The sequence below is a fragment of the Streptomyces sp. NPDC058576 genome (assembly GCF_042718715.1).
Lineage (GTDB): Bacteria > Actinomycetota > Actinomycetes > Streptomycetales > Streptomycetaceae > Streptomyces.
Genome location: NZ_JBHXPF010000019.1, coordinates 1 through 115,343, shown reverse-complemented (window position 1 = coordinate 115,343; position 115,343 = coordinate 1). Strand labels below are relative to the sequence as shown.

Genomic DNA, 115,343 nt, shown 5'->3' with positions numbered 1-115,343 from the left:
GGGCAGTACGAGATCCCCGAGCTGGTCCGGGCCGCCGAACGGACCCCCACGGCAGAGCTGATGGCCGCGGACCGCGAGACCCGGGCCACCGTCGACCGGGGGCTCGTGCGCTGCCGCGCCTTCCCGTTCATCGTGCTCACCAGCAACGGCGAGCGGGAATTCCCCGCCGCCTTCCTGCGCCGGTGCGTCCCCCTGCACCTCCGCCGGCCCGAACCGGACCACCTGGAAGCGATCGTCCGAGCCCACCTCGGAGAGCTGGACGGGGAGACGACGCGGCTGATCTCGATGTTCCTGGAGCGTGGCAGCCAGGGCGAACTGGCGACCGACCAGCTGCTCAACGCCATCTACCTGTCCCGCGTACCCGGCCTGTCGGCCGAGTCCCGCGAGGCGCTGGCCGCCGGCCTCATGACCCATCTCGGCCCGGTCGCGGAGTTCCATGATTTCTGACCCGGCACACCCGTCCACCCCCTCCGAGCTGAAGCGCCTCCTCGACATCCTCGACCGGGCGAGCGGACACGGCGCGAACGCGAGGGAGCTCGCCGAGCTGATCTGGCTGGCGAGCCGCAGCGGCGCGCCAGCGCAGCCCACGCGGCCACCCTCCGAGGAGCCGACGCCCGAAGCGCCCACCTCCTCGCCCGCCGGACCCACGGGCCCCGCCACCGGCCCACAGCCGTCCCGAGCGCCGGCCGGCCGGCGCCTCGCCCCGGCGCATCGCTCCGACGGCGCGTCGTCGGACGAGGGCCCGTCCCGGTCGCTGCTGGCGCCGCTGCCGCCCATGCTGGCCCACCCGCTCCCGCTCCAGCGCGCACTGCGGCCGTTGCGGCGCCAGGTGCCTTCGAGCCTGGCCACGGAGCTGGACGAGCCCAGCACGGCCCGGCGCATCGCCGGCCTGGGCGCGCTTCCCGGCACGTGGCTGCCCGTACTCCGGGCGAAGCCCGAGCGCTGGCTGACCCTCTACCTCGTGTACGACGCGGGCCCGACGATGCCTGTCTGGCGCCCGTTGTGGCGAGAGCTCCACCGGGTCCTGAGCCAGACGGGCGCCTTCCGCGGGATCACGCTGCTGGTGCTCACCCAGGACGGCCGGCTGCGCCAGAGCCCCGGCGGCCGCCCGGCCGCTCTGCCGCCGCGGGACGGCCGCGCCGCGGCGCTGGTCCTCAGCGACTGCAGCGGCCCGCACTGGTATCCCGGTCACGCGTCGACCGCGCACTGGTACCGCGTCCTGGACCGGTGGGCGCGCACGATGCCGGTGGCCGTCGTCCAGCCCCTCCCGGAGCGGCTCTGGCGGCGCACCGCACTGCCCGGCACGGCGGGTCTGCTGACGTCGGGCGGACCGGCCGCCGACAACTCCGCGCTGCGGTTCACCCCGTACGACCCGTCGGGGGAGGAGCACGCGGGGCTGCCGCTGCCGCTGCTGGAACCCTCCGGCCGCTGGTTCGGGCACTGGGCGGACCTCGTGGCGGGGGCCCCGGGAACCGAGGTGCCGGGGGTGGTCGCGATACCGGCCGCCGACCCGCCGGCCACGGTGCTCGAACCCGGAGACGGCGCCGTCGAGTTGCTGTCGCCCGAGGAACGCGTCCTCGACTTCCGCGCCCACGCCTCACCCCAGGCGCTCCGTCTGGCAGCCCACCTGGCCGCGGGCGAACTGAGCCTTCCCGTGATGCGGCTGGTCCAGGCCGCCACGGAACAGCGGCCCGAACCCCAGCATCTGGCGGAGGTCATCCTCAGCGGCCTGCTCACGACAGCCCCCGGGGAGCCGGCCTCTTCGGGCCACTACGTGTTCCGCCCCGGTGTGCGTGGGGTGCTGTCGCGCGCCCTGCCCCGCTCGACGGCCGCGCGCATCGGCGCCGTCATCCAGCAGCATGCCGGGTCCAGGCCGGGAGAGTTCCCCGTCGTGGTGTCGACCGGAGACCTGGACGAGGCCGAGGGGCGCCCGGGCGGGGAGCCTCTGGGGGTGGTGACCGAGGAGACGGTACGGAGACTCGGCGGGCGCCCGAACGCGGGCCCGGACCAGGACGACGCCGACGCGAGCACCTCCGCCGGTGACCCGAGCGCCCTCGTGGATGGACGCTACCGGCTGGTCATCCGACGCCACGCCGGACCGACGGCCGACCTCTGGCGGGCGAGGGACGAGCGACGGGAGCGGCAGGTGACCCTCAAGCTCTTTCACGCACCGATCACGGATCCCGCCAGGAGGTACGGCTTCCGCGTCGACGCGGAGCGGCTGGCGGCGCTCGGGATCCAAGGGCTGGCGCGCGTCGAGGATTTCGGGTTCCACGACGGTCGTCCCTACGTGGTGACGGGGCTCGTCGACGGGGAGGACTCCCAGCAGTTGCTGAGTCCGCCCGCCGGCCCGATGTCCTTGGAAGAGATCAAGGCGACCGGCGCACAGATCATCAGGACACTCGCCAAGCTCCACCTGAACGGCGTGGCCCACCTGGACCTGAGTCCGGCGACCCTGGTGACGCGTGCCGACGGGCGGGTGTTCGTCACCGACCCCGGCCTGGGCGCCCACGGCTTGCCGGCCCTCGACCGGGACGAGCACCGGCGGTGGGCCGACGATCCGTCCGGTCCCCTGCCCGCCTACCGATCGCCCGAGGAACTCTTCGGGCGCGTCGCCGACGAGCGCAGCGACCTGTACGCGCTCGGCTGTCTGCTCCATGCGATGGCCACCGGGTCCGCCCCGGCCCTGGACTCCCGTGCCGTGCGCAACGCGTGGGTACACCGCATACCGCACCGTCAGCCGGAGCATCCTCAGCCGAAGCCCCGTTCGGGCTTGTCCGCCGAGTTCGACCGGCTCGTCACTGATCTGCTGGCTGTCGAGCCCCGGGACCGGCCGAGTGGCATGGAGGCGATGGCGAGGCTCGACGGCGTGGGTGCGCAGGACGCGGAGCTGAGCGCGGTCGCCGACGCCGTACGGACTCTGGACCCGGACGGCGGCCGTCTGGGGCGTGTACTGCGGGACACCATCGACTCCCTGCTCGACGGGCCCCGGACCGGCCGCTACGACTGGGCGCAGCTCTTCAAGACGGAGAAGACCCACATCGGGACCCTCGTGGAGATCGCCCTTCAGCGTGAGTTCGCGTTCCCCGACGGGGACCTGATGGACTACCGGATCGCCGGGGTGGAGGTGGACTGCGTCTACTCACAGAGAATGGGCAGCTGGCTGATCCCGCCGGAGACCGAGAACCAGCTGTGCCTCCTGGTCTGCGCGGACGACTACGCCGGCCGCTGGAGTGCCGGCCTGATGCGCGTCCGCCGGGAATGGCTCAACTCCGGTACGAACCGGGACGCGAAGTTCACGATCATGCGGGCCCACCACGACAAGATCGTCTGGCTCTGGCACGACGCCGCGCTGCTGGAGAACACCCTGCTGCACCTGCCCGCCGAGGACCGCGAAGCGGTCTTCCGCCATGCGTCCGGCCAGCGCCGCGTCAACGAGCTGTTCCGACGGGCGCAGCACCGCCGGATCAGCCGGAACACGGTGGGCACCGTCGCCCGGCAGAGCGACTACGGGAAGCGGGTCCGCGGAGCTCGCACCCTGCTCCGGGACGAAGGGATCATCATCCTGAGCCACTACCGGGCCCACCAGAACATCGCCCGTCAGCTCGGGCTTCCTGTCCCGCAGGACGGGGAATTCGTCAGCGCCCGGCTGGTGAGGGCCGTTCCCGGCAGCGACAGGTCCGTCGCCGAGTTCGACGGGGCACAGTGGTCGCCGGCGCACCCGGAGGACCCCGAGGTCCGGGCGCCCGAACTCCCGCACCAGTTCTGACAGACCGCCCGCTCCACCGAGGCCGGTCCGCGGGATGATGGCCACGCCCGTGTCCGCCACCCTTCCGCGCGCAGGAGCCAGACGGCGCGTCGACCGGCTGACCCCGCGGGAGCGTGACCTCCTCGCCTTGCCCGACCGGTACGCGGATGGACTTCGCCGCCATCATGAGCCGCAGGCCGGCCGGCCGCGCGAGCCGCCGCTCAGCAGTCGCGGATCGACGTCACGTCATAGACGAGCGCGGAACTGTTCGCCGGTCCGCGGCAGGTCAGTTGGCGCGCCGGCGTGCGCCGGGCCCGTACCTCGATGTCGAACACCCTCGCGTGCGGCGCCCGACCGCTGACGCGGACGTGCCAGCCGTCGATGTCGCGGACCGTCGCGGTGACCGCGTGATCGTGTCTGCCCGCCGGGCCGAAGCGCCGGAGCACCGCGGCCACCGCTGCCTGCTGCGGCGGGCGGAGGGTGGTGTAGCCCCGCAGGTGGTCGGCGCGGATACGGTCGGCGAGGTGCTCCTCGACCACGGTGACCGCCGACCGGGCGTCCAGATTGCCGTAGTAGACGCCGTCGGGCACGACGACGACATTGGCCGCGAACCTGTCACCGCCCACGTGCGTGCATTCCCACACCAGGTCGGGCCAGCGCGCGCTGAGGGCCTGGCCCACGGGCCGCCCGCGCACCGCGCAGCAGGCGTCGTGCAGGCCGTGGGCGCAGACGAGGACGACGGGGGCGAGGCCCGGCATCCCCGGGGAGTCGAGGGCGGTCACGATCCGCGCCAGGTCCTGGTCGCGGCGCCAGCTGCCCCACTGCTGGCGCAGCGCGCCGGAGTTGTCGTGGTGCAGTACCGCCCACCGGCTGCTCCCCTCGGGGCGGCGGCGTCCGTGCCGCCGGATGAGGAGGATCCGGGCCCGGCTTGCCCGGGCCGCGGTGAACACGAGGGTCTTGGTCTCCGGATCGAGGTCGAGGCCGTCGAAACCGTTGGCGGGCCAAGCGCGCCGGTACTCGATGAGAACCCAGGCGGAGCCGAAGGGAGCGGTGCCGACGAACGCGTCGTCACGGGCCCGGGCCGCGTCGGCGCAGAAGAACCGATCCGGCGTGCTCACCGGTCCGCGGGCACCAGCACGCCCGCCCGCAACAGCCGCCCGGCGAGCGCGAGGCCGAGCTCGCCGGCGGTGCGGACCCGGCCGTCGAGCAGCCGGGCCACGGGTACGAGGTCGGGCGCCGTGAAGTCGAGGTGACCCACGCGGGTGAACAGCCGCGTTCCTTCCAGCCGTGGCTCCAGTGCTTTGCGCAGCCGCACCTGTGACGTCGTTCCGAGGCCGTTCAACGCGGTGAGCTGGGCCACCGGCCCCAGGGGAGCGGGGCGGCCCTGGGACCGCCGCGCGCGGTGGAACAGCGTTGCGGGGTCGGCCCCGGCGACGGCGGCGAGCAGGCGCTCACGGACCAGGTCCATGTCGCCGTCCGAACCGTTCGAGCCGGCCGCACCGTCCACATCGTCCGGGCCGTCCGCGCCGCCCGGGCCCCTGGTCCCCAGGGGAAGGGAGCGCCGCATGGACGGATCGTCGCACAGCGCCGCGAGGGCGGCCCGGGTCAGCTGCTCGGCCAGCGCATACCGGGTCCACACGTGGACCCCCAGCGTCAGATGGACCGAGACCTCTCCCTGGGCCCGCGCCGAGTGCAGCCAGCCGCGCGGCAGATAGAGCACATCGCCGGGACGGAGCAGGGTGTCCAGGTGGGGCGTCCCGTGCGCGGCCCGGTCGGCCACGGCCGCACGGTGATCGGTCCACGGCTGATCGCGCAACGGATCCGGCAGCACCGGCTCGTGGATCACCCACCGTTTCGCCCCCTCGATCTGGAGGACGAAGACGTCGTGCACGTCGTAGTGCGCGTCGAACCCCCGGTTCTGCGGCGGGGTGACGTAGGCGTTCGCCTGTACGGGATGCCCCAGCTCCGTACTCAGTCCGGAGACCAGGTCCGCCACGGGCTCCCAGGTGCGGTGCAGCGCCTGAAGAACGAGCGTGGCACCGTCCGCGAACGCACGCCACAGGGCGGTGTCGTCGAGCTGATCGGCGACGGTGGCCCCGACCCCCGCGGGCGCCGTGAAGGACGAGGAAGGAAGGGTCGCTCCGTCCTGGGCGACCCGGAGGAACGGCGTACGCAACCCGCGGCGGGAGATCAGCTCGTCCACGGCTGACGTGGAGAAGACATCGGAGAAATCGCTCGCGTCGCGCGTCAGCGCCGCTGTCCGTGCCCAGACGTCACGGGCGAACTCCTCCCGGCTGAGCCTGGTCAGGCGGGACTCCAGGATTCCGGCGCCCTCGCGGACGCCGGAATCCTGGAGCTCGGTGCGGGGCTTGCTCAAGAGCGGCTGCCGGCCTCATCGGCTCCGCCGTCCGCGCCGCCGTCGGCTCCGCCGTCGTGGACGCCGGGGCTACCGGCCGCACCACCATCGGCGGGCCCTTCGGCTCCGCCGTCCGCGCCGCCGTCGGCTCCGCCGTCGTGGACGCCAGGGGTACCGGCCGCACCACCGTCCGCGGGCCCTTCGGCTCCGCCGTCCGCGCCGCCGTCGGCTCCGCCGTCGTGGACGCCGGGCGTCCCGGCCGCTCCGCCGTCCGCCGGTCCCTCAGCTCCACTCGCGTCGTGCTCTGTCATCATTCCTCCTGGGATCGCACCATGGGGACGATGGCTTTCCGTTCTCCGGAAACCCGGTCGCCGGGACGTCGATCTGCACTGAAATAACCCGTAATCACCGTATCCCCGTGGCTGAGAAACATCGATTCGAGCAGCGAGAAGTCCTCCGATTGCCGGAACTCACGCCCCGCGTCCGACACCGGCGGAACGCGGCTTGTCCGCGAACACCCACCGGTTGCCCGCCAGCGCGTCGTTCGGCTCGGGCAGGGGGCCGCGGCCGTGCAGGCGGGTGAAGTCGAAGGGGGTGTGGACCGAGGTGGACCAGCCCCGGTCCGCCAAGCGGCCTGCGGAGTCGGGGCGGGGATTCAGATCGAACAGGTCCCGGAGGTCGATGCCGATCTGGTCCCTCGTGGAGGTGTACAGCGTGCTGTCGCGCTACTCCAGCAGGTCCTTCTCCAGCTTGACCTCGAAGGCCGGCGCGCAGATCCATCGGGGCCGGGACGCGTGCTGCCTTCGGGGCGGCCGAAAGACCGCCGAGCACCCGGTGCTTGAAGGCCAGCACCTCCTCCCGGTCGACCTCGAAGACCACGCAGCCGGGAGGCCAGTCGAGCCGGCCCGCGCGTGCGTCCAACCCCGCGCCGAGGAGGACCACTTGGCGGGCGCTCCGCGCGTGGGTGGTGCCGAGCACCGGGATCGGGCGGCGGGCCTGGGCGAAGGCCACGGCGTGCGGCGCGTGGGTGTGGGTGACCCCGCCGATCGACGGGAAGGCCCGGTAGAGACTGCGGTGCGTCTCGGTGTCCGTAGAGGGGCGCAGGTCCCCCTCGACGACCCGGCCGTCGTCCAGCGCGACGACGACGAGGTTTCCTCGCGCAGCCGGTCGTAGGGCACTCCCGAGGTCTTGACATCGGCGGCCTGGTCCTTGGGGGTCCTCAACAACGGCATGAACCTCGTCGGCGTCGGCACCGACTGGCAGCAGGTGATCAAGGGCCTGGCGCTGCTGGCCGCGGTCGGCTTCGACGTCGGGAACAAGCGCGGGGCGGGCTCCTGACCGGCCCCTGCCCCTGCCGCGAACAGCGCCGGTCCGTTCATGATCGTCTTTCGGGGGTCGGCGGGGTGGTCCACCATGGGAGGTACGTCGACATCCGTCTGGAGGCGTCACACCATGCGCCGTGAAGACCTCCCGGCCCCCGCGTCGGGCCTGCTCCTCACCCACTTCCTGACCGTCGCGGACGTTCCGCGTGCCCGTGCGTTCTACGCCGACGTCCTCGGCGGCGAAGTGGTCCTCGACGAGAATCCGTGCATCATCAAGCTCGCGAACAGCTGGCTGATCATGAACCCCGGCGGTGGCCCGACCCCCGACAAGCCCGACGTCACGCTTCACCCGCCGACCGATCCCGGCACCGCGACGAGCTTCCTGAACATCCGCGTGGCCGACATCGAACGCTGCTACCGCGAGTGGAGTGCGAAGGGAGCCGAGTTCCTCACCCCGCCGATCGACCGGAAGGCCGAGATCCGCTGCTATCTGCGCGACCCGGACGGCTATCTCATCGAGGTCGGCCAGGCCACGGGGCTGCTCGAAGGCATCCTGGCCGATCCGCCCGCCGGTCAGGACTGACGGGGCCGTGCCGGGCGTGGGGCCCACCGCTTGATCGTCTCCGGGCGGGGTAGCGAAACGGTATGACCACTGACAGAACATCGCCCGCGGCCGGCGGGTACGTACAGCCGGAGCTCGACGTCCGGGCGCTGACCGAGGTGCTCGACGGCGAGTACGCCGAGGTCCGCGACCTGGTCCGCGCCAACCTGGTGACGCACGCCTCCGTGCTGGACGAGGCCGACGAGCTCGACATCGACGCCTACCGCGAGCGGGTGCGCGAACTCGTGGTCGAGATGGCGGCGACGGGCCAGACCGGGATGGGCTTCCCGAAGCAGTACGGCGGAGGCGGCGACGTCGGGGCCTCGATCGCCGCGTTCGAGACGCTCGCCTTCGGTGATCTGTCGGTGCTGGTGAAGGTCGGGGTGCAGTTCGGGCTCTTCGGCGGCGCCATCCTGCACCTGGGCACCGAGCGCCACCACGACGCCTATCTGCCCGGCCTGGTCACCGGGGAACTGATGGGCTGCTTCGCGATGACCGAGACCGGGCACGGCTCCAACGTCCAGGCGCTCGGCACGATCGCACGCTACGACGTCGACAGCCGGCAGTTCGTCATCACCACCGAGGGCGACCAGGCGCGCAAGGACTACATCGGCAACGCGGCCCGCCACGGCGAACTCGCGGTCGTCTTCGCCCAGCTGGAGGTGGGCGGGGAGGCCAGGGGCGTGCACGCGTTCGTCGTGCCGATCCGGGTCGGCGGCGAGCCGGCCCCCGGGGTCCACATCGAGGACGACGGCCGCAAGATGGGCCTCAACGGCGTGGACAACGGGCGCATCCAGTTCGACGGGGTGCGGGTGGAGCGCGAGGCACTGCTCAACCAGTTCGCCGACGTCACCCCGGAAGGCGTCTACGAGAGCCCGATCGACAACCCCGACCGCCGCTTCTTCACCATGCTCGGCACCCTGGTGCAGGGCCGGGTCAGCGTCGGCGGCGCCGGGGTCAACGCGGCCAAGGTCGCCCTCGCGATCGCCGTGAAGTACGCCCTGCGGCGCCGGCAGTTCGCGGCCGGCGCCCAGGACGAGGAGCAGCTGCTCCTCGACTACGGACTGCACCAGCGCCGTCTGCTGCCGCTCGTCGCGCAGACCTACGCCCTGCACTTCGCGCAGGACGTCGTCCGCACGCAGCTCCACGACGTCTTCTCCGACCTGGAGAGCGACCCGCAGGCCCGGCGCCTGCTGGAGGCCCGCGCCGCCGGAACCAAGGCGCTCGGCACCTGGCACGCCACCCGGGTGATCCAGGAGTGCCGCGAGGCGTGCGGCGGCGCCGGCTACCTCGGCGTCAACCGGTTCGCCGCGCTCAAGGCCGACAGCGACATCTTCACCACCTTCGAGGGCGACAACCACGTCCTGCTCCAGCTCGTCGCCAAGGGCCTGCTCACCGACTACGCGAGCGAGTTCGAGGACCTCGACCAGCTGGGCATGGTCCGCTACGTCACCAACCTCGCCGTCGAGACCGTCATCGAGAAGACGTCGGCCCACAAGCTGCTCGAACGGGTACGGGACCTGCTGCCGGGCGGCGACGAATGGGACCAGGAAGCGGGCCTCCTCGACTCGGAGTACCAGCTCGCCATGGTCCGCTACCGCGAGGAGCACATGCTCGCCGGGGTGGCCCGCAGGCTCAAGCGCGGAATCGACCAGAAGGGCGATCCGGGCGCGGTCTTCTCGCAGGTCCAGGACCACGTCATCGCCGTCGCCCGGGCCCACATCGAGCGGCTGGTGCTGGAGGCGTTCGTCGAGAAGACGCGTACGCTGCCCGAGGGCGGCAACAAGGTCGCGCTGGGCCTGCTGTGCGACCTGTACGCCCTGTCGACGATCGAGGCGGACCGGGCGTGGTTCATGGAGCACGGCCGGCTGACCGTCCAGCGCTCCAAGGCGATCACCCGCGAGGTGAACGACCTCTGCCGCAAGGTCCGGCCCCTGGCGGGCGGCCTCGTCGACGCCTGGGGGATCCCGGACGCCATGCTGCGCGCCCCTGACCTGGTGGGCGGAGCCTGAACTCTTCACCGACGGACCCCGGGCCCGCTGCCCGGGGTCCGTCGGTGAACCGTCAGCCGGTGAACAACTGAGTGGCCTTGCGGACCAGTTCGTACAGCCCGTAGGCGAGCGGAGCGCCCACCCACAGCCAGGTGAAGGCGATCAGCGGCCGCCGGTCCCTCCCCGCGGAGGCATCAGGCGGACTCTGACTGCTGCTGTCGGACATCGGGCGCTCCCTTCTGCGCGGTGACGGCGGCGAGGTGGTGGGACGGGTGGACCGGGCGGACCAGTTCGTTGGCCACGAAGCCGACGACGAGCAGGGCCATCATGATGAGGAGGGACGTCCCGTACAGATCCGCGCCGTCCTTCCCGGCCTCCTCCTGCCGGTCGGCGATCCAGTTCACGATCAGCGGCCCCAGCACACCCGCGGTGGACCAGGCGGTGAGCAGACGGCCGTGGATCGCGCCGACCTGATAGGTGCCGAACAGGTCCTTGAGGTAGGCGGGGATCGTCGCGAAGCCGCCGCCGTAGAAGGAGAGGATGACCAGCGCGCAGAGGACGAACAGCGGCTTGGAGGAGTCTCCCACCAGGGCGATGAGCGCGTACATGAGCGTGCCCGCGCCGAGGTAGAGGCGGTAGATGTTCTTGCGCCCGACCAGGTCGGAGGTCGAGGACCAGCCGATCCGGCCGGCCATGTTGGCCGCGGACAGCAGGGCGACGAAACCGGCGGCCGCGGTCACCGACACGGGCGTTGAGGTGCCCGCGAAGAAGTCCGTGATCATCGGCGCGGCCTTCTCCAGGATGCCGATACCCGCGGTGACGTTCATGCAGAGCACGACCCACAGCAGCCAGAACTGCGGGGTGCGCAGCGCCTGGCGCGCCGACACCTGCGGTCCGGCGGGGGCGGCGGGGCTGCCGTCCGCCCGTCGTTCCTCGGTGCGCGGGCGCGGCACCCGTACCAGCAGGACGCCGAGCAGCATGAAGACGGCGTAGGTCAGTCCGTGCACCAGGAAGGCCAGGGCGATGCCGTGGCTGTCGCTGCCGAAGGACTCCAGCATCTGCGCCGACCAGGGCGAGGCGATCAGCGCGCCGCCACCGAACCCCATGATGGCGATGCCCGTGGCCATGCCGGGGCGGTCGGGGAACCACTTGATGAGCGTCGAGACGGGCGAGATGTAGCCGATGCCGAGGCCGATGCCGCCGACGAAGCCGTAGCCGAGGACGATCAGCCAGAACTGTTCGGTCGCGGCGCCGAGTGCGGAGAGCAGGAAGCCGGACGAGAAGCAGACGAGGGCGACGGTCATCGCCCATCGGGGCCCCCTGCGCTCCACGAGCGTGCCGCCGAAGGCGGCGGAGAGCCCGAGCATGACGATGCCGAGCTGGAAGGGGAGGGCGCTCTGCGTGCCGCTCAGACCGAGCGCGTCCTCCAGCGGTGGCTTGAACACGGACCAGGCGTAGGCCTGACCGATGGAGAGGTGGATCGAGAGGGCGGCCGGCGGCACCAGCCAGCGACTCCAGCCCACGGGGGCGATGGGGGGACTCATGAATCCCTCACCGTAGTGAGTGCGAATCTGGTTGAGAAGGCTGTTGATTAAACTTTCACCTTGTTCGTTTCGCGTGAGGGTGACGGATCCCCGCCGGCCGCCGCGCTACTCCCGGGGTGACGTCGCCGCGAGCACCAGCTCCACGCAGTGCGCCTCCAGTCGCTCGCGCGGGACGTCGAGCGTGCCGTGCAGCCACCCGGCGAAGAGGTTCGCGAGGCCGCCGACCAGGGCGTGCGCGGCCATCCGGCGGTCGATGTCGTCGCCCGTGGCGGAGAGCTGGCCGCCGACGAGGTCGGTGAACACCGGCATGAGCCGGTGGCTGCGGGCCCCGAGCACCGGGTCGGCGAAGGGCTCCAGGAGCAGCAGGCGGCCTTTGTGCGGTGCGTCCAGGACCAGGGCGACGAAGGCGGAGACGGCGGCCCGGGCCCGGACCTCGCGCTGCGGGTCGCTGAGCGCCACGGCTTCCTCCAGAGCGCTTCTGGCCTCGTCGGCGACCCGCTCGAAGGCGGCGAGGAGCAGGTCGTCGCGGCCGGGGAAGCTCTCGTAGAAGTAGCGGTCCGTCAAATGTGCCCGGCGGCAGACGGACCGGACCGTGACGGCCGCGCAGCCCTCCTCGCCGGCCAGGCGCTCGGCGACGTCCAGGAGGGTCTGCCGACGGGCGGCGCGACGATCGGCGAGCTTGGTCCCGCCCCAGCTCCGTTCCGTCAACTCCGGTTCCCCCGTGTTCTGTTCACGCAAGCGTGTGCTGTTCACGTCATTGACGACAGGTGTCCGCACATTTTAACCTGAGGACAGGTGTCATCAGATTGCTCTCCACGACCTCGCAACGGAAACCCCCAGCGGAGGTACACGTGACAGCGTCAGCGCACGGACCGGACCCGACCGGCCCGAGACCCCCCGAACCGCTCGGCCCCGACTCCCTCACCTGGCGCTGGTTCGGCGACTGGCGAGGTCTCCTCCTGGCTCCCTGGGCCGGATCGATGCAGAACATGCACCCCCAACTGGGCGCGGGCGTCGCCGAGCACTCGCGCTTCTTCGAGGAGCGCTGGGAGCGCCTCTTCCGCTCGCTGTACCCGATCGGGGGAGTGGTCTACGACGGGCCGCTCGCCGTCCGGACCGCCCGCGAGGTGCGCGGCTACCACGCGTCGATCAGCGGGGTCGACGAGCGCGGCCGTCCCTATCACGCACTCGACCCGGGCACGTTCTACTGGGCGCACGCCACGTTCTTCATGCTGACCGTGCACGTCGCCGAGCGTTTCGGCGGCGGCCTGACCGAAGCCCAGCGGCGCACGCTCTTCGACGAGCACGTCCGCTGGTACGCCTTGTACGGCCTCTCGATGCGGCCCGTTCCCGGCAGCTGGGAGGAGTTCCAGAGGTACTGGGACCACATGTGCGCCGACGTCCTGGAGGACAACCGGCCGACCCGGGAAGTCCTGGACATGCGCCGTATCGCCAAGCCGCCCCTGCTGAGGCTGCTGCCCACGCCGCTGTGGGCCCTCCTGCGTGTCCCGCTCGTCCGGCTGACGCTGTGGATCACGGTCGGCCTGTATCCGCAGGCCGTCCGGGACCGCCTCGGACTGCGCTGGACGCCCCACGACGAACGGCTGCTGTGCCTGCTGGGCCGGTCGGTGCACCACACCTGGCGGTACGTCCCCGAGCGCCTCCGCTACCACCCGCGCGCCCGGGCGGGCTGGGACCGCGAGCGGGGCCGGCCGGTGTCCGGCCCGCTGGAGACACCGGCCCGGAACCTGCCGCCCGAGGATCGACAGGGGCTCCCTCAGCACTACGCGCCGCCCTGCGACTAGTTTGTGCGGAGGACAGATGAGCAGGCCCGTGGTGGCAGAGACGCACGGGGGACGGGAGGTAGGGAAGAGTGTCGCTGCGCGGAGGCGATCCAGCCGAGATCGGCGGTTACCCGCTGGAGGAGCGGCTCGGTTCGGGTGGCATGGGCACGGTCTTCCTGGCCCGTACGAGTTCGGGCCGGCCTGTCGCGATCAAGCTGATCCACCAGCAGTTCGCGGCGGACGAGGAGTTCCGCATCCGGTTCCGGCAGGAGGTGGCGGCCGCACGGCGGGTGAGCGGCGCGTTCACCGCCGCCGTGGTCGACGCGGCTCCCGAGGCCGAGCAGCCGTGGATGGCGACGACCTACATCGAGGGGCTCACGCTCGCCCAGCGCATCACCGAGCAGGGCCCGCTGAACGGGGTGGAGCTGAGAAAGCTCGCCATCGGTCTCGCGGAGGCGCTGCGCGACATCCACCGGGTGGGCGTCGTCCATCGGGATCTCAAGCCCTCGAACGTCGTGCTCTCGCCCGAGGGGCCCCGCGTCATCGATTTCGGCATCTCGCGCGCCGCGGACCAGCAGACGCTGACGATGACGGGGCGGGTCATCGGGACGCCGCCCTTCATGTCGCCCGAACAGTTGCAGGCGCCGCGCGGCGTGGGGCCGCGGTCCGACGTCTTCTCGCTGGGGACGCTCCTGGTGTACGCGGCGACGGGCCACGGGCCGTTCGACGCGGACAGCCCGTACATCACGGCCTACCAGGTGGTGCACGAGGAGCCGTCGTTGGGGGCGGTGCCGATGGCCCTGCGGGCGGTCGTCGAGCCGTGCCTGGACAAGGAGCCCGAGGGGCGCCCGTCGGCGGACGAACTCCTCGTGCTGCTGCGGGATCTGCCGGCCGAGCTGGGCGGGACGGACACGGGCGGACCGGGAGTCGGCCGTACCCGCGACATGATCACTCAGCATCACCTCACGACCCCGGCCAGCCCGACCCCGGCCAGCCCGACCCCGGCCGCCCCAGCCGCATCCGGATCCGGGGACCGGGGCACCGGGGACACCGGCGTCGTGGGCACCGGTCGTCGGCGTCTGCGGTGGCGGCCCGTGCTGGCCGCGGCGGTCGCGGTTGCGGCGATCGGCGGGGGAGTCGCCGCGCTGACGTCAGGCGGTGCCTCCACGGACGGCCGCGGCGGCGGCGCGGGCCCGAGCACCGCGGCCCCGGCCGGCACCCTCCCCGAGGGCTTCGCACCGTGGCGCAGAACCGTGCTGGGCGGCCGCGAGGACATCCCCGACGAGCTGCGCTGCGTCGCGCGCGGCGAGGCGCTGTTCTGCGGGGGAGGCGGTGTGGTCGCCACCCGCCTCGACGCCAAGGACGGGTCGCGGGTGTGGACGGCGAAGAGCCCGGGCGTCCCCGTCCAGGGCATGCACCTGGTGGGCGCCACCGACGACACGGTGATCGGCTACCGCATCGCCGACCAGGATGCCCCGCAGGGCCCTCCCCAGGAGGTGGTGGCCCTCGACGCGGACAGCGGCCGGGAGCTGTGGTCCGTGCCGTCCGGCGCTCAGTCGACGGCCGTCACGGGCCGGAGCATGGACGCCGTCGTGGTCGGCTCCACGGTGGTGACGGTCGACGCCGCCGACTCCCGCTTCGAGGCCCGGGATGCCCAGAGCGGAGAGGTGGCCTGGACGACCCCGTTCCCGGCGGGGGCGCAGTGCGCGCCCGTCCCGGTGGGACAGCGGCTCCTCGCGATGTGCGCCACGGAAACGGAGATGAACGCCCTCCAGGTGCGCCACCCCACCGTGCGCACGCTCGCCCTCGACTCCGGCACGCTCGGCGAGTCCATCGCGGTCGACGGCCCCGTCGTGCCGATGGGCGTCGCCGACGGCCGGCTCGTCCTCCTCTCCCAGCACTACGAGGGCCCGGAACCCGCCGGGTACGACGGGGTGGCGCGGGTCGATCCGGCCTCGCGGAAGGTCACGTACTCCCGGCTCGACACGGCGTACGACGGCACGCCCGGCATGGCGGACGGCACCGTCTACGTGAGCGGGCAGACCGGCCTCGTGACGGCGTTCGACCCCGCGACCGGACGGAAGAAGTGGTCGCGGCAGACGGGCGTCGAGGGCGCGTCGGGGCCCGCGTCCGGGCCCGGCGCGGTGTACTTCAGCTCGGCCACCGGCCGGGTGGTCGCGCTGTCGCCGGACGACGGCGAGCGGCTGTGGACGACGGACCCGCAGGCCGACGGCCTGACGGGGGAGCAGAACGCGAGCCCGCGCGTGACCGTCGCGGGGCGCGCGGTGTTCGTGGCCGCGGACGACAACACGCTCTTCGCCTTCGACGCGCAGAGGCCGCCGAGGTCGAGCTGACCCCGGCGGCCTCCTGGGGCGTGTCGCATGGGCCGGCTGATCGTGACCCCCTCCGACTTGCAGGTCGGCGTCATAATGCCGCTCATCGGCGCGCCCGTACTGATCCTCCTGGTGCGATGCGCCGCTCGGTCGTGGTCTGCGGGCTGCTGTCGGCACGAAGCTGCTGCTGGTCGGCCTCGGCGTGGCCGCGACCGCCGCGGTGACCGCCGCGGCGGGCCCCATCGTCTTCGTCGCCCTTGCCGCGCCGCAGATCGCCCGCCGGCTCGGCGCTCGTCGGCGCGCTCCTGCTGCTCGGCGCCGACATCGCGGCGCAGCACGCGACGGAGGGGGTGATCCTGCCGCCTCGCGACCTGCTCAGTCGCCGAGGATCCGCTCCCACAACAGCCCGTCCCGCCAGCCCCCGTCGAGGAAGATCGCGGCGTGCGCGACGCCGTACGGGGTGAACCCGTTGCGGCGCAGCACCCGTTGGGAGGGCAGGTTCTCCAGGTTGGTGGACGCCTCGGCGCGGTGCAGGCCGAGTTCGTCCCGCATCACCCGGAGCGCCAGCTCGACGGCCCGCCCGGCGTGGCCCCGGTTCTGGGCGACCGAGGCGATCCAGTAGCCGACGGAGCCGCGGCGCAGATGGGGCTGCGGCAGGATGCCCCCGACGGTGATCTGCCCGACCACCTCGTCGCCCGCGAGCACCACTCCCGGCCAGACGGTGCCGGCCCGGTGTCCGGCCAGCAGGCCCGCGATCCGCTCCGCCTGGCCCTGAGGGGTGAAGAAGTCCTCCGGCTGGGCCGGTTCCCACGGCCGGAACGCCTCGGCGTCCCGCACCCGGTGGGCGGCGATCGGGGCGGCGTCGGCGGGCTCTATCAGGCGGATCCTGGTGCTGCTGGGCATGGGCCGGTCCTCGTCGGGATGGCGGATGGGACCGGCCCAACCTATGCGAGGGGTCCTAAGGGACCTTCACCCAGTCGAGGGTGCGCTCCACCGCCCTCTTCCAGCCCGCGTAGCCCTCCGCGCGCTGCTTCTCCGACCACTGGGGCGACCAGCGCTTCGACTCGTGCCACTGGGTGCGCAGTTCGTCGGTGTTCTGCCAGAAACCGGTGGCGAGCCCCGCGGCGTAGGCGGCGCCGAGAGCGGTCGTCTCGGCGACGACGGGACGGCTGACCTCGACGCCGAGGACGTCCGACTGGATCTGCATGCAGAGGTCGTTGGCGGTGACGCCGCCGTCGACCTTGAGCACGTCGAGATGGACCCCGGAGTCCTGCTCCATCGCCTCGACCACATCGCGGCTCTGGTAGCAGATGGCTTCCAGCGTGGCCCGCGCCAGGTGGGCGTTGTCGTTGTACCGGGCCAGGCCGACGATCGCGCCGCGGGCGTCGGAACGCCAGTACGGTGCGAACAGGCCGGAGAACGCGGGCACGAAGTACATCCCGCCGTTGTCCTGGACGCTGCGGGCCAGCTCCTCGCTCTCGGGCGCCGACTTGATGATCTTCATCTGGTCGCGCAGCCACTGCACCGCGGAACCGGTGACGGCGATGGAGCCCTCCAGGGCGTAGACCACCGGTTCGTCGCCGAACTGGTACGCCACCGTGGTGAGCAGTCCGTTCTGCGAACGGACCAGCTCGGCACCGGTGTTGAGCACCAGGAAGTTGCCGGTCCCGTAGGTGTTCTTGGCCTCGCCGGGGGAGAAGCAGACCTGGCCGACGGTGGCCGCCTGCTGGTCGCCGAGGACGCCCCCGATGGGGATGGCGGCGCTCAGCGGACGGGAGGTGCGGGTGGACCCGTAGGCCTCCGGGTGCGACGAGGGGTTGATCTTCGGAAGCATCGCCCGGGGGATGCCGAAGAAGCCGAGGAGTTCCTCGTCCCAGTCGAGGGTCTCCAGGTCCATCAGCATGGTGCGGCTCGCGTTGGTCACATCGGTGGCGTGGATGCCGCCGTTCGGGCCGCCGGTCAGGTTCCACAGGACCCAGGCGTCCGTGTTGCCGAAGAGCGCGTGCCCGGCCTCCGCCGCTTCCCGTACGCCGTCGACGTTCTCCAGGATCCACTGGATCTTGCCGCCGGAGAAGTACGTCGCCGGCGGCAGCCCGGCCTTGCGGCGGATGACCTCGCCCTTCCCCGAGCGCTCCAGGTTCGCCGCGATGACGTCGGTGCGGGTGTCCTGCCAGACGATGGCGTTGTAGTAGGGCCGCCCGTTGCGCGGGTCCCAGACCACCGTGGTCTCACGCTGGTTGGTGATCCCGATCGCCACAAGGTCGGTCGGCGACAGACCGCCGTGCCGCAGGGCGTTCTGGATCACCGAGTTGGTGCGCTCCCAGATCTCCACGGGATCGTGCTCCACCCAGCCGGAGCGGGGCAGGATCTGCTCGTGCTCCAGTTGGTGCCTGGCGACCTCGTTGCCGCCGTGATCGAAGATCATGAATCGGGTGCTGGTGGTCCCCTGGTCCACCGCGCCGATGAAGTCCGCCATGATGTGCTGCCTCTCCGGGCGCTGTGGTTCAGTCCGTGGGTGCCGGGACGCGACCCGGCGGTTCGGGCTCGGCGGACGGCAGGAAGCGTCCGACGAGGAACTTGTAGAGCCCGGCGCCCAACAGGCCGCCGAGCAGCGGGGCGATGATGGGCACCCAGAAGTAGAGATTCCCGTACTGGTCCCGCCACGCCCCGCCGTACCCGGTGAGGAAGCTCGCCAGCCGGGGGCCGAAGTCGCGGGCCGGGTTGATCGCGTATCCCGCGTTGGTGCCCCAGGCCATGCCGATCGCGACCACGACCAGGCCGATGATGAACGGGCCCATGTTCGAGCCGGGCGGGGTGTTCAGCAGGTCGGTGATGGCCATGATCAGCAGCAGCAGGATGGCGGTGCCGATGATCTGGTCGCGGAACGCGCCCCACTCGTGCACCGGCAGGGCCGGGTTGCCGTTGGCCGGCAGGGTGGAGAACACCCCCTGCGTCTTGATGGTGTGTCCGGGGTCGGCCTTCGCCAGCGCCTCGCTGTAGTTCCAGCGGACGATCAGCGCGGCCACGAACGCACCGGCCGTCTGCGCCACCGCGTACGGAGCCACCTTCTGCCACGGGAACCCCTTGAACGCGGCCAGCGCCAGGGTCACCGCCGGGTTGAGATGGGCCCCGCTCAGCCGCGCCGCCACGTAGACGCCGAGCGTGACGCCCAGCCCCCACGCCCAGGCGATGCTGTCGTGGTCCCCGAGCCCGCCGGCCGGATCCGTCAAGGCTCCGCCCGCCGACACCTGGGCGACGACTCCGCACCCGAAGAGGATGAGGATCATCGTGCCCGCGAATTCGGCCGACAACTCGCCGACCAATCCCGACTTCTTACCTAGCTCAGCCATGGAAGCTCGCCCTCCGCCGACGGCGCCGGCTGTCGACTATCCGAGCAGTGTCAGCAGGCTAAGGCGTTTCGACAAGAGAGGCATATCGGGAGGATTGGATGACGGGTGGGCGGCCCCGACGGTGGGCCGTTCGAGTGGCGGCGGGACGTCGGCCCGGCAGAGGCGCCATGGCGCGCGAGGTCCGTTTCGCGGGACCATCGCGGTCGCCGCACGGCACGAGCCCTGTCCGGAACGGAACCATCCGCACCTCACCCCACGGGAGCGCCGTATGACCACTCCGCACCGACCGTCCCGCCGCCGGATCCTCGGCACCTCGCTCGCCCTCGGCGCGTCCGCCGCGCTCGGACTCCCCGCCACCGCCCGTGCCGCGCGTCGCACGGCCGGCGCCCCGGGCGCGTCCGCAGCGAGCGAGGTCGTCCCCGTCGACTGGGCGGCGATCGGCCCCTACCCGGTCCAGGACGCCGCCGGACAGCGTGTCCGGACGATCCTGGCCGGCAGCTCCCGCCACCTCATAGGCCCGTGGTACGCCGACACCTACCGCACCTACCTCCCGGACGGATACATCGACCTCAAGGGCACCGACGAGCGGGCGATCCGGCTGCCCGCCATGGCGGCCGTCGCCACCGTGACCGCCCTGATCACCGGGGCGTACGACCCGAGAACCCTCTCGGCGGCCAACGCCACCATCCGCACCCGCAACCTGATCCGCACGCTCGCCGCCCGCCACCTGGCCAACAACGCCTCCACCGCGACCCGTTGGGGCAAAGGCTGGCAGACCGCGCTCTGGGCGTACTACACCGCCCTGGCCGGCTGGCTGTTCTGGAACGAGCTGGACGCGAAAGCGCGGGAGGACATCGCCGCGATGACGGCGTGGGAGGCGGACCGGCTCACCACCGGCGACGATCTGTACCTGGTCGGGAGGGGCGGCCACCAGCTGTACGAGAAGCGCCGCGACGGCAGCGCGGTCACCCCCGGCGACAGCAAGGCCGAGGAGGACAACTGGAGCGCCGCGGTCCTCTCGCTGGCCGAGGTCATGATGCCCGGCCACCCGCGCGCCGCCGCCTGGGGACGCCGCAACATCGAACTGCTGCTGGCGGCCGCCGCCTGCCCCGCCGACCTCACCGGGGACCGGACGGTCAACGGCATCGAGCTGTCCCGTTGGCTGCGCGGCACGAACATCGCCGACGACGGCACCCTGGACAACCACCACATCCTGCACCCGCTCTACATGGTCGCCTTCGACCAGAGCCTCTACGAGGGCTTCGTCTACGGCCTCGCCGACCGCAGGGCGCCCCGCGCCGCGCTGCACAACATCACCCGGGTCTACTCCGCCCTGGTCGACAAGCCCTTCCCGGCCCCCGACGGCTCGACGAGGACCATCTACCAGCCGGGCTCCGGAGCGATCCACTACCCCGAGGGCAACGACTGGGGCACCCACTTCCCCTTCTACTTCGGCAACTTCGATCTCCTGGTCTCCCTCACGGCCCAGGACACGGGCATCGACCCGTCCGCCGCCACCTGGGAACGCCTGCACAACGAGGAGCAGCTCCGGCTGATGGCCCGCTTCACCGACGGCCGGACCTACGGGCCGTCGGGGGAGAACACCTACTACGGCCGCGAGCACCGCATCGGCGCGATGGCCGGACAGGCGTTCCTCACCCTGTTCATGGCGCGCAACACGGTGCGGAACCGGCTGAGGTTCGCGTAGCCCGCTGCGGGCCGGCGTCCGGTGCACAGCGCCGGGCGTCCGCCCGCAGCGCGGGCAGGGTGCGCCAGGTGCGACCGGCCGCCGCCCCCGGCCCAGGGGCGAGACCACGGGTCTGAGACGCTGTCCCGGCACGTGCCTGACCAGGCGCTCCGCCCGTCAGGCGGCCACCGCAGCCGATCCACCCGCAAGGAAGACATGCAGGGAGTTCTCACCGGATTCACGGTGATCGCCACCGTGATCGCCGTCGGGTACGTCATAGGGCGCCGCGGGTACCTCGGGCAGGACGGCCGCACCGTGCTGACCCGGCTCGCCTTCAACGTCGCGACCCCGGCCCTGCTCTTCACGATGCTCGCGGGCGCCGACCTGTCCGTCGTCCTGTCGGAGCGTCTGCTGGTCACGGCCATCGCCACGGGAGCGGCGGCCGCCGTGTTCGTCGTGGTGGCCGGGCCGTTCCTGCGCTGGGACGCGGGGCGGGTCACGATCGGCGCCCTGTGCTCCAGCTACGTCAACGCCGGGAATCTGGGCATTCCCATCGCCGTCTACGTACTCGGCGACGCCTCGCTCGTCGCACCGGTTCTGCTGCTCCAGCAGATCGCGGTGACTCCGCTGGCCCTGACCGTCCTCGATCTCAGCCGGCCCGGGGAGCCGGTGTCGGTTCTGCGGCGGCTGTCCACCCCCCTGCGCAACCCCATGGCCATCGCGTCGCTGTCCGGTGTGGCGGTGGCCGCCGCCGGGTGGACCGTGCCCGGTCCGCTGCTCGAACCGCTCGTCCTCATCGGCAACATGTCGGTCCCCGCGGTCCTCCTCGCCTTCGGGATATCCCTGCGCGGCGGCGAACGGCCGGGCCGTGGCGAGGACCGGGGGGCGCTGTACCTGTCCGCCCTGCTGAAGACGGTGGCCCAGCCGCTCGTCGCCTGGGCCGTCGGCGCGGGCCTGTTCCACCTGCGGGGCGAGGCGCTGCTGGACGTCGTCGTGATCGCCGCTCTCCCGGCCGCCCAGAACCTCTTCACGTACGCCTCGCACTACAGGGTCGCCGAACGGTTCGCGCGGGATTCCATCCTGCTGTCCACGCTGCTGTCCGTTCCGGCGCTCATCACCGTCGCGGCGCTGCTGGGCTGACGGCGCGGCACCCGGGACATCCGCATCGGAATGCGGCAGCGCCCACCGTGTTCCGCTCGGCGGTGGAGGCGAACCGAACAGAGCACGAGCCCGCCGAGTTCCCCCGGAACCCATCGAAAAACTACCGATTTCGGGGACATACGGCGGAAAGGGAGGGGCACGAGGCTGTCAGCGGTTGATGAGGAAAAGGAAAGCCCGCCCGGACAACGACCAACCGGCGCCGGCGACCGCCCGCCAACCGCCCCGAATACCTCATGCATTTCCGTGCGAACGAAGGAGTTTCTTATGTCCGAGAACCTGTGGGGATACCAGCCGACTGCCGGTCACACCGCCGGCACCGACCTGATCGGCTACAAGGTCGAGGCGACGGACGGCAGCATCGGCAAGGTCGACAAGCACTCCGACGACGTCACGTCCTCGTACCTGGTGGTCGACACCGGCGTATGGATCTTCGGCAAGCACGTCCTGCTTCCGGCGGGCACGGTGAGCCGGATCGACAACGGCGACAAGAAGGTCTACGTCGACCTCACCAAGGACCAGATCAAGGACTCCCCGGAGTTCGACAAGGACAAGCACATCGGCGACGCGGACTTCCACCGCACGACGGGTGAATACTACGGCCGTCCCGTGCGCTTCTTTTTTTCGCCCCTACCCCACCGCGGGGGGGCCCCGACCAATCTGGCGTCGGGCCCCACCCGCTGTCCGTGTCTCCCTCGCGTCAGTGCTCGCGCGGCGAGGCTAGGACGTACACCGTCTCCTCCGGGATGTGCCGCGTGTCCCGGCGCGCCAGCAGCCAGTACAGCACCGCCGGGACCACGAGGCCCACGATCCAGGAGACGTCCGCGCCGCCCAGCGGGCCCGCCAGCGGACCGGTGTAGAAGTGCGTCACCAGGAACGGGAGCTGGGTGAGGACGCCGATCCCGTAGACGGTGAGGGCGTCCCAGCGCCAGGCGCCGTAGCGGCCCCGGGGGTCGGAGAGGGCGGGGATGTCGTACCGCTCCCGCGAGATCAGGTAGTAGTCGACCAGGTTGATCGCCGACCACGGGGTGAAGAACGTCAGCAGGAACAGCAGGAAGTCCTTGAACGAGGTCAGGAAGCTGTCCTTGCCCAGCAGCGCCAGCGCTGTCCCCGCCACCATGATGAGCCCGATGTACACGGCCCGGCCGCGCGGCGACAGCGTCCGCTGCCCCCGGAATCCGCTGATGCTCGTCACCATCGACATGAACCCGCCGTACGTGTTGAGCACATTGATGGTGAGCTTGCCGAGCGCGATCACGAAGTACAGGAACGAGGCGATCAGGCCCGCGCCGCCGAGGCCGACCACATAGCCGACCTGGTTCGCGAGGAAGGCCTCCCCGGCGGTCGCCGCGACGAGCACCCCGAAGGTCATCGACCACTGCGAGCCGATGGCCGACCCCGACAGCGTCCACCAGAACGTGGACCGCCCCGACGTCGTACGCGGCAGATAGCGCGAGTAGTCCGCGACGTACGGTCCGAAGGCGAGCTGCCAGGACGCCGAGAGCGACACCGCCAGCAGGAACATCGGCAGGTCGAAGTGCGCGTCGCCGAGCAGCGCCGAGAGGTCCACCCGGTCCAGGAGGCGGATGCCCAGATAGACGAAGGCCAGCGCGCAGACGACGCTCGCCACCCGCCCCAGGACGTGGATCACCCGGTAGCCGACCGCCGCCATGACGGCCGTGACCACCGCGAAGACGACGATGCCGGTGGTGTCGTTCGTGTGCATGAGCCGGGCCGTCGCCTGGCCGGCCAGCACGCTGCCGCTCGCGAAGAAGCCCACGTACATGAGGATGACCAGCAGCAGCGGAACGACCGCGCCCTTCACCCCGAACTGGGCCCGGGACTGGATCATCTGGGGCAGACCCAGCTTCGGGCCCTGCGCGGAGTGCAGGGCCATGACCGCGCCGCCGAGCAGATTGCCCAGCAGCAGGCCGACGACGGACCACACCACGTCGCCGCCGGAGACGACGGCGAGCGCGCCCGTGACCACCGCCGTGATCTGGAGGTTGGCGCCGAGCCAGAGGGTGAACTGACTGAACGCGGTGCCGTGCCGTTCGTCGTCCGGGACGACGTCGATGGAGCGGCGCTCCACCAGGTCTTCGGCTGCCATGAATGCGGCTCCCTGGTCTCTCGGTGGTGTGGTGCCGCCCGCCCGGCCCCGGCATCCCGGGACCGGGTGCGGCTACTTCTTGATGCCGTGCTCCGCCGCCCACTCGTACGCGACGTCCTCGGGGTCCTTCCGGTCCTTGTCCACCAGGCGGTTCAGCTCGGTGAGGTCCTTCGTGGTCAGCACCGCCCCGAGGCGGGCGAGCGCCTTGCGGACCGTCGAGTCGGCCTTGCGGTCGGCGATCAGCGGGACGACGTGCTGGCCGGGGATGAGGTTCTTGGGGTCGGTGAGGACGACCCAGCCCTCGGCGGCGATGTCGGTGTCGGTGGTGAAGAGGTTGGCCACGTCCACATCGCCCTTCTTGAGGGCCCCCTTGACCAACGGGCCCGAGGAGTCGAGGGACTTGAACTCCTTGAACTCCACGCCGTACACGTCCTTGAGGCCCACCGAGCCCACCGTGCGCTTCTTGACCTCGGGGGCCGCGCCGATGACGAGCTTGCCGTTGTGCTTCGCGAGGTCGGCCAGGGACTTCAGGCCGTACTCGTCGGCGGTCTCCTTGGTCACCGCGAAGGCGTCGGCGTTCTCCGCCTCGCCGTACGGGAGGATCTGCAGGCCGCGCGGCAGGAGCATCGCGAGGGCGTTCTGCATCGTGCCCTCCTCGGTGGCCGTGGCCTTGGTGTCGAGGTAGTGCAGCAGCGCGCCCTGGTACTCGGGCAGCAGATCGATGTCGCCGCCCTTGAGCGCGGGGATGAGGATCTCGCGGGTGCCGAGGTTCGGGCGGACCGTGGTCTTCACCCCGGCCGCTTCGAGGGCGGCGGCGTAGAGGTGTCCGAGGACCTGGTTCTCGGTGAAGTTGGCGGTGCCGATGGTCACGCCGCCCTTGCTGGAGCCGCCGCCCCCGCCACCGGACCCCTCCCCGTCGAGGGAGGTGATGCCGCTGCTGCACGAGGCGAGCGCGGGGACGGTGGCGGCGGCGAAGAGTCCGCCGAGGAGAGCTCTGCGGTTCATGTGGTTCAGGCGGTTCACGCGCTTCATGCGGGTCATGAGGGGCTGACTCCTAGGACTGCGGGGCGGGGCGGTGGCGGAAGAGGACACGCTGGAGGGCGGAGAGCGCGAGGTCGAGGACGACGGCGACGAGGGCCACGAGCACGGCGCCGCCGAGGACCTGGACGAGGTCGCGCTGGGCGAGCCCGTCGAAGACGTACCGGCCGAGTCCGCCGAAGGAGACGTACGCGGCGATCGTCGCCGTCGCGACGACCTGGATGAGCGCGAGCCGCAGCCCGGTCATGATCAGGGGCAGCGCGAGGGGCAGTTCGACCTGGAAGAGGACCTGGTGCCAGCGCATGCCCTGACCGCGCGCCGCGTCCCGCACCTCCGGGTCGACCGCCGTCATCCCGGCGTAGGTGTTGGTGACGATGGACGGGACCGCGAGTGCCACCAGCGCGATGTAGACCGGCCACATCGACAGACCGCTGGCGAGGAAGACGAGGACCACGAGACCGACCGTGGGCAGCGCCCGCCCGAAGCTGGACAGGTTGATCGCGACGAACGCGCCGCGCCCGGTGTGGCCGATGAGCAGGCCGACGGGCAGGGCGATGGCGGCGGCGACGAGGGTGGCGAGCAGCGAGTACTGGAGGTGCTCGGCGAGCCGGTGGCCGATGCCGTCGGAGCCGGTCCACTGCTCGCCGCTGACCAGCCAGGAGCCGAGGCCCTTGAGGAGTTCGTACATGAGGTCAGGCCCCCTGCTTCTGCCGGCGGGTCCACGGCGTCAGGACGTACTGGAGGGTGACGAGCAGCGCGTCCGCGACGAGCGCGAGGAGCAGGGTCAGGACGACGCCGACGATGACGGGGGTGGGGAAGTTGCGCTGGAACCCGTCGGTGAAGAGCTGGCCGAGCCCGCCGTCGCCGATGTACGTGGCCACGGAGACCAGGGAGATCGCCATCACGGTCGCGATCCGCACGCCCGCCATGATCACGGGCAGGGCGAGGGGCAGCTCGACGGTGAGCAGGGTGCGCAGCGGCCGGGTGCCCATCGCCTTCGCGGCCTCCTTCGTCCGGGCGGGGACGGAGTCCAGGCCCTCGACGGTGTTCCGCAGGAGCACGACGAGCGTGTAGATCGTCAGGCCGATGACGGTGGTGGTGCGGGTGAGTCCGCTGACCGGGAGGAGGAGCACGAACACCGCGATGGACGGGATCGTGAACAGGACGTTCGACAGGCCGAGGAGCAGTCCCCGCAGTCTGCGCACCCGGTGCGCCAGCACGGCCAGGGGGAGCGAGATCAGCAGGCCGAGGAGGACGGCGGTCAGCGCGGCCTGGAGGTGGGAGAGCGTCAGGGTGGTGAGGTCGTCGGTGTGGTCGGCTATCCACGACCAGTCGACACTCACACCGCCACCGTGCTCGCCGCGCTGTGCACCTGGCCGGCCCGGTCGTGGATGTCCTCGCGGGAGGTGACGCCGGTGAGGACGCCGTCCGCGTCGACCCGGGCCACCAGGCCGCTCGGCGCGGCGATCGACTCGTTGAGAGCGGAGAGCAGCGAGTCGGTGTCCCGCAGGGGCCGGACGGGTGTCTCCGCGCCGCCCTTGCCCTCGCTGTCGCGCCAGGCCAGCGGTTTACGGGCGGCGTCCAGGGTCAGCTGCCAGCGGGTGCCTTCGGGCGCGGGCCCCTGGGCGACCTCTTCGAGCGTCGTCAGGGACAGCAGCTTCAGACCGCGCTCCGCGCCGAGGAAGTCCTCGACGAACGCGTCCGCGGGGCGGGCCAGCAGCTCGGCGGGGGAGGCGCACTGCACGAGGTGGCCGCCGGTACGGAAGACGGCTATGCGGTCCCCGAGCCGGACGGCCTCGTCGATGTCGTGCGTGACGAAGACGATGGTCTTGTTCAGCTCTCTCTGGAGGCGCAGCAGTTCGTCCTGGAGCTGGGTGCGGACCACCGGGTCGACGGCCCCGAAGGGCTCGTCCATCAGGAGGACCGGCGGATCGGCGGCGAGCGCGCGGGCCACGCCGACGCGCTGCTGCTGGCCGCCCGAGAGCTGGTGCGGGTAGCGCCTGGCCGCGTCGGCGGCGAGGCCGACCGTCTCCAGGAGCTCCGCCGCCCGTGCCCGCGCCTTCCTGCGGCCGTGGCCGAGCAGCAGCGGTACGGTCGCGATGTTGTCCAGGACGGTGCGGTGCGGGAAGAGCCCCGACTGCTGGATCACGTAACCGATGGAGCGGCGCAGCTCGGCGGCGTCCTGCTCCAGGACGTCCTTGCCGCCCACCCTGATCGTCCCGGAGGTCGGCTCGACCATCCGGTTGATCATGCGGAGCGTGGTCGTCTTGCCGCAACCGGAAGATCCGACGAGGACGGTCACGCCCCCTTCCGGCAGATCGAGCGTGAGGTCGTGCACCGCGGTCGTGCCGTTGGGGAAGCGCTTGTGGGCCTTGTCGAATTGGATCATGAGGAGTCCCTTGCCCGGCTGCATATCATCATGCAGAGTTCTCGGTGACTGAATAGATTGTCAATAGGTCGTCGCCGCTCGGGTGCAAATCCCTGGTTACTCATGGCCGTAGGACAAGACGGAGTGCCCGACAGAGGAGGAATTGCAACTGATGTCGTCTCACGTATCGGACAGGGTGGCCGATGGCAACGATGCGGTCGTCGTCCTCGACGGTCGCCGACTGATGGTCGCAGATGTCGTACGCCTGGCCGAATCCGTCGCCAGGCCCGTACCGGCCACCGAGGGCATGAAGCGCGTGGAAGCCTCGTGGAACGCCGCGCGGGAAATCGCCTCGTGGGGGCGCGTCTACGGCCGCTCCACCGGCGTCGGCGCGAACCGGAATGAGTCCGTGCCCACCGAGGCGGCCGCCGACCACGGCCTGCGCCTGCTGCGCAGCCATGCCGGAGCGATCGGCGAGGAACTCCCCGCACGGCAGGTCCGCGCGATGCTCGCCGTCCGTGCCAACCAGCTCCTCGCCGGTGGCGCCGGGCTGCGCCCGACCGTCGTCACCGCGCTCTGCGAGGCCCTGGAGACCGGCGCCTACCCGAAGGTCAACGAGTTCGGCTCGGTCGGCACCGGCGACATCGCGGCGCTCGCGCAGATGGGCCTCGCGCTGGCGGGCGAGCACCCCTGGCAGGGCACGGGGGCCGCCCCCGGGCCACAGCCGCTCGACAACAACGACGCCCTCGCCCTGATCAGCAGCAACGCCCTCACCCTCGGCCAGTCCGCCCTCGCCCTGCACGAACTGCGCGCCCTGATCGGAGCCACCCAGGTCGTGGCGGCCCTGTCCCTGATGGCGATCGACGGCAGCTACGAGGCCTACGCGCTGCCCGTCCACGAGGCCCGGCGGCACACCGGTTCGTACGCGGTCGCCGAGCGGATGCGGCTGCTGCTCGGGGCCCCCGACCGCCCGACGCCCCCGCTCGGCCGGATCCAGGACCCGTACGGCCTGCGCTGCGTGCCGCAGATCCACGGGCCCGCGCACGATGCGGCGGACGCGCTGGAAGAGGTCCTCGGCGTCGAGATCAACGCGGCGGCCGAGAACCCGCTGATCTCCGCGGACGACATGGCCGCCTACCACCACGGCGGCTTCTACCTCGCCCAACTCGCCCTTTCCCTGGACCACTTCAGGCTCGCGGTGACCCAGGTCGCCCGGCTGTCCACCTCCCGCCTCTCGACGCTGAACGAACCGGGCTTCACCCGGCTGCGCCCGTTCCTCGCCGACGGCGAACCGGCGTCCTCGGGCGTGATGATCCTCGAATACGCGGCCGGGGCGGCCCTCGGCGACCTGCGGGCCTTCTCCGCACCCGCCTCCCTCGGGCACGCGGTGCTCTCGCGGGGCGTCGAGGAGCAGGCCAGCTTCGCGTCGCTGGCGGCGCGCCAGACCCTGCGGGCGTGCGAGGCGTTCCGGCTCGTCGTGGGATGCGAACTCGTTGCAGCCGTACGGGCGTTGAGCCAGCGCGAGCTGCGCCTCGACCCGGAGCTGCCCGTCGGCCGCGCCTTCGAACTCGCGGCCTCGGTGCTCGACGCGGACTCGGCCGACCGGCCGTTGACGGACGATGTGGCGGCGGCGGCAGGACTGCTGGACCGGTTCGCCGAGCTGTGGGCGGCCTCGGGGCCCGGGGGTCACCCGAAGGTGAAGACGTAGGCCTGGAGGCCTTCGTCCACGCGCAGATCGAGGCGTGCGGTCCGGGCGTCCTTGTCGTCGGTGAGGCGGTAGAGCGTCGGCGAGCCGGTCACGTTGATCGTCTTGGTCGCCTCGCCGTTCACGAGGACGGTGACCTTTCCGGTCCCCGCGAGGACGAGGTTGGCGTTCTTCGCGCGGTAGGTGAACGCCAGCCGGGCGTCCTTCCCCGCCGTGAACTGCTCGTACCCGGCCGTCCATGTGCCGTCCAACGACAGCTTGTTGACCGGGAGACTGCCCTTCGGGAAGCGGTAGGCGGTCGCCTTGTCGTCCACCAGAGGCACCCCGACGTAGCCGCGGATCCGCAGATTGCTCAGATACGTCTCGGGCGTCCGGCCGGCGGCCAGGTCGTCCATCGCACGGCCCGTGGGCTTCGGGAGGGCGACGGTGGGATCGGCCTGCCGGAGCAGCTCGCGGATCATCTTCTCGGTCTTGTCGTACTCGCCCTCACCGAACTTGAAGTAGCGGACGGTGCCTTGGGCGTCGATCAGATACTTGGCGGGCCAGAAGCGATTGCGGTAGTTGTCCCAGGTGGCGAGGTCGTTGTCGAGGGCGACGGGCCAGGTCACACCGAGCTTCTCGGCTCCGGCGACGACGTTCCCGCGCTTCTTCTCGAAGGCGAACTCGGGGGAGTGCACGCCGATGATGCGCAGTCCGGCGTCCTTGTAGGTGCGCTCCCAGTCCTGCAGATGCGGCACCGCACGCTGGCAGTTGATGCAGGAGTACGTCCAGAAGTCGACCAGGGTGACCTTGCCGCGCAGGCTCTTCAGGTCCACGGGCCGGTCGCCGGGGGTGTTGAACCAGGAGTCGATGCCCTCCAGCGCCGGGGCCTTCCCGCACGAGCGGAGTTCGTCGGCGCCGTCCTCGCAGCGGGAGAGCTCCTTGTTGGAGTTGTCGTACAGGCCGGACAACTGCTGCCGGGCGGCGTCGCTGTCCTCGATCTTCTTCTGCACGCCGGAGGTGTAGTCGGGCAGCGACCGCTGGATCGCCGCCGTGACGTCGAGGGCCAGACCCAGGGCGAGGACGATCATCAGGGAGCCGGCGGCGATCCGCAGCCCCCGGGCGCGGCGGCGGAACGCGGCGACCCGGTCGGCGACCCTGCGCCCGGCCAGGGCGAACACGAGCAGGGGTACGGCGGTGCCGACGGCGAACGACAGGGTCAGCACCACGATGTCGGAGCTGATCTCGCCCCGGGCGCCCGCGATGGTGATCGCCGCCAGCACGGGGCCGGCGCAGGGCACGTACAGCAGACCGAGGCCCAGGCCGAGGGCGAAGGCACTGCCCTCCTTGTTGACCTGGCGCTGCGGGATGCGCGCGAAGGGCTTCTCCAGCAGGCGTTCGACGGGCGGGAAGATCAGGCCCAGGCCGATGAGGACGAGCAGTCCCAGGCCGATGTAGCGCAGGATGTCCTGCGGCAGGCCGAGGGCGGAGATGATCGTCACGCCGAGCAGGGTGAAGAACGCGAAGCTGACGACGAGCCCGGCGACCACGGCGTACGGACGCCGATTGCGCGGGGAGCGTTCGGGTGCGGCCGGGGGAGCGTTCCGGGAAGCGGTCGCCACCGCGCCGCCCGCCCCGCCCGCCGTCCCGCCGCCGCCGTCGCCTCCGGCTTCGCCGGGGGACCGGGCCGGCTTCCCCGCGTCCTCGCCCCGGCCGGTGCCGCCGGCCAGGAACACGACCGGCAGGACGGGCAGAATGCACGGCGAGACCGCGGTGATCAGCCCTCCCAGCAGCCCGATGAGGATCAGCGTGATCATGACGTACCGCCTCTCGCGGGAGAGAGCGGCAGTGTCCGCGGCCCTCACCACCTATTCGGCGCCGGGCGATCACCGGATTGGTGGCCGGGAGGCCGCGCACCGGGCGTGCGGCCCCGGCGGACGACCCGGGGCACGTGGCGCGGCGGGGCAGCGCGTACCGTACACGGCGAGGAGACCGGCGCGTGCGCTTCGGGAAGCGCCGGCGGTTCCTGGCCGTTGCGGAGGGGGAGATGACGGTGGTTCCCGCCATCGCCGCGGACGGCGCGACCGTCGCACTGGGCGACACCACACTGCTCGCGCCGACGACGTTCTCGGTGATGCCGGGCGAATTCTGGTGTGTCACCGGCGGCAACGGCTCGGGCAAGACGACGCTGCTGCGTGCCTTCCTGGGCAGCCGGACCCTGACCGCCGGCACCTGCTCGGTGCTGGGAGACCCCGTCGACCTGGCGAAACCCCGGCACCGCCGCCTCGTCGCGTCGCTCGTCGACCCGATCCCGTACGCCCGGGACATGACGCTGCGTGAGCAGGTGACCCTGGTCGCCGCCTCCTGGTACGGCAACTCCCCGAGCACCGCCGAACGCGCCGGGCGGATCATCGACCGGCTGGGACTGGCCCCGCTGGGCGAGCGGTTTCCCCATCAGGTCTCGTCCGGGCAGCTGCAGCTCTTCGGTCTGGCACTGACGCTGGTCCGCCCCGCCGACGTCGTCCTGCTCGACGAGCCCGAACGGCACCTCGACAGCGACCGCGTCGGCCTGGTGGCCGCCCTGCTCACCGAGCGGGCCGAGCAGGGCACCGCCTTCCTGGTGGCCACGCACGAGGAGGCGCTGGTGGCGGTGCGGGACGGCCGCGTGCGCCTGTGACGACGACGCGCCCCGTTGCCCCGGCCGTGTCCGACGCGCGCGCCCGCGTGCAGGCCGTACGGCAGCGCTACGCGCGGCGCGGCGGCCGGGCCACGGTGCGGGGCCGCGCCTACCCCGCCTATCTCGTAGCGCTGTTCACCGTCTTCTACCTGGTGCCGGTCGTCCACGCCCGGAGCACATCGGCGGCCTCCCTCTCCGTGTCGTCCGTGAGCTTCCCGGCCGGAGCCGTGCCGCTGGTCTGCGCGCTCGCGGTGGCCGCGTGCTGGGGCGGCCAGCTCGCCGGCCGGTTCTGGGGGCCGCTGGTGGTCCAGCCGTTCCTGCTGCACGTGCTCATGTCCACGGACCTCTCGCCGGCCCACTACCTCGGCACGATCGCCCGGCGTCGCCTGGCGTACGCGGGCACGGTCGCGTTGCTGTCGGTCTGCTCGGCGGCCTACCTCGCGACCGACCTGTTCGACCGCCCCGGCACCGCGCTGCCGGGGCTCGCGGTCCTGGCCGGGATCAGTGCCGTCGCCGCGACGGCCTGGCTGTGGGGTCAGGTCCGGGCGGTACGCGACAACCTCCTGCTCGCCTGTGCCGGCGGCGCCTTCGCACTCGTCGTGGCCGGGGTGAGCGGCGCGGCCCCGGACGGCCTTTCCGGCCACTGGCTCGCCGTCCTCGTCCCCGCGGTCCTGGCAGCGGCCATCGGACCGGCGGCGTTCCGCGCGCTGCCCGCGATCGACCTCGCCCGCCTCGCGCGGGAGTCGGCGCGCGCCTCCCAGGCCCAGGCGTACGCCTTCACGGGCACGCTCCACCACGCGCTCGACCTGTACCGGCCGGAGCCGCGCGGGTTCACCTCCGCCCTGATCCGCGCCGACGGACTCCTGCGCGGGTATCTCGCCCAGGGGACGGTGCGGGCGCTGCGGACCCCCGGACGCGCGGTCGCGGCCGCGACGCTCCTGGCGGCCGGCGGCGCCTCGCTGACCCACGGGGTGGCCGGATCAGGAGGCGGCCCGGTGTGGGGGTGGTGGGCGGCGGGCTCGGTCGCGGTGTACCTGGGGTCCGGCTGGGTGGGCGAGACCTGGCGCGGGCTGCGCGACGAACTGACGCTGGCCCCGCTGTTCGGTGAGCGGTGGGGCGGGCTGCTCGCCCGGGCGCCGGCCTGGCCCGTCGTTGCCGTGACCGTGGGAACCTGCCTGGGTGGTGGCCTGGTTGTCCTGCTCCGCCGGCCGCTCGCCGATGGCCGGGCGGGGAGCACGGTCCTGCTCGTCGCGGGAACGGTGGTGCTGGTGCTCGGCGCCCGGTTCCTGCGGGAGATGAAGCTGCACCTGCCGCTCGAACTGCTTCTCCCGGTCATCACCCCGCTCGGCGATCTGTCCGGACTGCGCGTCGTGGCCTGGCAGTTCGACGGAATCCTCGTCGTGGTGACCGGGGTAGCCGTGATGAACGCCGTCCCGTCCGCGACCGGTTCGGCGGCGCTGGCGATCTGCCTGGCCGCCTGCTGCGTCTGGGCGGGGCTGCGCCGGACCGGATGGGCGCACCGGGGGGTCTTCGCCCGTCTCCACCGGGGGTAGCACCGCGAACAGGCCATGCTTCGCGGCGCGCTCCCGGTGAACGCTCCCGCGCGGGGCGCACGGACCGTCTCCTCAGGAGCGGGTGGCGATGTCGCAGCCCTCGTCGTCGCCTTCCCGGGTCCGCTCCTCGATCGGCGTACTCCGGTCGTACGGATCGATCGCCGGGCCGTCGCCCCCGTCGGCGGTCGTGCGGTCGGCGAGGAACGCGGGGATCAGATAACCGGTGGAGGCGCCGCAACCGCCGTTGGTGGTGTCCACCTGGTAGGAGACGAGGGAGAACGTCCCCGGCTCGATCACGATCTTCGCCGGGTCGTCCCAGCTCATCACCACCTCGCGGCGCACGATGGTCCGGGTGACCTCGTCGTCCCCCGAGGCCCGCATGACCGGGTAGACGTAGGTGGCATCGGTGGAGATCTCCACCGCGCCCTTCTCGCCCTCCCGGAAGGTGACCCGGCCGCGCGTCTTCACCACGTCGCCGACCGGCCGCACATCGGCGGACCGGAAGCGGCTGAACAGCAGGAGGGGGTCGTTCTCCCGGTCGGGCGCGCGGAACGCCTTCGCCAGGTAGTCCTGGACGTCCGTCTGGTGCGGGTTGATGAGCGCCATGGCCTTCGCGGGCCGCTCGCCGCGCAGCACGGCGGGGTCGAGGCTGGAGGCCGCCAGGAAGTCCCGGGTGCGGTCCAGCGCCTTGCCGACCTCCGCCTCGCTCATCCAGCCGGTCGCCCGTGGCGCGGGCAGCTGGATGCCCGCCGCGCCGTCGGCCCACCGTGCCGCCGGTGATCCGGCGAAGGGCTCGTCCGGGGTGGGCAGCGGCCCGTTCGCCTCCTGGGCGGGCGGCCCGCCCGGGCGCTCCGACTCGGCGGGGAGGGGCAGGGTGTTCACCGCGTCCCCGCCGTCGAACCAGCCGACGATCCGGCCGGGGGCGACGGCCACGGCCACCAGCAGGACGACGACGACCGCCAGCCCGAGCGCGTACCGGCCCTTGCCGCCCCGGCGCCGGGGCGGCTGGTGCGTCCGCCACCCCCTCGGCGGCCCGGGCTCCTCCTGAAGCCGCCGTGTCACCATCCGGGCCCGCGCCGACGGCTCCTCGGGCGCGCCCGGGCTTCCGGCCTCGGACTCCCTCAGGAACCGCTCCCACTCCTCGTCCGGTACGGACGCCCCACCCTTGCTCAACTCACCGCTCCTGTCCCCGTTTCCGCGCTTGGTCCCTCCCCAGGTCCGAGCGCTGTACGGGGCATCATCACACGGTCCGCCGACATCGACGGCGGGCGGCCCGGTCACCGCCCGGGCGCCCCCACACGCAGACCGTCCATGACGAAATCCAGAAGCCGGCCGGCCCTCGGCTCCCAGTCCTCGCGCGGATCGATCTGCCAGAGTCCGGCGATGGCGAGGAAGAAGTCGTCCGGCGTGACCCCGGGGCGGACGACGCCCGCGTCCTCGCAGGCGCGGAGCAGGGTTCCGGCCGCCTCCATGACCGGGGTGGGGCCGGGCTTCGCGGGCCCGCCCGGCGCACTGGTCACCAGCCGGATCGCGTCCGCCAGACCGGCCTTGGTCATCGCGAAGCGGGCGAGGCGGTCCATCCACTCGCGCAGGGCCCGTTCCGGCGGACGGGTCTCCAGCAACGCGCACGCCGCGTCGGCGACCTGCTGCATCTCGTAGCGGTAGACCTCCATGACGAGCGCCTCCCGGTGCGGGAAGTTGCGGTAGAACGTGCCCTGCCCCACCCCCGCCTTCTTGGCGATCGCGCTGAGCGGGGCGTCCGCGCGCAGGGTCAGCTCGGCCGTGGCCACCCGCAGGATGCGCTCGCGGTTGCGCTGCGCGTCCGAACGCAGGGCGGAGTCCTTCTTCGGCTGGGACACGGTTCCTCCTCGCGGGTTCGTGGCCGAAACCCGTCCTTGTTAACCGGACAGCTGTCCGTTACGTTTTCCAGGTAAGCGGACAGCAGTCCGGTTAGGGCTACCTTACTCCCGACCGGTGCCGGCGGTCGTCACCGAGGCCCCGGTTCCTCGCCACCTGACACCAGAGAAGGCTGAACATGGCCCCAGCGCCCTCGACGACGTCCAGTGCGATCACCCTGAACATCAACGGCGAGAAGCACCACCTGCCCATCGACCACCGCACCACCCTCCTCGACGCCCTGCGCGAGCGCCTCGACCTCACCGGCACCAAGAAGGGCTGCGACCAAGGACAGTGCGGCGCCTGCACCGTCCTCGTCGACCGACGGCGCGTCGTCTCCTGTCTCAGCCTCGCGGTCGCGGCCGAGGGGCGCGAGATCACCACCATCGAAGGCGTGGCCGAGGGGGACGAGCTGCACCCCGTCCAGCAGGCCTTCCTCGACCTCGACGGCTACCAGTGCGGCTACTGCACACCCGGCCAGATCTGCTCGGCCATCGCCGTCATCGAAGAACACGCGGCCGGCCGGCCGAGCGCCGTCACCGAGGACCTGAGCCCTGACGCGGGACCACAACCACTGACGCCCGACGAGATCCGCGAGCGGATGAGCGGCAACCTGTGCCGCTGCGGGGCCTACGTCTCGATCGTCCAGGCCGTCGCCCGCGCCGCCGAGGAGCACGCCGAGGCCCGCACCGAGGCCCCCGCCACCGCCGCGAAAGGGGCCGTCGCATGAAGGAGTTCGGCTACCAGCGCGCCCACGACGTCACCGGTGCGGTCGCCCTCCTCGCCGCCGACCCGGACGCGCGGTACCTCGGCGGCGGCACCAACCTCGTCGACCTGATGAAGACCGGCGTGGAACGCCCCGCCCTCCTCGTCGACGTCCGTGAACTCCCCCTGGACCGCGTCGAACCCACCGCGGACGGCGGCCTGCGCATCGGAGCGACCGTCACCAACAGCGACCTCGCCGCCCACCCCGAAGTCCGCCGCCACTACCCGGCGTTGGCCCAGGCGCTGCTGGCCGGAGCCTCCGGGCAGCTGCGCAACATGGCCACCGTCGGCGGCAACCTCCTCCAGCGCACCCGCTGCGGCTACTTCACCGACGTCTCCCAGCCCTGCAACAAGCGGGCCCCGGGCTCGGGTTGTCCCGCCGTCGAGGGCGAGCACCACAACCACGCCGTCCTCGGCGCCTCCGACCACTGTGTGGCCGTGCACCCCTCCGACATGGGCGTGGCCCTCACCGCGTTCGACGCCGTGGTCTCCTACGAGAGCGGCGACGGGCCCGGCGAAGCGCCGATCACCGACTTCTACCTCCCCGTCGGCGACACCCCGCACCGGGAGACCGCCCTGCCGCCCGGCGCGCTGATCACCCACGTGACCCTGCCCGCCGCGCCCGTCGCCGCCCGCTCCCACTACCGCAAGGTGCGCGAACGCGCCTCGTACGCCTTCGCCATCGGCTCCGTCGCCGCCGCGCTCGACATCGAGGGCGGCGTCGTACGGGACGCGCGCCTCGCCCTCGGAGCCGTCGCCTCCCGGCCCTGGCGCGCCCGTGCGGCCGAAGCCGTCCTGACCGGCGCACCGGCCGACGGCGCGACCTTCGCCGCCGCCGCGGACGCCGAACTGGCCGCCGCCAGGCCGCTGCCCGACAACGGATACAAGGTGACCCTCATGCGCAACCTCGTGGTCTCCGTCCTGACCGAACTCGCCGGGGAGGACGCCCGATGACGACCACCACCCCGGGCCCCTCCGCGCTCCGCGGAGCCGTCGGCGTCGCCCGCACCCGCGTCGAGGGCCGCGAGAAGGTCACCGGCGCGGCACGCTACGCGGGCGAGATCCCCTTCGCGGACCTGGCCCACGGCTGGCTCGTGCTGTCCACCGTCACCCGTGGCCGGATCCTTGACGTGGAGACCGCCCCGGTGCTCGACATGCCGGGCGTGCTCACCGTGCTGCACCACGGCAACGCCCCCCGCCTGAACATCGATTACGTCGGCATGCTCGGCACCCCGCCCGACCCGACCTGCGCCGTCTTCCAGGACGACCGGGTACCGTTCGCCGGCTGGCCGGTCGCGCTGGTCGTCGCCGAGACCCCCGAGGAGGCCAGGGAGGCGGCCGAGGCGCTCGTGGTGACGTACGACAGCGAACCGCACGACACCGTGCTCCACGCGGAGCACCCCGGCGCCTACCCCGCCGCGGGCCACATGCCCGCCGAGACGGAGAAGGGCGACCTGGAGGCACAACTGGCCGCCTCCGCCTTCGTGGTGGACGCCGAGTACAGCACCCCCGAGGAACAGCACAGCATGATGGAGCCGCACGCGGCGACCGCCCGGTGGGAGGGCGGCCGGCTGGAGGTCGTCGACTCCAACCAGGGCGCCGGGTGGGTCCAGAGCGAGCTGGCCACGATGTTCTCGCTCGACGCGTCCTCGGTGCGGGTGCGCTCCGAGCACATCGGCGGCGGCTTCGGCAGCAAGGGGCTCCGTGCCCACCAGGTGTCCGCCGTGATGGCCGCCACCGCACTCCAGCGTCCGGTCCGCGTGGTGCTGACCCGGCGTCAGACGTTCTCGCTGGGCGGCTACCGCAGTCCCACCGCCCAGCGGGTCCGGCTCGGCGCGGCCCCCGACGGCCGCCTGCTGGCCCTGGAGCACCGCTCGCTGAACCAGACCTCGACGGTGTACGAGTTCGTCGAGCCCAGCGCGGGCGTCGCCCGGGTGCTGTACGACGCCGACGCCCACCGCACCGCCAACCACGTCGTCCGCCTCGACGTGCCGTCCCCGACCTGGATGCGCGCACCGGGGGAGGCCCCGGGGTCCTTCGCGATCGAGGCGGCCCTCGACGAACTCGCCGAACGCGGCGGCATCGACCCGATCGAGCTGCGCCTGCGCAACGAGCCGGACGTCGGCCCCGTCTCGGGACTCCCGTTCGCCGGCAACAACCTCGCGGCCTGCTTCCGCGAGGGGGCCCGCCGGTTCGACTGGGCGGACCGCGACCCGCGCCCCGGCATCCGCCGCGAGGGGCGCTGGCTGCTGGGCACCGGCACGGCGGCGGCCTCCTTCGGCGCCGGGGCCGCCCCGTCCACCGCCCTGGTCACGGCGGAGGCGGACGGATCCTTCACCGTACGGATCACCGCGGCCGACATCGGCACCGGAGCCCGCACCGCGCTCACCCTGATCGCCGCCGACGCGCTGGAGACCGCACCCGAACAGGTCCGGGTCCGCATCGGCGACAGCGACTTCGGCCCCGCGATGATCGCCGGCGGATCCATGGGCACCCGCTCCTGGGCCTGGGCGGTCACGGCGGCCGCCGCCGAACTGCGGGAGCGGCTCGCGGTGGGCACATCCGTCCCCCCGGAGGGCATCACCGTACGGTCCGACACCACCGAGGCCCTCGGAGCCCTCGCGCAGAGGGAACGCCACTCCTTCGGCGCGCAGTTCGCCGAGGTCGCGGTGGACACCGCCACCGGCGAGATCCGGGTGCGCCGCATGCTGGGCGTCTTCGCGGCGGGCCGGATCGTCAACCCGCTCACCGCCCGCAACCAGCTCGTCGGCGGGATGACCTGGGGTATCTCCATGGCCCTCCACGAAGAGGCGGTCCGCGACCGCAACACCGGCGGCCACTACGCCCCCGACCTCGCCGGCTACCACGTGGCCACCCACGCCGACGTCCCCGACATCGAGGCGGACTGGGTGGACGACCACGACCCGGACGACCCGGTCGGCATCAAGGGCGTCGGGGAGATCGGCATCGTGGGCGCGGCGGCGGCCGTCGCCAACGCGGTCTGGCACGCCACCGGCGTACGCCACCGGGACCTGCCCATCCGCCCCGACCGGGTCCTCGCGGCCCCGGCGCCGGACGCCGCCGGGGGAGCGGTGGATGCTTGACATCGCCGGTGAGCTGCACCGATGGATGGCGGAGGGCCGGGAGTTCGCCGTCGGCACCGTCGTCTCCGTCGGCGGCAGCGCGCCGCGCGGGCCGGGGGCCGCCCTCGCCGTCGACAGCGAGGGCACGGCGATCGGCTCGGTCTCCGGCGGCTGCGTGGAGGGCGCGGTCTACGAACTGTGCGCGCAGGCACTCGGCGACGGCGAGACCGTCCGCGAACGGTTCGGCTACAGCGACGAGGACGCCTTCGCCGTCGGGCTGACCTGCGGCGGGGTCATCGACATCATGGTCACGCCGGTCCGTGCGGACTCGCCGGAGCGGGAGGTGCTGCGGGCCGCGCTGTCCGCCGCCCTCGCAGGAGAGGCGGCGGCCCTCGCCCGGGTGGTGAGCGGCCCGGCCGGGTTCCTGGGGCGGTCGCTGCTGGTCCGCGCCGACGGCTCCCACGAGGGCGGGCTCGGGGGCCACCTGGAGCTGGACCGTACGGCTGCGGCCGAGGCGTCGGCCCTGCTGGACACCGGCCGGACCGGCACCGTCACCCTCTCCGAGGACGGCTCGCACTGCCCCGGCGGACTCACCCTGCTCGTCGAGTCCAGCGTGCCACCGCCCCGCATGATCGTCTTCGGCGCGGTCGACTTCGCCGCCGCGCTGGTGCGGGCCGGGAAGTTCCTCGGCCATCACGTGACGGTCTGCGACGCCCGGCCCGTCTTCGCCACCCGGGCCCGGTTCCCCGAGGCCGACGAGGTCGTCGTCGACTGGCCCCACCGCTATCTGCGCAGCACCCGCACCGACGGCCGGACCGTGCTGTGCGTGCTCACGCACGAGGCCCGGTTCGACGTGCCGCTGCTCGCGGAGGCGCTGCGGATGCCCGCCGCGTTCGTCGGCGCGATGGGCTCGCGCCGGACCCACGAGGACCGGACACAACGTCTGCGCGAGGCGGGCCTGAGCGACCGTGAGCTGGACCGGCTGCGGTCGCCCATCGGCCTGGACCTCGGAGCCCGTACGCCGGAGGAGACGGCGCTGTCCATCGCCGCGGAGATCGTCGCGGCGCGGCGCGGCGGCACGGGCCTGCCGCTGACCGGGGGAGCGGACCCCATCCACCGCGAGACCCACCCGGACCTGCGGGTCGTCAGCCGGCGCTGAGGTCGCCCCGGACGTGAGGAGCACCGGACCACGCGTTTAGCGGGGCCGTTCGGGGTCACTCCAGTACAGCGGCGCGCGAGCCACCGGGAGCCGGACCGCCCCGGTGACGGACCCTGGGATGCGCGCCGAGGACGAGGAGACAGGAACCGTTCGACGGTGGGACTCATGCCGAGCGCACAGGAGGACACGATGCGTGACGTACGCAGGCTCGTGCGGGCCAAGGTCCTGAAGGCCCGCGGACGGGTCGAGGAACAGCAGTACCGGCCCGACGGGCGTCCCCGCCGTTGAGCGGGCGAGGGGTCCGGGTACCCGAGGGCGAGGACGACCCGGTGACGCGGCAGGCCCTGCCGGAGGCTTCCGGCACGGCCCCCCGGGCGGACGGGCCAGCGCCGAGGCCGGGCCGGGTCGTACGGCTCCCCGGCGTGTACCGCCCGCAGACCGACACGCTCCTGCTGGCCCTCGCCATACGCCGCGAGGGGATCGGCCCCGGTACGGACCTGCTGGACCTGTGCACCGGGAGCGGCGCGCTGGCCCTGCACGCCGCCCGGCTCGGCGCCCGCGTCACCGCCGTGGACATCAGTCGCCGGGCCGTGGCGTCCGCACGGCTGAACACCGCGCTCGCCCGCCTGCCCGTCACCGTACGCAGGGGCGACCTGCTCCGGGCCCTGCCCGGCCGCACGTTCGACGCCGTCGTCAGCAACCCCCCGTACGTTCCGGCCCCCGGCCTGTCGGCGCCACGGCACGGGCCCGGCCGCTCCTGGGACGCGGGCCCCGACGGACGGGTGATCCTCGACCGCATCTGCGACGACGCCTTCGCCGTCCTGCGCCCCGGCGGTCTGCTCCTGCTGGTCCAGTCGGGGCTGAGCCGCCCCGAGGAGACGGTCGGCCGGCTGTCCGCGGCCGGGCTGGACGTCTGTGTGACCGACCGCGTGACGATCCCGTTCGGACCGGTCACCCGCCGCCGGGCCGCCTGGCTGCGGGACCGGGGTCTGCTGCGGGACCGGCCGGACAGGGAGGAACTGGTGGTCATCCGTGGCCGGAAGGAATGAGACACCCCGCCGAGTGGTGGTGAACCGGGAAGGCCCGATCCTGGTGGAAGGGCCGGTAGAGGTCGTCGGCGACGACGGTACGACGACCCGGTCCGACCGTTTCGTCGTCGCGATCTGCACCTGCCGCCGCAGCCGCACCTACCCCTGGTGCGACACCAGCCATCGCCGCCGCAAGCCCGCCGGGCCCTCCGGGACCGGCCGGGGCGGCCGACCGCCCCAGGAGGGCGAGGAGGAGCGCCGACCGTGACGACCCCCGCCACCACCCCCCGTAAGGTCGCGTCCCGCGAAAGCGCCGCGGCGTCTCCCGGGCTTCCCCCGGCGCGCGGCCCTCTGAGCGAGAGCGTCCTCGCCGTGCTGGCGGGCGGCGGAACCCGTCTGCCCGAAGCCGGCGCGGTCCGCCGCTCCGACCCGTACGGGGACGACCTGCAACTGCTCCTGTACGTCCTGTACGAGCTCCACTACCGCGGGTTCGCCGGTGTGGACGAGCGCCTGGAATGGGACCCCGCCCTGCTCGGCGTGCGCGCGGTGGCCGAGGACGTCTTCCTGGACGCGCTGCGCCGTGACGGCGGCTCGGGCGGGAAGGACGTGGCGGAGGCGGTGGACGCGCTCCAGCTGGAACCCGTGGGGGACGACGGCCACAGCGTCAGCCACCACCTCCGGCGGGAGGGGGAACTGTGGCAGCTGCGCGAGTACGCCGCCGTGCGCTCCCTCTACCACCTCAAGGAAGCCGATCCGCACCTGTGGGTGGTGCCCAGGCTCCAGGGTCGGGCGAAGGCGGGCATGGTCGCCGTCGAGTTCGACGAGTTCGGGGCGGGGCGGGCGGAGAACGTCCACGCACGGCTCTTCGCCGACCTGATGACCGACCTCGGCCTCGACGCCCGCTACGGCCGCTACCTCCACGCGGCACCGGCCCAGGCCCTGGCCACGGTCAACATGATGTCGCTTTTCGGCCTGCACCGGCGGCTTCGCGGCGCGCTCGTCGGGCACTTCGCCACCGTGGAGATCACCTCGTCCCCCGGCTCGCGGAGGCTGGCCGAGGCCCTGCGCCGCGTGGGCGCCGGACCCGCCGCCCAGCGGTTCTACGACGAGCACGTGGAAGCCGACGCGGTCCACGAACAGGTGGTGCGCCACGAGGTGATCGGCGGTCTGCTGGAGGACGAGCCCGCGTTGGCGGCCGACGTCGTTTTCGGCATCGAGGCGACCGGACACCTGGAGGACCTCCTCGGGGACCACCTGCTGGCGGCGTGGCGTGAGGGCCGCTCGGCCCTGCGGACCCCACCGACGCCCTGAGGGCCCGGCCCGTCAGGCTGCTTCCTGGAGCACCCCGTCGCGCACGCGCTCGCAGGACTGGCTGAGCAGGCGCGACACGTGCATCTGCGAGATGCCGAGCTGTTCGGCGATCCGTACCTGCGTCATGTCCCGGAAGTAGCGGAGGTAGAGGATGGTCCGCTCCCGCTCCGGGAGCCCCCGCAGCCCCGGTTTGACGGCCTCGCGGTCGACGGCGACGTCCAGCGCCGTGTCACAGGACCCCAGCCGCTCGACCAGAGGCATGCCTCCCCCGGCGCCCGCGGGCTCGGCGTCCAGGGAGAGAGCGCTGTAGCTCTCCAGGGCCTCCATGCCCAGCAGCACGTCCTCCTCGCTGAGCCCGGTGGCGGACGCGACCTCGGCGCAGGTCGGGGCCCTGCCGCCGATCTCCTGCGCCAGGTCACGACGGGCCACCCGCACCCGGTTACGGAGATCCTGGACGCGCCGCGGCACATGCACGTCCCACGTGTGATCGCGGAAGTGCCGCTTGAGTTCGCCGGTGACCGTGGGTACGGCGTACGTTTCGAAGGCCTTGCCCCGCAGCGGGTCGAAGCGGTCCACCGCCTTGACGAGCCCCATCGCGGCCACCTGCCGCAGATCGTCCATGGATTCGCCGCGGTTGCGGAAGCGGGAGGCGATCCGGTGGGCCATCGGGAGCCACGCGCAGATCGTCTCGTCGCGCAGCGCGTCCCGCTCCGGCCCCGGAGGAAGCGCCCGCAGCCGCTGGAACGCCCGGTCGGGCGACCGGGGGTCCGCGGCGTGGTCGGTTTCGGGGGCGGCTCCTGCCTGCATGGTGGTCACTCCTGGTCGACGATGCGATCGGTCGCCGCGGGAGGATCACCGGGCCGGACAGAAGCCGCCCGGAATCCCACGGGCGCACCTCTTGTCCGAAGCACGGAAGGCCCCATACCCGCAGAAAAGGTGCCTAAACGTCGCCGGGCTGTCGCGCACAGCCGATGTCCGCGGTCCGCGCGTCAGCCGGGGCCCGGGCCGAAGACCGCCGCGCCTGGCGTGGTCAGCCGCTCCTCTCACCGCTCAGCCGGCCTCTCCTCGCCGTCAGGTGTCGCGGCCCCGGAAGGTGTCCGTCTCGTCCGTGACATGGACGGCCGCTTCCTCCGCCGACGCGGCGCCGCCGTCGATGCCCACGTCCTCGGCGAAGACGTCGTTGTTCCGTCCGGTCGCGTCGTCCGCCGCACTGAGCCGGCCTGCCCGGGGCTCGACGGTGGACCCTTCCTGGGGTTCCCCGTCGCCCTCGGCGAGGTCGCCGATGCCGTCGCCGTCGGGCGGCTCCACATCATCGACCTCCTGGGCGAGCCGCTGGTCCAGCGATTCGCCGCGGCGCACCTCCGCCCCCGTCGTGCCGAACTTGGTCACACCCAGAGGGCGTTCGGGAGGGGAGTAGCCCTCGTCCATCTGGTCGTCCAGATCCCGCTCGTCGAGCGTGTTCTCCAGGTCGAGCTCATCGTTCGGCGGGATCGAGCCGTCGTCGTCCTGCGGCTGGTACACATCGTCGCCGCGTGCGTCTGCGGGCATGTCCTGCTCCTTGGTCGTGCGGGCGGCCGTCCGGGCCCGGACGGTGACGGGCGTCAGCGTCCGAGGGCCTCGCGGAGCTGTTCCTTGTTCATGGAGGAACGCCCGTCGATGTTCTTCTTCCTGGCCTCCGCGTAGAGCTGGTCCTTCGTGGGACCCTGCGCCCCCTGGTGGGAGCGTTCGCCGCCGCGCTCGTAGGCGGACTTCCTGTCCCGCGTCGACGTTCTGCTCGCCGTCCTCGACTCGCCGGCCCGGGCGCGCTGCTTGTTGACGGTCCGGGCCGCGATCTCCTTCGCGCGACCCTGCGACGCGCCCTGTTCCTCCTGGCTCTCCTTGATGTGCTCGTACTGCCGCTCTCGCTTCTTGTTCGATCCAGCCGGCATGACGTGCTCCTCATCCGTCTCGGGGGACGCCCCTCGCATTTCCCGTACGGATCCCACTAAACAGCGCATGCCGGAACAACGCCCCTGGAGACGTGAGCAGGGAGTGACAGCCTGAATCCGGCGGACGGCGCCGACGGCTGCTTTCCCAACCGGTCGGCGCCTGAGCTCCGCGTACGCCGGATACCTGATGGCGGAGTAACCCTCGCGGCGGACGCCAAACATGCCGGGGGCGGCGTTCTGCCGCACCCCGCCGCCGTCAGGTCACGGACGCGGGCGCAGGCCGGGGCTCTCGGGCGCGGGGCCGCCCGAGACACTGCCGACCAACTGTGCGCAGAGGTCGCGGAGCTTCACGTTGCGGTGCTGAGAGGCGGTGCGCAGGGTCCGGAGCGCTTCCTCGGAGCTGCAGCGCCGCTGGTTCATGACGATGCCGGCCGCCTGGTCGATCACGGCGCGGGACTGGAGGGCGGCCTCCAGGTCGGCGGTGAAGGTCCGGGTGTCCGCGAGCCGCTGGGCGAGTTCGACGGCCCCCGTCGCCTGGGCGGCGAGGGCGCGCAGCCCGCTCAGATCGGCGTCCGCGAAACCGTTCTCCTTGGGCGAGTAGAGATTGAGTGCGCCCGCCGTGTCGGAGTGCGCCGCGACCGGCAGCGACAGCGACGACCGGGTCCCGGAGGAGACCGCGAAGGCGGGGTAGCCGTTCCACCGGTCCTCTTCACGCATGTCGCTCACGCTGACCTCGTGCCCCTCGCGCAGGGCTTCCAGGCAGGGGCCGTCGTCCTGCCCGTACTGGGCCTCGTCCAGCGGCGGTGCGCTGATGCCCGCGCTGGCCACGGTCAAGGGCCGGTTCCGACGCTCCAGCGTGACCCCGCAGCCATCGGCCGTGGGTGACATGAGCAGGGCGGTCTGGGCCAGCGCACGGAGAAAGTCGTCCAAGGTGTCGGTGTCCAGCAGGAGAGAGACGAGGTCGGGCGGCCCCGGCGTGAGCACTCCGTCGTCGGTCATGATCGCTCCCTTCCGGACCTGAACCCTGGGACCAGGATGGCACTGTACGGGGCGTCCCGCTCCCATCCTCCGGGCGTGGGCACCCCTCCGTGCCCTGCGCCGAGGACAGGTGTCGAGCGCCGCGAAGCGGGCATACGCGCCCTACGCAGGTCAGGAAGCGGCCGCGCTCTCAGTCCTGCTTCCTTGGAGTGCCCATGTTCCTGCTCAGCTATCACCTCGACGCCGCACATCTGGTGGTCGAACTGGGCGAGACGGTCGACCTCGACAACGAGTCGGCGATCGAGCGCGAGATCGTGCGCCTGCTGCCGTGCTGCGGCCCCCGGGCGGTCATCGTGGACATCCGCACCCCGCTGCTCACCCCCAGAGCCCTGGGACTCCTCCTGAGGGTGCGGGGCCAGGCCGAGGAGCGCGGAATCTCGATGGCGGTGGTGGCCGGGTACGACACGGCCCGCGAAACGCTGAGCGCCGCCGGCCTCCACCGCGTCCTGCGGATCGCCTCCACCCTGCGGGGCGCGGAGATGCGCAGCCGGGGATGCCGGCCGGAGCCGGAGGCGTCCCGGAACGCGAAGCAGGGCGACCGACGGAGCGCCCTGCCATCCACCGGAGCCTCGCATCGGCCGCTCGGCCCGTACGCCGACACCTCCCGACCCCGCTTTCCGGGGGAGCGCTGACGGGCGTCCGGGGGCGACGGGCTGACGAGGGCTCGGCTGCGCGACGCGGAGCCGAGCCCCCGGACGAGAGGGCATAATGAAGGGCTGGAGGTCAGGAAGCGGCCCTTGAGAATTCTTCCTGCCTCCGTGGAGTTTCCGTGAACCTCTGTCCTCGTCGCCGCGCCGTCCCCATGGCTCCGGCCGCCGCCCCCTTCGGCGCCCCGCACGCTCCCACGCGGGCGTCCCGCGGGCGGCCCCCCGCGACGAGGCCCGGCCCCGCCGGCAGCCCGGTGCCGACGGCCGGTGGCCCGCCCACCCCTGACTGGCCGTCCCGCAGCTACGCCTGACCCCCTCACCGCCCCACGCCCGGAGCCCGCTCGGCGCCGGTGCGCGGATGGCGGCTGTCCTTGTCCCTGCGGCCCGGACGCGCCGCTCAGCTCTGACCCGCCCCTCTCGACGGCTGGTCACCGCCCAGAACGAGATGATCATGACTGACAGGCCCGTGGCCGAGGCGCCGGACACGACCGCGCTGCTCCTGGAGACGGAGTCGCTGGACGAATTCCTGCACGCCCTCGCCCGCAGCGCCCTCGCCCTGGTGGAAGAGGCCGACGGCTGCGGCATCACGCTGGAGAGACTGGGGCGTCCCGTCACCGTGTCCAGCGTGGGGGCCAGCGCCACAAAGCTGGACGAAGCCCAGTACGGGCAGGACGACGGGCCGTGCCTCCAGGCGATGCGCACCGGCCGGGAGGTCAGCGTGCCCGACACCCTGCGGGAGAGCCGCTGGGCCGACTACCCGGCCTACGCCGCGGTCTGCGGCGCCCGCTCCTCGCTGTCCCTGCCGATCGCCCCGCACAGCCACACGTCCGGAGCCCTCAACCTCTACGCGCCCGTTCCGAACGCCTTCGACACGGCGGACCTGACGGCGCTGAGGCTGCTCACCGCGCAGGCCACCGGGGCCATAGCGCTGGCCCAGCGCATCGCGGACACCGAGGAGTTCGCCGCGGACCTGGAGGCCGCCCTGCGCTCGCGCACCGTCATCGACCAGGCGATCGGTGTGGTGGTCGGCCAGCAACGCTGCACCCCGGAGAAGGCTTTCGACGTCCTGCGCACGGCATCGCAGCACCGCAACATCAAACTGCGCGAACTGTGCGCCGAGTTGATCGCCAGCATCACGGGCGAGGTCCCGCCCGAGGGCCGCATCAGACCCCGGAGCTGACCCCCCGGCTCCGGGTGACTTCGTTTGAAAACACGCACACGGGTAGTCGGCCCACGTCCTGCCGGCCGAAACGAAAGAAGGACCCGTGTCCCGAGACCAGCGCAAGAACATCTTCATCATCGGACTGGACGAGGCGAACCTCCGAACGCTGGAGGCCGTCCCGGACGCCCGCCACCACCGCCTCCACCCCCTGCTCTCCATCAAGGAGCTGCAGGAGGACGCGACCACCGTCGACGAACTGCTGACCCGCGCACGCGCCGTGCTCGACGCGCACGAGGGCGGGATCGACGCGATCGTCGGCTACTGGGACTTCCCGGTGAGCACCCTCGTCCCCCTCCTGAGCAAGGAATACGGGACGACCAGCACCAGCCTCGAATCCGTCGTCAAGTGCGAGCACAAGTACTGGAGCCGGCTGGAACAGCGAAAGGTCATCGACGAACACCCCCGCTTCGGCATGGTGGACCTGGACAGCGACGATCCGCGGCCGCCGGAGGGGATGAGCTTCCCCATGTGGCTGAAGCCCGCGCTCGCCTACTCCTCCGAGCTGGCCTTCGGCGTCTCGGACATGGACGAGTTCCGTACGGCGGTCGCGGAGATACGCGAAGGCATAGCCCGGGTCGGAAAGCCCTTCGAGGCGATACTCGATCTTCTGGAACTCCCGCCGGAGATGGCGGGGGTCGGAGGCCAGGTCTGTCTGGCCGAAGAGGCGATGACGGGTATCCAGGTGGCTGTCGAGGGATACGTCCACCAGGGCGAGGTCACCGTCTACGGCGTGCTCGACTCGATCAACTACCCCGACTCCTCGTCCTTCCTGCGCCACCAGTATCCGAGCACCCTCCCGGCACCGGTGATCCAGCGGCTCCACGAGGTCAGCGAACGCACCATGCGGCAGATCGGCATGGACTCGGCGACCTTCAGCATCGAGTTCTTCTACGATCCGAAGACCGCCGACATCAGCCTGCTGGAGATCAACCCCCGGCACTCCCAGTCGCACGCGGAGATGTTCGACTTCGTCGACGGCGTGCCCAACCACCACCGGATGTTCCGGCTCGCCCTGGGCGGCGACCCGGCCCTGCCGCCGGGCGGCGGCCGCTACCGGGTGGCCGCCAAGTGGTACTACCGCTGGTTCGGCGAGGGACGCGTGCACCAGGTGCCGACCGCCGAGGACATCGCCGCCATCGAACGGGACATCCCGGGCGTCCGCATCGACATGGTCCCCTCCGAGGGCCAGCGGCTCTCCTCGGTCAAGGGCCAGGACAGCTACAGCTACGAACTCGCCCACATCTTCACCGGCGGGGACGACGAGGACGACCTGCGCCGCAAGTTCGACGCCTGCGTCGCCGCCCTCGGCCTGAGCTTCGACGAGACGGCACCGGGCGGGCGCAGCCGGAATTCTTCGTGACGCACCGGGTACCCGCCCCCATCGGACCCGACGTCAGGAAGGACCGAGCCACCCGTATGCGATTCGTCGAACACCTCCCGTACGAGACCCGGCAAGAGGACCACGTCACCATCACCATGGCGGACGGAGTGCGCCTGTCGGCCAGGATCTGGCGGCCCACCTCGTCCGACGGAGAACCGGTCCCCGCGGTCGTGGAGTGCATCCCCTACCGCAAGAACGACCTCACCTCGACCCGCGACGCCATCCACCACCCGTACATCGCCGGCCACGGCTACGCCTGCGTACGGGTGGACCTGCGGGGGACCGGGGAGTCCGAGGGCGTCCTCCTGGACGAGTACCTGGACCAGGAGCAGCGCGACGCCGAAGACGTGCTGGCCTGGGTCGCCGCGCAGCCCTGGTGCGACGGGAACACCGGCATGATGGGCATCTCCTGGGGCGGCTTCGCCGCGCTCCAGACGGCGGCCCGGCAGCCCGAGAGCCTCAAGGCCATCGTCATCGCCTCGTTCACCGACAACCGGTACGCGGACGACATGCACTACCTCGGAGGCGCCATGCTCTCCGACAACCTCGCCGAGGCCGGCACGATGTTCGCGTACGCCACCTGCCCGCCCGACCCCGAAGTGGTGGGGGAGCGGTGGCGCGACATGTGGCGGGAACGGCTGGAGGCCGCCCGGCCCTGGGTCCTGGAATGGCTCCGCCACCCGCACCGCGACGCCTACTGGCAGCACGCTTCGCTCAACGAGGACTACGCGCGGCTGCGTTGCCCCGTCCTCGCCTCCAGCGGCTGGGCGGACGGCTACTCCAACGCCGTCACCCGGCTCCTGGCCAACGTGAACGTACCCCGCAGGGGACTGATCGGCCCCTGGTCCCACAAGCTGCCGCACCTCGGCGAGCCCGGCCCGGCCATCGGCTACCTCCAGGAGGTCGTCAAGTGGTGGGACCACTGGCTCAAGGGCGTCGACAACGGGGTGATGGACGGGCCCATGCTCCGCACCTGGATGCAGGAGAGCGTTCCGCCGTCCACGTCCTACGAGGAGCGCCCCGGCCGCTGGGTCGCCGAACCCTCCTGGCCCTCGCCGCAGATCAAGGAAGTGGTGCACCCGCTGCGGGGCTCCGTCATCGTGACGTCGGACGACGAGGAGCCCGCTCCGCGCGCCCGTACCCGTACGGTCCGCTCACCGCTCTCCGTGGGCCAGTTCGCCGGCAAGTGGGCCTCGTACAACGCTCCGCCCGACCTGCCCTACGACCAGCGCGAGGAGGACGGCGGCTCCCTGGTCTTCGAGACCGAACCGCTCGCCGAGCGGCTGGAGATCCTCGGGTCGCCCTCCGTCGACCTGGAGGTGTCGGCCTCCGCCCCGGTCGCCCAGGTCACCGCCAGGATCTCCGACGTCGCACCGGACGGCCGCGCCACCCGGGTGACGTACGGCGTGCTGAACCTGACCCACCGGGAGAGCGACGAGCACCCGCGTCCGCTGGAGCCCGGTCGGCGCTGTCACGTGCGCGTCCCGCTGAACGGGGTCGCGCAGGCGTTCCCGCCCGGCCACCGCGTCCGGCTCTCCCTCTCGACCTCGTACTGGCCCCTGGTGTGGCCGGCTCCGGAACCCGTCCTGCTCACCGTCCACGAGGACGGCGGCGCGCTGACTCTGCCGGTACGCCCCACCGAGGAGCCGGACGGCATGCCCCAGGCGGACTTCGGGGAACCGGAGGGCTGCCGACCGCCGCCCGTCACCCGCCTGACCGAGCCCGAGCAGGCCTGGAACGTCTCCAGGAGCCTGGTGGACTACCACTCGGCCCTCGACATCGTGAAGGACCGGGGGACGCAGCGCTACGAGGAGAACGGCATCGAGGTGGGGCTGCGGGCCTGCGAGAAGTACACCTCCGTGGCCGACGACTTCTCGTCCCTGACCGGCCGGTCCGCGTGGACCATGCGGTTCTCCAGGCCCGGCTGGGACGTCCGGGTCGAGACGAGCACCGTACTGACGTCGAACGCGGACGCGTTCACCGTCGACGCCACGTTGGACGGTTACGAAGACGGCCGCCGGGTCTTCTCCCGGACCTGGAACGAGACCGTTCCCCGGGACCTGGCCTGATGACCCGGCAGGGAGGATGAGCCCGGACGTGCAGATCACCACCGAGGGTGCGGTGTACGGATGCCTCGGCATCGGAGCCTTCCTCGCCGCGGGTCTGCCCCGGCTGCTCTCCCGGCTGCCGGTGTCCGTGCCGATCGTCTTCCTCGCCGCCGGAGTGGTCCTCTACCTGACACCACTGCCGCTGCCGTCGTTCGACCCGGTCGCCGACCGCGTCTGGGTCCACCACCTCACCGAGCTCTGCGTGATCGTCTCGCTGATGGGAGCGGGCCTGGCCATCAACCGCCCCTTCGGGTGGCGCTCCTGGGCCGCGACCTGGCGGCTTCTCGGGCTGGCGATGCCGCTGACCATCGGGGCGACGGCGCTCGCCGCCTGGGCGCTGCTCGGCTGGCCGGTGTCCGTGGCGCTCCTGGTGGCCGCGGTGCTCGCGCCGACGGACCCCGTGCTCGCCTCCGAGGTGCGCGTGGGGGAGCCGTCCGCGGACAAGGAGGACGAGGACGAGGTCCGCTTCGCGCTGACGAGCGAGGCCGGACTCAACGACGGCCTCGCCTTCCCGTTCGTCCTCGCGGCCCTCGCCCTGGCCGCCGCCGGGGAGAGCTGGACCGGGGGCTGGCTGGCGCACTGGGCCTGGAGCGACGTGCTGGTCCGGATCACCGTGGGCGTGGCGGTGGGCCTCGCCGTCGGCCTCCTGCTGGGCCGGGTGCTCTTCCGGTCCCGCGCCAGGTCGCTGCGGCTCGCCGAACAGGGCGAGGGGTTCGTGGCTCTGGCGGCGACCTTCCTGTCCTACGGCGTCACCGAGGCCCTGCACGGCTACGGATTCCTCGCGGTCTTCGCCACCGCGTGCGCCCTGCGCAGGTCGGAGCACAGCCACGGCTACCACCGGGTGATGCACGCCTTCGTGGAGCAGATCGAACGCCTGCTGATGGCCCTGCTCCTCTTCGGCGTGGGCGCCTACCTGGCTTCCGGCGGCCTGGCCGCCCTCACCTGGAGGGGCGCGGCGGTCGGCGTGCTGCTGCACCTCCTGATACGCCCGGCCACCGGCTGGCTCGCCCTGCTGCGGGGCCCGGGCCGGCCGAACGAGCGCGCGGCCACCGCCTTCTTCGGGATCCGGGGCATCGGCTCGCTCTTCTATCTCGCCTACGCCTGCGGGGAGGGCGAATTCGGTGCGTACGAGCGGGAGATGTGGGCGGTCGTCGTCTTCGCCGTCCTGATCTCCGTGGTGGTCCACGGGGTCGCGGCGGCCCCGGTGACCTCCTACCTCGACCGACGCTCTGCGCGCAGGCGTCCTGACGCGGGCTCCCGTACGGAAACGGCCCCCGAGCCCGGGTGAGCCGTGTCTCACCGGGCCGCCACGACTTGTCTATGCAACGAGATGCATAGAAGGATCGCGGTATGGCCCTCGACCACGCGATCCTCGTCTCCCTGCTGGAGCGGCCCGGCTCCGGCTACGAGCTGGCCCGGCGGTTCGAGCGGTCCATCGGATACTTCTGGACCGCCACCCACCAGCAGATCTACCGCGTGCTGGGCCGCATGGTCACCGACGGCCTGCTCCTCGTCCGCGAGGTGGAGCAGCAGGGGCGGCCGGACAAGAAGGAGTACTCCGTCACCGGGCCCGGCCGCCTGGCCCTCGCCGAGTGGCTGCACAAGCCGATCGAGCCGGAGAGCCTGAGGCACGACCTCGCCGTGAAGATCCGGGGCGCGGCCTTCGACGACCCGGCCGCCCTGATCCGCGAGGTCGAGCGGCACCACCAGGTGCACCGGGACCGGCTCGCGCACTACCTCGCCGGGGAACTGCGCGACTTCACCGGGCCCGACGCCCCCGCGCCGCCGGACGCGGGCCAGGAGCTGCAGCACGTCGTCCTGCGCGGCGGCATCGCGTTCGAGCGCATGACGATCGCCTGGCTCGACGACGTACTCGCCACCCTCCACCGGCTCGAAGCGCCGGGCCCGGACGCCTGAACGGCACCCGGCGCCACCTCCGTACCACCGAAAACCCTCACCCTCCCGGAAGGCGATCACCATGGCTGAGTCCGCGTCCCTGCTCTTCAACCCGCGCACCTACGACCCCGCGCACTTCGACCCGGAGACCCGCAGGCTGCTGCGCGCCACCGTCGACTGGTTCGAGGAGCGCGGCAAGCGCCGGCTGATCGAGGACTACCGCTCCCGCGCCTGGCTGGCCGACTTCCTCGCCTTCTCCGCCAAGGAGGGCCTGTTCGCCACCTTCCTCACCCCCGCCTCCGCCGCCGAGAACGAGAACCAGCGGTGGGACACCGCCCGGATCGCCGCCCTCAACGAGATCTTCGGGTTCTACGGCCTCGACTACTGGTACGCCTGGCAGGTGACCATCCTCGGCCTCGGCCCCCTCTGGCAGAGCGACAACGCCGCCGCCCGCGACCGGGCGGCCGAACTCCTCTCCCAGGGCGAGGTGTTCGCTTTTGGCCTCTCCGAGAAGACGCACGGCGCGGACATCTACTCCACCGACATGCTGCTGACGCCGGAGGGCGACGGAGCGGGCAGCTTCCGGGCCTCCGGCTCCAAGTACTACATCGGCAACGGCAACGCCGCCGGTCTCGTCTCCGTCTTCGGGCGGCGCACCGACGTCGAGGGCCCCGACGGTTACGTCTTCTTCGCGGCCGACAGCCGCCACGAGGCGTACCACCTGGTGAAGAACGTTGTCGACTCCTCCAAGTACGTCAGCGAATTCCGCCTGGACGACTACCCCGTGGCCCCCGCCGACATCCTGCACACCGGCCGGGCCGCCTTCGACGCCGCGCTCAACACCGTCAACGTCGGCAAGTTCAACCTCTGCACCGCCTCGATCGGCATCTGCGAGCACGCGATGTACGAGGCCGTCACCCACGCGAGCAACCGCATCCTCTACGGGCGCCCCGTCACCGCCTTCCCGCACGTGCGGCGCGAGCTGACCGACGCCTACGTCCGGCTCGTCGGGATGAAGCTGTTCAGCGACCGCGCCGTCGACTACTTCCGCTCCGCCGGGCCCGACGACCGCCGCTACCTCCTCTTCAACCCGATGACGAAGATGAAGGTCACCACGGAGGGCGAGAAGGTCATCGACCTCATGTGGGACGTCATCGCCGCCAAGGGCTTCGAGAAGGACAACTACTTCGCCCAGGCCGCCGTCGAGATCCGGGGCCTGCCGAAGCTGGAGGGCACGGTCCACGTGAACCTCGCGCTGATCCTCAAGTTCCTGCGGAACCACCTGCTGAACCCGGTCGACCACCCGGCCGTCCCCACCCGCCTCGACGCGGCCGACGACACCTTCCTCTTCCAGCAGGGACCGGCCCGCGGCCTCGGCTCCGTACGCTTCCACGACTGGCGCCCCGCGTTCGACGCGTACGCCGAGGTGCCGAACGTCGCCCGCTTCCGCGAGCAGGCCGACGCCCTGTGCACCTTCGTCGAGACGGCCGCCCCGGACGAGGAGCAGAGCCGCGACCTCGACCTCCTCCTCGCCGTCGGCCAGCTCTTCGCCCTCGTCGTCCACGGCCAGCTCATCCTGGAGCAGGCCCGGCTGACCGGCCTGGACCAGGAGCTGCTGGACGAGCTCTTCGCCGTGCTCGTACGCGACTTCTCCGCGCACGCCGTCGAGCTGCACGGCAAGGACTCCGCCACCGCGGACCAGCAGAGCTGGGCGCTCGGCGCGGTACGCCGTCCCGTCGTCGACGCGGCCCGTTCGGCGCGGATCTGGGAGCGCGTCGAGGCGCTGTCGGGGGCGTACGAGATGGCGGAGTAGGCAGCCTCCGGACCGGGGCGGAGCCGGGGGCCGCTCCGTTTGCGGGGCGGTGGACATCGCGTTTGAGTGGGAGAGCCCCCTCGCCGCCCCTGGAGCTGACATGTCGATGGCGTTCGGTTCACCTTCCGGTCCGTCCGATCCGTTCAGTGACCTGTTGAACCGGTTCTTCGGCATGTCGCCCGCGTCGTCGCCCCCCGCGATGCAGCGCGTACCGATCGGGCGGCTGCTGACGGAGTCCTCCCACGAGCTGCTGGGCCGGGCCACCGGCAAAGCGGCCGAGGACGGCACGGCGGACCTCGACACCGAGCACCTGCTGTGGGCGGCGACCCAGGTCGAGCCCGCGCGCGGTCTCCTCTCCCGGGCCGGGGTCGACCCCGACGACCTCGCCGCACAGCTCGACGGAGTGCTGCCCCGGGAGTCCGGCGAACCGTCCGCCGAGCCCGGTCTCACCCCGGCGGCCAAGCGGACCCTCACCGCCGCCTACGCCCGCTCGCAGGCGGCGGGGGTGTCCTACATCGGTCCCGAGCACATCCTCGGCGCGCTCGTCGACGATGCCGACTCCGGCGCCGGCCGGTTCCTGGGGTCGGACGGCCTCGACCGGGGCCGACTGCGCGGCGCCACGGACCGGGCGGCGGGCGCGGAGGGGGCTCCCGGCGGGGCCAAGCAGCCTGCCACGACCCTGGACGAGTTCGGCCGGGACCTGACGGAGGAGGCGAAGGCCGGGAAGCTCGACCCCGTGGTCGGGCGGGCCGACGAGATCGAGCAGACCATCGAGATCCTGTCGCGGCGCTCCAAGAACAATCCCGTCCTCATCGGCGAGCCCGGCGTCGGCAAGACCGCCATCGTGGAGGGTCTGGCCCAGAGCATCGTCGCGGGCGAGGTGCCCGACACCCTCAAGGACAAGCGGGTCGTCTCCCTGGACCTGTCCGGCATGGTCGCCGGAGCCCAGTACCGCGGGCAGTTCGAGGAGCGGCTGAAGAAGGTCATCGAGGACGTGCAGAAGGCCGAAGGGGAGATCATCCTCTTCATCGACGAACTCCACACGGTCGTCGGCGCGGGCGCCACGGGCGAAGGCTCGATGGACGCGGGCAACATGCTCAAGCCGGCCCTCGCCCGCGGCGAACTCCACGTGGTGGGCGCCACGACGATCGACGAGTACCGCAAGCACATCGAGAAGGACGCCGCCCTGGAACGCCGCTTCCAGCCCGTCCTGATCCCGGAGCCCACCGTCGAGGAGACCGTACAGATCCTCGAAGGACTGCGGGACGCCTACGAGGCCCACCACCAGGTCCGCTTCGCCGACGGGGCCATCACGGCGGCGGCCGAGCTGTCCGACCGCTACATCAGCGACCGCTTCCTGCCCGACAAGGCCATCGACCTGATGGACCAGGCCGGGGCCCGCGTACGGCTGCGCAGCGCCAACCGCTCCACCGAGGTCGTCAGCCGCGAGGACCGCCTCGCGAAGCTGCGGCGCGAGAAGGACGAGGCCGTCTCCGGTGAGGAGTTCGAGAAGGCGTCCGGGCTGAAGCGGCAGATCGCCGAGGTGGAGGGCGAACTCGCCGGGATCGAGGAGCGGCGCGAGGGCGTCGTCTCGGTCACGGCCTCCGACATCGCCGACATCGTCTCCCGCCGCACCGGCATCCCGGTCTCCCGGCTCACGGCCGGCGAGAAGGAGAAGCTCCTCAAGCTGGAGGAGGAGATGCACGCCAGGATCGTCGGCCAGGACGAGGCGGTCACCGCGGTCTCCGAAGCCGTACGCCGCAACCGCGCGGGCATGGGCGACCCGAACCGGCCCGTCGGCTCCTTCCTCTTCCTCGGCCCCACCGGCGTCGGCAAGACGGAGCTGGCCAAGACGCTGGCCGAGCTGCTGTTCGGCGAGGACGACCGCATGATCCGCTTCGACATGAGCGAGTTCCAGGAGAAGCACACGGTCGCCCGGCTCGTCGGAGCACCTCCCGGATACGTCGGCTACGACGAGGCCGGCCAGCTCACCGAGAAGGTGCGGCGCAACCCCTACAGCGTCGTCCTCTTCGACGAGGTCGAGAAGGCGCACCCCGACGTCTTCAACACGCTGCTCCAGATCCTCGACGACGGCCGCCTCACGGACGGACAGGGCCGCACCGTCGACTTCCGCCACTGCGTCGTCATCATGACGTCCAACATCGGCGCCCACCGCATCCTCGCCCACCAGGGCGATGCCGCCGAGCTCAAGGACGAGCTGATGGAGGACCTGCGGGGGCGGTTCCTGCCCGAGTTCCTCAACCGCATCGACGACATCATCGTCTTCCACAGCCTCACCGAGGACGACCTCTCCGAGATCGTCGAGCACCTGCTGGACCGCAGCAAGCACCGGGTCCACGCCCAGGGCATGACCCTGGAGGTCACCGAGGCGGCGAAGAAGCTCCTGGTCGCCCACGGCTACCAGCCGGAGTTCGGGGCGCGTCCGCTGCGCCGCACGATCCAGACCGAACTGGACAACCGGGTCGCCTCGCTGCTGCTCGGCGGAGAAGCCGATCCCGGGGACACGATCGTCGCCGATGTGATCGACGATTCCCTGCACTGCACCATCCGCAAGGGCGACGACGCCGGCCGCACCCCCGCGGCGGCCGCCACCCCCGACGGCAAGGAGTGAGTGACTGATGTCCCATCACCACCACAAGTCGAACGAAGAGGTCGAGGGCGACCCCGACACCGGCCACAGCCGCGGAATGCCCCGCCGCCCGGACGAGAAGCGACTCGACGAACGCCTGGAGGAGGACCGCGAGGAGATGGGCCTTCCCCCGGACCAGGACAGGAAGTCCGACTAGGGAACGACGCGCGTGCAGGTCCACGGCCGCTCAGGCGGCCGGGACCACCGTGACCTTGACGTGCTTCATGATCGGCTGGTCGCTCTGCGTGCTGTAGTCGCCCAGCGCGCACAGCACGTTCATCTCCGGCATGTACCCGGCCGCACAGCCGCGCGGAATGTCGTACGGGATCGCCGTGTAGCCGTTCAGGAACCGCCGGCTGCCGTCCTTCGCGGTGCTCGTGATGTCGACGGGCCCCATGTCGGCGATCCCGCGCTCGCGCATGTCCGCCCGGTTCATGAAGACCAGCGTGCGCAGGTTCTTGACGCCGCGGTAGCGGTCGTTGTCGGAGTAGATGGTGGTGTTCCACTGGTCGTGCGACCGCATCGTGCCGAGCGCCAGGGTGCCGGGCTCGGGCACCACGTCGGGCAGCGGGGCGGAGGAGAACTCCGCGCGCCCGGACGGGGTCAGGAAGACCAGTTCGCGGGCGGGCTGCTTGATACGGAAGCCGAGCGGCAGCCGGACCCGGCGGTTGAAGTCCTCGAAGCCGTCCAGCGCCTCGGCCATCGTGTCCCGGATCCGGTCGTAGTCCTCGATGTACCAGTCCCAGGGCGTCTCGCTGTCCGGCAGGGCGGCGCGCGCCATCCCGGCGACGATGGCCGGCTCGGACAGCAGGTGCGGGGAGGCGGGGCGCTTCATCCCGACGGACATGTGGACCATGCTCATCGAGTCCTCGACCGAGGAGCTCTGGACGCCGCCCCGCTGGTGGTCCTTCTCGGTCCGCCCGAGGCACGGCAGGATGAGGGCCGCGCGGCCGTGGACGACATGGCTGCGGTTCAGCTTGGTGCTCACCTGGACCGTGAGATCGCACGAGCGCAGCGCCGCGTACGTGGCCGGGGTGTCGGGCGCGGCGAGGGCGAAGTTGCCGCCCATCCCGACGAACACCTTCACCTCGCCGTCGCGCATCGCCTGGATCGTACGGACGGTGTCCAGGCCGGGTTCGCGCGGCGGGTCGATCCCGCAGGCCTCGGCGAGCCGGTCCAGGAACGCGTCGGTGGGACGGTGGTCGATGCCACAGGTGCGGTTGCCCTGGACGTTGCTGTGCCCGCGCACGGGGGAGGGGCCCGCGCCCTCGCGGCCGAGATTGCCGCGCAGCAGCAGGAGGTTGACGATCTCGCGGACGGTGTCGACGCCGTGCTCGTGCTGGGTGAGGCCCAGGCACCAGCTCACGATGGAGCGGTCGGCCTCCCCGTACACCCGCGCCGCCCGGAGGATGTCGGCGCGGCTCAGCCCCGACTGGTGCTCCAACTCCTCCCAGGGCGTGGCCTCGCACAGCGAGCGGTACTCCTCGAAGCCGGTGGTGTGGCGGTCGATGAAGAGACGGTCCAGGGCCTTGGGGTCGCTCGCCGACTGCTCCAGGACCGCCTTGGCCATGCCGCGCAGCAGAGCCATGTCCCCGCCGATGCGCGGCTGGAGGTTGAGCGTGCTGGTGGCGGTGGTCTTGAACAGGGCCATGTCCGTGAAGTCGTGCGGAACGATGGTGCGGGTGGCCGCCGCCTCGACCAGCGGGTTGACGTGCACGATCTGCGCGCCGCGGCGGTCGGCCTCGGCGAGGGCGGTGAGCATCCGGGGCGCGTTCGACGCGGCGTTGACGCCCAGGATGAACAGGGCGTCCGCGGACTCCCAGTCCTTGAGGTCGACCGTCCCCTTCCCGGTGCCCAGGGAGGCCTGGAGGGCCCGCCCGCTGGCCTCGTGGCACATGTTGGAGCAGTCCGGGAGATTGTTCGTGCCCAGTTCGCGGGCCATCAGCTGGTAGAGGAAGGTGGCCTCGTTGCCGAGCCGGCCCGAGGTGTAGTAAGCCGCCCGGTGCGGGCTGTCGAGCCCGCGCAGCGCGGCCCCGACGACCTCGAACGCGTCCTTCCAGCTGACCGGGACGTAGTGGTCGGATTCGTGGTCGTACGCCATCGGTTCGGTGAGCCGGCCCTGGTTCTCCAGGTCGTAGTCGCTCCACCCGTACAGCTCGGTCACCGAGTGCGCGGCGAAGAACTCGCGCCCCACGCGCTTGGGCGTCATCTCCCAGGTGACGTGCTTGATGCCGTTCTCGCAGATGTCCAGGTGCAGGCCCTTGGTGTCGTCCGGCCACGCGCACCCGGGGCAGTCGAACCCGCCGTTCTCGTGGTTCATCCGCATGATGGCCCGCGGACCGTCCACCAGCGCGCGTTCCTCCACCAGGAAGCGGGTCACGCTCTTCGCCGCTCCCCAGCCCGCGGCGGGATGGCGGTAGGGCCGGAACTGCGGACCGCCCTCGGGGACGGGACCGACCCGGGGCTCCCGGGGTTCCTGCGCTTCGTCGGTGCTCACGGCACTTCCACCCTTTCACCTGCGGATACGGCGGGCACGGCGGGCTCGATGGACATAGTGGGGCGTAGCGGGTCCTTCCGGCAGGCTATGCCGGGCGTTTCCGGGCTGCCAGTCGGTTCGGGGGCCCGTTCCGGACTGCGGTCCGGAACACCCGCGCATACGCTGACATGGTCCGGCCCCGGCTGCGGGGGACACCCCGCGGAACAGGGGCTCAAGGCCCCTCGGGCAGCCTCGTGAGGCCCCTCATGAACACGTACCGCCGGTTCCTGCTCCCCGCCGTTCCCCGGCTCGCGGGCTCCGCGCTGGTCGGAGCCGCCGTCGGCGTGCTGGTCGGCTTCCTCCTCACCAACGCGCCGCTGGGCATCCTCGTCGGCATCGCCGTCGCCGAGACCGTCTTCGTCGTCACGGGGTGGCTCGTCCTGTGGCCGATGGACGCCGCCGCCACGCACGACAACGCCCGGCGCGAGGAGTTCCGGCCGCTCGCCGAGGAACTCGTCGTCGTCACGGCGGCCCTGTCCGGACTCGTCGGGATCGTGGTGCTGCTCCTGATCGGCGACACGGACCTGAGCCACGCGGCGGCCGCCCTGGCGCTCTGCGGCGTGTTCATGTCCTGGGCGGCGCTCCACCTGATGTACGCGGCCCGCTACGCGTACATCTACCACCAGCCACCCGGCGGCGGGATCGACTTCAACACGAAGGAACCGCCGCGCTACATCGACTTCCTGTACTTCAGTTACAACCTGGGCATGACCTACCAGGTCTCCGACACCAACGTCTCCACCTCCAGGATCCGCGCGGTCGCCCTCCGGCACTGCCTGCTGTCGTACGTCTTCGGCGCGAGCATCCTGGCCACCACGATCAACCTGGTCGCCGGCATCGTCACCGGCTGAGAGGCCGCCGGGGACGGGTCAGCACTCCGGGAGAGTCAGCCGCCGTGTGACGCGCCGCGCCGACTCCAGCAACCGCGCCTCGACCTCGGTGGTCCGGTACATCCGGTCCGACCGGAACGAGATGCCGATCGAACCGACCTGGTCACCGCTGTACACCGGCACCGCCGCGCAGGTCGTCCCCCGCGAGTACTCTCCCCGATCCAGCGAGAGCGGGCCCGCGGGGGCCGTGTCGAGGTGCCGCGTCAGCTCCTCCCGGCGCGTGATGGTGCGAGGGGTGAGGCCGGCCATGGAGTGCCGGGAGAGGTAGTTGGCGCGCGCCTCCCCGTCCAGCTCGCGCAGCACGCTCTTGCCGAGCGCCGTGGCGTGCCCGGCATCCTGGAAGCTCACCCAGATGTCCACCCGCGGGGCCCGCGGGCTGTCGACGATCTCCAGGACCCGGATCTCGCCCTCGTCGTACAGCGTCAGGTAGGCCGCGGCGGACAAGGTGTCGCGCAGTGCGGACAGCAGGGGACGGATGCTTTCCTGCAGCGCCTGGCCGTCGGCGGCGGGCAGCAGACCGGGGTCCCGCTCGCGCAGGCTGAACGCCCCGTCGTCGAGCTCGTCCAGATAGCCGTCACGGGCGAGTTCGTGCAGATGTTGCCGGGCGGTGAGCTCCGGCAGCCCGGCCGCCCGGGCCAGCTGCTGTACGGAGGCGCCGTCCGGGTGTGCCCCCGCGGCCTCCAGCAACCGGAGGTCCTGCCGGACGGACACCGTCGGCTCGGGGCCGGCCTGGTCACCCATGGCACCAGCATGGACCCGGTGCCGAAGTGCGGCAAGGCGCGTCCTCCGGGCCTGCCGGAAACGCCCGGCCCTCTGTGGGGGCCTCACGAGCATTCATGGATTGCGCAATAGTTAAACTGTTGTCATGGACAGGATGGGCAGGACGGACAGCGACGAGGCGTCACGCTGGGAGTCCGCGGTGCTCGACGGAGGCCCGGCCGACGGGCTGCGCACGAGGATCGCCGACCGGCCGCTCCTACTGTTCGGGTGTCGGCGCTGTACGTCTACCGCCGCGACCCCCGTACGGACCGCGCGCCCCTGCGGTACACCTTCGATGCGGCCAGCCCCTGACCCCGCCCCGTCATTCGGTACGCTCTCGTCTGATCTTCGGGGCGCGTGCGGGCTCCGGACTGCCGTGACCAGGGGGATGCTTCCTAATGAGCAGTGCACCTTCGAGCGATCCGTTCCAGCCACTCAAGGCTGACGACCCGGCCGTGGTGGGGGGTTACCGGCTGGCCGCCGTGCTGGGCGCGGGCGGGATGGGCAAGGTGTACCTGTCGTACACGCCTGGGGGCCGGCCTCTCGCGATCAAGGTGATCCGGGCGGAGTTCAGTGAGGATCCGGAGTTCCGGCGGCGTTTCCAGCAGGAGGTGCGGGCCGCGCAGCGGGTGCAGGGTCTGTACACGGCTCCGGTGATCGACTCGGACACCGAGGGTGCGCAGCCCTGGCTGGCGACGGCGTATGTGCCGGGTCCCTCGCTCGCGCACGCGGTGGCCCGGCACGGCGGACTGCCGTTGCGCAGTGTGCTGCTGCTGACGGTCGGGGTGGCCGAGGCGCTCGGGGTCATCCACGGTGCGGGCATCGTGCACCGCGATCTGAAGCCCGCCAATGTGCTGCTCGCCGCCGACGGGCCGCGCGTCATCGACTTCGGCATCGCCCGGGCCGCCGACACGACCGCCCTCACCGGTACGGGGGTCAGCGTGGGAACTCCGGCGTTCATGGCGCCGGAGCAGGCGGCGGCCGGCACCGTCACCCCGGCCACCGATGTCTTCGCCCTCGGCCAGATCGCCGCCTACGCCGCGATCGGCGCACCCGCGTTCGGCGACGGGCCCTCGCACGCGGTCCTCTACCGGATCGTCCACGAGGACCCCGACCTCAGCCGGCTGCCCGACGCACTCCGTCCCCTGGTGGCCCGCTGCCTCAGCCGCGACCCGGCCGACCGCCCGTCCCTGGCCGACATCATCCGCATGTGCCACGACATCTCGCCCGAACCCCTCCGCCAGGGCGAGGACTGGCTCCCGCAGGCGGTCGCCGGGTCGATCACCGAGCGGCTGCGGATGCCCGCCCCCGCACCCACCCCGCCCCCGCAGCCGAGCGTCGCGCCGACCCCCACCGAGGTCGCCCCGCCGACCCCGCCGCCGGGAGTGCACCACTACACCCCGACCGGTTACGCGGTGGCCGCCGCACCCACGCAGACCGGACCGGCCGCACCCGGAGCCCCGGGAACCGTGCCGCCCGGTCACTGGCCGCAGAACGCCCACCCCCAGGGCTACCCCACCCCGCCGCCCCAGCAGCGGTCAGGATTCGCCCAACCCGGCTTCCAGCAGTCCGGATTCCAGCAGCCGGGCTGGGGCTCGTCCGGATTCCAGCCCGCCGCGCCGCGCCGTAAGCGGCCCGGGCTGATCGTCGCCGCTTCGGTCTTCGGCGCGCTGATCGTCCTCGGGGTCATCGGCAGCCTGCTGCCGGACGACCCCGACAGGTCGGGCAAGGGCGACCGGGCCACGTCGTCCTCCAACGGCGGTTCGAGCGGCAGCGGCTCCGGGGACAGCGCCCGGGAGAAGCCGGTCGACCCCAGGCCGGTCTCGTACAAGGGCATCGATGTGACGGCCAACTACGCCCTGAAGCTCGCCGACCACCCGCCCCGGCCGGTGGAGGACGACGGCACCGGTCTCAGTTACGGCACCGGGGACTTCTACTACGACTGGGACACCCTCTTCGGCGACGAGAAGGTGGGCAGCGCCAACGGGAAGCTGGTGGTGCTGAAGAACTCGCAGAAGGGGTCGCTGGAGACCTGCCGCCAGGAGACCCGCTTCACCGAGAGTATCGAGCTGGAACAGCTCACGTCCGGGTCGCAGATCTGTGTGCTCAGCAAGGCCGGACACATCGCCGTGGTGACCTACCGCGGCAAGTCGGGCGCGGACGACCCCAGCCGCTACATCACCATCGACCTGACGATCTGGCGCAACGCCGAGGAAGCACAACAGAGCTGACGAGCAGTCAGTTTGCTCCCGGTCGGCAGGTGGTGTCGGGGCGGACGGGCTCCAGGTCGACGAGATAGGCGTCGACCCGCTCCGTGACACAGGCGTCGCCGCGCCCGTACGCGGTGTGCCCCATCCCCTCGTACGTGAGCAGCATCCCGCCAGGGAACTGCTCCGCGAGGCTCACCGCCTCCTCGTACGGGGTGGACGGGTCGCCGGTGGTGCCCACGACCAGCACCGGCGCCACCCCGTCGGCGTCGACCCGATGCGGCTTCCGGTCGCCGGACGGCAGGCCGCGACAGGTGAGTTCGGCGGTCACCCCCGCGGTGCCATAGACCCCGGCGGCCTTCTCCGCGCGCGGCAGGGCGTCCCAGTAGGCCTCGGTGTCGCGCGGGTGCGGGACGTCCAGGCAGTTGACGGCGGTCAGCGCGGCGTCCTCGTTGTCGGCGGGGGTGGTGTCCTCCTCGGCGGGGCTCTCCACCCCGCTGTCCTCCTCGGCGAAATCGTCGGTGTCCTCCTCGGCCGGGGCCGGCTCCTCCTCGTCCAGCGCGCCCAGCTCGGTCGCGTCGCCCGCGTCCGCCGCGGCCAACGCCCAGGACAGCGGCTCCCATTGGTCCTCCGGCGTGTACATCGCCATCGACACCGCGTCGAGAACGGCCGTCGCGTCCATCCCGCCGTACTCCGCGTACGCGCTGTCCTGAGAGACCGGCAGCGGCTCGCGTCCGGCGCGGGTGTAGAGCCGTTCGATCAGCGCGCGTATGCCGTCCGGGCTGCCGGCCGGGCAGCTGTCACCCGCCACCTCCGCGCAGTGGTCGGCGTAGTCGTCCACGCTCCGCCGGAAGCCGGCCGACTGGCTCAGCACCCGCTGCGACCAGTCCAACGACGGGTCCATCGCCCCGTCCAGCACCATCGCGCGGACCCGGCGGGGGAACTGCTCGGCGTACGCGGTGCCCAGGCTCGTCCCGTACGACCAGCCCAGGTAGGTCAGTTCGCGCTCACCCAGGGCGGCGCGGAGCACGTCCAGGTCGCGGGCCGCGTCGTCGGTGCCGACGTGCCGCAGGAGGTCGCCGCTGTGCCGCTCGCAGTCCTCCGCGACGGCCCGCGCCCCCTCGGCGGCGGCAGCGCGGTCCCTCTCCGTACGGGGGTGGAGCGGCGCGACGCCCTCCGCCGCGGGCGGCTCCGGCGCGTCCTTTCCGGCCTCGTCGTCGCTCGCCGTGCAGGTCAGGGCGGGGACGCTCGCCCCGACCCCGCGCGGGTCGAGGGCGACGATGTCGAAGCGGTCGCGGGCCGCCGGGCCGAACGCCTCGTCCATGCCCTCTTCGAGGGACTGGACCCCGGCCGCCCCCGGGCCGCCCGGGTTGTAGACGAGCGAGCCGATGCGCCGTTCCGGCTTCCCGGCCGTCGCCCGCGCCACCGGCAGGACGAAGGTCTCGCCGTTCCCCGGCTCGTCGTAGTCCCGGGGGACGGTCAGCCGCGCACACGCGTACCCCTCCGTGTCGCAGTCCGTCCACCGCAGCCGCTGGCCGTAGAACGGCTTGAGGTCCGGCCGGGACGCGGGGTCGGCCGACGCCGGGGCGGCTCCGGCCCGCCCCGGTCCGGCGGCCGGGCCGGCCGTGCAGGAGGCGAGCGCGACCGAGCAGGCGAAGGCCAGTGCGGTGACGAGGGCGGGGCGGCGGCGGGCAGGGTGGTTCAACGGACTGCTCCCAGGGATCGGGCCGGGCGGTTCACCGGCAGCATCCCTGGTCGATGCTGAGGATTTGCTGAGGCGGTCCGGCGGCAGTCCCCCTCGCCCGGACGGCCCGCAGTCCCACGGCCCCGGCAGTCCCACGGCCCGCAGTCCCACGGCCTGGCGGTCCCACGGCCTGGCGGCCCTGCGGCCCTGCGGCCCGGAGTCCCACGGCCCCAGAAGTCCCCATGGCCTGGCATCCCGTCGGCCCGACAGCCCGACAGCCCGACAGCCCGACAGCCCGGCACCCCGACGGCCCTGCGGCCCGACGTCAGCCGTCCGCCGGCGGCCGGTCGCCGCTCGGCAGGCGCAGCACGAACCTGGCCCCGCCGTGCCGCCCGGGCCCGGCCGTGAGGCTGCCGCCGTGGGCGTGCGCGACCCACGAGGCGATGGACAGCCCGAGCCCCGTCGACCGCGACCCGCTCCGGAACCGGTCGAACAGCGCCCCCGCCACCTCGGGCGGCAGCCCCGGCCCGGCGTCCTCCACCGTCACGGTCGTCGACGCCCCTTCGTCGGCGACGACGACCACCACCTCGGCCGGGGCCCCGGGCGCGTGGCCGTGGACGAGCGCGTTGCCGACGAGATTGGCCACGGCACGCCGTACGAGGTCGGGGTCGGCGACCACGACCGCCTCCCGTGCCTCCACCGACACCCGGTGGCCCTCCGCCGGCGCGTCCTGGACCAGCGCCTCCACCAACTGGTCCAGCCGCAGCGGCTCCACCGCGAGCACGGCCGTCCCCGACATCAGCCGGGCCCGGGTGAGCAGCCCGTCGGCCAGCGCGCCCATCCCCTCGGCGAGCCGCAGCGTGCGCCGGTGCACGTCGGTGCTGTCGGTGTCCCCGCGCAGCGCGGTCTCGGCGAGGGTCCGCAGCGAGGCCGCGGGCGTCCGCAGGTCGTGCGCGGCGTCCGCGAGGAAGGACTCCTGCCGGTCCAGGGCCTCCAGGGCGGGCCGGACGGCCCGGCCCGACAGCAGATGCCCGACCAGGGCCGACAGGCCGACCAGGAGGGCGCAGCCGCCGGTCACCCGCCAGGCGAGCCGCCGGTGGTCCGCCTGCTGCGCGGCGGTGCCCGCCACGGTGACCAGGGCCCCCTGCGGCCGGGCGTCCTCCTCGGCCTCTGGCGCATAGAACGGCAGGGCGAACAGGCGTACCGCTTCACCCGTGGTCGTACGGCCGTCGAGGGACCGTTCCTCGTCGGCGTTCACGGCCGCGGCTGCCGCCCGGCGTACGGCAGGGCCGTCGACCGTGAGGCAAGGGGTGCGGGGCGCGTGCTCCACGGCCAGGTCCGCCGGGGCGATGCGGCGCGCGTCCCGCGCGGCGTCCGGCGGGACGGACAGCAGGTGGAGGGGCGGGCAGGCGGTCCCGGCCGTGTCGAGCAGCACCCCGGCGTCCAGCCGTCCGTCCTCGTCGGTCTCCAGCAGTCCGAGCGCCCAGTTGGTGTCCGCGCTCATCGTCCGGTCCAGCTGATCGCGCCAGCGCACATCGTCGCCGCGCACCGCCCAGGCGGCCATCGCCACCAGCCCCACCGCACTGGTCAGGGCGAACAACAGGGTGATCCGGCGGCGGAGCCGGCGGACCCGGGCGGTCGGGGTGAGGGGGCGGGAGCGCCGGAACCGGCCGCGTACGGCTCCGGTCACGAGGCCGGGCCCTCCTCCACGGCCAGGCGGTAGCCGGTGCCGCGTACGGTGTGGAGCAGCGGGGGAGCGCCGAGCTTGCGGCGCAGCTGCGAGACCAGCACCTCCAGCACATTGGACCGGTGCTCGGCCATCTCGTCCCAGCAGCGCTCGGCCAGCTCCGCCCGGCCGACCGCCTGATCGGCCCGGCCGGCCAGCACCTCCAGCACCGCGAACTCCCGGCTGGTCAGCGTCAGCAGCACCCCGCCCCGCCGCACCCGCCGCCGCGCGGTGTCGATCTCCAGGTCTCCGACCCGCAGCACCGGCGGGGTGAGCGCCGGGGCCCGGCGGCACAGGCTGCGCACCCGGGCGACCAGCTCCGGGACGGCGAACGGCTTGACCAGATAGTCGTCGCCGCCCCGGGCGAAGCCCTCCACCCGGTCGGCGACGGTGTCCCGGGCCGTCAGGAACAGCACCGGCACCGCCCGCCCGGAGCGCCGCAGCTCCTCCACGTACTCCGCGGCGTCCCCGGCGGGCAGCATCCGGTCGAGGACGACGCAGTCGTACGCGGTGACGAACAGCGCCTCGTCGGCCTGCGGCAGGTCGACCGCCTCGTCCACGGCGAGCCCGGCGGCGCGCAGGGCAGCGGCCACGCCGAAGCGGAGGTTGGCGTCGTCCTCGACCAGCAGCACTCTCACGCCGTCACCCTAACCGCGCCGGGCGGCGGCGGTTACGCAGGTCAGTGGCCGACCAGCTCCCCGTCCCGGGCGACGATCCGGCCGCCGCGCACCACCATGTCGCGCCGCGGCAGGTCCACCACCACCTGCGGCAGGCACTCGCCGCGCACCAGCAGGAAGTCGGCCGGCGACCCGGGCTTCAGGTCCGCCTCGGGCAGCCCCAGGAGCCGCGCCCCGCCGTCGGCCCCCGAGCGGAAGGCCGCCTCCAGCTCCTCGTCCAGCCGGGCGTCCTGCACCCAGGCCAGCAGGTGCGAGCGGTGCAGCATGTCCGCGTTGCCGAAAGGGCTCCACGCGTCCCGTACGCCGTCGGAGCCGAGGCCCACCTCGACCCCGTGCTCCCGCAGCCGGTCGATCGGCAGCACCAGGTCCGAGGAGGGCGCGACCGTCGTCAGCGAGATCCCGGCTTCCGCCAAATCGGCCGCCAGCCGGTCGAGTTCACGCTCGGGAAGCCCCGGCACGCAGAACACATGGCTGACCGTCACCTTGCCCTGGAGCGACAGCGCCTCGGTGCGGGCGATGATCGCGCGCAGCGACTCCATCCCCGTCGCGGCCCGCTCGTGCAGATGGATGTCGACGCCCACCCCGTGCCGGTCCGCGATGCCGAAGACCACGTCGAGGTGCTCCTCCAGCGCCTCGTCGAACCCGATCGGGTCGATGCCGCCGACCCGGTCGATCGCCCCGGTGCGCGCGGCCTCCTCCAGCAGCTCCTTGGTTCCCGGGGTACGGATCACCCCGTGCTGCGGGAACCCGACGATCTCCACGTCGAGCGCGTGCCGCAGGGCCCTGCGGGCGGACCCGACGCCCTCGACGCCCACCAGGTCGTAGGCGGGCGCGACGTCGACATGGGCCCGCATCGCCCGGGTGCCCTGGGCGACTGCATGGCCCATCAGGCGTTCCGCCCGCTTCTTCAGCGGCGTACGCAGAGCGTGGTACAGCTTCACGTCCTCGGCGGTGTACTCCGCGATGGAGCTCGCCGGGTTCCGCGTCACCCAGGGCTCGCCCCAGGCCGTCTTGTCGGGGTGGATGTGCGCGTCGACCAGGGTCGGCAGCGCGATCCGACCCTTGCCGTCGACGATCTTCGCACCGCGCGGGGCGGGGTCGCCGCTGATGATCCCGTCGACGACGGTGAGGTCGACGGGGTGCTCCGCCCCGTACGGCCGCACGTTCTTGAAGACCGTGGCGCGCGCGTGATCGCCCGTGCGGTCCGGCTGCTCGGTGATCCGGTCGGCGGTGGAGGGCGCGGGGGCCGTCCCGGCGGGTCGTGGCTCGGCGGCCGCGGCCCCCGAAGCGCTGAGCGTCGCCGCGGTGCCCGCGACGGCGGCGGCCCCGGCCAGCATCGAGCGCCGGGAGAGACCGACGGTGGCGGCGGTGGACTCGTCGTGCATCAGGAACTCCTTCGAGGAGAGGGAACAGCAGGAGGAGAGGGGGAGGAGGTGAGGCGGCGTCAGGCGCTCGGCACCACGAACCCTGCCCGCACCACGCGCGCGGGCCGGCTCAGCACGCCGACGTCCGCCAGCGGGTCGCCGTCCACCACCAGGACGTCACCCGCGAAGCCCCGCGCCAGGCGGCCGACCGTGGCGTCGAACCCGAGGAGCTTCGCGGCCCCCGTGGTCGCCGTGCGGATCGCGTCCAGGGCGGAGAGCCCGGCCGCGCGCATCAGCTCCACCTCGCGGCCGATCGGGTCGACCGTTCCGCCCGAGGAGTCCGTGCCCGCCGCGAGGGGGACGCCCAGCTCGTGGGCGGCCAGCACCGCCTGCTTCAGGACCGGGAGGTAGGTGCGGCCGCGCTCGGCCAGGACCGGGTCCGAGGACTCCGCGAGCCCGGCGATCGCGGTGAGCGTCGGCGTGAAGTACGTACCCCTGCGACGCATTTCGTGCAGCGTGCGCTCACCGACGAACGCCCCGTGCTCCAGCGAGCGGACGCCGGCCGTGACCGCGTCGTGGCAGCCCTTCTCGCTGTAGCTGTGGCAGAGCACCCCCTTTCCGCCGCGCCGGGCCGCCGCCACGATCGCGGACAACTGCTCGTGGTCGTAGACCTGGACGAGCGGGTCCTGCTCGGGCAGCCCGGCCCGCTCGTTCACCCGGGTCTTGATGGTGTCGGCCCCGCGCGCGAGGTTCACCTCGACCACCCGGCGCAGCGCCTCGGGCGAGCGCACCCCGTCGCGCAGCCGGGCCAGCGGGGCCAGCTCCGGATCGGCGAGGATCGTGTCGCCGAGGTCCGGGGTGACGAAGATGCCCGCCGCCCGCAGCCGGGGCGCCCGCTCCGGCGCCTGCCGGGCCAACTCCCGTACGGCGATGTCCTGGTAGAAGTTGGTCGAGCCGCTGCGCGCGCTGGTCGCGCCCTTGAGGACCGCGTCGCGTGCCTCGGCCGCCGTGTTGAGGTGGATGTGGGCGTCCACCAGGCCGGGCAGGATCCACTGGCCATGGGCCCGCAGCACCGGTACCCCGCCGGGGACCCGGCCCACCCGCCCCCGGGACCCGGCCGCCCGGACGACACCCCCGGCGATCACCACGACCGCGTCCTCGGTGACCTCGCCCGTCGCCGGGTCGAGCAGCCTGCCGCCCTCGACGACGAGATCGCCGCCCCGGCCCGGCGAACCGTGCCGGGCGCCGGACGAAGCGGACGCGGCGGTGGCCGCCTGGGCCGGCACGGCCGCGGTGCCGGCCAGGGCCGCGGCACCGGCGAGCACACCCCGCCTGGTCAGTCGGTTGGAGGGAGGCGGGGTGTTCTCGACGCACATGGGAGGGCTCCTTGGGTCGCGGAAGCGAGCGGGAGCACTTTGTATACCAGGATGGCCGCGATTCTGGGAAGGAGTGATTCCGCTCCTCGCGCGTGCAGGAAAAGTGCAGGAAATGCGCTCTGCCCCTCGGAGGCCCCCGAGGGGCAGAGCGCATTGGTATACAAAAGATCAGGCGTCGTGGAACAACGATCGAAGGGCCACGGCCCGGCTGTCCCGCACGTGCAGCAGCGTGCTCGCCGCGGCCGAATCCTCGTCGCCCGACGCGATGTACCGGAACATGACCGCGTGCTGGGCCCGCATGTGCTCCGGCTCCTCCCGCATCCCGAACAGCAGCCGGAGCTGACCGCTCAGCTGCTCCATGGTGCGGGCCAGCATCGGGTTGCCGCTCAGCGCCACGATGTCCTCGTGGAAGGCGGTGTGGGCCGCGACCTCACGCGTCCCCTCGTCGTCGGACGCCGCCTGCTCCGCCCGGTCGAGGGAGGTCCGCAGCGCGGTCACGCCCGCCGGCTCCACCGGGGCGGACCGCGCCACCCGCCGCGCCGCCAGCCGGGAGGCCTGGACCGCGAGTGGCTCCCACACCTCGTACAGGTGCTCCACGTCGGCCCGCTCCAGCCGCCGCACCCGGACCCCGCTGTGCGGCAGCAGCTCCAGGAGCCCCTCGCCCACCAGGGCACGCAACGCCTCGCGGACCGGGACGCGGGACATCCGCAGCTCCTCGGCGACCTCGCGCTCCACGAGCCGGGCGCCCTGCGCATAGCGGCGGTCGACGATCCGCTGCCGGACCGCGTCCTGGGCGCGGGCGCTCAGCGACGTACGCTCCGGGGCGCCCGCCTGCTCGCTCCCGGGACCGTCCGCCCGCGTTCGGTCCCGCCCCGCGCTGCTGCCCGCCACGTGACCCATCCTCCGCTCGGCCGGACTTCCCGGCCTCCGGCCGAGGATACGCGGGGCGCTCAGGCCCCACCCGGCGCCCGGCCCTCCGGCAGGAACAGCACCGAGTTGACGTACCGCTCCCGGCGCGGCGCGAACGCCCGGTGCAGCAGCCCCCGGTGCACCAGGTGCTCGGTCCGCTTCTGGTGGGCCACCAGGTCGAACCCGGCGAGCGGGACCCAGTCGCGGTCCGGGAGGACCCAGCCCGCGTACCCCTGACCGGTCAGCGTGGCGATGACCGGGGTGATCGGGCCGAGCCGGCTCTCCAGCTCGATCAGCAGCGCCGGGCGGTCCCGGCGCAGCAGTTCCGCCGCGCCGAACAGCGCGGCCGCCTCCCCGCCGTCCACGTCCATCTTCACGAAGCCGACCCCGCTCAGCCCGAGGCCGTCGACGGTGATCGAGGGGACCTCCACGCTGTGGGCGTGGATATCGCGGCGGGCCAGTGAGGACACCCCCCGGTCGCCTTGGTCGCCCTCTGGGAACCAGAGCCGGGCCGTGCCCTCCCGGTCGGTCGCCGCGCCCTGGACCACCCGGACGTTCGACGGCAGCGTCCGCCGCAGATGCGCGGCCAGATGCGGCACGGGCTCCACGGTCACCACCCGCTCGCAGCGCGCGGCGAGCCGCCGCGACCAGGGGCCGTACCAGCCCCCGATGTCGAGGGCGACTCCGCCCCGCGGGCAGAAGTCGGCGAGCCGCCGCAGCTCCGGCTCGAAGCGCGGATACAGGGCGACGGCGGCGGAGCCGACCACCCGTCCGGGCAGCCTGGCCGCGACCGCCGCGGCGAGCGTGGTCACGTGGCCGATGCCTTCAGCGAGGTGAGGAACCGCTCGTGGTCGACGGAGTCGACCTTTCTGCCCGAGGAGGGCAGAAGCTGCGGTATCCCGTCCACGATCGGGTAACTCAGGTGCAGCCGCGGGTTGTAGAGCGCGTCCTCTTCCGGAAGCAGGGACAGCGGCCCCTTGTCGAGCGGGCAGGCCAGGATGGCCAGCAGCGGGTCGTCAGGACGCATCAGGGGCTCCTCGTGTGTCATCGGCGAAACAGCGGAAGGGACGTCGGTGGGTCAGGACGCCGCGGCGGGCTGCGGATCATGGCGCGGCATGGCCAGCAGGACGGACAGGGCGAGCGCCGTGCCGCCCACCCGCAGGGCCAGCAGCAGCGGATCGTCGGGCAGGCTCTCGCCGAAGGCGAGCGTCCCGAGGACCGCGGTGAACAGACAGGTCACCGTGGTGCACACCGGCACGATGAGGGACGCCCGGCAGCGCTGGAGCGCCGCCTGCGACATGACGAGACCGGCCCCCGCGGTGAACAGCAGCAGATACGGATACGGGGACCCCAGCAGCGACAGCGCCGCCTCACCCAGATCAGTGCTGGTCAGGCGGCTGGACGTGCCCTTGATCGCCAGTGAGCTGACCCCGTAGAGCAGGCCAACCGCCACCCCGTAGCCGATCCCGCTGGTCGGCACCCGGTGCCGTTTGGCCGCCCGGCTCTCGACGCGTGCGTAGAGCCAGACGCCCGCCGCCAGCGCCGGCAGACAGACCAGGAGCACCAGCGCCCACGGGGCCCCGCCGCTCACCACGTCCTCGCCCTCGCGCACCGAGGCCACCACCATCAGCAGGGCGACCAGGACCCCGCCCAGGGCATAGCGCTCGCGGCCCGTCGACTCCTCGCCCAGCACCGCCGACGACAGGAGCAGGAGCAGCACGAGGCCGGAGACGAAGATGCCCTGCGCCGCCGCGATCGGCAGCGCGCGGTAGACGATCAGCTGGGCCCCGAACCCGGCCGCCAGCGCCAGCGCGCCGACGATCCACAGCGGGCTGGTGGCCAGCACCCGGACCACGTGCAGCGGCCGGCCCGCCGAGAGCGCGGGCAGCGAGCCCAGAGCGCGCTTCTCCACCACGAACCCCACGCTGTAAAGCGCGTTGGCGACCAGAGCCGCGCCGACACCCCACCACATCGCGCTACCCCCGCCGCGCGTGGGCCAGCAGGATGGAGGCCGCCCCCGGCGCCGCGCACGCCGCCCGGTCCAGCAGGCGCAACGGACGCGGCACCCCGTGGAAGGGGGCGCCCTTGATCGTCACGTCGGTGAAGCCGGACGCCGTCAGGAACGAGCGCAGCGCACGGGCCGTGTACAGCCGCAGATGCCCCACCACCTCCGAGCCGGGGCGGCCGTGGATCCCGCGCAGACTGACCTCCGAGAACACCGGCTGCACCCCGGCGAGCAGCAGCGCCCGGTTGTACCAGGCCGCCAGGTTCGGGGTCGACAGCATCAGATGGCCGCCGGGCCGCAGGACCCGCCGCAGCTCGTCCAACGCCTGGTCCGGATCGACCAGATGCTCCAGGATCTCGCTGAACAGCACCGCGTCCGCGCACCCGTCGGCCAGCGGCAGCCCGCCGTGCTCCAGCTCGCCGCGCACCACATGGCCCATCCGGGGCCTGGCCCTGCGCAGCGCGTCCTGCGACCAGTCGACCCCGATCAGCCGGTGCCCGGCGAGGATCGGGGCCGCGGTGGCCGCCGCCGTACCGTCACCGCACCCGATGTCCAGGATCACCTGACCCGGCGCGTCGAGCGCGTCGGCCAGCAGCCGGGCCTGCCGGAGGGTGCGCCCGTCGCCCGAGGCGACGGGAACGGCCGGGTTCTCGTAGAAGTCCCGCAGCCCGGGCGGGGGAGTGGTGGTGCCGGTCATACGGTCTCCGAGGACGTCGAGGCCAGGTGTCGGGTGAACATCTCGCGCAGCCGTACGCCGTCCTCGTCGCCCAGCAGGGTGCGCGACCAGCGGAGCGCCAGATGCAGCCGGCCGCCCGTGGACGCCGTGGTGAAGGTCAGCCCCCGGGGCATCCGGGCGGGCGCGGAGAACCACACGGCCGTCGCCCGGCCCGCATCCCCGAAGTCCAGCGGGTAGGGCACCCGGCCGATGTTGCTCAGCAGGGTCGTCGAGGTCCACGGCCCCGCCAGCACCCGCAGCCCCCGGGTGACCGCCGCACGGGCCGCCACCGGCAGCAGCGGCGCGGTCAGCAGCCCCACCCCGTGCCCCAGCTGCGGGCGCGGGGCGGCCTTGAGCGCCCGGGTCCGCTCCGCGGTCGTCCGCAGCAGCGCCGCCACGTCCGTCCCCGGCGCCAGCTCGGCCGCGGTGAACCCGACCTCCACCAGCCGGGTGCCGTTGCCGATCGGCATCTCGGGGCCCCGGGTACGGTCGTCGACCGGCATGGTGATCCGCAGCGGCCGCCGGTCCGCCCCCGGCCCGCCCTGCGCCCGGTTCCAGTCGGCCACCGTCAGTGCGGTGGCGACCATCAGCTGATCGTTCACCGTGTACGGCGCCCCGGACTCCCTTCGCGGGACCGCAAGTTCGGCCAGCAGCATCGCGTTGCCCGGCACCGGGGCGTCCCCCGGCGAGCCCGGGGCCACCTGGGCGGGCCGGGCCAGCACGGGGGTCCGGGCCTGTCGGGGCAGCGGGGCCGCGGCCGGGCGGGCCGGGGCGGGCGACGGCGGTGTGGGACACACGCCGTAGATCTCGGCGGTCGTCGCCGCCAGCCGCATGCACGCCGGGCCGTCGAGGGCGGTGTGATGAAGGGTGAACACCAGCACACAGCCCTCCCGGTCCGGTTCCCGGACCACTTCGAGCCGCAGCGGCGGCGAGGCGGTGAGCGCCGGGGCGCGGTCCAGCGCCCCGGCCCGCGCCCGGGCCAGCGCCCCGGGCGCGGACGGCGGGAAGGAGACCGGGTCCGTGTCCGGGCCCTCGGTCAGCTCCCACTCGTACCGCCGGGCGAACGGCCCCCGGGGACGCTCCCGCATCAGCGCCCGGGGGTGCCGGGCCAGCGCGGCGGCGAACGCGGCGCGCAGCCGGTCCTCGTCGACCCGGCCCGGCAGGTGGATCTCGATGTGCACCGTGCTCGGCTCGGCGTCCTGCGCGCAGTGCCGGGCCACCTCGTCGACGACTGGGAACGGCACCCGGACGGGCCGCCCGGGCGACTGGCCGCCGCCCGGGGCCCGCTGGTGCTGCGTGGTCGCCATCAGGCGTCCTGTCCCTTCGTCGGGTGCCTGCCGTCGGCGGACAGCGTCCGGCCCGAGGGCGGCGCGGGCTGCGCCGGGAGCTGGACCGTCGGACGGTCGCCGCCCGCCGGGACCGGCTCGGCCGTGCCCTGGCCGCCGCGGACCGCCCGACTTCCGAGCGGTTCCCGGCCCACCGTGACCAGTGCGGCGAACAACCCGATCAGAGCGAGGAGTTGAGCCGTGGCGCCGAAGGCTCCCTCGCCCGTCGTCGTACTCTCCCCGGTGCCCACCGCGGCGACAACCCCCGCGGCGGCCATCGCCGTGAACGCGACCGGAACGAGCAGGCGCGGCCAGAAGTGGGCCACGACGGCGAGCAGCGGAACGGCCACCGCGACCGGGCCCGCGATCACCACGCCCACCAGGGTGAGGGCGACCGTGCCCAGGATCAGACCCGGACCCGGCGGCGCCGGCTGCTCCTCGGCCACTGCCTCGGCCTCGTCCCGGCCGGAGCCCCTGCGGCCCACGAGGGCGAGCACCACGAGCGCCAGGAACAGCACGCCCGCACCGATCAGACCCCACTGGTAGATCTTGGCCGGCTCGTACTCCAGGGTGACCGTGCCGCCCTCGCCCTCGGGCACCAGCCAGGCCTGCTGCCACCCGTCGATCCGCAGCGGCGTCAGTTCCTTGCCGTCCAGGGTGGCCTTCCAGCCCTTGTTGTGGTTCTCGTGGATCTGGAGGTACGAGGCCTCGCCGGCCCCGACCTCGACGGTCCGCCGGTCGCCCTCGCCCTGCTCGACGTCCACCGTGCGCGGCGTCGCAGCGGCGGCCTCGGTGGCGCCGTTGCTCAGCGTGACGTCGGTGACGGCCAGCGGACCCTCGTCCCCCGCCTGCACGGTGGTGGACGACGCGGCCAGCTCGACCTTGCTGTCGTCGGTGCACAGCGAGACCTCGATGGGCCTGCGCTGGGTCAGATCCCGCACCCGCCCCTCGGCCTTGGTCTCCATGAAGGTTCCGCCGACGGAGAGGACCGGGCCCTTGCCGCACGGCAGGCTGAACTTCTGGTCCGGCTTCGGCTGCGGAGAACGGAACTCCTCCAGCGCCGGGATGTAGACCTCGCTCAGCCCGACCGGCAGCTGCAACTGGCCGTCGGCCACCGGGTTGTGCACGGTCAGCGGCGCCGTCTTGGAGATGGTGATGTCCAGCCGGTCGGTGTTGATGGGCGAGAAGCGGGCCATGCCGTTCTCGTCCACCGATGCCACCGCCGTACCGTCCGGCGAACTGATCTGGACCTGCTCGGCCCGGGCCGACAGACCCCCGGCCGCCGCGAACACGATCTCGCCGACCGGACGCTTCTCGGGCCAGGTCAGCCGCAGTACGGGACGCTCGCCCGCGATCCACGCCGTGGTCAGGTCACCGTCGGTCAGGTTGCGGGGGCTGAGGTTGGTGCCCAGGCGCGCCGTGGAGTCGGCGGTCACCTCGATCTTGTCCCGCTCGCCCGTCAGCTCGAACAGCAGCTTGTCGAGCGGCTCGCCGGGCACCGGCAGCGCGGTCGCCGAGACGGTGTAGTCGCCCGCCTCCGGCGCGGTGAACTGCCGGCCGAGACCGACCTCGGCGGCCACGGACGACAGACCGCCCGGGTCGCTGCCCCGCCGCAGCGAGAACATCGTCGCGTCGGCGCCCTCACGCGGCGCGTCGTTCGGCAGCTCCAGCATCCGGGTCACCTGCACCCCGGGGACGGCGATGTCGGTGAACCCGGCCCCGGTGAGTCCCGGGCGCCCCTGCTGGGACTCCAGGATCGTCACCTTCAGCCAGGCGGCCTGCCCGGCGGGCGCGGCCACCTGCTGGGCCGAACCGTCGGTCCGCAGCGGGCTGTCCTTGGAGCCCTGGTCGGTCTCCACCCGGATCACGGTGGCGGCGGCCCGCACATTGCCGCTGGGCAGCGGCGTCACCTGGATCGAGCTGGGGATGTCGGTGGGGGCGGAGAAGTCGACCCGCACCCACTCGTCCTCGGGCGCGCCGGGAGAGCCTTCCGCCCAGCCGGTCGCCGGGTTGCCGTCGAACGCGTTGACCGGGTCGTACTGCGGCAGATGGAACAGCCAGTTGCCCACCGAGGACGCGCTGACCGACTTCGCCCCGCGGATCACCGCCGTCGTCTGGTGCTTCGCCCCCGACGTCGGCAGGATCTGGCGCGGCTCGCGCCCCGGGTCCTGCGCCGCGTCCTCGGCGTTGCGCTCGTCCGCGGTGTACGTGTACGAGGTGTTGGAGTTGACCAGGCCGAACCGGGTGTCGGCGCGGCGCAGTCCGTCGCCCGCCGCGTACAGCGACGGCCGTCCCAGACCCGGGTGCGCGTCACCGGCCAGCACGGTCGGCCGCCCCTCGATGGCGCCGCTCGCCGAAAGCGGCAGCAGCGACTCCGGGCCACCGCTCACCACGGCCGTCGAGGCGACCGGGGTGGCCTCCGCCCGCCCGGGGCGCTCGGTCCCCTTGGGCGGTTCGTAGATCTCCACCGCCCGCTGGCGCGGATACAGGCCCTCGACCTGCACGGGGGTGTCCGCCGCGATCCGGCCGGCGGTCATCACCGGCCCGTAGTCCTTGACGCGGGTGTAGCCGGACGCCTCCAGGGTGCGCTTCACCGTGGTGGAGGGGACATAGCCCAGCTGGTCCGGGTCCAGGTCGTTGCGGACCACCACATAGTGCAGCCCGGCCCGGTTCAGGTACTCGCTGAGCCCGGGGACCTCGCCGCCGGACGTCAGCGCCTGCTCGACGGCGTCCATCGCCCGCCGGTTGCCGGGCGTGCCGAAGGGAACGTAATCACGTTGCGCGTAGGGCGAGTCGGCCAGCACGTCCAGCGGCTGGTCGATGGGGGAGCCCCAGGTGTAGATGCCGTGCGCGGTCGCCGGGACGACCAGGGCGCGGTCGTCCGGCGAGTTGTTCTTGAGCCAACTCCCGGTGCTCTCCCAGTAGTCGGGGACCTTCTGGAACGAACCCGACTGAAGGATCGAGCCGTTGAGGTACGGCCAGGCCAGACCGGGCAGCACGATCGCGGCGGCGACGACCGGCGCGAGCCGGCGCATCCGGGCCGGGTTCGGACCCCGCCGGGAGGCGGCCACCGCGGCGACGCCGACGATGTGCGCCAGCCCCAGGGCCAGCGCCAGCGCCAGACCCGTCTGGAACTTGTAGATGTTCCGGAACGGCACCAGCCAGGTGTCCAGCCAGTCCTGCATGGTGCCGTGGAACAGACCGCCCAGCGCACCGCCGTACCCGGCGAGCGTGACGAGCGCGACGGACAGGACGGTCAGCACCAGCCAGCGGCGCTCGGGCAGATCACGCCGCGCCAGACCCGCCAGACCCAGTGCGGCGGCGAGCGCCGAGCCCAGGATGGTGACGGTCGCGGTCGCGACGGTCCACCCGGCCGGCAGCCAGGCCTCGCCGAAGTTCAGGTAGCCCACCCAGTTGCCGGCGCCGCGCAGCACCTCGGTCGCCGACATGGTGGTCGTGGTGGTGTACGAGGACTCCACGTACGGCATGAAGTTCTCGCCGAACGTCCCCAGCAGCAGCAGCGGAACGATCCACCAGGCGGTGGCCATGACCACGCCGGGTATCCACCACAGGAGCAGCCCGCGCTTGCGCGGACCGCCCGGACGGGACAGCAGATACAGCCCGACCGGCAGCAGCGAGGCCAGCGTGGAGGCGGCGTTGACCCCGCCCATCAGCGGGATCAGCAGCGCGGACCGGACCGCCGCGATCCTCGGGGTGAGGCGCGGGTTCGTCAGCGGCAGCAGCACCCACGGCAGCAGGGCGCCCGGCAGCGCGGCGGCCGACGTCGAACCCACCACGATGGTGTAGGTCGGCCACAGCGCGTAGACGACCGCGCCGAGCAGCCGGGTGGCCGGTGAGCCCACCCGCAGCCGTTCCGCCAGCCGCAGCGCGCCCCAGAAGGCGGTCGCCACGATGATGGACAGCCACAGCCGCTCCGCGAGCCAGGTGGGCACCCGCAGCAGTTCGGCGGCGCCGTAGTACGGCAGCATCGGCACGAGATAGCCGATGTACTGGTCGGCGATCCCGCCGAACCCGGACCGGCTGTGCCACAGCTCGCCCAGGTCACCGAGGAACCGGCCGGGGGCCGTGACGACACCCAGCTTGGTGTCGAAGGTCATCCGACCCGGCGACACCGCCAGGAACGCCACGAAGGCGGCGGCCCAGAACCCCAGGAGCCAGCGCCGGGAGCGCGCCTGCGGCGGGCCGTCGGCGGGGACGGTGGGCTCGGGACCCGGGCCGTCCGGGGCCGCGGGCCTAGGTGGGTGGACAGCGCTGGTCATGAACACCGCCGGAGAATGAGGAGGAGGTTCCAGGTGGCGCATTCCCGCAGTACGGGAATGCGCGGCACGAGCTGGGGAAGGACGGGCCAGTAACGGGAGCGTGCGGACACGACGGTCACGTCACTACGGCTCCGGACGTGGCGCAGCGTCTCGCCGACGCCGATCCGGAAGAGGTTGTCGCCGAGGCGGTGCTTGGCCGGGCGGCCGGTGCGGCGCTCGTAGCGGCTCCGGGCGCGCTCGGCGCCCAGATAGTGCCACGGAGCCCACTCGTGGCCGCCCCAGGGCGAGTACCAGTTGGTGAAGGAGACGTAGATCAGGCCGCCCGGGCGGGTCACCCGGGCCATCTCGCTGAGAAAGGTGTGCGGATCGGCGACGTGCTCCAGCACATTGGAGGAGAAGCAGACGTCCGCGGCACCGTCGGCCAGCGGCAGCAGATAGCCGTCGGCGACGACGGTGTCCGCGCGCTCGCCGGGAGTGAGCTCGGCCGTGTCCGGTTCGAAGAGGTAGCCGTGCGCACCGCGCCGGCGGAACTCACGGGTGAAGTACCCGTCGCCGCCGCCGATGTCCACGACGACCTTGCCCCGGACCGGACCGTACCGCTCCACCTGGTCCGCGGCGTCGCGGGCCAGCAGGGTGTACGCCGTCGCCGGGTCGCCCTGCTCCCGCATGAACGCGCGGAACAGGGCGGCCGAGCGCCGGAAGGAAGGGTCTTTCACGCGCTCGCACCGATCGCCGGGGCGCTCACGCCGCTGGTCGCCTCGGCCGCGACCGCCATGAACTGCCGGACACTGCTGGTCCACCGGAACGCGGCGGCGCGCTCGCGGGCGGCCTTGCCCATCGCCTCGCGCCGCTCGTCGTCCAGGGCGAGCGAGCACCAGGCCGCGGCGAAGGAGGACGCGCCCTGGGCGAGGATGCCCGTGACACCGTCCTCGACGGAGTCGCGCAGCCCCGGTACGTCGAAACCCAGGGTCGGGGTGGAGCGTGCGCCGGCCTCCGTGACGACCAGCCCCCACCCCTCCACGGCCGCCGGATGCAGCAGCATCCACGACGCGCAGAGCAGCCGGTGCTTCTCCGCCTCGGTCACATGACCGGCGAACTCCACGCCGGGACCGGCGAGCCGCTCCAGGCGGGCCCGCTCGGGGCCGTCTCCGACGATGACGAGGCGGCCGCCGGTGACCGGCCGGACCCGCTCCCACAGCTGGAGCAGCAGATCGATGCGCTTGTAGTCGACGAGCCGGCCCAGCGCCAGGAACAGCGGGGTCTCGGACCGGTCGCCCTGCGGGCTCGGCTCCTCGACGCCGTTGTGCACCACCCTGATCCGGTGGTCGGGCACGCCCAGGTCCCGCAGCGCGCCCGCCGTGGACGGGGACACCGCGATCATCAGGTGGTCGCGGTAGGCCCGGGACAGGGCCCAGTGCTCCAGCCGCCGTCCGGCCCGCGCCACCGGCATGGGGAAGCGCATGTCCCACAGGTCGGTGTGCACATGGTTGACGAGGCACACGGTGGGCCCGCGATGCCACAGGGGGGCGAGATACGGCATGCCGTTGCAGACCTCGACCAGCAGGTCGCAGTCGCCGACCTGCCGGGCGAAGGCGGACCGGGCACCGAGGTAGTGACCCAGGTTGCCGCCCGCCGAGACGACTCGGTAGGGCCTGCGGGCGGCCCGGCCGCCGCACAGGAGGGTGACGTCGTGGCCCTGCTCGGTGAGGCCCGAGGCGAGCCGGTCGATCAGCAGCTCGGAGCCGCCTGCGGCCGGGTTGCCCAGGTCGCGGTGGGCGAGGAAGACGATGCGTCGCGGGGCCGCGGGGACCCTGGAGGACGCCGGGCCCTGACCCTGGCGCGTGACTGCATCGAGCAGTGGGGGAGGTACGTGCTGGGGCATGGGCGCTCCAACTCGGCTCGGGGTGCGGGGACTCGGGATGAGCGGAAAGAGGGGGGAGGGTATCCGCGGACGGTGGAGAAAGGAGTAAGCAGAAAGGACGGAGGGGCGGAACGGGGCGGGGCGGGGATCGCGCGTGATGGGACGGAAAAGGGAGACCGGGGGGCCGTGCTCTGGTGGGGATAGACAGTTTTCGGCACGGGTTACCGCCCGGCTACTCACCGGCGCAACAACTTGCGGGTAACTCAGGTGTGCGTACTCGTCATCATGTGAGTGTTTTGGGTCTCCGGCGTCTCTCGGCGCCCCCGGACCACGAGGACGACCCCCACGACGGTGAGTACGAGCCCCAGCCCGGCCGCTCCGATCGGCGCGGTCTCGCCGAGCATCGCCAGCCGGTCGCTGTCCGCCGACGCCAGCTCGACCTGCTTCTTCTGGGTCGCCTCGGTGAACTCCACCCGCTTGCTCTCCAGCAGCACCACGGCGTCCTTCTTCGAGCCGGGCGCGCGCAGCGTCTTCTTCGGGCCGATCGCCGCGTTGATGATGCGGCCGGTGCGCTTGTCCACGACCAGCTCGATGCCGCTGTTGGAATACCACTCCTCGGCCAGCACCTGGGGCGTCTTCTTCCGGTCCACGAGGACACCGGGCACCTGACGCACCCCGGTCCTGGTGGGCTCGACCTCGCCCTTGAAGAGGTAGCCGGCGTAGCCCTGGATCTCCTTCTCACCCTCGAACGAGAGCCGCACCACACCGCCCAGCGTGCTGTCCCACCAGCGGTAGGCGCGCTTCTCGACGTCGAAGGGGAACTTGAGGTAGGCCTCCCCGTCGAAGGTCGGGGACTCCTCGCAGCAGTGCACCGGCTCGTTGGTGGTGCGGTCGGTCACCCAGCGCTCCAGCGTCCACTGGAGGGCGTCGCGGGGATCGGAGGCGGGCAGCGTCTTGTCGTGGTCGACGGACGTGGACACGTCCCAGACGGCGTTGCCGCTCTTCTCGCTGTCGGCCACGTCCCCGCGCACCTGCCGGGTGATCGTGATCGTCTCGTCGTCGACCGTCTCCACCTCACCGGTGTCGAAATAGCTGCCGGTCCCGGTGAACACGGTGGTGGTGTCGGTGTCGATGGGGGTGCGCTTGGCATGCGGCTGGACATACCAGACGAGCAGTGGCGCGAGGACGAGCAGAAAGACCCCCGCCCCCAGCAGAACGAGCGAGAGGGGTGAAGCATTGCGGCGCATCCGGGCACTCCTGGGTCGAAATCTCTTCGCGGAGGTGCACGGGCCCCGGGCCGGTCAGCCCTTGATTGGCGTGAACAGTAGGCAAGGCCTTGACGAGATGTCAATGACCTGTCGACACTGTGTGCCAGCCGGAGGGGCCCGGCTCACGGGGTGGGGATCGCCTCCAGCAAGGAGCTGACCCGACTATGCGCAGATTCATCGCCGCTCTCGCCACCGCACTGGTGGCCGCGGCGCTCGCCACAGGTGCGGCGGTCGGTGTCGTGGCACTGCTCGACGCCACTCCCGACCAGCCCAATACGCCACTGATCAGCTACGACACCGCACCGGCGGCTCCATGACGCGCACGGCCTGGCAGGAGGTGCCCCGGTCCCAACTGGACCGGTTCGCCACCATCGCCCTGTCCGAGGCCCCGGAGCTCGCCCAGACGATCCTGAAGGCGATCCGTCGGGACTACCCCTACCTCCACCTGGTCGAGGACGAGTCCGGTGAGCCGCTGGCCCTGGTCGGCATCCGCCGCGCCATCGAGGGGTTCGTCGACAACCTCACCTCCGGCGCGCACCCCCGGGTGCCGCCGGAGATGTTCCAGGAGTTCGGACGGGGTGAAGGCCTGGAGGGCCGCAGCCTCGACTCGCTCCAGGCCATCTACCGCTTCGGCGTCCGGCTCACCTGGCGCAGGCTCGCCGAGATCGGCCAGCAGATCGACATCCCGGCGCCCGCCATGTACGAGCTGGCCGAATCGGGATTCGAGTATCTGGACGGACTCGTGGAACAGTCGGTACGGGGCTACGCCGAGGCGGCCGCCCGGCGCGCCAGCGAACGCCTCCGCCTTCAGCGCCAGCTGATCGAGATGCTGCTCATGGAGCACCGCGTCGAATCGACCCGGACCCTGGCCGAGCGGGCCGCCCGCATCGGCTGGGAGCTCCCCGAGACGATCGCGGTGGGCGTCCTCATCCGCCCCGCCCGGGAGGCGGTGGCCCCGGCGGTCGGCCAGGGCATCCTGCTGGAGATGGAGAGCGAGCAGCCGCGCATCGTCATCCCGGATCCCGACACGGCCGGGCGCGCGGAGACCCTGCGCCGGGCCACGGCGGGCTGGTCCGGAGCGATCGGTCCGGCCGTGCCGCTGGCGGCCGCGGCGACCTCGCTGCGCTGGGCGGAGACCGCGGTCCAGCTGATCAAGAAGGATCTGCTGCCGCAGGGCGAGGTGCTGCACTGCACCGAGCGGACGGAGGAGCTGGTGCTGCTGCCGGCCCAGGAGCTGATCGACGCCTCCGCCCGCCGCTGCCTTGCCCCGCTGGACGGCCTCAGCCCGACCCAGTCGCGGCGGCTGGCCGAGACCCTGCTCGCCTGGATCGAGACCCCCGGCGGAGCCCCCGAGGTGGCGGCCCGCCTCGGCGTCCACCCCCAGACGGCCCGCTACCGGCTGCGGCAGATCCGCGAGCTGTGGGGCGACGCCATCGACGAACCGGACCAGCGTTTCGAGATGCTCCTCGTGCTCCGCGCCCAGCGGCTGAGGGGCGAGCTGGCCCCGGCCCGGGACTGAGACCGGACCCGCGACGGCCCGCACATCCCCCGGATGCGCGGGCCGCGACGGGTCTGCCGGGATCAGACCGGGGTGACGTACGCCCCGGCGATCCCGCCGTCGACCAGGAAGTCCGTGGCGTTCACGAACGAGGAGTCGTCGCTCGCCAGGAACGCCACGGCGGCGGCGATCTCCGTCGGCTCGGCGAACCGTCCGACCGGGATGTGGATCAGCCGCCGCGCGGCCCGCTCCGGGTCCTTGGCGAACAGTTCCTGGAGCAGCGGGGTGTTGACCGGCCCGGGGCACAGGGCGTTGACCCGGATCCCGTCGCGCGCGAACTGCACCCCCAGCTCGCGCGACATCGCCAGCACCCCGCCCTTGGACGCGGTGTACGAGATCTGCGAGGTGGCCGCGCCCATCCGGGCCACGAAGGACGCTGTGTTGATGATGGAGCCCCTGCCCTGCGCGCGCATGTAGGGGATGGCCGCCTTGCAGCAGAGGAAGACCGAGGTGAGGTTGACCTCCTGCACCCGCTTCCAGGCCTCCAGGCCGGTGTCCAGGATGGAGTCGTCGTCCGGCGGCGAGATCCCCGCGTTGTTGAACGCGATGTCGACCGAGCCGTAGGCGTCGAACGCGGCCTTGAAGAGGGCGTCGACCTGCTCGGCGTCGGTGACGTCGGTACGGACGAAGAGCCCGGCGGCCTCCTCGGCGGCGGCCTTCCCGCGCTCCTCGTCCACATCGGCGCAGACGACATGGGCGCCCTCGGCGGCCAGCCGCCGCACGGTGGCCAGGCCGATGCCGCTGCCGGCTCCGGTGACGACGGCGGTGCGGCCGACCAGGCGGCGGCAGACGGAAGAAGTGTCGGTCATGGTGCTCAGGCCTCCGTGCTGATGAAGACGTTCTTGGTTTCGGTGAAGGCGGCCAGCGCGTCCGGGCCGAGCTCGCGGCCCAGACCCGACTGCTTGTAGCCGCCGAAGGGGGTCGAATAGCGCACGCTGGAATGCGAGTTGACGGAGAGGTTGCCCGCCCGCAGTCCCTGGCTCACGCGCAGCGCGCGGCCGACGTCCCGGGTCCAGACCGAGCCGGCGAGCCCGTAGTCGGTGGCGTTGGCCAGCCGCAGCGCGTCCGCCTCGTCCTCGAACGGCAGCACCACGGCCACCGGGCCGAAGACCTCCTCGACGGCCACCGGCGCATCGGGCGAGACCCCGGCGAGAACGGTCGGCGGATACCAGAAACCGGGCCCCTCGGGGGCTTTGCCGAGCATTGCCCGTACGCCGCCGGCCTCCCGGCCGACGTCGACGAGCCCGCGCACCCGGTCCCGCTGGACGGCCGAGATGAGTGGCCCCATCTGCGTCCTCTCGTCGGCCGGGTCGCCCACCACCACGGCGGACACGGCCGGGACGAGAGAAGCGAGGAAGCGGTCGTACACCGACCGCTCGACCAGGATCCGGGTACGGGCGCAGCAGTCCTGACCGGCGTTGTCCAGGAAGGACATCGGGGCGGCGGCCGCCGCGGCCTCCACATCGGCGTCGGCGAAGACGACGTTGGGGCTCTTGCCGCCCAGCTCCAGGGTGAGCCGCTTCACGCGCTCGGCGCAGCGGGTCATGATGTGCTTGCCCGTCCGGGTGGAGCCGGTGAACACGATCTTCGCGACGCCCGGGTGCTCGACCAGAGCGCTCCCGGCCACCGGGCCCTCGCCGGGCAGCACCTGGAACAGCCCCTCGGGAAGGCCTGCCTCCAGGGCGAGTTCGGCCAGCCGGAGCGCGGTCAGGGGGGTCGTCTCGGCGGGCTTGAGGAGGACGGCGTTGCCCGCCGCGAGGGCCGGGGCGAGGCCCCAGGCGGCGATCGGCATCGGGAAGTTCCACGGGGCGATGACCCCGACGACCCCCAGCGGCTCCAGCACGGTGAAGTCGAGGCCGCCCGCCACCGGGATCTGCCGGCCCAGCAGCCGTTCGGCCCCGCCCGCGCTGTAGTCGAGCAGATCGCGGACGTTGCCCGCCTCCCAGCGGGCGTTGCCGATGGTGTGGCCGGCCTCGCGGACCTCCAACTGCGCCAGTTCCTCGCTGTGTTCGTCGACGACGACGGCGAAGCGGCGCAGCAGGCGGGCCCGGTCGGCGGGCGCGGCGGCGGCCCAGGAGCGCTGAGCGGCGGCCGCGCGGACGACGGCGGCGTCCACATCGGCGGTGGTGGCGGCCGGGACGGTGGCGATGACCTCGGCGGTCGCCGGGTTCAGGACGTCGAGGGTGGGTTGTGACACGTACGGACCCCGATCAGGGAAGCGGGTGGTGGTCAGAGGTGTGCTGCCGTCAGAGGCGTTCGAAGGAGCGGCGCAGCTCCCAGTCGGTCACCGCGGAGTCGTACGCGGTCAGTTCGACCCGGGCCATGTTCAGGTAGTGCGCGACGACCTCCTCGCCGAACGCCTCCTTGGCGATGGGGCTGGCCTCCCACAGCTCGGCAGCCTCGCGCAGGGTCGTCGGCACCTGGTCGTAGTCCGCGGTGTACGCGTTGCCCGTACAGGCCTCGGGCAGCGGCAGCCGGTGCTCGACCCCGTACAGTCCGGCGGCGACCAGTCCCGCGACGGCCAGGTGCGGGTTGACGTCGCCGCCGGGCAGCCGGTTCTCGAAGCGCATCGAGCGCCCGTGGCCGACGACCCGCAGGGCGCAGGTGCGGTTGTCGACGCCCCAGGCGACGGCGGTCGGGGCGAAGGACCCGGGCTGGAAGCGCTTGTAGGAGTTGATGTTGGGCGCGTAGAGGAGGGAGAAGTCCCGCAGGGCGGCGAGCTGGCCGGCCAGGAAGTGGCGCATCAGCTCGGACATGCCGCCCTCGCCGTCGCCCGCCATCATGTTCTCGCCGTCCGCGTCGGTGAGCGAGAGGTGGATGTGGCAGGAGTTGCCCTCGCGCTCGTCGTACTTGGCCATGAAGGTCAGCGAGACGCCCTCCTGGGCCGCGATCTCCTTGGCGCCCGTCTTATACACGGCGTGCTGGTCGCAGGTGGTGAGCGCCTCGTCGTAACGGAAGACGATCTCGTGCTGGCCGGGATTGCACTCGCCCTTGGCGGACTCGACGGTCAGCCCCGCCTGCTGCATCTCGTTGCGGATCCGGCGCAGCAGCGGCTCGATGCGGCCGGTCCCGAGGATCGAGTAGTCGATGTTGTACTGGTTGGCCGGGGTCAGCCCGCGGTAGTCGCGGTCCCAGGCCTCCTCGTAACTGTCCCGGAAGACGATGAACTCCAGCTCCGTGCCCACCTGCGCCGTACAGCCCAGCTCCGCCAGCCGGTCGAGCTGGCGGCGCAGGATCTGCCGCGGGGCGGCCACCACCGGACTGCCGTCGTGCCAGGCGAGATCCGCGATCAGCAGGGCGGTCCCCTCGTGCCAGGGGACGGGGCGCAGGGTGGCGCGGTCGGGGACCATGCCGAAGTCGCCGTAGCCGTTCTCCCACGAGGACATCGCGTAACCGTCGACGGTCCGCATCTCGGTGTCCACGGCCAGGAGATAGTTGCAGCCCTCGGTCCCGTGCTCCAGCACCTCGTCCAGGAAGAACCCGGCCGCGAACCGCTTCCCCTGGAGCCGGCCCTGCATGTCGGGGAAGGCCAGCACCACGGTGTCTATCGACCCGTCCGCGACCCGTGAGCGGAGCTCGTCGACGCCGAGCGGGGGTGTGCGGTCTGCCACGGGATGCCTCCTTGGGTGAACCGGGAGGCACGAGACCGACCGGCAATTGGGGGGTGGGAGAAGGAGCGGGGCTGGGTGCGTGCAGCTGCAAGGCGGAGGATTGAGGCATGGCGGAGCCATGGTGATTGACGACAACGCCGCAGATGTGCGTGCCCAGCACCGCGACGCCGCCCCCCAATTGCCGGTCGGTCTAAGGTATGACAGAGAACCATTGCTTGGGAAGGGGATCCGCCAGTGGTCACGAGCTCGGGAGTGGACGACACCCGTCCGGCGGCAGCGGCGGCACCGCCGGCCGGCGCGGACGGGGCGGCCGGGGGCGGACACGACGCCGCGACCGGCCGGCCGGCCTCCGTGCTGCGCCCGGTCCGCGCGGGCAACGGCTTCGAGGAGGCGCTGGAGCAGGTCCTCCAGCTGCTGCGCCTCGGCCTGGTCCCGCCCGGCGAACGGCTCCCCTCCGAACGTGAGTTGTCCCAGCACCTGCGGATCAGCCGGGTGACGCTGCGCGAGGTCCTCAAGGTCCTCCAGGACCAGAACCTGGTCGAGAGCCGCCGCGGACGCTACGGAGGAACGTTCGTCCTGCCGCGTACCGCCACCCCCGACGGCAGTGACGAACTGCGCCGCCGCATCGCCGCCGTCGACGTGGAGGACACCCTGCGCTTCCGTGAGGTGCTGGAGGCCGGAGCGGCGGGCCTGTGCGCCGAGGGGCTCGCGGCCGACGGCGAGCTGCGGCTGCGGGGAGCGCTCGACGCCACACAGGGCGCCCGGCTGGAGGACTACCGACGCCAGGACACCCTGCTCCACCTCACGCTCACCGAGCTCTCCGGCTCCCGCACGCTCGCCGCGCAGTACGCCGGCGTCCGGGCCACCCTCAACGAGCTGCTCGACTGCATCCCGCTGCTGGTGCGCAACCTGGAGCACTCCCAGCAGCAGCACACGGCCGTCGTCGAGGCGGTGCTCGACCGGGACGCGGACGCGGCGCGCGAGATGATGCGCGAGCACTGCGGCGGCACGGCCGCCCTGCTGCGCGGCTTCCTCGCCTGAGCCGCCGCGAAGGCGCCCCGGAGAGGCGATCCGTAACCACTCTTTAACGCACGCCCCTTGCCATTCCCCCAGCCGTTCCACAAAGGTGTGCCGACGAACCTTTGATCGAAGCAGTTCCATCGATGAAGTCGACACACACATCTGGAGCGCCTCATGGCTCAGGGAACCGAAACACCCGCCGGACCACCCGGTGACGCGAGCCCGGGGGAGTCCGGCACGGACGCGTACCTCCACCGCCGGACCCTGCGCCGGGGCAGCGCCGGCTGGCTCCTGCTGACCGGCCTCGGCGTCGCCTACGTCGTCTCCGGCGACTTCTCCGGCTGGAACATCGGCCTGTCCAAGGGCGGCTTCGGCGGACTCGCCGTGGCCATGGTCCTGATGGGCGTCATGTACGCGTGTCTGGTCTTCGCGCTGGCCGAACTCTCCGCCATCCTCCCCACCGCGGGCGGCGGTTACGGCTTCGCCCGGCGGGCGCTCGGCACCTGGGGCGGCTTCCTGACCGGCACGGCCATCCTCATCGAGTACATCCTCGCCCCAGCCGCCATCTCCCTGTTCATCGGCGACTACGTCGAATCGCTCGGCCTGTTCGGCCTCACCTCCGGCTGGCCCGTCTACCTCGCCTGCTTCGCGATCTTCATCGGCATCCACCTCTGGGGCGTCGGCGAGGCGCTCCGCTTCAGCCTGGTGGTGACCGCGATCGCGGTGGCCGCGCTGCTGATCTTCGCCGTCGGCGCGTTCACCGAGTTCGACGCGGGCCGCCTGAACGACATTCCGGCCGACGCCTCAGCCTTCGGCTCCTCGTCCTGGCTGCCGTACGGGCTCCTCGGGATCTGGGCCGCCTTCCCCTTCGGCATGTGGTTCTTCCTCGGCGTGGAGGGCGTGCCGCTCGCCGCCGAGGAGGCCAAGGACCCGGTCCGCTCGATGCCCAAGGCCCTGGCCATCTCGCTGGCCGTACTGGTCTTCCTGGCCCTCATCACCTTCGTCTCCGCCACCGGCGCCCAGGGCGCCGACGCCATCAAGGAAGCCGGGAACCCGCTCGTGGTGGCCCTCCAGGGCGACGGCGAGCCGACCGCCCTGAGCCGCTTCGTGAACTACGCGGGGCTCGCGGGGCTCGTCGCCTCCTTCTTCTCCCTGATCTTCGCCGGATCCCGCCAGTTGTTCGCCCTCTCCCGGGCCGGCTACCTGCCCCGCTTCCTCTCCCTCACCAACCGCCGCAAGTCCCCCTACCTGGGCCTGCTGATCCCCGGCGTCATCGGGTTCGCGCTCGCCGCCTGGAGCGGCAACGGCGGCCGGATGCTGAACGTCGCCGTCTTCGGCGCCACCATCAGCTACGCGCTCATGGCGCTCTCCCACCTGGTGCTGCGCCGCCGGGAACCGGAGCTGCCGCGTCCTTACCGCACCCCCGGCGGCGCGCTCACCTCGTCCGTCGCCCTGGTTCTGGCATGCTCGGCCCTGGTGGCGACCTTCCTGGTGGACCGCGACGCGGCGTTCATCGCGCTCGGTGTGTACGCGGTGGCGCTGGCCTACTTCGCCTTCTACAGCCGCCACCACCTGGTCGCGGGGGCCCCGGAGGAGGAGTTCGCCGCGCTGGCGGCGGCCGAGGCCGAACTGGCCCGCGACTGAGCCCGCCGGCGCCCCCGCCGTCGACGCGATCATCCCGACCCGAAGGAGTACGTTCCATGTCCCGGCCCGTCATCGGCATCAGCACCTACCAGGACCCGGCCCGCTGGGGTGTGTGGGAGATGCCCGCGGTGCTGCTGCCCGCCGGCTATCCGCGCCTCGTCCGGGCGGCGGGCGGACTCGCGGTGCTGCTGCCGCCCGACGACGCCGAGGGCGCGGCCCGGGACACCGTCGCCGCCCTGGACGGCCTGGTGATCGCCGGGGGAGCGGACGTCGAGCCGGCCCGGTACGGGGCGGTCGCCGACCCCCGTACCGGGCCCCCGGCCCGCGAACGCGACGCCTGGGAGCTGGCGTTGATCCGGGCGGCGATCGACCAGCAGGTCCCCCTGCTGGGCATCTGCCGGGGCATGCAGCTGCTGAACGTCGCCCTCGGCGGCACACTGATCCAGCACCTGGAGGACCACACCGGCGGCCTCGGCGTCTTCGGCAGCCACCCGGTGACCCCCGTGCCCGGCACCGGGTACGCGGACGCCGTACCGGAGACCGTCATGGTGCCCGCCTACCACCACCAGGCGGTCGACCGACTCGGCGGCGGTCTGGTGGCCTCGGCCCACGCCCCGGACGGGACGGTGGAGGCCGTGGAACTCCCCGGGCACGGGAGCCTGGTGCTCGGCGTGCAGTGGCACCCGGAGATGGGCGAGGACACCCGGGTCATGGCCGCCCTGGTCCGGGCGGCCGGGGAGCGGGCGGCGCCGACCCCTCGAACCCCGGACCGGAGAAGTCGGGCCCCGCGAACGCCGGTGAGCTGAAGCGGGAGCCGCGGCCCTCGCCCGTACCCGGCGCGGACCCCGCCGCCTCGGCCAGCTCCTGGAGGAGGAACGGCCGGATCCCCCGGTCGCGCAGCGCCACGAGCCACGCCTCACGGGCGTCCGCGAGGGCGGGGGAGAGGGACGCGGAGGAGGCCGGGCCGGGCGCGGCCACCGGGTCCGCCGCCGACTGCCTCGCCGCCGTGAGGTAGACGGCGACCACGCTGATCAGGGCCGTGACCGCCGCGACCAGCAGACTGAGCCGGCCGACGCCGACGAGGGTGCCCGCCAGGGCGGGCAGGGCATCGGCGAGCCGCAGGCCGTACCCGAGGAGCAGGAACGTCGCCGCGGCCACGGCGGCGAGCACCGGCGTCAGCACCCCCAGGACGGCCAGCACCCCGGCCCCCGGCCGCTCCTGATCGCCCGGCCCGGAGAGCGGCGACGCCCCGGCGCCCCCTCGCCCGCCCCGCGCCCGGAGCCGCAGGGCCGCGTACCGCCGGTACTCCGCCTCGGCGGCGGGAGCCGTGCGCCCCACGGCCGCCAGGCCCCGGACCCGCAGCCGGTCGCCGGGGACTCCCGAGCGCTCCAGCAGGCGTCGGATCTCCGGGGAGGCGATCACCTCGTCGAGCGCGCTCGCGTAGTCGGATCTGTCCTCGTCCCCGAGCCGGGAAGGTCTGCCCATGCTGTCCCTCGGTCGATACGTGTGCGGTGGGTGGTCGTGCAGGTGGCGCGGGGGTGCGCACGTGCGGCGTGCGCACCCCCGCGGTGCTGCCGGGTGGGGCGGGGCCTAGAGGTGCTGCACGACCGCGGGCATGAGGTCCTGGAAGGTCCGCCCGTCCGCCGGTGCGCCGATCGCGGTCATCTGCCAGCCCGAGCCGGACCGCTGGACCTTGGCCATGATCTGGGCCGTGTGCCGCCCGCCGCCGGTCAGCGTGTACCGGGCCAGCTCCTGGCCGTTGCTCTCGTCGACCAGCCGGCAGAAGGCCGCCTCGACCTCCTCGAAGGTCTGGCCGGTGAACGAGTTCACCGTGAAGACGATCTGGTCCACATGGGCCGGTACACGCCGCAGGTCGACGACGATGGACTCGTCGTCGCCGCCCTGGCCCGCCCCGCCGACCCGGTTGTCCCCGGTGTGCTGGACCGAGCCGTCGTCGCTGGTCAGGTGCTGGAAGAAGACCACGTCCTGCGGGGCCTGGCCCGCGAAGAGCACCGCCGAGGCGTCCAGGTCGATCTCGCGGGCGGTCAGCCGCGCCAGGAAACCCTTACGGGGAGCGGACTTCCAGCCCAGCCCCATCCGTACGACGCCGAGCTCGCCGCCGCCGGACTTGGTGAGGCTGACCTGCTGGCCCTTGGTGAGGTTGATCGTCATCGTTCCGCCTTCTGTGATCGGATCCGTGCGGCTCAGAGACTGACGCCGAAGTCGGCGACGATGCCGCTCAAGCCGGATGCGTAACCCTGCCCGACCGCACGGAACTTCCACTCCGCGCCGTGCCGGTACAGCTCGCCGAAGACCATCGCCGTCTCGGTGGAGGCGTCCTCGCTGAGGTCGTAGCGGGCGATCTCCGCGCCGCCCGCCTGGTTCACCACCCGGATGTAGGCGTTGCGGACCTGGCCGAAGCTCTGGCCCCGGCCCTCCGCCTCGTGGATCGAGACCGGGAACACGATCTTCGCGACGGTCGCGGGCACCGAGGCGAGGTCGACCTTGACGATCTCGTCGTCGCCCTCGCCCTCACCGGTGAGGTTGTCGCCGGTGTGCTCGACCGAACCGTCGGGGCTCTTCAGGTTGTTGTAGAAGATGAAGTGCTCGTTGGACAGCACCTTGCCCGCCTCGTCGCAGAGCAGCGCGCTCGCGTCCAGGTCGTAGTCGGTGCCGGTGGTGGTGCGGACGTCCCAGCCGAGACCGACGAGGATCGCGGTCAGCCCCGGAGCCTCCTTGCTCAGCGAGACGTTTCCGCCCTTGGCGAGGCTCACGCCCATGATGTTCTCCCTTGTGCGGTGACGGATGTTCACGTGGTGGCGGCCACGCCAGGGGTGACGGCGCGGGCACGCTGCGGTCCTGGGAAAAATCTACAGCACTGTAGATTTCCGGGGCCAGGAGGCGGGCGGCGGGGCACGCGTGGTCCCGCGCCGGCCGGTGGCCGCTCCCTCCGCCACTGGATACGATTCCCCGATGCCCGGCGGGTGCGACGCCACGGCCGGGCGGCCGAACGGAGAGAGCCGGGCGGCGAGAGCGAGAAAGGGGCCGTGCCGTGGACGCCGAAGGAGCCGGGGGCGAGCGCGAGACGCCCGCCCGCAGGCGCGGCCAGGGCGAGCTGGAGGCCCAGGTGCTGTCGGTGCTGGGCGAGGCGAGCGAACCGGTGACCGCCGGCTGGGTGCTGGAGCGGCTCGGCGCCGGTCTCTCGTACAGCACCGTGATCACGATCCTGACGCGGCTGCACGCCAAACAGGCGGTGTCCCGCACCGGGCGGGGGCGTCCCGTCCTGTGGGAGCCCGTGGCGAACGAGGCGGGGCTCGCCGCCCTGCGGATGCGCCGGCTCCTCGACAAGCAGAGCGACCGCGACGCGGTGCTCTCCAGCTTCGTCTCCGTCCTCTCCTCCCACGACGAGGACCTGCTGAGGGCCCTGCTCGCCGAGAGCGGCCCCGACGTCACCGGAGCGCCCTCGGACCGGCCGGAGCGCTGACGATGGGCGTCTTCGTCTACCTGCCCCTCGTGCTGCCTCTGACGGCGTTGCCGATCGCGCGCCTGGCCGAACAGCACCTGCACCCCCGCAGGGCCGCCCGGCTGCTGACCACCGTCGCCGTGATCCTCGCCTCCTGCAGCCTGGTGTGCCTCGGGCTGCTGGTGGTCGTGGGCACCGCCCAGCTGCCCGGCAACCCGCTGCCCGACGGCTGGTCCGACGACGAGGTCCGCGAGGCCGTGCCGCACGACGCGTTCGCGGGCAAGGCGTCCATCCTGGCGCTCGTCGTCGTGACGGCGGCCTGCGGACTCACCGTCCACCGCCACTACCGCTTCCGGGTGCGGGCCCACCGAGCGCTCGCCGGTCTGCGAGGGGACGACGACGTGGCCGTGCTGCCCGACGACGCCCCGTACGCCTACGCGCTCCCCGGTTCCCCGGGGCGGGTGATGGTCTCCACGGCCATGCTCGCCTGCCTCGAACCGGCCGAGCGCCGGGCGCTGTTCGCCCATGAGCGGGCCCATCTGGCGGGACGCCACCACCGCCTCCTGCTCGCGACCCGGCTGGCCGGCTGCGTCAACCCCCTGCTGTGGCCGCTGCTCGGGGCGCTGGTCTACAGCACGGAGCGCTGGGCGGACGAGGAGGCGGCCCGGGTCACCGGCGACCGCCGGCTGACCGCACGCGCGGTCGGCAAGGCGGCGCTCGTCTCCCGTCCGGTCCCCGGCGGCGCGGCCTTCGCCGCCTTCGCCGCCGCGGGGCCGGTGCCGCGCCGGGTGGCAGCGCTCCTGGGCCCGGTGCCGCCGGACCGTGGCTGGCCCCCCGCCCTCACCCCGGCCGGCGTCGCCGCGCTCGTCGCCGCCGCCGGGACGACCGTCTCCGCGCTCTCCGCGCTGAACGCGGCCGTCGCCCTGTTCCTCGTCCTGGAGGCGGCGACCCCGCTGTAGGGCGTGCCCCGCTCCGGGCGGGACGCCCGATCCCGGGCCCACCGGAACCACACCCGCACCCTCCCATCTACACCCCTGTAGAGTTCATCAACCGCACAGTGCGGGGCCCGTCGGACACCGAGGGGCCGGGGCGGGAACGCGGAGGGCAGTGTGGACACGGATGGCCAAGGGCGGCGGGGCGCCGCGGCGCGGCGAGGAAGCCGCCACGGCCGGCGGGCCGGAGGCGGGACCCGGCTGACCCGGCGCGGGCGGATCCTCCTGTGGTCGGCCGGTGTGCTGGCGCTGGTGATCGTGGGCGCGGCCGGAACGGGCGCCTGGGTCTACCGGCAGCTGGACGGCAACATCCACGCCGCCGACGTCGACGGGAAGATCGGCGGCGACCGCCCCGAGAACCTGAGCCCGGGCTCCAAGAACATCCTGGTCGTCGGGTCGGACAGCAGGGACGGCGACAACGCCGCGTACGGCAAGGGGCTGACGACCATGCAGTCGGACACCCTGATGGTCATGCACCTGGCCGCCGACCGGAAATGGGCCACCGTGGTCTCCCTGCCACGCGACTCCTGGGTCCGCATACCCGCCTGCGACCGGGGGGACGGGAACACCTCGGATCCGCACCGCTTCAAGATCAACGAATCGTTCGCCATCGGAGGGTCCTCCGGCGATGTCGCGGACGCCGCGGCCTGCACGATCAAGACGGTCGAGCAGGGCACCGGACTGCGCATCGACCACTTCGTCTCCGTCGACTTCCAGGGATTCAAGGGCATGGTGAACGCCCTGGACGGCATCGAGGTCTGCCCCGAGACGCCGATCGACGACCCCAAGGCCCACCTCGACCTCGAAGCCGGCTGCCAGACCGTCAGGGACGAGGACGCCCTCGGCTACGTCCGTACCCGCTACAGCGTCGGCGACGGCTCCGACCTCGGACGCATCGGACGCCAGCAGGAGTTCATGGAGGCGCTCGCGGCCAAGGCGCGAAAGACCCTGACCAGCCCCGCCGACCTCTACGGATTCCTCGACTCCGCCACCCGCTCGATCACCACCGACCGGGCGCTGGCCGGCGTCAAGCCGCTGGCCTCGCTCGCCGCCGAGGTCCAGGACCTGCCGAGCGACCGGCTGACCTTCGTCACCGTGCCCAACTACGCCCGCGAGGCCGACGTGCCGACGGACAAGGCCAACGTCGTCTGGCAGTACCCGCAGGCGGGTGACCTCTTCGGGTCGCTCGCGGCGGACCGCGAGATCGACGGGAAGGCCCTGGAGAAGGCCGCGGCGAACCCGGTCTACGCCCGTTCCGTCCAGGTCAGGGTGCTCAACGGCACCGGCGTCTCCGGCCGCGCCGCCCAGGTCGCCGAGGAACTGCGCGCGCTGGGGTTCACCGTCGTCGGCACCGGAAACGCACCGCGACAGGCGGAGCGGACGGCGGTACTCCACCCGCCGGGCATGGAGAATCATGCCCGGGTGCTCACCTCCCGGCTGCACGGGGCGAAGGCGGACCAGGACGCGCGGAGCGCGGACCGGGCCCTCACCCTGATCGTCGGGCAGGACTACGACGGCGTCACCTGACGCCGCCCGGCGCCACCGGCGGGAGGCCGTCACCACTGGGGCCGTCACCACCGGGCGGTGGGTCACCACCGCCCGCCCGGAGTGCGTCCCACACGATTCCATGGCTGGAGAATCCAGCCGGACAGGAGCCACGCGTTGTCCGCCAGTCCGGGCCCCTCAGGGCCTGACCCCCACCGTCACCGAACCGCGGCCCCGGCCCCGGGCAGGGCCGCCGGCCGCCTCCCGCGCGGGGCGGGTGAGCGATGACCTCCGCCCTGCTCGGCCTCCTGGCCGTGTTCGTCCTCACCGCCGGGACCGGCTACTTCGTGGCCCAGGAGTTCGCGTACGTCTCCGCGGACCGGCTGACCCTCGCCCGGGAAGCCGCGGCCGGGGACAAGCGGGCCGCGCGCGCGGTGAACGTGCTGGAGCGCCTGTCGTTCATGCTGTCCGGCGCGCAGCTCGGCATCACCGTCACGGGACTCGTCGTCGGCTTCCTCGCCGAACCGTCCGTCTCCGCCCTCCTGCGGCCCGTCCTGAACGGCATGGGCCTCCCCGACGGCCTGGTCTCGGGCATCTCCGTGGTGCTCTCCTTCGTGGTGGCGACCGTTATCCAGATGGTCCTCGGCGAACTCGCCCCCAAGAACCTCGCCCTCGCCGTACCCGAGCCCATGGCGAAGTCCCTCGCCGCCTCCACCTTGATCTACCTGCGGATCGTCGGCCCCGTGATCCACGTCTTCGACAGCGCCGCCAACCGGCTGCTGCGCCGGATCGGCATCGAACCGGTCGAGGAGCTCCACCACGGCGCGACCCTGGAGGAGCTGGGACACCTCATCGGCGAATCCCACGAACAGGGCGAACTCCCGGCCGCCACGGCGGAGCTCATGGACCACGCCCTGGAGTTCTCCGAGCGGACCCTGGGCGAGGTGATGATCCCGCGCGCCGACGTGGCGTTCGTCCGCCGGGACGCCCTCGCCACCGAGGCCGTCGAGCTGATCGCCCGGCACGGGCACTCCAACTACCCGGTGCTCGGGGACCACCCGGACGACCCGGCCGGAGTCCTGGGCGTACGGGAGCTGATGCGGCTGCCCGCCGCCGACGTCGGGCGCACCGCTGTCGGCTCCCTGGCCCGCCGCCCCCTCCTGCTGCCCGAGCTGCTCAGGCTCCCGGCGGCGGTCGCGCAGATGCGTGAGCGCGACGACGAGTTCGCCGTGGTGCTGGACGAGCACGGCTCTCTCGCCGGGATCGTCACCTACGAGGACATCGCCGAGGAACTCGTCGGGGACATCGCCGACGAGTCCGACACCGTCGTGGAACTCGCGGTCCCCGACGGCTCCGGCTGGATCGTGGACGCGGGCCGCCGCCTCGACGAGATCGAGGAGGCCACCGGCGTCGAACTGCCCCAGGAGAGCGAGGACTACGACACCCTGGCCGGACTGATCATCGACCGGCTCGGCCGGTTCCCCACCGTCGGCGACCGGCTCACCGACGGCGCGGTCCGGATCGAGGTGCGCTCCCTCGACCGGCACGTCGCGGAGTACGTCCGCATCGAGCACGAAGACCGTACGCAGCAGGCGGACCCCATCGAACACGCGGACCGCACCGATCGCACCGATGGCGCAGATCGCACCGATGGCGCAGATCGCACCGACGGCGCTGACCGCACCGGACAGGAGCCCCAGGCATGAGCTTCCCCATGGCGCTCTTCGTGACCGTCCTGCTCCTGATCGGCAGCGGCTTCTTCGTCGCCGCCGAGTTCGCCCTGGTCGCTGCCAAGCGGCATCGCATGGAACAGGCCGTCGCCCGTGGGCAGCGCGGGGCCAAGGCGGCGCTCGCCGGGATGCGTGAGCTGTCGCTGATGCTCGCCGGAGCGCAACTCGGCATCACCATCTGCACCCTGGGCCTGGGCTCCGTGTCCAAGCCCGCTATCTCGCACGAGCTGGACCCGCTGCTGGAGCGGCTCGGGCTGCCCGCGGCCCTCAGCTACGGCATCGCCTTCGCGCTGGCGATGATCGTCGTCGTCTTCCTGCACATGGTGGTCGGCGAGATGGCCCCGAAATCCTGGGCGATCGCCCACCCGGAGCGCTCCGCGATGCTGCTGAGCCCGGCCTTCCGGGCCGTCGTGGGCGCTGTACGCCCGCTGATCCGGCTGCTGAACGCGGTCAGCAACGCCCTCGTCCGGCTGTGCCGGGTCACCCCGCGCGACGAACTCACCTCCGTGCACAACCGTGACCAGCTCACCCATCTGATCGAGGAGTCCGAGCGCCTCGGGCTGATCAGCAAGGGCGACTCCGGACTGATGACGCGGTCCCTGACCGAGCCGGCGACCCCGGTCTCCGAACTCCGGATTCCGGTGGAGCGGATCGCGACCGTTCCGGCGGACGCCGGAATCGACCGCATCCTGGCCACCGCGGCCGAGGCCGACCGCACCCGCCTGTTGGTGCGGGACGGGGAGGAGGTCCTCGGATCGGTACACGCCAGGGACGCCCTCGTGGCCCGCGCCGGAGGCCGGGACGTCCTCGCCCGCGCCCTGGCCCGCCCGGTCCCCGAGCTGGCTCCGGACGCGACCGCGGCACACGCCGTGGAGCAGTTGCGCGACCGGCGGGCCACGATCGCCGTCGTACGGGACGGGGAGGGCAGGATCACCGGGCTCGTCAGCCTGGACGACCTGCTCGCCAGGCTGCTGCACCCGGCGACGCCCCCCGAGGCCACCGCCTGAGACATGGCGGAGACCACCGCCTGAGACACAGCGAGGCCGCCCCCTAGGCGTCCCGCTCGGCCGTCTCCCCGCGGATCACCCGGGAAGACGGCCGGTGCGGGTCGCCGGCGCCGTCCTCGTCCTTGAGCGCCCGCTTCTCGCTCTTGAGGATGCGCGCGGCCTTCCCGGCCGACCGCATGAGGTCGGGCAGCCGCTTCACGGCCAGCACCGCCACGATCACCAGGAGAAGGAGAGTGAGCTCGCCGATCCCGAACATGGTTGCTGCTTTCTCTGGGGCGGATTTCTCCGGGGCGGAGCGGACACGGAGCCGGCCGGATCCCTGACGGGACGGCAGACCGTAATCTACAGGCCTGTAGAGCACCCGTGCCCGGAATCACGGATCGGGGGTCCGCCCTCAACCGCCGGGCAGCAGCCGCACGGTGGCGCCCGGGAGCCGGCTCCACCAGTGGCCGTAGCGCCGGTACACCTCCGGCTCCCGGCCGGCGAGGAACCCCACCAGCGACCGGGCCTCGACGGCGAGCCCCTCCCAGACCTCGTCGGGCAGCGGGTGGAACGCGCTCGCCTCGACGCCCCCGGCGACCGGCCGCCACACCCCGGCCACGTACCCGTCGACCAGCAGCGTCGGCAGCACGTCCCCGTTCGCACGGATCACGACCCTGCGGTACGCGGCCGGGAGGACCCGGCTCCGGTCCGCGTACGCCAGCAGGACGCTGTCCCACATCGCCATCAGCCGGGGCGGCGCAGGCGTCGTCGCGTCCGGCCGCGGAGCACCCGGCAGATCGAACAGCTCCTCGCCCTCCGGCCCCTCCAGCCGGTCCAGCTCCCCGGCGAGCTCCGCGAGCGCCGCCCGCGCCCTGGTCCGCGCGACCATCGCGAACTGCGCCACGTCCGCGACCGACGCGGGCCCGAACCCCGAGAGGTAGCGCAGGACCAGCGTCCGCAGCGAAGCGGCCGATGCCTCCGGATCCGTTCGCGGGGGGCCGGTGCGCGGTGCGATGTACGAGGGCCGGTGACCGAAGGACCACGGCGGCGCGGTGGGCGCGTGGAGCAGCGGGGTGTACTGCCGCAGCCCCCACCAGGCGCCCGGCTTCGGCGGCGCAGCCAGCCGGTCGCCCAGCCAGGCCTCGCACTCGGCGGTGGTCCGGGGCCGCTCGGTGAACTCCAGCAGCCGGGGGACGAGTTCGTCGGCGTCCTCGGCCGTCAGCCCGGAGTCGGTGAAGCGGGGCCCCAGCCGGGACGCGCGCACCACCGGATGCATGGCCTCCCGGAAGGCCGGGTGGTCCTCGGCGTGCACGGCATGGAGGGTGAGCCGCATCAGCGTCGCCTTGACGACGGTGTGATCCGTGAACGCCGCGTCGAGACCGGCCGGATCGAAGTCCGTGAGCCGGTTCCAGAGGGCGAGGTAGGGCGAGGCCGGCTGCTGGGCCTGGAGCGCCACCACGCGCCGCACCCCCCGGGCGGCGTCCAGCGGCTCACGCCGCAGCAGCAACTGCCGGGCGAGCGTGGCGCGGTTGAGTTCGCGTGCGGTGATGGTCATGCCGTCTTCCTCGGGTCCCTTCCTCCGGTGGGGCGTCGCCCGTCAGCGCGTTCTGCCCCGAGTCCCGCCGCGCCGACCCGGACCGAGGGCCGGGGCCGGGACGAGGCGGAACGCCGTGTTGAGGACATGGTCGGCCACGTCGCGCGAGGGCTTGTCCGTGAGGTCGGTGAGCAGCCGGGCCAGCAGGTCGAGGAGGAACGGCGAGCCCATGACGTACCGGTTGAGCACCGGCTGGAAGCCCGAGCGGCTGAAGATCAGGTCGGCGGCGGTGTTGCCCAGCCGGTAGTAGCGCCCCCAGCGGCGGTTCATCTCGATCGGATAGCCGTGCAACACCTGTTCGCGGCGGGGCCCTTGAGGGTGGGCGAGGGCGAGGGCCGCGCTCTCGGCGGCGACCTCGCCCGCCTCCATCGCCTGGGCGATGCCTTCGCCGTTCCAGGGGCTGACCATCCCGCCGGAGTCGCCCACCAGCAGAAGCCCCCGGGCGTACAACGGGTGGCGGTTGAAACCGAGAGGCAGGGCGGCGCTGCGGACCGGGCCCTCCGCGTTCTCCTCGCGCAGCCCCCACTCCTCGGGGGTCCGGGCCAGCCACTGGTCCAGGGTGGCGCGCAGGTCCGCCTTGCCGTGCCGCCGGTGGGGGAGCGCCCCGAGCCCGACGTTGACCCGGCCGTCGCCCATCGGGAAGATCCAGCCGTAGCCGGGGAGGTACGGGCCCCGGTCGGGGAAGCGGAGGTCGGCCCACAGCTCCAGGTACTCCTCCCGGGAGAGTTCGGGGCTGCGGTAGTAGCGCCGGGCGGCGGTCGCGATCTGCCGTCGGGGGTCCCGTTCCAGGCCCAGCGCCAGGGCGAGGCGGGCGGACGCCCCGTCGGCGGCGATCACGATCGGCGCGCGGAAGTCCACCGGCCCCGGGACGTCCGGGGAGTCCGAGGACGCGGCGACCCCCATGACCCGGCCCGCCCGGTCCGTCAGCGGCCGCTCCGCCTTCCAGCCGCTGTACAGCCGCGCCCCCGCCGTCACGGCGTGCCGGGCGAGGATGTCGTCGAAGTCGTGCCGGCTGCGGGAGAGGCCGAAGTCCGGGTAGCGGCCCAGCGCCGGCCACTCGATGTGCACCCGGTGCCTCCCGGCCACCCAGCGCATCCCGCGGACACGTGTCCAGCCCGGTGCCGTGATGTCGACGCCCATCCGGATGAGCTGGTGCACCGCCCGCGGGGTGAGACCGTCGCCGCACACCTTCTCGCGGGGGAAGCGGGCCTTCTCCAGGAGGATCACGTCCACGCCGGCCCGTGCCAGGTGGTACGCGGCCGAGGAGCCGGCCGGACCCGCGCCCACCACGATCACCTGGGCGTCCGCTCCCGTTCGGGACACCTCGCCCGCGTCCGTCGTCGCCGGGTCCGGTGGCAGTTCCCGCATCACAACCCCTTCGTCCAACGGCCGTTGCTCCTGCCGGGGCGGCGGCCCCGGGCAACATCATCGATCAGGACGGGCCGGGGCGGTACCCGGCGTCCGGATAACCGGGGGCGACAGGGCCGACCGGACGTCTACCATCCGTCGGTGACCACCCGACCGGACGAACAGATCAGCGACGCCCTCGACCGAGCCGACGCCGGTCTCCTCGCCCGGCGCCTCGACGCCCGCACCTGCCCGCCGGACCTGCTCGGCCGGATGGTCCGGCATCCCGCACCCCGGATACGGCACCTCGGCCTCACCCTCCTCGCCGAACGCACGGATACGCCGGACGCCCCGGACATCTCAGATGCCCCGGACACTGCGGACGCCGGTGGCAGGGGAGAGGACGGGGCCGGACATCTGGCCCTGCCGAAGCGTCTGTTGCCCGATTCGCCGGGGGAGTCGCCCGAGGAATCCCTCCTGCTCGCCGGAGTCCACGCCCGGCTCGGGGCGCGGAAGCCGCGCCGGCGGCTGCCCGACTGGCGGGCGGCCGCGCTGCCCGTCCGGGTACGGATCGCCTGGCTGCGGACCGAACTCCTCGGCGACCCCACGGTCCTGCGCACGGAACCGGCGGGCGAACTCCTCTACCGGGCCGTCCGCGAGAGCGACGCGGCCGATGCGCACCGCCCCGACCACCTCGTGGCCGAACTCGTCGGCACCGGGGACCCGGTCCTCCAGGCCGAGGCGCTGCGGCTGGCCCGCGACGGACTGCACGCCGGGCTGCTTGCACCGGCGTTCACGCGCGGTCTGCTGGTCCGACTGCTCGACGCGCCCGACCACGGCGTCGTGACCGGTGCGCTGCGCGAACTCGCCGAACCCTGGGCGGCGGCGACCCCCGTGGCCTCCTCGCTGCTGACCCGGTCGGCGGGTACCCGGGACGGTGGGGGCACCGATCGCGGCGGGCCTGCGGCGCTTGCGGCCGCCGCACTCGTCGCCGGAGCCCGGCACGGTCACCAGACGGTGCTGTGGAGCACGGCCGAAGATCCGTCCGGGGCACCGGACCTGCGCCGCCGGGCCGTGGAACTCCTGGGCGAACGGGCGGAACGCACCGACATCGGCCGCCTGGTGGCCCTGGCCGCCACGGACCCCCTCCTGCTCGCCGGGCCGGTGCTGACCTGTCTGCGCGGGCTGCACCGGCGCGGCCACTTCCCGGCGGATCAGGACGCCGGGCCGCTCCTCGACCTGGCCCTGGCCGACCGCACCCTTCCGGCGGAGGACATCGCCACGGTCCTCTACACCTGCCGCCGCCCGCTGTTCGACGCCCTCACCGACGCCCCGCCCACCGCGCCGGACTGGCCGCGCCGACTGGAGCTGCTGGTCGCCCTGGAGCGGCAGGGGGCTGCCGACGTCCCCATCGGCGAGGCCGTCGCCGGGCTGCTCCCGGCCGCCCGCGCCCCGCGCCCGTTTCTCGCCGCGATCCGCGTCCTGCGCCCCCCGAACGCCGAGGAGGCCGTACTCGCCCTGCTGCCCACGGCTCCGGCCGCCGCGCTGGTCGCCCTGGAGGCCATCGGCGGGGACCGTACGCGATCGACGCTGGCCCGAGCGTTCGGTGTCGCCGGCGCGGCAGACGGCCCGGCCCCGGCCCCGGACAGCCCGCACGAGGGCACGGGCGGCTCGCGTCCGGCGGGGGACGGACCGGCCCCGGCCCCGGGCGGCTCATCCCGTCCCCCGGTCGCACCCGAACTGCGCTCCGTACGCGACCGGGCGCTGGCCCTCCTGTGGCACCTCACCCACGATCCCGGGCAGCGGCGGGACCTGCTCGCCCAGCTGGACCCCCAGCACCTCCCGCGCGACGTCGAGGCCGACCTCGGCGCCCCCGACGAGCGGGAACTCGCCGTTCTCCGCGCCCGCGTTGACGTGGACGCCCCCGTGGCGGCGCTCCGCCGGATCGCGGCGTACGCCGGTACGGGGACCTTGCCCCTGGTGTCCGACCTGCTCCTGCGCATCGTGCGCGATCTCGCCGCGCCCCGCGGTCCTGGCACCGGCCCGCCCCGGCCGGTGCCGGACACCCCGTATCCCGGCCTCGTACCCGCCGGCCGGGCCCGGCCGGACGGCGAACCGGAGCTGCCGCCCGAGGCGTTGGAAGCGGTGCGCGCCCTCGGGAGCCGACTGCGGAAGCGGCGGTGGATCAGGCCCGTCTGTCTGCTCGACGCCCCCGACGACACCGGCGCGGGCCACGCGTTCCTCACCGCGACGCTGCTCCGCCTGCTGGAGCGCCCCGGGCTCACCGGCGGCGAGCAGGCCGTGCTGCTCAAGGCGTTGCTCCAGGTCCCCGCGACCGCGTCCACCCGGGCCCGGGTGCACCGCCTGCTGCGCGCCCGCGACCCGCACGTGCGCAAGCACGTCATCGCGCTCCTGGCCCACGACTCCTCGGGCGAGGACGCGCGGGCCCTGTCCGCGACGCTCGTCCCGCTGACCTCCGACCCGGACATCCGGACGGTGCGGGCGGCTCTGCTGGCCCTGGGCGCGGCACGGGCCCGCTGGGCGGGCGAGGCGGTCGCCGCCTGCCTCCACCACCCGAACATGAACATCAGGAAGACCGCGGCGGCCGCCCTGCTTCACACGGGTGCGCCCGCCTCCGTCCCGCATCTCCTGCGGGCGCTCGGCCGCGACGACAACCCGGGGCTGCGGACCGCGCTGACCCGGGCGCTGCGGGCTGTCGTGGACGACGCCTACGTGGCGACCCTCCTCGCCGCCGCCGAAGCGGCCGGGGACGAACGCGCCCGCCGGCTTCAGCTGAGCGCCCTCGACCGCGAGGTGACCGCCCGGGCCGTGCTCGCCCTCGACGCGGGGGACTCACCGGCCGTCCCCGCCCTGCTGGCGCTCGTCGCCGACGGCGGTGTGCGGCTCGCCGTCGGCACCGTGGCGGACCTGGCGGAACCGCTGGCCCGGCACGGAGTGCCGATGCCGCCGAACGCCCCGGGCGGGGCCCCGGCCGGGGCGGACCCGGACGTGGCGGCCCTGCTGCGGGCCGGCTGGGACCCGGCGCTCGCCCTGCGCATCGCCCGTCGGCCCGCACCCCCGGCCACCGTCGGCGCCCGTGAACCGGCCGCGGCACGAGCCCTGTTGGGCCACTGGCTCGGCCTGGCCGACAGCGTCGGTCAGGCCGGTCTCCGCAGCCGCCTCGTGCGGTGCGCCCTGCGCCTGTGCCCGGGACCGTGGTCCGGCGACGAGGCGGCGGTGCTCGCCCGGCACGCCGGTACGCTGACCGCCGCGTTCGACGTCGCCACGGGCGTGGGAGAGGCGACCGGTTGGGCCGCGCGCTGGGGAGAGTCGGCCGACCCGGACCCGGAGCCGGAGCCGGAGTTGGAGGCGGCGCGGTTCGCCGGGGAGCTGATCGACGTTCTGCACGCCGTCGCACCCCACCTGTCCGTCGTCCAGCGCTTCGCCGCCGTCGAGGCGCTCCGCGCCCTGCCGCCCGCAGGCCCCGGCGGCCCACCCGGGCCCGGGACGGCCGCCTCCACGTTCACGGTGCTCCGGCGGCTCGGCGCGGTACTCGTCCGCGCCGATCTCGACCGGGCGCTGGCCGCCGCCCACCTCGGCGCCGACCCCTGGCGAGCCGCGCCCGCCGTGCTCCGTGAGGCGTTCGGCGTACCCGCGAACGGGGTGGGGGCCGACGAAACGGCTCTGTGGGTAAAGGAGTTGACCGAGTCGGTACGGACGCCCGAAGGGCTGGCGGAGTTCCGGGAGCGTGGCGCCACCGCCGGGGCCGCAGCCTCGTGTGGCCCCGGTGCGGAAGGGGCCGGGCGCCCGCCCGCCGTGCCCGGGTCCCGGGACCTGCTGGTGGCGCTCGTCGAGGCGTACCCGGGGGCCACGCCTACGGTACGGGCGCGACTCGTCGACTGGATGACCGAACTCCAGCCGCTCGACGCGCCCGAGTGGACCATCGCCGAGACCTGGGCGGCGAGCGCGGCCGCCGGGGCACCGTCGCGTCCGGTGCGAGCGGACGATCTCGACCAGCCCCGATCGGCTGCCCAGCGGGCCCGGCTGCTGGCCATGCTCGACGCCGCAAGCCCGGAGCGCCGGACCGCCGCTGCGCTGGCCCTGCGGGGCTGGCCCGAGCCGGAGGTGTCGCGTGCCGTGCTGCGGGCGTATCTGCACGGCCGGGTCGACGTGCTCCCCGAGGTCACTTCCCCGGATCTGCTCGCCCACCTGGAGGCGCACGGCCCGCAGGCGCCCCGCCCGGAGCCGTCCCGCCCGGAGCCGTCCCGCCCGGAGGCGCGCCTCTCCGAGAGCTGCCGCGAGGAACTGACCGCTCCCGGGGTGCTGCCCGAGCGGGCGTTGCGCTGGGTGACTCAGCTGCCCGAGGACGACCTGCCCCCGCTCGTCCCACTGATCGTCGGGTGGTGGGAACACGGTCCGCCCGCTGTGCACGAGGCCGCCCGCACCGCGCTGTACCGCGTTCCCGCCGACGCCCTTGCCCACCTCCTGGCGCCCCGCGTCGAAGCGGGCGACCTCGGGCTGCTCGACCTGCTGGCCGGCCGGCGCCTGCTCCGGACGCCCACGCTGACCCGGGCCGAGCGCCTCCTGCGTACCGAAGGCCGCGAGGCCCTGGCGGACGCGCTCGTCTTCGTCGACGGCCCCCTGCGCACCCCCGGGGCCGCACACGAGGACGCCGCCGCACTCGCCTCCCTGCGCACCCCGTCCCGGGCCCCGGCGGCCCCGGCAGATCCCCCGTCGCTGCCGGAACTGCTCGGCCTCGCCCGCACGGGCACGCCCGGGCAGACCCGCGAGGTGCTCACCCGCCTGGTCGAGGAGCACGCACCCCCGCCCGGCACCCGTCCGGACCCGGAACTGCACGCACTGGTCGAGGAGTTGCTTCGCCACCCGGTTGCCGGGGTGCGCCTACACGCACACCGGACCTCGCGCGCCCTGTTCGACCGGGACACCCACGCCCGGCTCACCGCGCTCCTGCTGTCCGACCCGCTGCCGGACGTGGTGCGCATGGCGGTCCGGACACTGGGCCGCGCCGCTTGGGAGCCCGCGCTGCCCGACCTCGTCCGGCTCCTCGATCACGCGAAGCCGGTGGTCCGGCGGGCCGCCCGGGACGCGCTCATCGGCTTCGGCGGGGCCGCGGTTCCGGTCCTGCGCAGGGCCGAGGCCCACGCCCGGCCAGACCGGCGGTCGCTCTACACCGACGCGCTCGCCAGGATCGCGGGCGGAGGAGCTGTCGCGGGCGGAGGAGCCTGAGAGGGCCGCACTCCGCTCGGCGCGCGTCAGTCGCCGCGGCCCCGGGCCGCCGCCGCGACCTGGTGCAGCGTCCGTCCCGTACGAGCGGACCGGGCGTGGTACGGGTCGGGCGAACCGGGCCTGCCGCGTACGGCGAGGCGGTCGTTGGCCTTGATCAGCAGCCACGCCTCATGGCCGCCGCTGTCCGGCTCGTCGCCCTTCTTGATGCGGGTGAGCGCGAACTCGCCGTGCAGTTTCGCCCCGTACAGCCAGAACGTCGCGTGGCCCATCCCCAGGGACTCGGCGAAGGGGACGGAGTCGCCCTGCCCGTCGTGCCCGAGCGGCCGGTAGGTGCCCTGGTCCCAGACGATGACCGTGCCGCTGCCGGACTCGCCCCGGGGAATGACCCCTTCGAACTCGCGGTACTCCAGAGCGTGATCCTCCGTCGGCACGGCGAGCCGGCGGTCGCTGGGGTTCTCCGAAGGACCGCGGGGCACCGCCCAGGACTTCAGAACGCCGTCGACCTCCAGCCGGAAGTCGAAGTGCAGGCGTCGCGCGTCATGGATCTGCACGACGAAGTGGGGCCGCGGTGTGCCGTCGTTCTCCACGTCGTGCTCCCTTCGCGCGATCCGTACCTCCACTCTGCCGCCGCCCGGAGGGAACCGCACGATGGACCCGCTGTCTTCAGTCGCATATGCCTTCGGGGCATGCCGTTCCTTCTCCGGTCTGGACCAGGTTATTGACGGCTCCTGCGGCACTCCCTTAAATCAAGAATTGAAATATGCGTCCGAGGTGATCGCCCCAACCGTTCACCTCTCGGCGTTGACCTGTCATGCGCATGCCCCCCACGCGAAGTGATGTGATGACCGTGCACCCCACGCACTCCACGGCGCGCAGCGTCACCCGGCGCCGTCGTGTCGCCCTCTACGCGGCCTCGCTGCTCTGCTGCTCCGCCATCCTCACCGCACTCCCCGGCGGAGCGTCCGCCGCACCCGCCGCCGACTCCCCGGCCCCCGGACCGGGCACCCGGGCCGTCGCCTTCGAGGACCAGTTCGACGGTCCGGCCGGCGCCGCCGTGGACGGCGGCAAGTGGCAGACCGAGACCGGCGACAACGTCAACAACCACGAGCGGCAGTACTACACGCCGGGCAACGACAACGCCGCACTCGACGGCCAGGGCAACCTCGTGATCACCGCCCGCAAGGAGAACCCGGGCAACTACCAGTGCTGGTACGGGGCGTGCGAGTACACCTCGTCCCGACTCAACACCTCCGGCAAGTTCGCCGCCGCCTACGGTCACGTCGAGGCCCGCATCAAGATCCCGCGCGGCCAGGGCATCTGGCCCGCGTTCTGGATGCTGGGCGACGACATCGGCAACGTCGGCTGGCCGAACAGCGGCGAGATCGACATCATGGAGAACGTCGGCTTCGAGCCCGGCACGGTCCACGGCACCCTGCACGGCCCCGGGTACTCCGGCGCGGGCGGCATCGGCGCCGCGTACACCCTGCCGAACGGTCAGGCGTTCGCCGACGACTTCCACACCTTCGCCGTCGACTGGGCGCCCGACTCCATCACCTGGTCCGTCGACGGCAACGTCTTCCAGCGGCGCACCCCGGCCGACGTGGGCGGCAACCAGTGGGTCTTCAACAAGCCCTTCTTCCTCATCCTGAACCTCGCGGTCGGGGGCTACTGGCCCGGCGACCCCGACGGCTCCACCCAGTTCCCGCAGCAGATGGTCATCGACTACGTCCGTGTGACGACAGGCGACTGACCGACGGCCGCGGTCCTGCGTCCGCGGTCCGGCGGCTTTCGAAACGTGGACGGTGGCAGAGGTGCTCCTGCCGCCGTCCACCCCGCCCGCCCCTGTCGGCGCGAGAAGCGGAATAGCATGATCCCCATGGAACAGCGCACACTCGGCAGGACCGGCCGTGACGTCTCGGTCGTCGGACAGGGCACCTGGCAACTCGGCGGTGACTGGGGTGAGGTCGCGGAGGACGACGCGTTCGGCGTCCTCGACGCGGCCGTCGAATCCGGCGTCACCTTCTTCGACACCGCGGACGTGTACGGGGACGGCCGCAGCGAACAGCTCATCGGCCGCTACCTCAAGAACCGCCCCGACGCGGACGTCCTCGTCGCCACCAAGATGGGCCGCCGCGCCGATCAGGTGCCGGAGAGCTACGTCCTGGACAACTTCCGCACCTGGAACGACCGTTCCCGGGCCAACCTCGGCGCCGACACGCTCGACCTCGTGCAACTGCACTGCCCGCCCAGCAGCGTCTACTCCTCCGACGCCGTCTACGACGCCCTGGACACCCTGGTCGCCGAGCAGCGGATCGCCGCCTACGCGGTGAGTGTCGAGACCTGCGCCGAGGCGCTGACCGCCATCGCGCGCCCCGGCGTCGCGAGCGTGCAGATCATCCTCAACCCGTTCCGCCTCAAGCCGCTCGACGAGGTCCTCCCGGCGGCCGTCGCCGCGGGCGTCGGCATCATCGCCCGGGTCCCGCTCGCCTCCGGCCTGCTCTCCGGCACATACACGAAGGACACGGTCTTCGGCCCCGAGGACCACCGGACGTACAACCGGCACGGTGAGGCGTTCGACCAGGGCGAGACGTTCTCCGGCATCGATTACGCCACCGGCGTCGCCGCGGCGGCCGAGTTCGCCGAGCTGGCCCCCGAGGGTGCCACCCCCGCACAGACCGCGCTGCGCTGGATCATCCAGCAGCCGGGCGTGACCAGCGTGATTCCCGGCGCGCGCTCGGTGGAACAGACCCGCGCCAACGCTGCCGCCGCCGCCCTGCCGCCGTTGCCGCAGAGCACGCTGGACGCCGTGCGGGAGCTGTACGACCGGTCGATCCGTGCGGAGGTCCACGACCGCTGGTGACGGCGGGCGGGGGAGCGACGGCCGGGACTCAGTCGTCCCGCTCGTCCTCCCCGCCCCAGTCCCCATCCCCGTCATCCCGGCCCTGGCCGCGGTCGCCCTGGCCCTGGTTCTGGCCCTGGTCCTCGCTCTGCTGATCCCTGCCCTGCTGATCCCCGCCCGACTGTGGATCTCCCTGCTGATCCTCGCCCGGCTGTGGATCTCCCTGCTGCCGGCCGCCGTCGCCGGCGTCCTGCGAGGGCACCGAGGACGGGCTCTGATCCGGCGTGCCGGCGGAGCTGGAGTCCGGGGAGAACAGGATCATCCCCAGATACACGGCGGCCAGGAACGTCGCCGTGCCCGCGATGGCGCTGGCCACCCTGGGGCGCCGTCGGATCGCCTCACGGGTAGTGCGACGGCGGGCCGGAGCCGAGCGGGTGGGCGCCTGCCGTCTTCGCCCCGTCGGGCCCGGGAGCCGGTACGTCGTCGGGCCGACCGGCGCGGACGGCGCGGCGGGTGAGGGTTTCGGGGCCATGGGGGCGGACGCCCGGTGGGAGGTGGGCGCCTGCAGGGGGAGGGGCTCCGGCCGGCCGCGCCAGGCGTCGGTGCGGAACCAGTCGGACACCTGCTGCGCGGTGGGCCGCTCCTCCGGCTGTTTGGCCAGCAGCCCGAGCAGATACGAGTCGAAGGCGGCGGAGATCTCCACACCGCGCTGCCGCAGCGGGACCGGCGGGGTGTCGACATGCTGGTACAGCGTCGCGGTCGCCGTGTCCGAGCGGAACGGGGGCTGTCCGAGCAGCAGTTGATAGACGACGCAGCCCAGGGAGTACATGTCGGACGCGGAGTCGGCGGTGCGCCCCAGTGCGCGCTCGGGGGCCAGGTAGAGGCTCGTGCCGACGATGTGCCCCGCCGTCGTCAGCGCGGTCGAGGGATCGTCGACGAACTGGGCGATCCCGAAGTCGCCGATCTTCACCGAACCGTCCGCGTCCAGCATCAGGTTGCCCGGCTTGATGTCGCGGTGGACGATGCCCTGGCGGTGCGCGGCGGCCAGCCCGGCGGCCGCCTGACCCGCGATCAGGGCGACCTGTTCGGGATGGACGCGCTCCTGGGCGGCCAGCAGATCTCCGAGGCTCTGCCCCTCGACCAGCTCCATCACCAGGAAGAACCGGTCCTCCCACGCCCCGAAGTCGAACACCGCCACCAGATGCGGGTGACTCAACCGGGCGGCGGTCTGGGCCTCCAGCCGGAAGCGGGCGGTCGACGAGGCGTCCGCCTGGTCCCCCAGCAGCAGCTTCACGGCCACGGCACGCCCCAGCACCTCGTCCGTCGCGCGCCACACCTCGCCCATGCCGCCACGACCGATGGGGGATACCAATCGGTACCGACCAGCTACCAGCACCTGTACACCTATCTCGAATGGTGGCCCGCTCCGGCTGTCGGACCCCCCGCGGCCCCCGGTCTCCGGCGGAGTCCTGGGCGTGCGGCGAACGACATGATCAGGATATCGGTCCGGCGGGGCCCGGATGCCCCGAAGGCCGCTTCACCAAGCTCGCCTGACGGCCCGGCACACCTCCCGGCCCGTCTCGCGAACCGGAGCGCCCACCGCCCCCGGGGCAGTCGAACAGCCGTCGGCCGCCCGCCCTCGGGGCAGCCGAACAGCCGTCGGCCGCCCGCTCCCGGGTCAGCGGAACAGCCGACGGTACGCGGCCTCGGCCGTGAACGCGGACTGCCCGCCCTCGAACAGCAGGTCGGCGGCCTTGAACGCCGGATCGGACGCGGTTTCCGGTACGTAGGGGACGGCGATGCACCGCATGCCCGCCGCGTGCGCGGCCGCCGCTCCGGCCGGGGCGTCCTCCAGCACCACGCAGTCCGCCGGCTCCGCCCCCAGCCGCCGGGCCGTCTCCAGGAACACGTCCGGCTCGGGCTTGCCGTGCGGGACCTCGTCGGCGGAGACGTACAGCGGGATGCAGGCGTCGAGCCCGGTGACCGCGAGCACCGCCTCGATCGCGGCCCGGGACGAGCCGGAGGCCACCGCCATCGGCACCCCGGCCGCGTGCAGGCGCTCCACGAGCAACCGCATCTGCGGGAAGACCACCGTCGACGCCCCGGCGAGCTCCAGATACAGGGCGTTCTTCCCGGCGAGCAGTTCCTGGAGCGGGGCGTCGATCCCGTACTCCGCGCGCAGGGCGGTCAGCGTCTCCAGGGTGCTGATGCCGATGAACCGGGTGTGGACCTCCCAGCCGAAGTCCCGCACCCCGTACCGGGCGAGCAGTCGGCGCCCCGCCTCGTAGTAGTTCGGCTCACTGTCCACCAGCGTCCCGTCGAGGTCGAAGATCACGTGGAGGCCGGACGCGGTCACGGGGTGAGAGGTCATGGTCACAGCATGCCGCAGCCCGGACCGGCCGGTCTGGTCACCCCTGACCGGTCCCGGGGCCCGGCCGGTCCCGGTCGCCGGCGGCCCGCCCCACGGCCTCCACCAGCGGCAGCACCCGGTGCGCCACCCGCTCGCGCAGCGCCACATCGGTCCGCGTCCTGACGACCCCCGGCAGCTGGATCAGCCGCTGGATCACGTCTTCCAGGTGTCCGTTGTCCCGGGCGACCACACGGGTGAGCAGATCGCCGCCGCCCGTCGTCGAGAACGCCTCGATGATCTCGGGCACGGCCGCCAGGGCGTCGCCCACCTCCACCAGATGTCCCTGGGTGACCTCCAGGTGGACGAAGGCGAGCACGGGATGACCGAGCGCGGCGGGGGAGAGGGCCGGTCCGGTGCCGGTGATCACACCGTCGCGCTCCAGCCGGTCGAGCCGGGCCTGCAACGTGCCGCGGGCCACGCCGAGGATGCGCGCGTACTCGCGGACGCTGGTGCGCGGCTGCTCGATCAGCAGGCGCAGGATCCGGGTGTCGAGAGCGTCCACCGCCATGATCCGCGGATCTCCTTCCGAGTCTCTGGTCCGTTGGCATGCTGGTGGCCGAAATTTCGGCCGCTGTGCTGGTCCATTGGTACAGCATATTCCTGCTGGTTTGATCCACGGGCCCGATAGGTGCTGCAATGGTGATGTCGATGGCGCTGCGGACTTCCGCGGCGCCTTTTTCATGCGAGTCCCGCGGTGACGCAGAAGGGGGGGAAGTGTGCTGAAGAGGCTGCTCGTAGCACCGGATCCGGGTCGGCTGCGCTTGCGGAGTGCCGCGCGTTCCGTCGTGGGGGTCGGCGGTGCGGTGGCCGCGTGCGCGGTGGCCGGGCACTCGCTGGTCGCCGCCATCACGGGCGGCCTGGCCGCTCTGCTGGCCCTGTTCACCGTCACGGACGCGGACGTACGCGCTCAGGTCCGGACCACCGCCCTGCTGCCGGTGATCGGATTCCCCGTACTCGCGCTCGCGAGCGCCTTGCATGATGTCCCCCTGGTCCGGGACCTGGCTTTCCTGGCAGTGATCGGCGCGGGAGTCTTCGCGCGACGATGGGGTCCGCGCGGGAACGCGCTCGGGATCTTCGCTTTCATGATGTTCTTCGTCGCCCAGTTCCTGCACGCGACTCTCGCCCAGTTGCCCGAGCTTCTCGTCGCTGTCGTCCTGGCCCTCCTGGTCTCCTCGTCGGTCCGTTTCGGTCTCTGGTGTTTCGAGCGCCGCTATCCGCCGGCGGTTGTTCCCGCTCCGGCGGGAGGGCGGGGTCTGGAACGGGTGACGACCCGCCAGGCGATACAGGCGACTGTGGCGTGCGCGTTCGCTCTGGGGGTGGGGCAGGTGCTGTCACAGGACCGCTGGTACTGGGCGGTGGGCACGGCCTGGTGGATTTTCGTGAACACGGCGTCGCGCGGTGAGACCCTGGTGCGCGGTTTCCGCCGGGTTCTGGGCACCGTCCTGGGAATTCCCGCCGGACTGCTCATCGCGATTCCCCTCCACGGCAACCTCACGGGCACGATGATCCTGGTGGCGGTGTGCGTCTTCGGGATCTTCTACACGGCGGCGGTGTCGTACTCCTGGATGATCTTCTCCGTCACCTTGATGGTCTCCCTCCTCTACGGACTGCTCGGAGTCCTGAACCCCGGACTGCTTGTGCTGCGGCTGACGGAGACCGGGGTCGGGGCGCTCGGGGCCGCCCTCGCGGTGCTGGTGGTGCTTCCCGTCACCACGCACGCGACGACCCATTCCTGGATCCAGCGCGCACTGGCCTGTGTCCACGCGTGCACCGCCCAGGCCGCCGCGCGTCTCGCCGGCGCCCCGGGCGCCGACCCCGAGCCCCACATCGCCGAGCTCGAACTCCTGCTGGGGCGGGTACGGCTCTCCCTCGCGCCCCTGATTCACCCGCTCAACCCCCTTCGTGCCCGGAAGGCTCGCGCCCGCAAGGTCGTGGCCCTGCTCGACGACTGCGCCCGTGAGGTCCGCAGCCTTGCTCTTGTCGCCGCCGATCCCGACGCCTCGCACGACGCCCGCCTCGCGGCTGCCTGCTGGCGGGTCCAGTCCGCGGTCGAGATCCTCACCGCGCCCCGGCCCGGCGCGACCCCGGCAGCGCCTGCCCCCGCGCACCGTGCCACCGCGGCAGAGCCCGCCCTGGCCCACCTCCACGACCTGGAACGCGCCCTCGCCGAACTGGTCAGCCCCCTGAGCCACGCTCCTTACGCGGCGTCGACGAACGCCTGAAGTTCGAAGTCGCGGGGGTGAAGAGCACTTCGGCGAGCGAGCGGCATGCCGATGCCGTTGCCGTGCCCTGGTCTCCGTTTCCTCCACGCCTCTCACCCCATCGGTGCTCCGGCCGCCGCCTGAACCGAAGGCCGTACGACGGTGCCGACGAGACCTCGTGGCCTGTGTGCGAGCTTCGTCGACGGCGCGGTGGGCCTGTCCCCGCCGGGCGGGAATATCGATCGGCTACCCATGCGGGTGCGGGCTGGATGGTCCAGCTCGAAGGGCGGCTCAGGTGCGCACGTGTTCTCGTCGCTCTTGACGCCCGATGGTCGGGAGTCGCACCTCGTAGGAGACACAGATGCGCAAAGCAGTTCTCGTCGCGGCCCTGACCGCAGCGGT

Annotated in this window: 95 protein-coding genes and 4 pseudogenes (1 of these 99 running past the window's edge); 47 read left to right on the top strand and 52 right to left on the bottom strand. The window is 72.7% G+C overall.

Annotation, left to right across the window (positions count from 1 at the left end; genetic code table 11):
- Positions 1-447 carry the 3' portion of an AAA family ATPase gene (locus ACFWRV_RS16285; RefSeq protein WP_384334483.1) on the top strand. It extends 585 nt beyond the left edge of the window, so the window shows 447 of its 1,032 coding nt (coding positions 586-1,032); its start codon lies beyond the left edge, outside the window; its stop codon occupies positions 445-447.
- A complete protein-coding gene (locus ACFWRV_RS16280; protein ID WP_384334480.1) occupies positions 437-3,769 on the top strand; it encodes a NaeI family type II restriction endonuclease in 3,333 nt (1,110 codons plus the stop codon). The genes ACFWRV_RS16285 and ACFWRV_RS16280 overlap by 11 nt, the downstream gene beginning before the upstream one ends.
- Positions 3,770-3,969: 200 nt before the next feature.
- Here ACFWRV_RS16280 and ACFWRV_RS16275 read toward each other — a convergent pair whose 3' ends face one another.
- The 4 genes and pseudogenes from ACFWRV_RS16275 to ACFWRV_RS16260 form a co-directional block, all read right to left on the bottom strand.
- Positions 3,970-4,866 (bottom strand): sucrase ferredoxin, encoded by an 897-nt coding sequence (locus tag ACFWRV_RS16275; RefSeq protein ID WP_384334477.1) that lies wholly within the window; start codon positions 4,864-4,866, stop codon positions 3,970-3,972.
- On the bottom strand, positions 4,863-6,125 hold the full coding sequence (locus tag ACFWRV_RS16270) for a cupin domain-containing protein (RefSeq protein ID WP_384334474.1): 1,263 nt from the start codon (positions 6,123-6,125) through the stop codon (positions 4,863-4,865). Before ACFWRV_RS16270 ends, ACFWRV_RS16275 begins: the two co-directional genes overlap by 4 nt.
- Positions 6,122-6,415 carry a BatC protein gene (locus tag ACFWRV_RS16265; RefSeq protein WP_384334471.1) on the bottom strand — a complete coding sequence of 98 codons (294 nt, stop codon included), beginning with the start codon at positions 6,413-6,415 and terminating at the stop codon, positions 6,122-6,124. Before ACFWRV_RS16265 ends, ACFWRV_RS16270 begins: the two co-directional genes overlap by 4 nt.
- Positions 6,416-6,574: 159 nt before the next feature.
- Positions 6,575-7,297: pseudogene (locus ACFWRV_RS16260) on the bottom strand (class I SAM-dependent methyltransferase); the annotation flags it as partial.
- Here ACFWRV_RS16260 and ACFWRV_RS16255 point away from each other — a divergent pair.
- The 3 genes and pseudogenes from ACFWRV_RS16255 to ACFWRV_RS16245 all read left to right on the top strand — a co-directional run.
- Positions 7,289-7,442: pseudogene (locus tag ACFWRV_RS16255) on the top strand (sugar ABC transporter permease); the annotation flags it as partial. The pseudogenes ACFWRV_RS16260 and ACFWRV_RS16255 sit on opposite strands and share 9 nt — an antisense overlap.
- A gap of 114 nt (positions 7,443-7,556) precedes the next feature.
- Complete coding sequence (locus ACFWRV_RS16250; protein WP_384334468.1) at positions 7,557-8,009, top strand: VOC family protein; 453 nt, start codon at positions 7,557-7,559, stop codon at positions 8,007-8,009.
- Between the two features lie 62 nt (positions 8,010-8,071).
- Positions 8,072-10,039, top strand: a complete 1,968-nt coding sequence (locus tag ACFWRV_RS16245) for an acyl-CoA dehydrogenase (RefSeq protein WP_384334466.1) — start codon at positions 8,072-8,074, stop codon at positions 10,037-10,039.
- 52 nt (positions 10,040-10,091) lie between these two features.
- Here ACFWRV_RS16245 and ACFWRV_RS16240 read toward each other — a convergent pair whose 3' ends face one another.
- From ACFWRV_RS16240 to ACFWRV_RS16230, 3 genes are all read right to left on the bottom strand, one after another.
- Entirely contained in the window at positions 10,092-10,244 is a 153-nt protein-coding gene (locus ACFWRV_RS16240; RefSeq protein ID WP_384334463.1) for a hypothetical protein, read from the bottom strand.
- On the bottom strand, positions 10,213-11,562 hold the full coding sequence (locus ACFWRV_RS16235; RefSeq protein ID WP_384334460.1) for an OFA family MFS transporter: 1,350 nt from the start codon (positions 11,560-11,562) through the stop codon (positions 10,213-10,215). Before ACFWRV_RS16235 ends, ACFWRV_RS16240 begins: the two co-directional genes overlap by 32 nt.
- A 105-nt stretch (positions 11,563-11,667) precedes the next feature.
- Positions 11,668-12,270 (bottom strand): TetR/AcrR family transcriptional regulator, encoded by a 603-nt coding sequence (locus tag ACFWRV_RS16230; protein ID WP_384334507.1) that lies wholly within the window; start codon positions 12,268-12,270, stop codon positions 11,668-11,670.
- Positions 12,271-12,413: 143 nt separating this feature from the next.
- Between ACFWRV_RS16230 and ACFWRV_RS16225 the strand changes: the two genes are divergently transcribed.
- The 3 genes and pseudogenes from ACFWRV_RS16225 to ACFWRV_RS16215 all read left to right on the top strand — a co-directional run.
- Positions 12,414-13,367 carry an oxygenase MpaB family protein gene (locus ACFWRV_RS16225; protein WP_384334457.1) on the top strand — a complete coding sequence of 318 codons (954 nt, stop codon included), beginning with the start codon at positions 12,414-12,416 and terminating at the stop codon, positions 13,365-13,367.
- Between the two features lie 68 nt (positions 13,368-13,435).
- The gene (locus ACFWRV_RS16220; protein ID WP_384334454.1) at positions 13,436-15,700 is read left to right on the top strand and encodes a PQQ-binding-like beta-propeller repeat protein; all 2,265 of its coding nucleotides are present in this window, start codon (positions 13,436-13,438) and stop codon (positions 15,698-15,700) included.
- Between the two features lie 154 nt (positions 15,701-15,854).
- Positions 15,855-16,041: pseudogene (locus tag ACFWRV_RS16215) on the top strand (iron chelate uptake ABC transporter family permease subunit); the annotation flags it as partial.
- Between the two features lie 13 nt (positions 16,042-16,054).
- Here the strand turns inward: ACFWRV_RS16215 and ACFWRV_RS16210 are convergent.
- From ACFWRV_RS16210 to ACFWRV_RS16200, 3 genes are read right to left on the bottom strand one after another with little or no spacing between them, the layout of a single operon-like run.
- Entirely contained in the window at positions 16,055-16,582 is a 528-nt protein-coding gene (locus tag ACFWRV_RS16210; protein WP_384334451.1) for a GNAT family N-acetyltransferase, read from the bottom strand.
- A gap of 55 nt (positions 16,583-16,637) precedes the next feature.
- Entirely contained in the window at positions 16,638-18,155 is a 1,518-nt protein-coding gene (gene glpK, locus ACFWRV_RS16205) for a glycerol kinase GlpK (protein WP_384334448.1), read from the bottom strand.
- 28 nt (positions 18,156-18,183) lie between these two features.
- The gene (locus tag ACFWRV_RS16200; protein ID WP_384334446.1) at positions 18,184-19,029 is read right to left on the bottom strand and encodes an MIP/aquaporin family protein; all 846 of its coding nucleotides are present in this window, start codon (positions 19,027-19,029) and stop codon (positions 18,184-18,186) included.
- Between the two features lie 268 nt (positions 19,030-19,297).
- Between ACFWRV_RS16200 and ACFWRV_RS16195 the strand changes: the two genes are divergently transcribed.
- From ACFWRV_RS16195 to ACFWRV_RS16185, 3 genes and pseudogenes are all read left to right on the top strand, one after another.
- Entirely contained in the window at positions 19,298-20,737 is a 1,440-nt protein-coding gene (locus ACFWRV_RS16195; RefSeq protein ID WP_384334443.1) for a hypothetical protein, read from the top strand.
- A 195-nt stretch (positions 20,738-20,932) separates the two neighbouring features.
- Positions 20,933-21,856 (top strand): AEC family transporter, encoded by a 924-nt coding sequence (locus tag ACFWRV_RS16190; protein ID WP_384334440.1) that lies wholly within the window; start codon positions 20,933-20,935, stop codon positions 21,854-21,856.
- 285 nt (positions 21,857-22,141) lie between these two features.
- Positions 22,142-22,480: pseudogene (locus ACFWRV_RS16185) on the top strand (PRC-barrel domain-containing protein); the annotation flags it as partial.
- A gap of 94 nt (positions 22,481-22,574) precedes the next feature.
- On the opposite strand, the gene ACFWRV_RS16180 reads toward ACFWRV_RS16185, so the two are convergent.
- The 5 genes from ACFWRV_RS16180 to ACFWRV_RS16160 form a co-directional block, all read right to left on the bottom strand.
- Entirely contained in the window at positions 22,575-23,984 is a 1,410-nt protein-coding gene (locus ACFWRV_RS16180) for a purine-cytosine permease family protein (protein WP_384334437.1), read from the bottom strand.
- A gap of 72 nt (positions 23,985-24,056) precedes the next feature.
- A complete protein-coding gene (locus tag ACFWRV_RS16175) occupies positions 24,057-24,989 on the bottom strand; it encodes an ABC transporter substrate-binding protein (protein WP_384334504.1) in 933 nt (310 codons plus the stop codon).
- 49 nt (positions 24,990-25,038) lie between these two features.
- On the bottom strand, positions 25,039-25,710 hold the full coding sequence (locus tag ACFWRV_RS16170; protein WP_384334434.1) for an ABC transporter permease: 672 nt from the start codon (positions 25,708-25,710) through the stop codon (positions 25,039-25,041).
- Positions 25,711-25,714: 4 nt separating this feature from the next.
- Positions 25,715-26,365, bottom strand: a complete 651-nt coding sequence (locus tag ACFWRV_RS16165; protein WP_032788395.1) for an ABC transporter permease — start codon at positions 26,363-26,365, stop codon at positions 25,715-25,717.
- Complete coding sequence (locus ACFWRV_RS16160; protein ID WP_384334431.1) at positions 26,362-27,435, bottom strand: ABC transporter ATP-binding protein; 1,074 nt, start codon at positions 27,433-27,435, stop codon at positions 26,362-26,364. The genes ACFWRV_RS16165 and ACFWRV_RS16160 overlap by 4 nt, the downstream gene beginning before the upstream one ends.
- Before the next feature lie 127 nt (positions 27,436-27,562).
- Between ACFWRV_RS16160 and ACFWRV_RS16155 the strand changes: the two genes are divergently transcribed.
- The gene (locus ACFWRV_RS16155) at positions 27,563-29,098 is read left to right on the top strand and encodes an aromatic amino acid ammonia-lyase (protein WP_384334428.1); all 1,536 of its coding nucleotides are present in this window, start codon (positions 27,563-27,565) and stop codon (positions 29,096-29,098) included.
- Here the strand turns inward: ACFWRV_RS16155 and ACFWRV_RS16150 are convergent.
- Entirely contained in the window at positions 29,077-30,891 is a 1,815-nt protein-coding gene (locus ACFWRV_RS16150; protein WP_384334425.1) for a cytochrome c biogenesis protein DipZ, read from the bottom strand. The genes ACFWRV_RS16155 and ACFWRV_RS16150 overlap by 22 nt on opposite strands.
- Before the next feature lie 182 nt (positions 30,892-31,073).
- On the opposite strand from ACFWRV_RS16150, the gene ACFWRV_RS16145 reads away from it, so the two are divergent.
- Complete coding sequence (locus ACFWRV_RS16145; RefSeq protein WP_384334422.1) at positions 31,074-31,751, top strand: ATP-binding cassette domain-containing protein; 678 nt, start codon at positions 31,074-31,076, stop codon at positions 31,749-31,751.
- Complete coding sequence (locus tag ACFWRV_RS16140) at positions 31,748-33,304, top strand: hypothetical protein (RefSeq protein WP_384334419.1); 1,557 nt, start codon at positions 31,748-31,750, stop codon at positions 33,302-33,304. The genes ACFWRV_RS16145 and ACFWRV_RS16140 overlap by 4 nt, the downstream gene beginning before the upstream one ends.
- A gap of 72 nt (positions 33,305-33,376) precedes the next feature.
- Here ACFWRV_RS16140 and ACFWRV_RS16135 read toward each other — a convergent pair whose 3' ends face one another.
- A complete protein-coding gene (locus ACFWRV_RS16135; protein ID WP_384334415.1) occupies positions 33,377-34,477 on the bottom strand; it encodes a hypothetical protein in 1,101 nt (366 codons plus the stop codon).
- A 104-nt stretch (positions 34,478-34,581) separates the two neighbouring features.
- Complete coding sequence (locus ACFWRV_RS16130) at positions 34,582-35,163, bottom strand: TetR/AcrR family transcriptional regulator (RefSeq protein ID WP_384334412.1); 582 nt, start codon at positions 35,161-35,163, stop codon at positions 34,582-34,584.
- Between the two features lie 176 nt (positions 35,164-35,339).
- Between ACFWRV_RS16130 and ACFWRV_RS16125 the strand changes: the two genes are divergently transcribed.
- From ACFWRV_RS16125 to ACFWRV_RS16090, 8 genes are all read left to right on the top strand, one after another.
- Positions 35,340-35,930, top strand: a complete 591-nt coding sequence (locus ACFWRV_RS16125; protein WP_384334409.1) for a 2Fe-2S iron-sulfur cluster-binding protein — start codon at positions 35,340-35,342, stop codon at positions 35,928-35,930.
- Complete coding sequence (locus ACFWRV_RS16120; RefSeq protein WP_384334406.1) at positions 35,927-36,919, top strand: FAD binding domain-containing protein; 993 nt, start codon at positions 35,927-35,929, stop codon at positions 36,917-36,919. The genes ACFWRV_RS16125 and ACFWRV_RS16120 overlap by 4 nt, the downstream gene beginning before the upstream one ends.
- Entirely contained in the window at positions 36,916-39,069 is a 2,154-nt protein-coding gene (locus tag ACFWRV_RS16115) for a xanthine dehydrogenase family protein molybdopterin-binding subunit (protein ID WP_384334403.1), read from the top strand. The genes ACFWRV_RS16120 and ACFWRV_RS16115 overlap by 4 nt, the downstream gene beginning before the upstream one ends.
- The gene (locus tag ACFWRV_RS16110; protein ID WP_384334400.1) at positions 39,062-40,207 is read left to right on the top strand and encodes an XdhC family protein; all 1,146 of its coding nucleotides are present in this window, start codon (positions 39,062-39,064) and stop codon (positions 40,205-40,207) included. The genes ACFWRV_RS16115 and ACFWRV_RS16110 overlap by 8 nt, the downstream gene beginning before the upstream one ends.
- A 165-nt stretch (positions 40,208-40,372) precedes the next feature.
- On the top strand, positions 40,373-40,495 hold the full coding sequence (locus ACFWRV_RS16105; RefSeq protein WP_384334398.1) for a hypothetical protein: 123 nt from the start codon (positions 40,373-40,375) through the stop codon (positions 40,493-40,495).
- 41 nt (positions 40,496-40,536) lie between these two features.
- Entirely contained in the window at positions 40,537-41,256 is a 720-nt protein-coding gene (locus tag ACFWRV_RS16100) for a HemK2/MTQ2 family protein methyltransferase (protein ID WP_384334395.1), read from the top strand.
- A complete protein-coding gene (locus ACFWRV_RS16095; protein ID WP_384334392.1) occupies positions 41,240-41,503 on the top strand; it encodes a CDGSH iron-sulfur domain-containing protein in 264 nt (87 codons plus the stop codon). Before ACFWRV_RS16100 ends, ACFWRV_RS16095 begins: the two co-directional genes overlap by 17 nt.
- A complete protein-coding gene (locus ACFWRV_RS16090) occupies positions 41,500-42,546 on the top strand; it encodes an iron-containing redox enzyme family protein (RefSeq protein ID WP_384334389.1) in 1,047 nt (348 codons plus the stop codon). The genes ACFWRV_RS16095 and ACFWRV_RS16090 overlap by 4 nt, the downstream gene beginning before the upstream one ends.
- A 12-nt stretch (positions 42,547-42,558) precedes the next feature.
- On the opposite strand, the gene ACFWRV_RS16085 is transcribed toward ACFWRV_RS16090, so the two are convergent.
- The 4 genes from ACFWRV_RS16085 to ACFWRV_RS16070 all read right to left on the bottom strand — a co-directional run bounded on the left by ACFWRV_RS16085 (position 42,559) and on the right by ACFWRV_RS16070 (position 45,473).
- Positions 42,559-43,353 carry a SigB/SigF/SigG family RNA polymerase sigma factor gene (locus ACFWRV_RS16085; RefSeq protein ID WP_384334386.1) on the bottom strand — a complete coding sequence of 265 codons (795 nt, stop codon included), beginning with the start codon at positions 43,351-43,353 and terminating at the stop codon, positions 42,559-42,561.
- A 264-nt stretch (positions 43,354-43,617) separates the two neighbouring features.
- On the bottom strand, positions 43,618-44,094 hold the full coding sequence (locus tag ACFWRV_RS16080; RefSeq protein ID WP_384334384.1) for a DUF5709 domain-containing protein: 477 nt from the start codon (positions 44,092-44,094) through the stop codon (positions 43,618-43,620).
- Between the two features lie 53 nt (positions 44,095-44,147).
- A complete protein-coding gene (locus ACFWRV_RS16075; RefSeq protein ID WP_384334381.1) occupies positions 44,148-44,474 on the bottom strand; it encodes a plasmid stabilization protein in 327 nt (108 codons plus the stop codon).
- A gap of 261 nt (positions 44,475-44,735) precedes the next feature.
- Positions 44,736-45,473 (bottom strand): GAF and ANTAR domain-containing protein, encoded by a 738-nt coding sequence (locus ACFWRV_RS16070; RefSeq protein WP_384334378.1) that lies wholly within the window; start codon positions 45,471-45,473, stop codon positions 44,736-44,738.
- Positions 45,474-45,667: 194 nt separating this feature from the next.
- Between ACFWRV_RS16070 and ACFWRV_RS16065 the strand changes: the two genes are divergently transcribed.
- From ACFWRV_RS16065 to ACFWRV_RS16025, 9 genes are all read left to right on the top strand, one after another.
- Complete coding sequence (locus ACFWRV_RS16065) at positions 45,668-46,144, top strand: STAS domain-containing protein (RefSeq protein WP_384334375.1); 477 nt, start codon at positions 45,668-45,670, stop codon at positions 46,142-46,144.
- A gap of 466 nt (positions 46,145-46,610) precedes the next feature.
- Positions 46,611-47,339, top strand: coding sequence for a GAF and ANTAR domain-containing protein (locus ACFWRV_RS16060; protein ID WP_384334372.1), 729 nt, complete (start codon positions 46,611-46,613; stop codon positions 47,337-47,339).
- A gap of 85 nt (positions 47,340-47,424) precedes the next feature.
- Positions 47,425-48,741, top strand: a complete 1,317-nt coding sequence (locus ACFWRV_RS16055) for an ATP-grasp domain-containing protein (RefSeq protein WP_384334369.1) — start codon at positions 47,425-47,427, stop codon at positions 48,739-48,741.
- A gap of 56 nt (positions 48,742-48,797) precedes the next feature.
- Positions 48,798-50,831: a CocE/NonD family hydrolase gene (locus ACFWRV_RS16050; RefSeq protein ID WP_384334366.1), complete on the top strand. Its 2,034-nt coding sequence runs from the start codon at positions 48,798-48,800 to the stop codon at positions 50,829-50,831.
- A 28-nt stretch (positions 50,832-50,859) separates the two neighbouring features.
- Positions 50,860-52,158 carry a cation:proton antiporter gene (locus ACFWRV_RS16045; protein ID WP_384334364.1) on the top strand — a complete coding sequence of 433 codons (1,299 nt, stop codon included), beginning with the start codon at positions 50,860-50,862 and terminating at the stop codon, positions 52,156-52,158.
- Positions 52,159-52,220: 62 nt separating this feature from the next.
- Positions 52,221-52,787 carry a PadR family transcriptional regulator gene (locus ACFWRV_RS16040; RefSeq protein WP_384334361.1) on the top strand — a complete coding sequence of 189 codons (567 nt, stop codon included), beginning with the start codon at positions 52,221-52,223 and terminating at the stop codon, positions 52,785-52,787.
- 61 nt (positions 52,788-52,848) lie between these two features.
- Positions 52,849-54,579 carry an acyl-CoA dehydrogenase family protein gene (locus tag ACFWRV_RS16035; protein WP_384334358.1) on the top strand — a complete coding sequence of 577 codons (1,731 nt, stop codon included), beginning with the start codon at positions 52,849-52,851 and terminating at the stop codon, positions 54,577-54,579.
- Positions 54,580-54,679: 100 nt separating this feature from the next.
- The gene (locus tag ACFWRV_RS16030; protein ID WP_384334355.1) at positions 54,680-57,211 is read left to right on the top strand and encodes an ATP-dependent Clp protease ATP-binding subunit; all 2,532 of its coding nucleotides are present in this window, start codon (positions 54,680-54,682) and stop codon (positions 57,209-57,211) included.
- 7 nt (positions 57,212-57,218) lie between these two features.
- A complete protein-coding gene (locus ACFWRV_RS16025) occupies positions 57,219-57,386 on the top strand; it encodes a hypothetical protein (protein ID WP_384334352.1) in 168 nt (55 codons plus the stop codon).
- 30 nt (positions 57,387-57,416) lie between these two features.
- Here ACFWRV_RS16025 and ACFWRV_RS16020 read toward each other — a convergent pair whose 3' ends face one another.
- Complete coding sequence (locus tag ACFWRV_RS16020) at positions 57,417-59,726, bottom strand: FdhF/YdeP family oxidoreductase (RefSeq protein WP_384334349.1); 2,310 nt, start codon at positions 59,724-59,726, stop codon at positions 57,417-57,419.
- Between the two features lie 245 nt (positions 59,727-59,971).
- On the opposite strand from ACFWRV_RS16020, the gene ACFWRV_RS16015 reads away from it, so the two are divergent.
- Positions 59,972-60,616, top strand: coding sequence for a DUF1345 domain-containing protein (locus ACFWRV_RS16015; protein WP_384334346.1), 645 nt, complete (start codon positions 59,972-59,974; stop codon positions 60,614-60,616).
- 18 nt (positions 60,617-60,634) lie between these two features.
- Here ACFWRV_RS16015 and ACFWRV_RS16010 read toward each other — a convergent pair whose 3' ends face one another.
- Complete coding sequence (locus ACFWRV_RS16010) at positions 60,635-61,396, bottom strand: IclR family transcriptional regulator (protein WP_384334343.1); 762 nt, start codon at positions 61,394-61,396, stop codon at positions 60,635-60,637.
- A 416-nt stretch (positions 61,397-61,812) separates the two neighbouring features.
- Here ACFWRV_RS16010 and ACFWRV_RS16005 point away from each other — a divergent pair, with 416 nt between their 5' ends.
- On the top strand, positions 61,813-63,645 hold the full coding sequence (locus tag ACFWRV_RS16005; RefSeq protein ID WP_384334340.1) for a protein kinase: 1,833 nt from the start codon (positions 61,813-61,815) through the stop codon (positions 63,643-63,645).
- Between the two features lie 7 nt (positions 63,646-63,652).
- On the opposite strand, the gene ACFWRV_RS16000 is transcribed toward ACFWRV_RS16005, so the two are convergent.
- The 15 genes from ACFWRV_RS16000 to ACFWRV_RS15930 form a co-directional block, all read right to left on the bottom strand.
- On the bottom strand, positions 63,653-65,326 hold the full coding sequence (locus tag ACFWRV_RS16000) for an alpha/beta hydrolase (protein WP_384334337.1): 1,674 nt from the start codon (positions 65,324-65,326) through the stop codon (positions 63,653-63,655).
- A 304-nt stretch (positions 65,327-65,630) separates the two neighbouring features.
- Positions 65,631-66,995 (bottom strand): sensor histidine kinase, encoded by a 1,365-nt coding sequence (locus ACFWRV_RS15995; protein ID WP_384334334.1) that lies wholly within the window; start codon positions 66,993-66,995, stop codon positions 65,631-65,633.
- Positions 66,992-67,663: a response regulator transcription factor gene (locus ACFWRV_RS15990; RefSeq protein WP_384334501.1), complete on the bottom strand. Its 672-nt coding sequence runs from the start codon at positions 67,661-67,663 to the stop codon at positions 66,992-66,994. Before ACFWRV_RS15990 ends, ACFWRV_RS15995 begins: the two co-directional genes overlap by 4 nt.
- 47 nt (positions 67,664-67,710) lie before the next feature.
- On the bottom strand, positions 67,711-69,093 hold the full coding sequence (locus ACFWRV_RS15985) for an amidohydrolase family protein (RefSeq protein WP_384334331.1): 1,383 nt from the start codon (positions 69,091-69,093) through the stop codon (positions 67,711-67,713).
- 59 nt (positions 69,094-69,152) lie between these two features.
- Complete coding sequence (locus ACFWRV_RS15980) at positions 69,153-70,448, bottom strand: amidohydrolase family protein (RefSeq protein WP_384334328.1); 1,296 nt, start codon at positions 70,446-70,448, stop codon at positions 69,153-69,155.
- 168 nt (positions 70,449-70,616) lie between these two features.
- Positions 70,617-71,348 (bottom strand): GntR family transcriptional regulator, encoded by a 732-nt coding sequence (locus ACFWRV_RS15975; RefSeq protein WP_384334325.1) that lies wholly within the window; start codon positions 71,346-71,348, stop codon positions 70,617-70,619.
- Between the two features lie 50 nt (positions 71,349-71,398).
- Entirely contained in the window at positions 71,399-72,169 is a 771-nt protein-coding gene (locus tag ACFWRV_RS15970) for an FkbM family methyltransferase (protein WP_384334322.1), read from the bottom strand.
- Entirely contained in the window at positions 72,166-72,384 is a 219-nt protein-coding gene (locus ACFWRV_RS15965) for a Trm112 family protein (RefSeq protein WP_384334319.1), read from the bottom strand. Before ACFWRV_RS15965 ends, ACFWRV_RS15970 begins: the two co-directional genes overlap by 4 nt.
- Positions 72,385-72,435: 51 nt before the next feature.
- Positions 72,436-73,329, bottom strand: a complete 894-nt coding sequence (locus ACFWRV_RS15960) for a hypothetical protein (protein WP_384334316.1) — start codon at positions 73,327-73,329, stop codon at positions 72,436-72,438.
- A gap of 4 nt (positions 73,330-73,333) precedes the next feature.
- The gene (locus ACFWRV_RS15955; protein WP_384334313.1) at positions 73,334-74,059 is read right to left on the bottom strand and encodes a methyltransferase domain-containing protein; all 726 of its coding nucleotides are present in this window, start codon (positions 74,057-74,059) and stop codon (positions 73,334-73,336) included.
- Complete coding sequence (locus tag ACFWRV_RS15950) at positions 74,056-75,384, bottom strand: condensation protein (protein ID WP_384334310.1); 1,329 nt, start codon at positions 75,382-75,384, stop codon at positions 74,056-74,058. The genes ACFWRV_RS15955 and ACFWRV_RS15950 overlap by 4 nt, the downstream gene beginning before the upstream one ends.
- On the bottom strand, positions 75,384-79,682 hold the full coding sequence (locus tag ACFWRV_RS15945; protein ID WP_384334307.1) for an alpha-(1->3)-arabinofuranosyltransferase family protein: 4,299 nt from the start codon (positions 79,680-79,682) through the stop codon (positions 75,384-75,386). Before ACFWRV_RS15945 ends, ACFWRV_RS15950 begins: the two co-directional genes overlap by 1 nt.
- On the bottom strand, positions 79,679-80,398 hold the full coding sequence (locus tag ACFWRV_RS15940; protein ID WP_384334304.1) for a class I SAM-dependent methyltransferase: 720 nt from the start codon (positions 80,396-80,398) through the stop codon (positions 79,679-79,681). Before ACFWRV_RS15940 ends, ACFWRV_RS15945 begins: the two co-directional genes overlap by 4 nt.
- Positions 80,395-81,564: a glycosyltransferase family 4 protein gene (locus tag ACFWRV_RS15935; protein ID WP_384334301.1), complete on the bottom strand. Its 1,170-nt coding sequence runs from the start codon at positions 81,562-81,564 to the stop codon at positions 80,395-80,397. The genes ACFWRV_RS15940 and ACFWRV_RS15935 overlap by 4 nt, the downstream gene beginning before the upstream one ends.
- Positions 81,565-81,806: 242 nt before the next feature.
- Entirely contained in the window at positions 81,807-82,790 is a 984-nt protein-coding gene (locus ACFWRV_RS15930) for a DUF3068 domain-containing protein (protein ID WP_384334298.1), read from the bottom strand.
- A 185-nt stretch (positions 82,791-82,975) separates the two neighbouring features.
- Between ACFWRV_RS15930 and ACFWRV_RS15925 the strand changes: the two genes are divergently transcribed.
- Together ACFWRV_RS15925 and ACFWRV_RS15920 are read left to right on the top strand one after the other, a co-directional pair.
- Positions 82,976-83,128 carry a hypothetical protein gene (locus ACFWRV_RS15925; protein ID WP_384334296.1) on the top strand — a complete coding sequence of 51 codons (153 nt, stop codon included), beginning with the start codon at positions 82,976-82,978 and terminating at the stop codon, positions 83,126-83,128.
- On the top strand, positions 83,125-84,330 hold the full coding sequence (locus ACFWRV_RS15920) for a helix-turn-helix domain-containing protein (protein ID WP_384334293.1): 1,206 nt from the start codon (positions 83,125-83,127) through the stop codon (positions 84,328-84,330). Before ACFWRV_RS15925 ends, ACFWRV_RS15920 begins: the two co-directional genes overlap by 4 nt.
- A 62-nt stretch (positions 84,331-84,392) precedes the next feature.
- On the opposite strand, the gene ACFWRV_RS15915 is transcribed toward ACFWRV_RS15920, so the two are convergent.
- The 3 genes from ACFWRV_RS15915 to ACFWRV_RS15905 are packed head-to-tail and all read right to left on the bottom strand — an operon-like array spanning position 84,393 to position 87,980.
- Positions 84,393-85,178 carry a 3-oxoacyl-ACP reductase gene (locus ACFWRV_RS15915; RefSeq protein WP_356569751.1) on the bottom strand — a complete coding sequence of 262 codons (786 nt, stop codon included), beginning with the start codon at positions 85,176-85,178 and terminating at the stop codon, positions 84,393-84,395.
- A 5-nt stretch (positions 85,179-85,183) separates the two neighbouring features.
- Positions 85,184-86,566, bottom strand: coding sequence for an aldehyde dehydrogenase family protein (locus ACFWRV_RS15910; protein ID WP_384334290.1), 1,383 nt, complete (start codon positions 86,564-86,566; stop codon positions 85,184-85,186).
- A gap of 49 nt (positions 86,567-86,615) precedes the next feature.
- Positions 86,616-87,980 (bottom strand): glutamine synthetase family protein, encoded by a 1,365-nt coding sequence (locus tag ACFWRV_RS15905; protein ID WP_384334287.1) that lies wholly within the window; start codon positions 87,978-87,980, stop codon positions 86,616-86,618.
- A gap of 252 nt (positions 87,981-88,232) precedes the next feature.
- On the opposite strand from ACFWRV_RS15905, the gene ACFWRV_RS15900 reads away from it, so the two are divergent.
- The 3 genes from ACFWRV_RS15900 to ACFWRV_RS15890 all read left to right on the top strand — a co-directional run bounded on the left by ACFWRV_RS15900 (position 88,233) and on the right by ACFWRV_RS15890 (position 91,450).
- Positions 88,233-89,021, top strand: a complete 789-nt coding sequence (locus tag ACFWRV_RS15900; protein ID WP_384334284.1) for a FadR/GntR family transcriptional regulator — start codon at positions 88,233-88,235, stop codon at positions 89,019-89,021.
- 153 nt (positions 89,022-89,174) lie between these two features.
- Positions 89,175-90,644 carry an ethanolamine permease gene (gene eat, locus ACFWRV_RS15895; RefSeq protein WP_384334281.1) on the top strand — a complete coding sequence of 490 codons (1,470 nt, stop codon included), beginning with the start codon at positions 89,175-89,177 and terminating at the stop codon, positions 90,642-90,644.
- A gap of 56 nt (positions 90,645-90,700) precedes the next feature.
- Positions 90,701-91,450, top strand: a complete 750-nt coding sequence (locus ACFWRV_RS15890) for a gamma-glutamyl-gamma-aminobutyrate hydrolase family protein (RefSeq protein ID WP_384334278.1) — start codon at positions 90,701-90,703, stop codon at positions 91,448-91,450.
- Here ACFWRV_RS15890 and ACFWRV_RS15885 read toward each other — a convergent pair.
- The 3 genes from ACFWRV_RS15885 to ACFWRV_RS15875 form a co-directional block, all read right to left on the bottom strand.
- Positions 91,353-92,129, bottom strand: coding sequence for a hypothetical protein (locus ACFWRV_RS15885; RefSeq protein WP_384334275.1), 777 nt, complete (start codon positions 92,127-92,129; stop codon positions 91,353-91,355). The genes ACFWRV_RS15890 and ACFWRV_RS15885 overlap by 98 nt on opposite strands.
- A gap of 105 nt (positions 92,130-92,234) precedes the next feature.
- Positions 92,235-92,816, bottom strand: coding sequence for a TerD family protein (locus ACFWRV_RS15880; protein WP_384334272.1), 582 nt, complete (start codon positions 92,814-92,816; stop codon positions 92,235-92,237).
- A gap of 32 nt (positions 92,817-92,848) precedes the next feature.
- Positions 92,849-93,424, bottom strand: coding sequence for a TerD family protein (locus ACFWRV_RS15875; protein WP_384334269.1), 576 nt, complete (start codon positions 93,422-93,424; stop codon positions 92,849-92,851).
- A gap of 272 nt (positions 93,425-93,696) precedes the next feature.
- Between ACFWRV_RS15875 and ACFWRV_RS15870 the strand changes: the two genes are divergently transcribed.
- From ACFWRV_RS15870 to ACFWRV_RS15850, 5 genes are all read left to right on the top strand, one after another.
- On the top strand, positions 93,697-94,128 hold the full coding sequence (locus ACFWRV_RS15870; protein WP_384334266.1) for a BlaI/MecI/CopY family transcriptional regulator: 432 nt from the start codon (positions 93,697-93,699) through the stop codon (positions 94,126-94,128).
- Between the two features lie 2 nt (positions 94,129-94,130).
- Positions 94,131-95,066 (top strand): M56 family metallopeptidase, encoded by a 936-nt coding sequence (locus tag ACFWRV_RS15865; protein WP_384334263.1) that lies wholly within the window; start codon positions 94,131-94,133, stop codon positions 95,064-95,066.
- 234 nt (positions 95,067-95,300) lie between these two features.
- Positions 95,301-96,626 carry an LCP family protein gene (locus ACFWRV_RS15860; RefSeq protein WP_384334498.1) on the top strand — a complete coding sequence of 442 codons (1,326 nt, stop codon included), beginning with the start codon at positions 95,301-95,303 and terminating at the stop codon, positions 96,624-96,626.
- 242 nt (positions 96,627-96,868) lie between these two features.
- The gene (locus tag ACFWRV_RS15855; RefSeq protein ID WP_384334260.1) at positions 96,869-98,290 is read left to right on the top strand and encodes a hemolysin family protein; all 1,422 of its coding nucleotides are present in this window, start codon (positions 96,869-96,871) and stop codon (positions 98,288-98,290) included.
- Complete coding sequence (locus ACFWRV_RS15850; protein ID WP_384334257.1) at positions 98,287-99,321, top strand: hemolysin family protein; 1,035 nt, start codon at positions 98,287-98,289, stop codon at positions 99,319-99,321. The genes ACFWRV_RS15855 and ACFWRV_RS15850 overlap by 4 nt, the downstream gene beginning before the upstream one ends.
- A 43-nt stretch (positions 99,322-99,364) precedes the next feature.
- Here the strand turns inward: ACFWRV_RS15850 and ACFWRV_RS15845 are convergent, their stop codons facing one another.
- From ACFWRV_RS15845 to ACFWRV_RS15835, 3 genes are all read right to left on the bottom strand, one after another.
- A complete protein-coding gene (locus tag ACFWRV_RS15845) occupies positions 99,365-99,577 on the bottom strand; it encodes a twin-arginine translocase TatA/TatE family subunit (RefSeq protein ID WP_384334254.1) in 213 nt (70 codons plus the stop codon).
- 138 nt (positions 99,578-99,715) lie between these two features.
- Positions 99,716-100,858 (bottom strand): winged helix DNA-binding domain-containing protein, encoded by a 1,143-nt coding sequence (locus tag ACFWRV_RS15840; RefSeq protein ID WP_384334252.1) that lies wholly within the window; start codon positions 100,856-100,858, stop codon positions 99,716-99,718.
- Between the two features lie 42 nt (positions 100,859-100,900).
- Positions 100,901-102,265 (bottom strand): geranylgeranyl reductase family protein, encoded by a 1,365-nt coding sequence (locus tag ACFWRV_RS15835; protein WP_384334249.1) that lies wholly within the window; start codon positions 102,263-102,265, stop codon positions 100,901-100,903.
- Positions 102,266-102,406: 141 nt separating this feature from the next.
- Here ACFWRV_RS15835 and ACFWRV_RS15830 point away from each other — a divergent pair, with 141 nt between their 5' ends.
- On the top strand, positions 102,407-107,491 hold the full coding sequence (locus ACFWRV_RS15830; RefSeq protein WP_384334247.1) for a HEAT repeat domain-containing protein: 5,085 nt from the start codon (positions 102,407-102,409) through the stop codon (positions 107,489-107,491).
- A 26-nt stretch (positions 107,492-107,517) separates the two neighbouring features.
- Here the strand turns inward: ACFWRV_RS15830 and ACFWRV_RS15825 are convergent, their stop codons facing one another.
- Entirely contained in the window at positions 107,518-108,078 is a 561-nt protein-coding gene (locus tag ACFWRV_RS15825) for a DNA polymerase ligase N-terminal domain-containing protein (protein WP_384334244.1), read from the bottom strand.
- Positions 108,079-108,332: 254 nt separating this feature from the next.
- Here ACFWRV_RS15825 and ACFWRV_RS15820 point away from each other — a divergent pair, with 254 nt between their 5' ends.
- Entirely contained in the window at positions 108,333-109,241 is a 909-nt protein-coding gene (locus ACFWRV_RS15820; RefSeq protein WP_384334241.1) for a family 16 glycosylhydrolase, read from the top strand.
- 117 nt (positions 109,242-109,358) lie between these two features.
- A complete protein-coding gene (locus ACFWRV_RS15815) occupies positions 109,359-110,351 on the top strand; it encodes an aldo/keto reductase (protein ID WP_384334238.1) in 993 nt (330 codons plus the stop codon).
- 28 nt (positions 110,352-110,379) lie between these two features.
- Here ACFWRV_RS15815 and ACFWRV_RS15810 read toward each other — a convergent pair whose 3' ends face one another.
- From ACFWRV_RS15810 to ACFWRV_RS15800, 3 genes are all read right to left on the bottom strand, one after another.
- A complete protein-coding gene (locus ACFWRV_RS15810; protein ID WP_384334235.1) occupies positions 110,380-111,675 on the bottom strand; it encodes a protein kinase in 1,296 nt (431 codons plus the stop codon).
- Positions 111,676-112,008: 333 nt separating this feature from the next.
- The gene (locus ACFWRV_RS15805) at positions 112,009-112,701 is read right to left on the bottom strand and encodes an HAD family hydrolase (RefSeq protein WP_384334233.1); all 693 of its coding nucleotides are present in this window, start codon (positions 112,699-112,701) and stop codon (positions 112,009-112,011) included.
- A 37-nt stretch (positions 112,702-112,738) separates the two neighbouring features.
- The gene (locus ACFWRV_RS15800; protein ID WP_384334230.1) at positions 112,739-113,248 is read right to left on the bottom strand and encodes an Lrp/AsnC family transcriptional regulator; all 510 of its coding nucleotides are present in this window, start codon (positions 113,246-113,248) and stop codon (positions 112,739-112,741) included.
- A gap of 208 nt (positions 113,249-113,456) precedes the next feature.
- On the opposite strand from ACFWRV_RS15800, the gene ACFWRV_RS15795 reads away from it, so the two are divergent.
- Positions 113,457-114,962, top strand: a complete 1,506-nt coding sequence (locus ACFWRV_RS15795) for an FUSC family protein (RefSeq protein ID WP_384334227.1) — start codon at positions 113,457-113,459, stop codon at positions 114,960-114,962.
- Positions 114,963-115,343: the final 381 nt, after the last annotated feature.

Coding starts and splice junctions, on each gene's coding strand:
- ACFWRV_RS15985 (WP_384334331.1), bottom strand. CDS start 69,093: ATGCACGACGAGTCCACCGCCGCCACCGTCGGTCTCTCCCGGCGCTCG.
- ACFWRV_RS15805 (WP_384334233.1), bottom strand. CDS start 112,701: ATGACCTCTCACCCCGTGACCGCGTCCGGCCTCCACGTGATCTTCGAC.
- ACFWRV_RS16190 (WP_384334440.1), top strand. CDS start 20,933: ATGCAGGGAGTTCTCACCGGATTCACGGTGATCGCCACCGTGATCGCC.
- ACFWRV_RS16150 (WP_384334425.1), bottom strand. CDS start 30,891: ATGATCACGCTGATCCTCATCGGGCTGCTGGGAGGGCTGATCACCGCG.
- ACFWRV_RS15820 (WP_384334241.1), top strand. CDS start 108,333: ATGACCGTGCACCCCACGCACTCCACGGCGCGCAGCGTCACCCGGCGC.
- ACFWRV_RS16155 (WP_384334428.1), top strand. CDS start 27,563: ATGTCGTCTCACGTATCGGACAGGGTGGCCGATGGCAACGATGCGGTC.
- ACFWRV_RS16195 (WP_384334443.1), top strand. CDS start 19,298: ATGACCACTCCGCACCGACCGTCCCGCCGCCGGATCCTCGGCACCTCG.
- ACFWRV_RS15965 (WP_384334319.1), bottom strand. CDS start 72,384: ATGCGTCCTGACGACCCGCTGCTGGCCATCCTGGCCTGCCCGCTCGAC.
- ACFWRV_RS16175 (WP_384334504.1), bottom strand. CDS start 24,989: ATGAACCGCAGAGCTCTCCTCGGCGGACTCTTCGCCGCCGCCACCGTC.
- ACFWRV_RS15865 (WP_384334263.1), top strand. CDS start 94,131: ATGGGCGTCTTCGTCTACCTGCCCCTCGTGCTGCCTCTGACGGCGTTG.
- ACFWRV_RS15960 (WP_384334316.1), bottom strand. CDS start 73,329: ATGTGGTGGGGTGTCGGCGCGGCTCTGGTCGCCAACGCGCTTTACAGC.
- ACFWRV_RS15890 (WP_384334278.1), top strand. CDS start 90,701: ATGTCCCGGCCCGTCATCGGCATCAGCACCTACCAGGACCCGGCCCGC.
- ACFWRV_RS16200 (WP_384334446.1), bottom strand. CDS start 19,029: ATGGCTGAGCTAGGTAAGAAGTCGGGATTGGTCGGCGAGTTGTCGGCC.
- ACFWRV_RS16005 (WP_384334340.1), top strand. CDS start 61,813: ATGAGCAGTGCACCTTCGAGCGATCCGTTCCAGCCACTCAAGGCTGAC.
- ACFWRV_RS16280 (WP_384334480.1), top strand. CDS start 437: ATGATTTCTGACCCGGCACACCCGTCCACCCCCTCCGAGCTGAAGCGC.
- ACFWRV_RS15915 (WP_356569751.1), bottom strand. CDS start 85,178: ATGACCGACACTTCTTCCGTCTGCCGCCGCCTGGTCGGCCGCACCGCC.
- ACFWRV_RS15935 (WP_384334301.1), bottom strand. CDS start 81,564: ATGCCCCAGCACGTACCTCCCCCACTGCTCGATGCAGTCACGCGCCAG.
- ACFWRV_RS16115 (WP_384334403.1), top strand. CDS start 36,916: ATGACGACCACCACCCCGGGCCCCTCCGCGCTCCGCGGAGCCGTCGGC.
- ACFWRV_RS15920 (WP_384334293.1), top strand. CDS start 83,125: ATGACGCGCACGGCCTGGCAGGAGGTGCCCCGGTCCCAACTGGACCGG.
- ACFWRV_RS15880 (WP_384334272.1), bottom strand. CDS start 92,816: ATGACGATCAACCTCACCAAGGGCCAGCAGGTCAGCCTCACCAAGTCC.
- eat (WP_384334281.1), top strand. CDS start 89,175: ATGGCTCAGGGAACCGAAACACCCGCCGGACCACCCGGTGACGCGAGC.
- ACFWRV_RS16030 (WP_384334355.1), top strand. CDS start 54,680: ATGTCGATGGCGTTCGGTTCACCTTCCGGTCCGTCCGATCCGTTCAGT.
- ACFWRV_RS15810 (WP_384334235.1), bottom strand. CDS start 111,675: ATGGGCGAGGTGTGGCGCGCGACGGACGAGGTGCTGGGGCGTGCCGTG.
- ACFWRV_RS15835 (WP_384334249.1), bottom strand. CDS start 102,265: ATGCGGGAACTGCCACCGGACCCGGCGACGACGGACGCGGGCGAGGTG.
- ACFWRV_RS15800 (WP_384334230.1), bottom strand. CDS start 113,248: ATGGCGGTGGACGCTCTCGACACCCGGATCCTGCGCCTGCTGATCGAG.
- ACFWRV_RS15955 (WP_384334313.1), bottom strand. CDS start 74,059: ATGACCGGCACCACCACTCCCCCGCCCGGGCTGCGGGACTTCTACGAG.
- ACFWRV_RS15875 (WP_384334269.1), bottom strand. CDS start 93,424: ATGGGCGTGAGCCTCGCCAAGGGCGGAAACGTCTCGCTGAGCAAGGAG.
- ACFWRV_RS16015 (WP_384334346.1), top strand. CDS start 59,972: ATGAACACGTACCGCCGGTTCCTGCTCCCCGCCGTTCCCCGGCTCGCG.
- ACFWRV_RS15930 (WP_384334298.1), bottom strand. CDS start 82,790: ATGCGCCGCAATGCTTCACCCCTCTCGCTCGTTCTGCTGGGGGCGGGG.
- ACFWRV_RS16010 (WP_384334343.1), bottom strand. CDS start 61,396: ATGGGTGACCAGGCCGGCCCCGAGCCGACGGTGTCCGTCCGGCAGGAC.
- ACFWRV_RS15845 (WP_384334254.1), bottom strand. CDS start 99,577: ATGTTCGGGATCGGCGAGCTCACTCTCCTTCTCCTGGTGATCGTGGCG.
- ACFWRV_RS16070 (WP_384334378.1), bottom strand. CDS start 45,473: ATGACCGACGACGGAGTGCTCACGCCGGGGCCGCCCGACCTCGTCTCT.
- ACFWRV_RS15945 (WP_384334307.1), bottom strand. CDS start 79,682: ATGACCAGCGCTGTCCACCCACCTAGGCCCGCGGCCCCGGACGGCCCG.
- ACFWRV_RS15840 (WP_384334252.1), bottom strand. CDS start 100,858: ATGACCATCACCGCACGCGAACTCAACCGCGCCACGCTCGCCCGGCAG.
- ACFWRV_RS16170 (WP_384334434.1), bottom strand. CDS start 25,710: ATGTACGAACTCCTCAAGGGCCTCGGCTCCTGGCTGGTCAGCGGCGAG.
- ACFWRV_RS16160 (WP_384334431.1), bottom strand. CDS start 27,435: ATGCAGCCGGGCAAGGGACTCCTCATGATCCAATTCGACAAGGCCCAC.
- ACFWRV_RS15885 (WP_384334275.1), bottom strand. CDS start 92,129: ATGGGCAGACCTTCCCGGCTCGGGGACGAGGACAGATCCGACTACGCG.
- ACFWRV_RS15815 (WP_384334238.1), top strand. CDS start 109,359: ATGATCCCCATGGAACAGCGCACACTCGGCAGGACCGGCCGTGACGTC.
- ACFWRV_RS16040 (WP_384334361.1), top strand. CDS start 52,221: ATGGCCCTCGACCACGCGATCCTCGTCTCCCTGCTGGAGCGGCCCGGC.
- ACFWRV_RS16235 (WP_384334460.1), bottom strand. CDS start 11,562: ATGAGTCCCCCCATCGCCCCCGTGGGCTGGAGTCGCTGGCTGGTGCCG.
- ACFWRV_RS15980 (WP_384334328.1), bottom strand. CDS start 70,448: ATGTGCGTCGAGAACACCCCGCCTCCCTCCAACCGACTGACCAGGCGG.
- ACFWRV_RS15975 (WP_384334325.1), bottom strand. CDS start 71,348: ATGGGTCACGTGGCGGGCAGCAGCGCGGGGCGGGACCGAACGCGGGCG.
- ACFWRV_RS16265 (WP_384334471.1), bottom strand. CDS start 6,415: ATGACAGAGCACGACGCGAGTGGAGCTGAGGGACCGGCGGACGGCGGA.
- ACFWRV_RS16105 (WP_384334398.1), top strand. CDS start 40,373: ATGCCGAGCGCACAGGAGGACACGATGCGTGACGTACGCAGGCTCGTG.
- ACFWRV_RS16210 (WP_384334451.1), bottom strand. CDS start 16,582: ATGCCCAGCAGCACCAGGATCCGCCTGATAGAGCCCGCCGACGCCGCC.
- ACFWRV_RS16075 (WP_384334381.1), bottom strand. CDS start 44,474: ATGCCGGCTGGATCGAACAAGAAGCGAGAGCGGCAGTACGAGCACATC.
- ACFWRV_RS16240 (WP_384334463.1), bottom strand. CDS start 10,244: ATGTCCGACAGCAGCAGTCAGAGTCCGCCTGATGCCTCCGCGGGGAGG.
- ACFWRV_RS15950 (WP_384334310.1), bottom strand. CDS start 75,384: ATGGCGACCACGCAGCACCAGCGGGCCCCGGGCGGCGGCCAGTCGCCC.
- ACFWRV_RS16120 (WP_384334406.1), top strand. CDS start 35,927: ATGAAGGAGTTCGGCTACCAGCGCGCCCACGACGTCACCGGTGCGGTC.
- ACFWRV_RS16180 (WP_384334437.1), bottom strand. CDS start 23,984: ATGGCAGCCGAAGACCTGGTGGAGCGCCGCTCCATCGACGTCGTCCCG.
- ACFWRV_RS16050 (WP_384334366.1), top strand. CDS start 48,798: ATGCGATTCGTCGAACACCTCCCGTACGAGACCCGGCAAGAGGACCAC.
- glpK (WP_384334448.1), bottom strand. CDS start 18,155: ATGGCGGACTTCATCGGCGCGGTGGACCAGGGGACCACCAGCACCCGA.
- ACFWRV_RS16035 (WP_384334358.1), top strand. CDS start 52,849: ATGGCTGAGTCCGCGTCCCTGCTCTTCAACCCGCGCACCTACGACCCC.
- ACFWRV_RS15925 (WP_384334296.1), top strand. CDS start 82,976: ATGCGCAGATTCATCGCCGCTCTCGCCACCGCACTGGTGGCCGCGGCG.
- ACFWRV_RS16025 (WP_384334352.1), top strand. CDS start 57,219: ATGTCCCATCACCACCACAAGTCGAACGAAGAGGTCGAGGGCGACCCC.
- ACFWRV_RS16080 (WP_384334384.1), bottom strand. CDS start 44,094: ATGCCCGCAGACGCACGCGGCGACGATGTGTACCAGCCGCAGGACGAC.
- ACFWRV_RS16085 (WP_384334386.1), bottom strand. CDS start 43,353: ATGCAGGCAGGAGCCGCCCCCGAAACCGACCACGCCGCGGACCCCCGG.
- ACFWRV_RS15850 (WP_384334257.1), top strand. CDS start 98,287: ATGAGCTTCCCCATGGCGCTCTTCGTGACCGTCCTGCTCCTGATCGGC.
- ACFWRV_RS15855 (WP_384334260.1), top strand. CDS start 96,869: ATGACCTCCGCCCTGCTCGGCCTCCTGGCCGTGTTCGTCCTCACCGCC.
- ACFWRV_RS16060 (WP_384334372.1), top strand. CDS start 46,611: ATGACTGACAGGCCCGTGGCCGAGGCGCCGGACACGACCGCGCTGCTC.
- ACFWRV_RS16125 (WP_384334409.1), top strand. CDS start 35,340: ATGGCCCCAGCGCCCTCGACGACGTCCAGTGCGATCACCCTGAACATC.
- ACFWRV_RS16065 (WP_384334375.1), top strand. CDS start 45,668: ATGTTCCTGCTCAGCTATCACCTCGACGCCGCACATCTGGTGGTCGAA.
- ACFWRV_RS16110 (WP_384334400.1), top strand. CDS start 39,062: ATGCTTGACATCGCCGGTGAGCTGCACCGATGGATGGCGGAGGGCCGG.
- ACFWRV_RS16245 (WP_384334466.1), top strand. CDS start 8,072: ATGACCACTGACAGAACATCGCCCGCGGCCGGCGGGTACGTACAGCCG.
- ACFWRV_RS16250 (WP_384334468.1), top strand. CDS start 7,557: ATGCGCCGTGAAGACCTCCCGGCCCCCGCGTCGGGCCTGCTCCTCACC.